Origin of the sequence: Chitinophaga deserti, from assembly GCF_003149455.1 — a bacterium.
GTDB lineage: Bacteria > Bacteroidota > Bacteroidia > Chitinophagales > Chitinophagaceae > Chitinophaga > Chitinophaga deserti.
In genome coordinates this window covers 173014-288356 of the sequence record NZ_QFFK01000004.1, presented here as the reverse complement: position 1 = coordinate 288356, position 115343 = coordinate 173014, and the positions used below count along the sequence as shown (strand labels likewise).

The following is a 115343-nucleotide window of genomic DNA, read 5'->3' as shown; positions in this document are numbered from 1 at the left end:
CGTTTGAAATTTACCGCGAAGTGCGCCTGAAACGCATCATGTAGGAGAAATATAAAACTTTGCAAAATTATGTAACACTTCTGCCGAAGCGGTCGCCTACATTTGTGGAGCATGAAGAAATTCCTCACTGTCATACTGGCCCTGCTCTACGTGAGCACTTCTACCGGCGCCACTTTCCATATGCACTACTGCATGGAAAAGCTGGTGGACGTGAGCCTCTGGCATGATGAGGAAGCACATGAATGCGGCGACTCCTGCTGCAAAAAGTGCTGCAAAGATGTACACCACACCGTTAAGCTCGAGAAAGATCAGCAGGTAGCCGCCAAGGCCGTGCAGGATATGCTGGCCGTTTCCCAGGCCATCGCCTTTCCCGTAGCCACCTTACCGGTGTACGAAATCCCTTCCCCCGCGCCTGTGGCAGCAACCGCTCCCCCGCCCCTGCCGCCTGTTCCCGCGCATATTCTCCACTGCCATTTCCGGATCTGATACCGGTTCCCCTAACCGTTTCGTATCAATAACCAACCCGATCCGATTTTACAACATTTCAAATCACCCATCATGAAAAAGATCCTCTCTTTCTTAGCCCTTCCTTTGTCCATATTCGCCACGCAAACTGCATTTGGCCAGTCAGTAAAAACCGATTCGTTCACCGTTTCCGGTAACTGCGGGATGTGTAAAAAACGTATTGAAAAAGCAGCATTGATCCCCGGTGTAACCAGCGCCGTATGGGATGTAAAAGCAAAAACAATGACCGTGAAATATGATTCGGCCACTGTTAAGAAAGATGATGTACGGAAAAAGATTGCACAGGCCGGGCACGATTCCGGTCCTTTCAAAGCAACCGATTCCGTATACCAGAACCTGCCAGGCTGCTGCCGGTACGAGCGTAACTAATAAATCCCTTTCTTATGATACACAGGATCATTGAATGGTCCGTCCGCAACCGTATCACCGTACTGATACTGGCGGCGGTACTGTTCGGCTGGGGATGGTATGCCGTAAAAACAAACCCGGTAGATGCCATCCCGGACCTTTCCGAAAACCAGGTGATCGTATTCACCGAATGGATGGGCCGCGGCCCCCAGCTGGTGGAAGACCAGATCACCTACCCGCTCGTAACCAACCTGCAGGGCCTCCCCCAGATTAAATATGTACGCGGCTCTTCCATGTTCGGCATGAGCTTCATCTATGTCATTTTTGAAGACGACACCGATGTATACTGGGCACGGGAACGTGTACTGGAAAGACTCAGCACCGCTTCCCGCACGCTCCCCGAAGGGGTAACACCCCAACTGGGGCCAGACGGTACCGGCGTAGGCCACATCCTCTGGTATACCCTGGAGGCGCCGGGTGTAGACCTTGGCGAGCAAAGAGCGCTGCAGGACTGGTACATCAAATTCGCCCTGCAAAACGTGAAAGGCGTGAGCGAAATCGCTTCGTTCGGCGGCTTCCAGAAGCAATATCAGGTTACAGCAGATCCCAATAAGCTCCTCTACTACGGCCTTTCCCCGGCCGATGTGATTGCAGCCGTACGCCGCAACAACAACGAATCCGGCGGCCGCAAGTTCGAGATGAGCGATATCGGGTACATCATTAAAACCACCGGTTACCTGGGTTCCATCACCGATATGGAACAGATCGCCATCAAAAACGTGAATGGTGCGCCCGTACGTATTGCCGATGTGGCTACCGTACAAATGACCGGTGAGCCGCGCCTCGGCATCTTTGACCAGGACGGTGAAGGAGAACGTGTAGGCGGCATCGTGGTGATGCGGTATGGAGAAAATGCGGCGGAAGTGATTGAACGGGTGAAGGAACAGATGAAAGAAGTATCGCGCGGGCTGCCTGCCAATGTGAAATTCGATATCGTGTACGACCGTGGCGAACTCATCCGCGAATCCATCAGCTCCATCAAGCACACGCTGATCGAAGAAATGATCGTGGTATCGCTGGTGGTACTGGTATTCCTCTTCCACTGGCGCAGTGCGCTGAGCATCCTCATCCAGATCCCCATTACGCTGGCCGCCAGCTTTATACTCCTGAACGCGTTCGGCATCTCGTCCAACATCATGTCGCTCACAGGCATTGCCCTCGCGATTGGTGTGATTGTGGACAATGGGATCATCATGAGTGAAAACGCGTACAAACATTTATCCGAACGGTATGCCCAGTGGCAGGCCGAACAAAAACCGAACGCATCATGAAATTCATAAAACGGTTATTCCGCCGCGAACCTTCCTGGATCAGTGAAGAAGAACGGCTGGATATCATCGCCAAATCGGGCAAACAGGTGTCGCGCGGGGTGTTCTTTGCGACGGTGATCATCATCACCTCATTCCTTCCCGTGTTCCTCCTCACCGGGCAGGAAGGCAAGCTGTTTCACCCGCTGGCCTTCACCAAAACGTTCATCATGATCGTGGATGCCCTGCTGGTGATCACTTTGGCGCCGGCACTCATTTCCATTTTCATGAAAGGAAAGTTCCGTCCCGACAGTGCACACCCTGTTACCCGCACCCTCGAACGTATCTACGAACCCATTATCCGCGTAGTACTGCGGTGGCGCAAAACCACGCTCGCCATCAACATCGCGGCATTAGTGATTGCTATACCGTTGCTGAAAAGTCTGGGTACAGAGTTTATGCCCCCGCTCGATGAGCAGAGCATCCTCTTTATGCCCGTTACCCTGCCCGACATCTCCAATACAGAAGCCAAGCGCATCCTGCAGGTGCAGGACCGCCTCATCAAATCGGTACCTGAAGTAGATAAAGTGCTGGGCAAAGCCGGCAGGGCCAGTACAGCAACCGATAACTCCCCCATCAGTATGATCGAAACCATCATCATGCTGAAACCCAGAGATCAATGGCGGGAAGGGAAAGACAAAGAAGGCATCATCCGTGAGCTGGACAGTCTGCTTCAGATACCCGGTGTGGTAAACGGGTGGACGCAGCCCATCATCAACAGGATCAATATGCTTTCTACCGGTATCCGGACAGACGTAGGCGTGAAAGTATACGGCCAGCGGCTCGATAGTATAGCCAGTGTATCCGAACGGGTACGCCAGGCACTGGAAGGCACACCCGGCGTAACAGACCTCTATGTGGAGCCTGTAACCGGCGGTAAATATCTCGGCATCAATATCCGCAGGAACGATCTGGCACGCTACGGCCTCAGTGCCGACGACGTGAACCAGACCGTAGAAACCGCACTGGGCGGGGCACCTATCGGTACCACCATCGAAGGAAGGCGCCGGTTCTCCATCAGTCTGCGGCTGGCACAGGATTACAGGAACAGCCTTGACCAGATCCGCCGTATACCGCTGGCCTCTCCCGCTTTCGGGGAAGTACCGCTGAGTGCGGTGGCCGATGTGGAACTGGAGAGCGGTCCGCCCATGATCACCTCAGATAATGCTATGCTCCGTGGCGCCGTACTCTTCAACGTACGTGGCCGCGACCTGGGCAGCACCGTGGAAGACGCCATGAAGCAGCTCCGCGGGCAGGAAGGCTTACTGCCGCAGGGGTATTTCCTCGAATGGAGCGGGCAATATGAGAACCTCGTACGTGGCCAGCGCACCCTGTTGTGGATAGCACCCATCGTACTGGTGATCATCTTCGCTTCCCTCTATTTCGCCTTCCGCTCTGTGCGGGAAGCATTCCTCAGCCTGATCACCGTACCATTCGCCCTCATCGGCGGCGCCTACATCATTTGGATCTGGGGGGCCAACCTTTCAGTAGCCGTGGCGGTAGGGTTCATCGCACTATTCGGTATAGCCGTGGAAACGGGGATCGTGATGGTTATTTACCTGAATGATGCCATGCAGCAACTCGTTGCACTCAAAGGCAACAGCTCCGCCACCATTACCCGCGACGATCTGCGTGAATATGTGATACACGGTGCAGCCAAACGGCTCCGCCCCAAGCTCATGACCGTGTGCGTATCCCTCTTCGGCCTGGTACCCGTACTGTGGGCAGGCGGCGTAGGCACCGATGTGATGAAGCCAATTGTATTACCCATGATCGGTGGCGTGCTCACCAGCTCCACACACATTCTGCTGGTAACGCCGCTCATCTTCCTAATGACGAAAGAATATGAATTACGTAAATACGGCAAGCTGGAAATACATCCTTCCGGCCATTAGCATCCTGCTGCTTTTGGGCAGCCAGGCAGCGGTGGCGCAACAGCTGCCGCTCGATAGTATCCTCACCCGCATCGACGGCAACAACCGTTTGCTCCGGAGCTATGCGCAAAAGGCAGAAGGCTACCGCCACAGTGCGGATGCCGCTACCGCCTGGATGGCGCCCATGGCCGGTGTGGGAACTTTCATGACGCCTTACCCCGGGCAGATGATCATGGACGGGCGCGACAAAGGCAGCCTGATGCTGCAGCTGGAGCAGGATATTCCCAACCCCGCCAAACTGCAGGCCCGCAAGCGCTACATCGCCTCACAGGGTAATGCAGAAACCGCGGCACGGGGTGTTACACTCAACGAGCTGCGCGCACAGGCCCGTAAACTGTATTACAGCTGGGTGATCTCCGAAAGGAAACAACAGGTATTGCGCCGCAACGAAAAGATTATGCGGATGATGCTGGAGATCGAAAAACTACGGTATCCGTATAACCAGTCGCAGCTCGGTAACAGCTTCAAAGCCGAAGCCCGGCTCGAAGAAAATGCCAATATGCTGCGCATGGAAGAAGGCGCGGTGATCAAATCGCGGTCGTGGCTCAACAGCCTGATGAACCAGCCGGGTATGACGGAGTTTACGGTAGACACTACCTGGGAACCACAGTTCACACCCGCTGCAGGGCACGATACTGCCAGCATCGCTGAAGCACGTTACGACATCCGGAAGATGGAAGAAAACATCCGCACCATGCAGCTGGGCATCCGCTCCATGCAGGCGGAGAAGAAACCCGACTTCCGCATACGCCTCGATCATATGGTACCGCTGGATAAAGCCATGCCAAAGGCTTACAGCGTGATGGGCATGCTCAGCATACCTATAGCGCCATGGTCGAGAGGCATGTACCGTTCCGAGATTAAATCCATGGAACAGAACATTGCCGCTATGGAAAACGAGCGGAGCGCCATGCTGCAGGAAACGCAGGGAATGCTGTACGGCATGCAGGCGGAGATCCGGCAGATGGACAGGCGGATCACATCTATGGAAACCGTGATCATCCCCTCCCTCCGCAAGGCGCTCGATGCAGGCTTCGCCGCCTACCAGGAAAACCGTTTGCAACTCCCCGCCGTGATAGACGCCTGGGAAGCGCTGACGATGACCGAGGCCGGTGTATTGGACGAAAAATTGAAACGTTACGAAATGATTGTGGAATATGAAAAAGCGCTATACCGTTAATATCGCAGTGGCCGCTATGGCCGCTGTACTGGCAGCCTGCGGCAGCGGAGCGCCTTCCGCAACAAAGGAAGCCGCTTCCGGAAAGAACGCTGATTCGCTGCTGCTGCTTTACCCCCGTCCGCAAAGCAGGATCGTGGTGATGGAAGCGCCCGGCGTGATACGCTACGATAACCGCGACAGGGCTATACTGCCCGCACGTGTAGCAGGCCGCATCGAAAAGCTGCACATCCGTTACAACTACCAGCCCGTTCGCAAAGGCCAGCTGGTACTGGAAATATACGCACCCGAACTGGTGGCCGCACAGCGGGAAATGCTCGCTCTCAGCGGCGACCCCGCCATGGAAAAAGCCGCCGAACAGAAGCTGCTGCTCATGGGCATGCCCGAAAGCACCGTGCGGGAAGTACTCCATAGCAGACAGGTGCGCGTAACCATTCCGCTCTATAGTAACGCCGACGGCTATATCCTTGAAGAAGCCGCCGCAGCCATTGCATCTTCCGCTCCGGCAGCAGCACCCGCCGGAGGTGATGGTATGGCCAATATGAGCGCCGCCGCTCCTGCTGCCGCCACTGCTGCGCCTGCTCCTGCAGCCTCACCGGTGATGCTGCGCGAAGGGCAATACGTATCTGCCGGGCAGAACATTTTCACCATTTACAAAACGGGCCGCATGATCGCCGAGTTTGCACTGCCGGCAGATATAGCCGCCGCAGCAGCACCCGGAAGCAGATTACTCATCGGCGGTATGGGAACAGCAGGTGAATTACGGAACGGAACCATCGGCACCATGGAACCATTGTATGCCAACGGTGAAAAATTCAGCAGGGCGAGGGTGTATCTCAGCGGGCAATACCCGGTAGGCCAATTACTCACCGCCTACCTGCCGGTTCTCTTCAAAGAAGGCAGCTGGGTGCCTAACAGTGCGCTCATCCGGCTTGGTAAGGAAGCCGTTGTATTCCAGCATGGGCCATCCGGCTACCGCGCCGTTACGGTTCGAACCGGGGCACAGGCGGGCGGGATGACGCAGCTGCTGAGCGATGTGCAAGGGATCGCTTCCAACGCCGCGTATATCGCAGACAGTGAAGGATTCATCCGGCCGGAATCAAATAACCAACCATCACATCCATAACTGAAAGCATATGGAAAGAAAACATTTCCTCAGAGCCATCGCCATTGCAGCCGCATCGCCGGCGGTATTGCTCGCGGCATGCGGTGAGGCATCCGATAAAACCGCGGCAGCCACCCAAACGTACACCTGCCCCATGCACCCACAGGTCATACAGAACGCACCGGGCACATGCCCTGTTTGCGCCATGGACCTCGTTCCTTTCGATAAGAACAACACCAATAAATCGTTGCAGCTGATGGATAGTCAGGTTGCGCTGGGTAACATCACCACGGCAGCAGCCGGTGCAGGTTTGCTTACGCAAACCCGTAGTCTCAATGCACGGCTTATGCCCGATCCGCAGCGTACCGGTGTAATTTCCTCCCGCATTGCAGGGCGGATCGATAAGCTGTATATCCGTGAAACCGGCGTGCAGGTAAGTAAGGGGCAGGCATTGTATGCCATCTACTCCGAAAACCTCGCCACGCTGCAATCGGAATACCTGCTGGCCGCCGCGCAGGTGCGTAAGTTCCCTGATGATGCACGCTTCCGCCAGATAGCGGAAGGCGCAAAGCTGAAGCTGGAGCGTTATGGCCAAAGTGAAAACGATATCGCACAACTGCTGAAAGACGGCGCACCACGGCCATTGGTAACGTATCACGCACAACAGGGCGGACTGGTTACGCAGCTTTCCGTTTCCGAAGGACAATACATTTCCGAAGGCGGCGTAATATTGCAGTTGGAAGATTACAGCCAGTTGTGGGTAGAAGCAGATATTTATCCTGCAGAAGCAGCGCTGATAAAGAAAGGGCAAACGCTGCAGGTAACAGTGCCGGGTTGGGAAAACGAGCCGCAGGAGATACAGGCAGATTTTGTGTATCCTGCATTGCAAACAGGTAAGCAAACGCTTCAGCTCCGTGGCAGCATCCGCAACCCGGATGCGCGCTGGCAGCCGGGTATGGCCGCAACGGTGGTATTGCCCGTACAATCGCGCAGCGAGGCATTGCAATTGCCAATAGACGCAGTTATCCGGGATGGCGCCACGGCCCACATCTGGATCGAAAAGCCGAAGAACACGTTTACGCCCCGCAAAGTGCGTATTGGTATGGAAACGAACCGTTCCGTAGAGATCATGGAAGGTTTGGAGGAAGGAGAAAAAGTAGTGGTAACGGGCGCGTATCTGCTGTACAGCGAATACATTTTAAAGAGAGGAAAACAACCCGTTTAAGAAAAAATCATCATATTCATCATTCAAAAAACACCTGACACATGAAACAATGGATCCTTCCCGCCGCCCTGATGGCACTGGCAGCCTGCGGCGGAAACGCCCCTAAACAGGCAGATGCAACGAAACCGGAGGACACCACCGCCACCGTAACCACTGCTGCTGCCGCTACCGTTTCCCTGAAAAACGATGCGCTGAACGCAGTGCTGGAACATTATGAGAAACTGACGGAAGCCCTCGTGAAAGGCGATGTATCCGGCGCGAAAGTAGCAGCCGCCGCCATAGAAGTAGGCGCTCCTGCTGCAGATGCATCCGGTAAACTCGCGGAAAGCGCTAAAGCCATTGGCGCAGCTGCTGATATCAATGCACAGCGCGTTGCTTACTCTTCCCTGAATGATTCATTCATCGGCCTGGTAAAGGCTTCGGGCATGAACAGCGGAGAGCTGCATGTGGAATTTTGCCCCATGGCGTTCGACAATAAAGGCGGCCGCTGGATCAGCAAATCCAAAGACATCCGCAATCCCTACTTCGGCGACGAAATGCTGACCTGCGGAACCGTGGAAGAAACTGTGAAATAAATTACCATGTTGATAGACGGCCTAGTCAGCCTAAAAAAAAATGCCGGCCCTTAAAGCCGGCATTTCCTTTTACTGTGTAACCTTTTCCGTAGCTTCCTCCAGGAATGCCGGGAGGCGCTTGTTCACGAAATGATCCCAGCCTTCCATGAAGCTGCTTCGTACGAACGAAGGATGATCCTGCGGGAAGCTTTCAAGCCCGGTGTGTGTCAGCACAAGGCGGGTGCCACCTGCTTCTGGGAACAGCTCCCAGCTTACTTCCGAATTACCGGGATAATCTGCATACCGCCAGGTGTAAGCGATCTTCTGCTGCGGCACCACTTCGGTAACTTCGCAGAGATGGCGGAACACGGTATCCTCATGAGGACAGTCGAACGAAAACTCCGTGCCTTTTACGGCTTTGAAGCCTTTCATTTCAAAATACCATTGATTCATTTTAGCAGGGTTGGTAATGGCATCCCATACCTGCTGTGGCGTAGCCGGGTAGGTACGTTCCACAATCAGCGGTTCTTTTTTCATATGCGTTTTTATGTTAGGTTTTAGAATGAAATTATTCCGGTTGCTGTGCTAAAAAATCGCCCAGTGCATCCAGCTTCTGAGTCCAGAAGGTTTCATACTGGGCCGTCCAGTCGCGTACCTCCTTCAATGGCCCGAGGTCGGCATGGCAAAACCGTTCCCTCCCCTGCTGGCGGATAACGATCAGCCCGCATTCGGTCAGTATCCGGATATGCTTGGATACTGCGGGCCTGCTGATGGGGAAATGCTCCGCTACCGCGTTCAAATGCAGCGGGGTGCCTGCCAGCAGCTGGATGATGTCTCGCCTTGTAGGATCTGATATTGCCTGAAATACGTCTCTTCTCATAATTACGGTGCTTTATGTAACCAATCGGTTACAAATATAGGTAACCGATCGGTTACACAAAAATATTTTTTCAGAAAGGGGGTAAAATAAAAACAGCGCATACAGGTTACTGCATGCGCTGTTGATGGGGCTGAAGCGAAACGGTTATTCGCTTGCCCGGCCGGTCATTTCTATAGCTGTACCGATTTCCTTCGTTTCCGGCGTTTCGTTGTCTGCTCCCTCTTCAAACCAGTGCGTGGCACCTTCATTGTCTTCTTTCCTCACAAGGTAGAGCATTTTCCACGGCAGTGTAACGAGAAAAAGGTTCTCTTCTTCCAGCGTGACCGGGATGTCGTGGCTCTGATAGCGGATGTGAAATGTGTTCATATCCGCAAATCTACAATCCTTATGCCTAGATACGATAGGTTACCCCCAGCGTAACGAAAATATTATACATGGGGAAGTCCATTCCCCTGAAATCGGAGGGAAAAACAGGCCTTAATCCCCAGGAGAGGTTACCCATTACCCGGAGCTTTTTACCTACCCTTCTTTCGGCTCCGCCCTGCAGTCCCGCATCAAAGCGGCGCATATCCGTTCCGAAATCAAATTCTGCTTCGCTGACGTTCACCTTCTCGCCCAGTGAGCCCCCATTGCGGATATAGCCATCACTTACATTGCCGTAAAAATTGGCGCTGAACAGCCAGGCCATATACCCTCCCAGGTGCAGGCGCCAGTTATCGTTCGGCGTATAGGTGGCACTGATGGGGAAAGAAACATACGCATTGCGGACGGTGGTTTTATTTTTCCCCGTAAAAGCGCCTTCGAACTCGCTTTTACCGGAACCATCTTCCATGGTGATCATGGTATGGAAATACATAACCTCGTCTTTGGTGGTCATGCCTTTGTAATCGAGCTTCACGCCAACGGCCGCTCCCCATTCCGACGCTTTCGCGGGGCGCCACGAAAGTTCGTAGCCCAGGGAGGGGCAAAACTCCGGACGGTAGGAATTGATCTTACGAATAGTATTGGGAAGCCCTACCGGTGCGGTTGCTCCTATGTTGAAGCCCGCCTGTATGCGGTGCTCCAGGTGCTGTGCCTGTACGCCGGTGGCGGATATAATGGCTAAGAAAAGTATGATGATGCGATTGTTCATGCTGGTAGTTTATTGGATGATGGCAAGACTGTCGACCACGAGCCTGCTGCCAATGGCGCCGCGGTACTGATCTCCGTCTTTACTGGACGAGGCCACGATGGCCATCATCATTTCTTTGGTGGCGGAACGGCCGGGGATGTATGTAAACGGAATATCGAAGCGGGTGAAATTACCGCGGCCGGAACCATCGGGCAGCCTGGCGGTAGCAACGATGCGTTCGGAAGTATGGATGTTGGTAGCATCCAGCCGCGTGCGGCCTGTATAAAGTACGGCGTAAATGGCACAGGAGTCTGTAACACCCGGCAGGATGTTTCCTTCCCTGTCCTGATAACTGGCGCCCGGAGTGTATTTGTAATACCCTGTGAACCGTGTAGCCTTACCCGTAAAGGGCTGTCCGAATTGGGTGGCTTTCAGGGGTTCGAGGAAGGCGTTGCTCACATCGAAATTGCCAAGGAACAGGGAACCGGCGAAGAGCTTGATGCCTACAAGGTTGGAAAGTACGGTACCTTTCAGCGTGACCAGCTCCGCAGCATAGGTGCCCGACTCAGAATCTTCCGTGGCGCGTAACGGATAGCCATCCGGCCGTTTGGGTACTCCGCTAAGCGCTACGCCCGGGTTGCCCGACGACCATACCTGGCCGCCGTCTTCTTCTATCACATACTGGTACTTATCCTTGTCATGGATGAGCCATTTCTCGAACTGCCAGTCCCACTCCCCGATAGACACAACTTCTACCGTGTATTGCTTGCGGTTTTCGCCGCTGGCGGAAGTAACGGTGTACACGTTATCCTGTCCGGTGAAGAAGATAGAATCGCCGGAAGCGGGTGATACTTTAGCACCTTTAGTGGTGGTGATGACAGGGGCCACGCCTTTGTCGAATGCTTCGGGATCGAGATAGAGGAGGATTTTACGGTTCGACTGATCGATGAATACATCGCCAGTGAGCAGGGAATCCGGGACTGTGAAGGATTCAATGTCCGCCTCGGGATTGGGCGGCTCCGATTTGATGCAGGCCTGCATGGTAATGGCCGTGAGGGCGCATGCTGCCAGCAGGCGGATGGATTGTATATGGGTCATAATGTACATAACAGCAGAATACGGGGGAAGTTTAAAAACGGAAACCCGCCACAAAAGTGACGGGCTGAATCCGTTTGCCAGAAGCATGGTTTCCGTTGCGGACAAACAACGTTTGTTATAGAATTTCCACTACCCGTCCTACCTGTCCATCTTCCAGCCTTACTTTAATTCCTCTGGAATGGTAAGCCGCGGTAGTGAGAAGATCCTGGACGATGCCGTAGGTAACCCTGCCACTGCGCTGGTCTTTCTTCAGGATAATGCCGACTTCGATGCCGGGAGTGATATTTTTTCTGTATTGAGCGTCTTCCCTCATGCGTGTAAATTTCCGCGCAAAGGTACGAAAATCAGCCCCAGTTGCCGCTGTAGCCAAAAAGGTAACTGAACATATGCGGGCTTACTGCGTTTTCATGCTTCCATACTTTTTTAGAAAGAGAGAAACGTACATTCCCGGGAGCCTCCAGGGAGCCGGGGGTAGTTTTTCCTTTCTGAATACTTAACACGAAATACGACTGATCGCCGGACGGCGGGTCGTTCAGGATATACACGGGGCATCCTTCCACCATTCCGTAAGGGTAACGTTTTTCTGCCTGTTCCGCTTCATTGCCGTGAATACAATGGGGAACAAAGCCTTCGACACAACTTCCACTGATCCGGAATTCCAACGGACCAAAACGTGTAACAAGTTGCCGGATTAATTGTACAGCCGGTTCCTCGGCTACAATTCTGGGATTAGTCATAGTAGACAGTATTAGAACAAGAAATCCGCGCTGATGTTTGTCATAGGATTATGCTGCATGCCCTCGAACATCATGATGCTAAATTCACATAAAAAAGAGAAATACTCCTTTACGTTCGTACTGATTATTAGCACGATTGTACCTGACTTCATGCCACATTCGGGAAAAATCCCTTATTTTGAAATAGTTAGATATCGCTATGGCCCGAAAACACCTGTTAGAGCATATTGAGCTGATGCCCTCCAGAATGTTGAAAACGCTGGTGGAAAACCGTCGCGTTTTTAACCTCAACAACTGTGAACTGAACGTATTTGAATGTTTCGAAACCGCCTGGGCCGTTCCCATGCAATTCAATGAGTTCATTATCACCAGTATGGTTCGCGGCAAAAAGGTCATGCATCTGCCCAACCAGCCCAGCTTCGACTATCTCCCCGGCGAAACCGTGATCTACCCCGCCAATGAAAAGATGGAGATCGACTTCCCGGAAGCCTCCTTCGACAATCCAACTCAATGTATTGCCCTCGCCATCGATGCGCTGTATGTGCGTGGCACCATCGAATACCTGAACAGCTATTACCAGTCGCCCGATGAACGGCGCACCTGGCAGCTTCGTTTCAACCAATACCATTTCGAGAACGACGATGAGATATCCGCACTGATCAATAAGCTCATCCGCATCTGCTGCAGTGCTGATAACAGTAAAGACATCTTCGCCGACCTTAACCTGAAGGAACTGCTCATCCGCCTCATGCAAAGCCAGCACCTCACGCAGGTGATGTCTGAATCAGCCGTGAGCAATAACCAGAGCCGCCAGCACTTTGTACTCAACTACATCCGTGAGCACCTTACCGAGCGCATATCCGTGGATACACTGAGCAAAAAGGCATACCTGAGCCGTAACCTCTTTTTCCGCTGGTTCCGTGAACAGTTTGGCATTACGCCGCTGGAATATGTGAACCGCGAGCGTATTACCCTTGCCAAGCGCCTCCTCAGCCAGTCCGATAATTCCGTAAGCCGCGTGAGCGAGCTGTGCGGGTTTACCGATGTGAACTACTTTATCCGTATGTTCAAGAAAGTGGAAGGTATTACCCCCAAAACCTACCAGACGATCAGTTCGGAGCACCTCCGGCTCATGGCGCGCAAATAATCCACACATTTCCCGTGGCACAGCCTTTGCCCCATAATCTTAAACACGGATTATGAAAGCATTAGGTATTATTCTCATCATCGTTGGCATTGTAATGATCCTTTTCCGCGGCTTTTACGTGGAAACCGACAAAGAGATCCTCGACGCCGGCCCGATTGAGATCACGAAGAAAGAAAACCGCTGGATCGGGTGGCCTACCTATGCCGGCGGTATTGCCGCCATAGCGGGTATTGTACTGCTCGTTTCCGCAGGTAAACGGCGCGGGGCATAAAAAAGCCGGGTCCCTGCGATCAGGGACCCGGTGGATTGCTTCAAAATATACTCATTACACATTCTGCCTTGTTAAAAACGGGCCAGGGTCCGGCGCCTCCGGGCGCGGCGCCGTATACTCCCCGGCCCTGGAGGGTTTTATTTTTCCTGCATATAAGCCTTCAGCCATTTCCCGGCCTGAATACGCTCTTCTTCGCCCGCGTTACCAAACAGCAGGGTAAGGCCCCAGTTACGGCCTCCGAGGGCAAATAATGGGCTCTTTTCATCGACCCGCCACACGGTATACTGCCCGGTACGGAACAGCAGGCGACAGTCCCACGTGAAGTAGTATGGCTGATCGGCCGGCTGGGTTACAGTGATCTCGTATTTCTTGTAATGCGAGATGGCATGATCTTTCACCAGCTTCCTGCTGTACCCCGCTCCCTGCTCCACATGCCGCTTTTCCGCTTTGGCTTTAGGGGGCTGGTACAGATGTTCCTGAAACAGATCGTACCACAGCCGCTGCACCTGGTGGATGTACAGGAGAAAACCCGCTTTGGGAACGCCGTCGAACTGTACCATCCACCGGTTGAGGGTAGCGGGTTTGAGATAGAGGCGCACGCCCTGCCAGTCTTTATAACTGACGCCCGTGTTAACATACCGTGAAAAGCCCAGTTTCCAGAGGCGTTGCGGATCTATGGGGATGGCCTTCAGCTCGGGTAACAGCGTTTTGAGTGTTGCGAAGTGTTCTTCGCGGATCTGCATCACCTTACCGTTGCGGTAAAAGAGCCCTTCCAGTGCTATTTCTTCCAGCTCTACCATGGCATTATCTTTTACGCAGGCGCATTTCCTTCCGGTCTATTACTACCTGTGCCACCACACCCCATACCTGGAAGGTATCGCTGTCGCGGATCACGATGGGGTCGTACATGGCGTTTTCGGGATAGAGCATCCATCCGGAAGATGATTTCACGAGGGTTTTAACGGTGAACTCGCCGTTGAGGACAGCCACCACCACATCGTTAGGCATGGGTTTAAGGGAACGGTCTACCACCAGGTAGCTGCGGTCAGGGATATGTGCATCCGTCATGGATGTACCATCTACCCGCACAATGTAAACCGAGGGTTTGTTCATACCCAGGAGGTTAACAAGGTCAATGTCTTCTTCCATATAGTCCTGCGCGGGCGAAGGGAAGCCTGCTTTCAGCGGGGTCCAGATATAGGGAACGCTGATCTCTCCGGTATCGCGGACGGCGTAAAAAGATAAGCCGTTCCGGTGGTTAACTGCATACATGACTACTAATATTTTTAGCAATATTAACTAAAGACATTAGCATAACTGATGGGTGCAAACCCAACAAATCAAACAGCTCTAAAGTTCTGTTAAAAACAGCCGCAATCTCCCACAAAAGTGTTATCTTGAAACTTCCGACGCTATTCTGATAAAGGCTACAAATACTCTTCTGATCATCTGAAAAACCTATTCATCATGCAATCACGCATTCTCTACATCACGCCCAGCGGCCCACTCTGCTTTGTCGACTATCTGACGGTAGCTGATGGCATGGCGGTACTTGAGCAGTTGAAACAAACAGTGCGTATTTCATCACTGACCCGGATGTTTTATGAATTCAGGTTGTTGAAAATGGTGAAAGATAAGCTGGTTGGCATCGACCGGTTGTTTCTGCCGGGCTTCGACCGTCAAAGCGTAAGCATTTTCCTCGACAGCTGCGAGTTGCCATCAGAGCAAAATCGCTGCAGATAAAAACCCCATAAATACCGATACCGTTACCACTAATGCTACCGCTGCATCAGGCTGTGGCCTATGCCGTATTTCCTGCACTACACCGAAATTGCAGCCCCATGAGCATGCTGGCCTGGCCCGGTACGCAATGAATCATCCGGCAGCAAAAAGACCTCACCCAACCACTGCTTCCATATTGCTGCTTGCAGAAACGGCCGGGTTTGAATATTTTTATGCCCGCATGAAAAATACGAACAAACCGATTCTCGTCATAAAATTTGGTACCGCCTCCATTACCCGCGACAATGGGGAGCTGAATGAGGCCGTTATAGCGGAGATCGCCAAGCAGGTGGCAGCAGTGCATGACCGTTACAATGTGGTACTGGTATCATCGGGTGCCGTTGCTGCAGGTAAGCGTTTCCTGAAAGAATATACAGGTACCATCAGCGAGCGGAAAGCTGCAGCCGCCATCGGCAACCCGCTATTGCTTAATAAGTATACCCAGTATTTCGCCCAATACGGCATCCCCGTGGCGCAAAGCCTCTGCGAAAGGAGCCATTTCTCTAACCGCAACCAGTTTCTCCAGCTTCATAAAACATATGAAGAACTCTGGGCCAGTGGCATCATCCCCATCGCCAATGAAAACGATGTGGTGAGTGACCTGGAGCTGAAATTCTCCGATAACGATGAACTGGCTACCCTGATTGCCGTAGGCTTCGGTGCATCCATGCTGCTGTTCTCCACCAGTGTGGGTGGTGTGCTGGACCGTTCGAAGAAGATCGTACCGGTTATCCCCGTAATCGACGAAGCCGCCTTTTCTCTGGCCGACACCAGCAAATCGAGCCTTGGCCTTGGCGGTATGGTATCGAAACTGACCTTCGCCCGCCTGGCCACCCGGATGGGCATCCAGGTAGTGATATTCGGGATCGGCACGCCGGATGGCATTGCTCTTGCTACGGAAGGGAAAACAGGAACACTGTGCCCCTCCCAGCCCTGCAGCATGCCCGCACGCCGCAAATGGCTGGCCAGCGGCAGCCTTGTAACCGGCAGGATACAGGTAGATGCCGGCGCACAGAAAGCCCTCGAAAAAAGGCACAGTCTGCTCGCTGTAGGTGTAAAGACAGTTCTGGAGAAGTTCGAATGCGGTGAAGTGATCGAAATTGCAGGCGAATCCGGAGAGGTATTTGCCGTTGCCCGTGCCAAAGTAAGCTCCGAAGCCATTAGCGGCGGTAACCGTGAAAAGAACGTAGAAGTGGCCCATGCCGACGAAATCGTGATCCTTTAAACAACAACAATTATGTCCACCATCATACCCCTGCTCGAAAAAGCACAACAGGCTTCCCGCTCCGTTAAATCTGCCGGTGATACTGTAAAACAGTCCATCCTGCACAGAATTGGCGCTCTCCTGCTGGAAAATGCCACCGCCATTATGGAAGAGAACAAAAAGGATCTCGACCAGATGCCGGATGGTGATCCCCGGAAAGACCGCCTGCTGCTCAACGAAGCACGTATCGCCGACCTCGCCGGCAGCCTGAACGACATTGCTTTGCTGCCAGACCCATCCGGGCAACTGCTGTCAGAAAAAGTGCTGGAAAACGGGTTACTCGTACGTAAGGTAACCGCCCCGCTGGGTGTGGTGGGTGTTATTTATGAATCGCGCCCCAATGTAACGGTAGATGTGGCAGCGCTCTGCATCCGCTCCGGCAACGCCGCCGTACTCCGTGGCGGAACAGACGCTTTCTATACCAATACCATCCTCGTATCCCTCATCCGCCGGGCGCTCGAAGCCAATGCAGTGGATGCAGACGCCGTGGTATTACTGCCCACCGACCGTGCCCTCGTAACCGAGCTGCTCACGGCCGTTCAATTTGTAGACATTATCATCCCCCGCGGCTCCCAGTCACTGATCGATTTCGTGCGCCAGCACTCCCGCGTACCGGTGATCGAAACCGGCGCAGGCGTTTGCCATACTTATGTGGAAGGCACTGCCGACCTCGAAAAGGCCGCTAAGATCGTCACCAATGCCAAAGTAAGCCGCCCGTCGGTATGCAATGCGCTGGACACTGTGATAGTTGACCAATCCGTCGCAGCACAGTTCCTCCCCCTGCTGGCACCATCACTGGCCGCTTACGCCGTTGAGATCTTCGCGGATGAAAATGCATATCCCATCCTCGCGAAAGCCGGATATCCGCATCTGCAGCATGCCACTGAAGCCGATTTCGGGCGTGAGTTCCTCGACTTTAAGTGCTCCGTGAAAACGGTGGACGGTCCTGAAACAGCACTTTCCCATATCCGTAAATACTCCAGCAAACACTCCGAAGCCATCCTTACCCAAAACACGGCGCTGGGTGAACGCTTCCAGCAGGAAGTAGACGCTGCCGCTGTATACGTTAATGCCTCCACGAGGTTTACTGACGGTGGGGTATTCGGACTGGGCGCTGAAATCGGCATATCTACCCAGAAGCTCCATGCCCGCGGGCCCTTTGCCCTCGAAAAGCTCGTAACAGAGAAATGGATCGTTACAGGCGACGGTCAAACCCGCTGATCCCTGACCGCACGAACAAAATGTATGGATAGGTTGTTCTCCTTCAGAACAATCCGAATTCCCATGTTAAAAGAGCAAATGCATAAACTGGCACAACACCAGGAAGGGCCATGTATTTCCATTGCCCTGAAAACCCACCGCACACACCCCGACAATCAACAGGACGCCATCCTGCTGAAGAACCTGATCAACGAAGCGGAAAGCCGGCTGCTGAAAGAGTATGACCGCCGCAGCGTGGAACTGCTGCTGAAAAACCTCCACTCCATCGAGTCACAGATCGATAACCGCCTCAATGATTTCGGATTGTATGTATTCGTTTCTGCCAACACAGCAGAATTCGTGCGAACCATGTGGCCGCCTGTGGAAAATAAAGTGTACCTCGACAAAGAATTTGCCCTCCGCGATATTATCAAAGCCTACAACCGCTCCGAAGACTATTACATCCTCCACCTCAGCCAGTCGGGCGTAGAACTGTACGAAGCACTGAACGACCGTATCTATGGCGAAGTCTCGCTCCATGGCTTCCCCTTCCGCGAAAACCCGCACTATATCACCGACCGCCAGGCGCGCAGCGATTCAAAGAAGATCGATAACCAGGTACGTGAATTCCTGAATAAGGTGGATAAGTCCATGATAGCCGTACAGTCCGTTCATCCGCTGGAGATCATCGTAGCTTCCACCCGGGAGAATTTCGATTATCTGCTGGAAGTAGCAGACCAGCCACTGATATATTCCGGACATTTCACCATAGACGCGGGAAAGGCCGATATCCATTATTTGTCGGATAAGGCATGGCCGGTTGTGAAGGATCTGCAGAAAGCCCGCCGCGCTGCTGCCATAGACGAATTACTGGCAGGCATCCCCAGTGGCAAGGTGCTGACCGATATGCAGGAGATTTACCGCGCCGCCAGAGAAGGCCGGGGAGAGCTGCTCATGGTTAAAAACGACTTCAGCCAGCCTATCGGCATTACCCGCCAGGGGTTTGAATTTGCGCAGGATGCCACCGTACCGGGGATTAACGATGATATCGTGAACGACATCGCCTGGGAAGTGGTGGACAAGAAAGGGCGTGTATACTTCACGGACCAGCCGGCTCTCCGCCAACTGGGCGACATTGCCCTGCTGACACGCTATTGAATCAAAACGCGGGTGATTTGCACTGAATTCGTTTTCTTTGCAAAGCATGTCGCTTTATTTCACATCCCTCAATTCAGGCAGTAACGGAAACTGTTATTACATCGGCAACAGCCAGGAGGCTGTGCTGGTGGATGCAGGTATCTCCTGTAAAGAAACGGAGCGCCGTATGGAGCGGCTGGGGCTGGATATGGGAAAAGTAAAAGCCATCATCGTATCCCACGAGCATGTGGATCACATCCGCGGAATACCCGTATTGAGTAAAAAGCACAATCTTCCTGTATATATCACCGAAGCTACCCTCCGCCACAGTGGTATGCAGCTGGCAGGGAAAACATTTTCCGCCGCGGAACCTATTGAAATAGGCAGCCTGCAGATTAAGCCATTCGTCAAGTACCATGATGCGGCAGACCCGCACAGCTTCCTTATTTCATGCGGACAGGCCCGGGTGGGAGTGTTTACCGATATCGGACGGCCCTGTGGTGAACTGGCACATCATTTCTCCATGTGCCATGCCGCTTTCCTGGAAACTAATTACGATGCGGAAATGCTCGACAAAGGGCGGTATCCCATCTTCCTGAAAAACAGGATCAGGGGCGGCCATGGCCACCTTTCCAATAATGAAGCCCTTGAAGTATTTCTGAAGCACCGCACCAGGCACCTGAGCCATGTGCTGCTGTCTCACCTCTCGCAGGATAATAACGATCCCGAACTTGTACATTCCCTTTTTACCCGGCATGCCAATGGCACCGAGATCGTGGTGGCAGGCCGCTATGCGGAAACACCGGTATTCCATATCAATCCGTCGGAAGCTCCGGTTCCTAAACTCCTTCCTGTTCCGCAGCAACAGGTGCAACTCCCTGCTCCTTCCCTGCTGAAAGCTTCCAAACAAAAAAACCGGCCTATCCAGACAACCTTGTTCTGAACAGACCGGCAACAGTTTGCATGGTAACCAGCTAACCCATTAAAAATATCTTGGACTTACTTCTCTATTGCCTTTTTTAGGCATGAACAGACTGATGGAAACTTCGTGCGAGCCGGATTGATAATTCCTGAGCCCGCTCGTCGTGAAATCATATGCATAACCAACCCTGAGCCATTTGGCAGCCATGAACTCTACCATGGCAGAAGCAGCATCCCGGTTGGTGAGGTCCATGTCCTTACCGGAAGCATCCCAAATCCTCACGCCTGTACGGTAAGAGCCTCCTATCCATACCAGATCATGGATCAGCAGGAAACAGGAAAGATCTACGTTGCTTGGGCCTTTGAAATCATCTTTCCAGAGAAAGGAAGGCTTCAGTTTGAAGTTTTCCGCCAGGCTGAGTACGGTACCTGCACCCAGATACAGGTGGGGTTTGCGCTCAAGGGTACGGAAGTAATCATCGTTCCAGTTAAAGCCTTTAACGCCCGTAGTTTGCAGGAGGTTATTGATGGAAGCCGTGGCATACCAGGTGGGGGTGTAATAAAACACACCGAAGTTGGCATCCGGCTCCAGGTGGGAGGCATTGGCAACAGGGATGCTGTTGTCATGTTCATCCACATAGGTTAGAACAGTACCATCGAGCCGGTATTGCGTAAAGCCCCCGCCGATGCCAAAACAAAGGCGTTTGGCGCCGGACTCATCCAGCGGGATGCGGTAGGCATACCCAACATTAAAAGAAGTGGTTTTTTGCGGGCCTAATTCTTCGTGGAGGAAGTTAGCGCTCAGCGCCATTCTGTCTTCCGCGGCAGGGGTCAGCCAGTCGATGGAAGCACCCATTGTTTTAGGCGCACCGGGAACCCCTTCCCACTGGCGCCGGTAAATAGCGTTAAAGCTGGTGCCTCCCCGGTAGCCTGCGTAGGCGGTATTTACGTTCAACATATTGAATACATACTGGCTGAACTGCACATCTTGCTGTGCCTGGGCCTTTTCACATAGGAGGATGGCTAAAAATAACAAGCAAACAGGGTAGTGTTTTGCCATACATAGCGATTTTAGGCAGCCGGGCTTACCGGCTCACTACTCTATAACACGCAGATTCGCAGATGGTTGTAAAAATAATCAGGAAGCCTGGATGATGAGGTTAAACTGTTCGTCGAGCGCTATGCGGCCCTCCTGCTCTCCCTGTGGCGTGGCAAGACCTTTGATTTTACCGGTTTTACCTTTGGTAAGGAGATCTTCCAGCTGCTTGTCGGAGAGTTTTTTCCCGAAAGCTTCAAAAGGAACCTTGAAGCCGCAGGCAGCAAAGTTGGCACATCCGTAGGCGGTGTTACCTTTCTTAACGGGATGGGCCTTGCATTTGGGGCAAACTGCGGCAGTGGGGTCTGCGGCTTTTTTAGGTGCCCTTGGCTTGGGAGGGGCGGCATCTTTATCCTTCTCTTTCTGGGGCGGTGCTTCCGAAGCAATGGAAATGGACTTGCCCGTGTTGTTCTTCACATCACGGATAAGAGCAATCACCATGTCTGTAAGCTCCTGCCGGAAAGTATCCATGGCATATTCCCCCTTTTCCATGAGGCGCAGTTTACGCTCCCAGGTACCGGTGAGTTCGGGGCTTTTGAGCAGCTCGTTCTCAATAGTATCGATAAGATCCATACCAGTTTGCGTGGCAAAGATGTTCTTCTTCTTTTTCTCGATGTATTTGCGGCGGAAGAGTGTTTCGATGATGTTGGCGCGTGTAGACGGCCGGCCGATGCCGTTATCCTTCAGGGCTTCGCGCATCTCCTCGTCTTCCACCTGTTTACCGGCGGTTTCCATGGCACGGAGCAGCGTAGCCTCCGTATAGGGCTTGGGAGGTGAGGTTTTCCCTTTATGTACCCGGGGTGTATGCGGACCGCTCTCCCCCACTTCGAATACAGGAAGGATCTTCTCCCCTTCTTCCGCAGGCTCATCACCATCTTTGGGAGCGGGAGCATCGTTGGCATATACTTCTTTCCAGCCCGGCTCCAGTATCTGCTTACCGGTGGCTTTAAATTCCACCTGTCCTACCTTCCCCAGCACCGTGGTGTTGGAGATTTTACATTCCGGGTAAAAGGCTGCTATGAACCGGCGGGCCACGAGGTCGTATATGCGCTTTTCATCCAGGTGCAGGTTTTCCGGGTACATACCAGTGGGGATGATGGCATGGTGATCCGTTACCTTCTTATCATCGAATACTGATTTAAGCTTCGGGATGGGCTTTTCCAGCAGCGGCGCCACGAGGGCAGCGTATGGCGTAAGGTCTTTGAGGATACCGGCGATCTTGGGATGGAGGTCTTCCGAGAGGTAGGTGGTATCTACCCTGGGGTAAGTTACCAGTTTCTTCTCGTAGAGGCTCTGTATATAACGCAGGGTATCATCTGCCGAATAGGCGTATTTCTTATTGGCTTCTACCTGGAGGGCTGTGAGGTCGAACAGGCGCGGGTTGCCTTCTTTTCCTTCCTTTTTCTCGAAAGAGGTGATTTCGAAAGGGTGTTCCTTGAGGTAAAGCAGTCCTTTCTCGGCACGTTCCACCTGCACGATACGGTCGATGGCAGCCGTGAACTCTACTTTCTTATAGATGGTTTTGAGTTCCCAGTATTCTGCAGATACGAAGGCGTTGATTTCCTTTTGCCGTGCCACGATCATGGCAAGGGTGGGTGTTTGCACACGGCCGATAGAGAGTACAGCTTTACCCTGTGCGAACTTTTTGGTGAAGAGGCGCGTGGCATTCATACCCAGCAGCCAGTCTCCTATGGCACGGGCGCTTCCGGCAGCATACAGGTTATCGTACTGGGCGGCATCTTTGAGGGACTGGAAGCCATTGCGGATAGCTTCTTCTGTGAGCGACGAAATCCATAAGCGCTTTACGGGAGCGGTGCATTTGGCTTTAAGCAGCACCCAGCGCTGGATGAGTTCCCCTTCCTGCCCGGCGTCACCACAGTTGATCACCTCTTCACATGCCTGAACGAGGGTTTCTATAACACGGAACTGCTTCTGCACCCCGGCATTCTCGATCAGCTTGATGCCGAACTGATTGGGGATGATGGGCAGATCGGACAGTGACCAGTATTTCCAGTGCGGGGAATAGTCGTGCGGTTCTTTGAGGGTACAGAAGTGCCCGAAGGTCCAGGTAACCTGGAACCCGTTTCCTTCATAATACCCATCTTTCCGGGATTTGGCGCCCAGCACTTCTGCGATGTCGCGTGCAACACTCGGTTTTTCCGCAATACAGACTTTCATATCTGGCGCGAATTTCGGTGAAAAGGGGGAATTAATCAAAGAGGAATTGCAGGGAACGGAACAGAAAATTTATGCATGTATGAAGTATATACCATTTTGAAAAATGAACAGGCTGAATAAGCGGTAAATAATTTTTTGAATTGGATTAAGACTTAGATTAGGCAGGAATATTAATCACCAAAACAGTAATTATGGAAATCTGTGTTTGCTACGACCGGGCTTATATAAAAGAGTTGCTGAGAAAATCTAATTTAAGGAACACCACCGATCTGGGCGCGGAAGCGATTGCCTTACTGGAATGGGCGTTAAATGAAGTCATTAATGGCAGAATCATTGTAGCTCTTGATGTAGAAGCCGACCGGGCGCGTGAGATACTTGCCCCGTCACTGGAATATGCTAAAACCATCAGGCGCATTAAACCGGTTGCTTCACCAGTCTAACTCATTTTTTATGTAACCGAAGTAAGTTTATAGTATGTCCATTGGTTTGGAAAACCCTTCTGCCCTTACGCGATCATCGGCACAACAGAAACACCGGTTCCGGTTAATTGCATTGGGGCTTATGATAATATTCGTTGCTATTACCGGAATAGGAACCATTCTTACTGTAAAAGATTTTGATGCAAATGTTCGCAATTTGCAACTGCCATTCCGAAGGCCATCTGACGATACAAGGAGTCCCGGCCACACAGATACATTTAGCTGGAAGGAGCAACTGGAACTTTATGCGTTAATGAAGGAAGAAAAGAAAGAGTTGCGGGAATTCTTCCTGAATCTTTGCCAGATGGTATTACTGAATCTGATGCTGCCTATCCTGACGGCAATATTGGCATTGAAAATAAGAGACAGCACAGAAGGTTAGCCTACTCACCATTCAGCCCATTACCTTCCAGCATCCACGGTAAATGGTATTACTGAATCTGATGCTGCCTATCCTGACGGCTATATTGGCATTGAAAATAAGAGACCGCTCGGACGGGTAGACTTCTCATCATTCCGCCCTTTGCCTTCAATGATCCACGGTAAATGGCATTACCGAATCTGATACTGCCGATCCTGACGGATATACTGGCATTGAAAATAAGGGACAGCACGAATGATTAGCCTACTCATCATTCAGCCCTTTGCCTTCAATGATCCACGGTAAATGGTATTACTGAATCTGATACTGCCGATCCTGACGGATATACTGGCATTGAAAATAAGGGACAGCAAGAATGATTAGCCTACTCATCATTCAGCACTTTACATAGCAGCATCCACGGTAAATGGCATTACTGAGTATGATACTGCCGATCCTGACGGCTATATTGGCATTGAAAATAAGAGACGGCGCGGATAGGGAGCCTACTCATCATTCAGTCCTTTCCCTTCCATGATCCACGGAATATACTTATCGATCCTCGATTCACGTGTTTTGGATTGTTTGGCGGCAGAGAAATGTAACAGATATCCGCGCTGGCGGCCCGGAGTTAAGGCTTCAAAAGCATCTTTCAATTCAGCATCAGCCTCCAGCCTGTTTTTGAATTCATCCGGCATTTTAAACTCCGCAGTTTTCTTGAAAGGTACCTTAGCGCCGGATTCTTCTAATTCAATAGCTTCAAAAATATAGGCTTTCAACACTTTCTCCAGCTTCGTTATATCAGCAACTTTTGTGAACCGCACCTGCCGGGCAGACTGTACGTTCTCTGTTTGCTGAATCAAAATACCTTCAGGGTCTTTCAACAATACGCCTTTGTGAAACAACAATGCGCAATAATCCTTGAAAGTATGCATCAAAACGATGTTACTATCCTCATACGTATAACAGGGCACGCCCCATTTCAATTCCTCGTTCAGATGGCAATCCAGGATTATCTTCCGCAGCTTTACCAATTCTTTCTCCCATTGCGGATTTCTGCTGATGTACTTATCGATCTGGGAATTCATACAGTGTGTTTTTAGGATGAGTTACAAATAGTCAGGTTGCTAATAAGTAGTTACTTGACTACAAATATACATGTAGCTATTTAACTACGCAAATATTTTTCTGATTATTTTAGAAAGAGAGCCGGTCAGGGCTACGCTGTTACACTTTATCACCCCACGCTGGTAATTGTTTCTGATGTAAAACAACCTCAAAGCCAAGCACCACAGGTATCCCTTGTAATGCTTGGCCTACTCTGCATCCACTCTGACCCAAGAGCTTAATTACACATTCAAAGCTTTTGGAAACAGCAGTCAGGGATCTGCCCATTGCCCACCTACAGATTATCGTGCCTGAAATTAAACATCCTCATAGGCAGGGAACAGTCCCCCCCTATTAATGTTAGACCTGCACACCATCCGCTCTGACCAAAGAGCTTAAATAGACCATCAGTGTCTTGGCACTAACAGTCAGAGAGCTTCTATTGACCAACCGTATATAATGCTTTCTTATGCAATACATCTTTCAAAGTCCGGAAACCACAGTTGCCCCATTATAGGTTTGGAAAGATATTTGAGGGTATCCAGCACACCATCACCTCAAACATGGAGCTCATACAAGCCATCAAAGCCAGGGAACAGGCTGTAAAATCCCGTGACACAGAATCCGTTATTGCCTTTTATCATCCACAGGTAATCGTTTTCGATGTGGTACAGCCATTACAGCACTATGGATTGGATGCTGTCAGGAGCCGGTTACAGGAGTGGTTCGGAACGCTGGCCACGATCATTGATTTTGAAATCAGGGTATTGCATGCAGGTGAGGAAAACAACACTGCCTGGTGCGCTACCCTCAACCACATTGTTGCCCAAACCCATCAGGCAGGAAAACTTGATATGTGGTGGCGGGAAACCGTCTGTTACACCCTCCGGGCCGGTCAATGGATCATTACTCACGCCCATAGCTCTGTTCCATTCGATACATCCAACGGCAAAGCATCTCTCAACCTGCAGCCTTAATTAAATCAGTAATCCTTTTTAATCAGCCTGTTACCTTCCCAAAGAAAGTGGGTGCGGCGAATCAACGTATCTCCCCCAGCCTGCGGAACCTTCGTTATCTTTTCCGAAAACCGGCCACGAATGTAACTGTATTCGATACTCGTATCACGTGTTGTAACAATCATATTCTCCAATTCATCGGTTTCCTCATATAAGAGGTGAGCAACCGGGGAAATGACATATGTATTCAGATAAATATACCTGATCCTGAAAGGAGGTGTGGGATATTCCTCATATTCCTCCAGCATGGTTAATATAGCCGACAGCTTTGGCAAATCGGCCCACCGGTCGCTGGTTACCATAGTATCCACCGGCCAGCGGATGCTCAGGTTCAGGGAATCATCCCCTACTGTATAGGTGACCCCATCCTGCACATCCAGCCTCGATAGCGTAGCTTTCAGCCAATATTTGAAAGCAGTCACCTGCTCTTCTGAATATAATGATGGCTCCTCAGCAGGCGCTTCCGGCTGTTGACAGGCCGCCAGTAAAAGAACGATAGTTAAACGTATGAGATGTATTTTCATGAATAAGGATACATTTTCAGTAGTTACCGCAGCAACCGCATCCGGTATGCATTCATGGCGGCTTCTCCCAGTTTGGTAACCAGCCGGTAGTTCACCACGACCCCTACTGCAGCGCCAATCACCGGCATGAGCTGTGCCATCTTAGCAATGTCGAGGTAATCCCGGTACTCCTGCTGGAAGGTGCGCCAGTCGAATGATTCTTCCTGCTCTGGTAAAGCCGCCACCTGCAGGTCCCAGTCCTCCATACGTGCGAACACCCGCCGGCGGTGATCCTGACTGCTAAACGCCAGCTGGAAAATATGCAGGATATACAGCCGCTCCCGGTAATCTTTCACATTGTAACCGTACATTGTGGCTATGTCGAACAGCAGCTTCAGTTTCATTGACAGCAGGATGGGAAAGTCCGCCAGTCCAAGCAATATCCCTCCCGCACCGGTTACCCCACCTTCTGCGGCAGCCGTATGTTTATAAAAATCAACCCGCTTCCGCACTGCCGTCTCCATATCTGCAAATGAAGGGTATTCCTGTTTATCAGGCACCGTATAAGACGAACCATACAGCACTCCGCGCACCATTTGCTTAATGGTAACCGTAATGGCATTATGCACCTTTTCAGGGATAATGCGGTTAATGCGTACCTGCAGGGTTTTAGACAGGCGCTGCATGACACCCGGAGCTTTCCGCATGCGGACTTTCCAGGATTCCATTTCGGCGCGGGCCTGCAGTTCGTATAACATAGTATGATTTGGGTTAAGTGTGTATCACCAGCTTACAGGGCAGCTGAATGCACCTGGCCGAAGGTGCCTCACCTTCCGTTTCGCTGATCCGTGAAAATAACTGTCTTACGGCTTCCAGTCCCATTTCTCTGGACCCTTCCTCAATGGAAGCCACAGGTTTATGATCGAGATAGCTGAGAATGGGCAGGTTGCCAAAGCCGGTAAAAGCCATTTTATCCACAAGATGCGGATGATACTTCTTTAAGTAAGCAATGCCATCCAGCGCTACGTAATTTTTAAAAGCGAATACTGCCGTAGGTGGTGTTTCCAGTGCCAGCATACGTGCCAGTGCAGCATCGGTGTTCTCACGCGTAAAATCCACTTCTTCCACGAGTTCCTCCCGCAGGGGGATACCATGCTGTTCCAGCGCAAGGAGGTAACCCTGGTAACGCGCCTCTCCTGTACGCATCCCTTCCGGTCCGCGGAGGTGTGCAATATGTCGGTGGCCCTGGCTGATCAGGAAATCAGTAGCCAGCCGGCCGCCTTCTATATTATCGCTCGATACGAAATCAAATTGCGGTGCAGCAGGTTCCCGGCCTATACAAACCACGGGTATCCCTATGGACAACAACTTCTGATAAGGCGCCATATCCGTCCGTGTTTTGGAAATAGCGGCTACCACCCCATCCACCCGGTTGCGGATCATAAGATCGATAATGCGCTCTTCTTTCTGCTCATCTTCCCGCGACTGCGCCAGCATTACATGATATCCCTTCTCTTCCGCTCCTGCTTCCACGCCATTTGCCGCGAAAGCATAGTATTGATCGAGGATATCCGGCAATATAAGCCCCAGTGTAAACGTGCGGTTCAGCTTAAAATGCCGCGCAGCTTCATTGGGAACATAGTTCAGCTCCCTGGCCAGCGCTTTCACCCGTTCACTGGTATAGCTGCTGATAGTGGCATCGTTATTCAATGCTTTTGAAACCGTCGATACCGACATATTCAATTTCCTCGCGATATCTTTGATCGTTACGCCCCTTTTCATAATTCAAAAAAACGATTTCAAACGTTGTAATAGATTTTTTTCACCCTTCATGTAAAGTTAAATCGATTGCAAATACTAATTTGGTAAAAGAACATTGAAAAATCACGTTTACGGTAATTTATTTTTCACGTTAAAAACTGGTATTAGTTACCCGCCACTCTAATTAGGATTCCACAGAACATTTAACACTAACACGTCGATACTACCATTTCTAAATCTTTAATTCTGATCTACCATGACAATGCGTATCGGAAGGAGCCTTTATTGGCCCTCCCCGGCTTGCTGCGCCCTGCTACTCGCGTTATCAGCCGGAACTCCTGTTGCCAGCGGCATGCATGCAACCGATTCCAAAAACCACGCCCGCTTCAATAAAGATGTGAGCGGAACCGTTAAAGACCAGTCTGGCCGCGCACTTCCCGGCGTAACAATTGCATTGGAAGGCACCTCCAAAGGCACCACCTCCGATGCAGAAGGCCGGTTCAGCCTCAAAGACGTACCTGAAAATGCCGTGCTGGTTTTCAGCTTCATCGGGTACCAGTCTTTCAAAGCTCCCGTAGCTTCCACCACCAGCTGGAACATCATCCTCAAAGACAACGCCACTGAGCTCGATCAGCTGGTGGTAGTGGGTTATGGCACCCGCAAAAAGTCAGATGTTACCGGTGCGGTAGCACAGGTAAAAGTAGACAAACTGGAAAATGAAAACCCCGCCAGCGTACAGGATGCGCTGCGAGGTAATATTCCCGGCCTGTCTGTCACCTCCTCCAATTCCGCAAAAGGTGGCGGCGATCTCGTAGTACGCGGCCGCTCCTCACTCAATGCAGGCTACGCACCGCTATTGGTGGTAGATGGTGTGATTTACCCCGGTGCTTTGAGCGATATCAACCCAAATGATATACAGACCATCGATGTGATGAAAGATGCCAGCTCTGCTGCGGTATTTGGCGCCAAATCCGCCAAGGGCGTGGTCCTCATCACCACCAAAAAAGGCACGAAAGCAAAACCTACCATTACCCTCAACAGTAATATCGGCATGGCTACCCTCGCCATGAACCAGCCGCTCTATGATGGCGCCGGCTTCGTGAAATGGCGTACCGATGTGCTTAAAAGCATGAACGCCAATGCACAGCCTTACCGCTTCGACGACCCTCGTACATTGCCTTCCAGCATCACCATCGACCAATGGAAAGCTTATGATGGTGCAAAAGGAGATTCTATAGACATATGGCTCAACCGCCTGAAACTCCTCTCCCTCGAAGTACGCAATTACAAATCAGGCAATGAAACCAACTGGTACGACCAGATGTTCCACCGCGGCATGCGGCATGATCATACGGTGAGCATCAGCGGCAAAAAAGATGCTATATCCTACTACATCTCCGCAGGCTACACCAATAACGAAGGCGTGATCGTAGGCGATAAATTCAAGACATTCCGTACCCGCATCAATGTAGAAGCACAGGCTGCCAAATGGGCTACTGTAGGCGTGAATATGCAATTTGCCGACCGCGATGAGAGCCAGGTACCCGTAGACTGGGGCCAGATGATCAATGCATCGCCATGGGGACAGAAGTATAAAGACGACGGCGTTACACTCCGCGACAGCCCCAATGATGATGTGGGCAATAATACCAATCCTTTCCTCAACAATGTATATACCGACCGCCAGCAGAAATACAACACACTGTTTGGAAGCCTCTATGCCAAAGGCGACCTGGGATGGGGTTTCTCCTACCAAGTGAACTTCACGCCCAACTTCGAATGGAACCGCTACTTCAACCACAATATGGCGAAGGATTTCAGGTATGCCGCACGTAAAGGGTATGCCGTGCGCCGCCAGGAAAACTTTTACAACTGGCAGCTCGATAATATCCTCCGCTGGAACAAGTCTTTCGGGGATCATGACTTCGATGTCACCTTCCTCTACAACAGCGAGAAATACCAGAGCTGGCGCAACCAGATGGAGAATGAAGGCTTTGCACCCAACGATAACCTCGGATGGCACGATATCAGTTCCGGCATCAAACCCATTATCAGCAGCTTCGATTCCCTGGCAACGGGCGATGCACTCATGGGACGTATTAACTACAGCTACAAACAGAAATACCTCCTCACAGCATCTTTACGCCGCGACGGTTACTCCGCTTTCGGTGTCCGTAACCCCAGGGCAAACTTCCCTGCTATAGCGCTGGGCTGGGTATTCACCAAAGAATCCTTCATGGACCTGCCGTGGCTCGATTATGGTAAGCTCCGGCTCACCTGGGGCGTGAACGGTAACCGTGATATCGGCCGCTACCAGACGCTGGGCGATCTTACCACCGGCAAATACCAGTACATCATGCCCAACGGCAACACCGTGATCGTAACGCAGCTGTATGGCAACCGTATGCCCAACCCGGAATTAAAGTGGGAGAAAACTGCTTCCTACAACGTAGGGCTCGATTTCAGCCTGTTCAAATCCCGGCTGTCTGGTTCCATCGATGTATTCAAACGCATTACTACCGACCTGCTCATCAATCGCATCGTGTCTGACGTAACGGGCTACACCAGCCTGATCGATAACCTCGGGGAAGTACAGGTAAAAGGATTTGAATTCGGGCTTACCAGTGTGAACATCAAACAGAACGACTTCCAGTGGAATACCACCCTCAACTTTACCCTGAACCGCAACAAGATCGTAAGCCTCTACGGCCCGATGCCCGTACGTGATAAAGACGGCAATGTTACTTACAAGGAGCTGGACGATCGCGCCAACCGCTGGTTTATTGGCCGTGAGATCGATGAGGTATGGGATATGAAAGTACTCGGTGTATGGAAAACATCAGAAGCTGCAGAAGCTGCAAAGTATGGTGTTAAGCCCGGAGACTTCAAATTACAGGATACCAACGGCGATGGTAAGTTTACAGACGACGACCGCCAGTTTATCGGTTACCGCGCTCCCCGCTTCCAGTGGACGCTCCGCAACGAATTCACCTACAAGAACTTCGACCTCTCTTTCATGCTGTACAGCAACTGGGGCCAGATGGAACCTTACAATCAGGCCAAGAACAACACCGGTTTCATTGACCGTCAGAACTCTTACGTGATCCCATACTGGACGCCCGAAAACCAGATCGATGATCATGCCCGCCTGTTCTCGAACAACGGCAGCTTATCGTTCACCAACTACCGCAAGGCATCCTTCATCCGCCTGAGTACGGTAGCCCTCGCCTACACGGTACCATCCTCCCTGTTACAACGGGCAGGTATCGGCACCTTCAAAGTGTACGCCAACGTGGCCAATGCCGCCGTTTACCAGCCCAACTGGATGTTCTGGGATGCGGAATATGGCAATACCCCACCCGCCAGGAACTACACGCTCGGCATCAATGCCACATTCTAAACCGGTAAAACTTTATCATCATGCGTAAAAACCTTTCTCATATATCACTGCTGGCTGCGCTGACCGCTTCCGTGACCATTACGCCGGCATGTAACAAAGACTGGCTCACACCCAAACCGCTCTCCTTCTACGAGCCGGATGAAACGTTCATAGATGCCAATGCTATGCGTGCTGCGCTTGTAGCCTGTGCCCGCAACGCCCGTATCGAATATTACGGCGATAACCCGCCCATCCTTACAGAAATGCTTTTCTCAGAAGTTGCTGTGGAAGGTGTTACCGATAAATCAGGCCCGCCACAGGATCTCAACCTCCTCATCACCCCCGATGGCGCCAATGAGAATAGTGCCGACCGCGCCCGTATTTATCATTACTGGAACGAGGGATACAAAGGGATTAAATACGCCAATACCGTTATTTCCCGTATCGACAATGCCACCTATGCCAGCACAGCCGAACGCAATGCCATATTAGGTGCCGCCTACTTCCACCGCGCCCTCCGCTATTACCGCCTCACCATGCAGTTTGGCGATGTTCCCGCACCCATGAAGGAAGTAAACGTGCCCCGCACGGATTTCTATTCCGTGAAGCGCGACGTGATCCTGAATTATATTAAAGAAAACCTTGACTCCGCCAAAGGATGGGTGAGCGACAATGTGAACCGGGGCGAAGTAACCAAAGGAGCCGTGCTGCACCTCCTTACCAAGGTAAACCTTGCACTCGGGAAGTTTGACGATGCCATTGCATCCTCCTCCGCAATCATCAACGGGGGAGCTTATGCACTCATGCGCCAGCCTTTTGGTTCCACTAAAAAGAATGTGATCTGGGATCTGCACCGGCCGGAGAATAAATCGCTGGGAGAAAACAAAGAAGGCCTTTTCCTCGTAATAGACAGGTTCGGAGATGGCGGATTCGATGGCGGCATGCGCATCATGCGGCAGGCAGTACCTTTCTGGGGCTCTAACATCAACACTCCTTCCGGCCTGAAAGGCACCAACGATAATACCAGTCCGGAGTTTGTACAGAGCAACCTCTATGGCCGCGGCATCGGTCGGTGCAGGCCTACACCTTACAGCCTGTACGAGATCTGGGACGACCCCAACGACCTCCGGCATGCCAAGGGCAACTGGATGAACATGGAAGACCTCGTGTACAACGATCCTGAACTGAAGAAGAAAAACGATCCGTATTATATGAAGCCCCTGCAACTGTTCAACAGCTCAGGCGGTATGCTTTGCACCGATACCATCCGCTGCTGGTTTGGATGGCCTCATTACAAGATCTTTATCCCTGATACGGAAAACTCTCCCATGCAGGGCGGTCATAGCGACTGGTACATCTTCCGCCTTGCGGAAACCTACCTGCTCCGTGCGGAGGCCTATTACTGGAAAGGTCAGCTGGGCCTTGCCGCGGATGATCTTAACCAGGTACGCACCCGCGCCGGATGTGCTCCATTCGCAGGCACGGTAACCATCGGCACCATCCTCGATGAACGTGCCCGGGAACTCTACTTCGAAGAGCCTCGCAAGACAGAGCTGACACGCATTTCACTGATCTTCGCCAGAACAGGGCAACCTGCTTACAATGGAAAGTCTTACTCGATGGACCGCTTCTCGGATGATAACTTCTTCTACGACCGCATTATGGAAAGGAACTCATTTTACCGCCTTGGTATCGTAACGAACCATGGAGATAAATACACGATCAGCCCGTACCACGTGCTTTGGCCGGTACCTGCGCGTTCCATACAGGCGAATACCACCGGTGTCATCAACCAGAACAAGGGTTACACAGGTTTTGAGCGGAATGAACCGGCGAAGGATAAAGTAGATTAGCAATGATTGATGATTAGCATATACGATCCCCTTTAGCACAATTAAAGAACAGCGGTTGCCGGTTACGGTGACCGCTTATTTTTTTACGGGATCACCAACCGAATCTCCTTTACTTGCATTCCAACCCGCAATTAATTATTTTTAAGGACATCAATCTCAAATTCCACGTAATGACCACTTTCCATATTAACCGCCGCCACTTCCTCAAAGGCGCTACCGCAACCCTTGCGCTTTCTGCACTGGGTGCATACGGACTCGATGTTGTGAACCCATCCAAGCCCTACCGCGTAGGCCTCATCGGCACAGGCTGGTACGGCAAAAGCGATCTCTTCCGCCTCATACAGGTAGCCCCCGTTGAAGTAGTGGCACTCTGTGATGCGGATGAACAACTGCTGAAGGAAGCCGCCACCCTCGTAGCCCAACGCCAGCCCTCCCGTAAAACACCCCGCCTCTACCGCGATTACCGCAAAATGCTCAGCGAACAGGAAATGGACATCGTGCTCATAGGTACACCTGATCACTGGCATGCCCTGCAGGCCATTGAAGCAGTACGCTCCGGCGCTAATGTATACGTGCAAAAACCCATTAGTGTGGATGTACTGGAAGGTGAAGCCATGGTTGCCGCAGCAAGGAAATATGGGAAAGTGGTTCAGGTAGGCACCCAGCGCAAAAGCACCCCGCACCTGATAGATGCGAAAAAGAATATTGTTGATGCCGGATTACTGGGGAAGATCTCCCATGTGGAAATGTGTTGTTACTATCATATGCGTGCCAACGGAAACCCACCTGTACAGTCCGTTCCGGAATATTTCGATTATGAGATGTGGACGGGCCCTGCCCCGATGCGCCCTTTTGATGGTATGCCCCATACCCGTTGGTGGCGTACTTTCATGGAATATGGCAATGGCATCATGGGCGACATGTGCATTCATATGTTTGACACCGTGCGCTGGATGCTGGCACTGGGCTGGCCGACACGCATCAGTTCTACCGGAGGCATCTATGTGCAGAAAGAAGGCAAATCCAATATCGCGGATACGCAGACCGCCATTTTTGAATACGACGGACTCAACTGTACCTGGCAGCACCGCACCTGGGGCACGCCTGCAGATCCCAAATACCCCTGGGCATTTACGTTATATGGGGAGAAAGGCACCCTTAGAGCCAGCACCATGTCTTACGACTTCACCCCGCAAGGCAAGGGAGAACCCATCCACAAAGATGTGGTATTTGAAAAAGAGAAGTACCCTGAAGATGTGAATGAAAAAGGCATAGAGCTGAATGCCGCCCCTGCCACGCGCCTTCATATGCTGAACTTCCTAGAAGCCATTACCAGTAAGGGAAGACCGGTAGCAGATATTGAAGACGGGCATATCAGTACCGCCAGCTGCATCCTTGCAAACATCTCCATGCAAACCGGCCGCCCGGTGGTATACGATCCATCCAAAAGGATTATCGTGAACGACCGGGAAGCCACCCGCTTACTCCAGCGCCCCTACCGCGGCCCTTGGAAGCACCCTGCGGCATTGCTGGGTTAATACCCATCAGGCTTCGTAGAACTCCAGCGGCAAACCATCGGGGTCGGAGAAGAAAGTGAATTGTTTACCGGTAAACTCATCTGTACGTACCGGCTCGCAGGTAACACCATTTGCGGCCAGGTGCGCTGCAGCGGCATGTACATCACTTACCGCAAATGCCAGATGGCGAAGCCCCCTCGCTTCCGGCGAGGACACACGTAGCGGCGGATCAGGAAAGGAAAAAAGCTCGATGGTGTAAGTGCCGTTTAAAGCGAGATCCAGCTTCCAGGAATCGCGTGCTGCGCGGTAATGCTCCGCGACTACGGTAAACCCGAGCAGGTCAGTATAAAATCGTTTGGAGCGTTCGTAATCCGAACAGATGATTGCGATATGGTGAATAGCTTTCAGTTGCAACATGCTGCAAAAATAAGGAATCAGCGGATGAGGGTTACTGTTCCCTGCCGGCTGAATTTCCTGCCGGTATAATCCGTTCCCTCCACCATCCACACATACGTTCCCGCAGCAGCGGGTTTCCCGTTCACTTCCCCGTTCCACGGGTCTGAGAGGGCGCGTGTTTCAAACACGATCCTTCCCCAGCGGTCCCACACCCGTACAAAGGATAACTGCGGAATGCCCGGGGCAATGACACGGAAGCGGTCGTTCACCCCGTCGTTATTCGGTGTAAAGGCGGTAGGCACGTAGAATTCAGGGCCGGAATATACTTTTACCATCAGCGCATCTTCCTGCACACAACCTTCCGGCGAGCGTACGGTAAGCCGGTATAACTGATCTTTATCCGGCACGGCGATCGTTTGCGGAGACGATGCATCACTCAGCGCCACGTTAGGCCACCATTGGTAAGTCAGGTTATCGCCGTTGGTAATGGCATGCAGCTGCAGGGGCTGCCCACGGGCAATAGTGGTATCGCGCCCTGCTTCCAGCCCGATATCCGTTACCACTGCCTCCAGCAGTACCGGCGGCGCGTTACATCCTTCTGTGGAGACGGCCTGCACCGTAATGGGATATTTGCCTCTTTGTGTAAACTGGTAAGAAGTATTCTTCCTGACAAGGGTATCATGGTTATGTATTTCCCAGGCCCACCCTGCCATGGGAATAGCCGGTGTCAGGTTTTCGGCCCGCAGGATCGTTTGTTCTCCTATACATGCATGCGCAGCTGTGGCGGCAATAGTGGGGAAAGGATGAATGGTAACGTTCTGCGTGATGCTGGCTGCACAACCTTCGAGGCTCACCACATCCAGCTTCACGGGATACGTACCGGGAACCGTATATGGCGCCACAGGGTTCTTAGCGCTGCTGGTTTTCCCGCCGCCGAAATCCCAGGTCCAGCTACCGGGAGATCCTACTCCGATAACCGTTTCATTCCTGAGCTGCAATACGTCTTCCAGGCACAGCTTCCCCGGGGAGAAGGCGGGTACCGGATACGACCCTATCGTTACGGTGTTTTTCAGGGTATCGGAAATACATCCACTATTGTCTTCAATCACCATTTTCACATCATACAATCCGGCTTTTGCATACAGATGCGCCGGCGGCAAAGGGTCCCTGGAAATAGTACCATCCCCCAGATCCCAGTACCATCTTGTAATAGTCCCGAATGTGCTGGAATTATCCCTGAAAGTAACGGGTGTGCCATCGCACAGTATCTGCCCGTTATCGAACTGAAAATCGGGATGCAGGGCAGCACAGAATTGCTGCAGGTTGGATGCTCCGGCGGTGGCTCCGGCAAATCCCCAGAACACCATGGGGTCGTTTCCGAACACCTCTCCCACCAGGTCCTTCACCGTGGTAGCCCGAAGTGCACCATCCACCCATACATCGAGCTGGTGCGTGGTGGCATTCCAGCGGATGCGGAACAGGTGCCACTTACAATCTTCTATATTATCCTGTCCATTTATCAGCTGCACAGGCCCCGCGAGGTTTTCCGGCTGATGATGGTCAGACACACCGTTTATCTGGATAGACAGGTGATCGAATGCAGGATCGTTTTCGCCGCTGTTATGCCAGGTATCTATCAGGATGCCCACGGAAGGACTGATCCCCTTAAACCCCATACCCTGCCCGATGCCGCCAAGGTTGGTACCCTTCGTTTGCAGGATGAAACCAATACCATCCGCCCCGCTCTGATCTTTACATCCGAGATTAACTTCAAATGTATAATCGAAAGACTGCCGCAGGCTGATCTTGTTCTTATTCCACACAGAGCCGCTGGATTGCAGCTGGTCGGGCGTAAGCACATAGCAGTTACAGCTCTGCTGGGTAGCGGAGCCGTTCAGGATGTAAGGCTGCTGGATTTGTGCCAGTGCGGGAACCAACGCAAGAAGCAGACAGGAAATAAGGCTGATGGCACTCTTCATGACAGAAAGTCGGCGATAGAAAAACAAGATAGTTAAAAATATATGCGGTATCCTGCTAAAGATGCAAAACCGGCCATAATTTACTGGTTTGGGTAAGGTATGCGGGGCAGCATTCCTGCCATTTGCGGTAAAGCCGGAGGGAAATGGCCCGATTGCCCCGGAAATGTCTAAATTAGCACCTCCAAGAAACGTGTTTATGGAATGGAAGAATGGCAGCACCTACCAGGCAGCTGCAAATGTAGCCGGAACAATAGAAGCGCATTTCCTGCGGCATCAGGATAAAGCCCGAGTGCAGCAGGAAGACGAAGGACTGGCAAGCGTGCCCACGGCACGCAAGATAGAGCAGATCATCGACGTGGCTTTCTGGGCCAGTTTACGGAAAGAGGAAGGCAATCCTACCCGCATATCCATCGCTTACCTGCAGCCCTCAGAGGCAGGCAAACCCCTGCTTTTCGAGCACCGGCTGCCCTATACTCCTAAAGTACTCGCCAAACTCGCTCCCGGTGTGGAACGTGCCGGCGTACATGTGGGTATCTGGGAAGAAAACGGGGAACTGTATATCTGGGGCACCACCTTATCGCTCCCGAAATACTGCTTCGTACTGGATGTTTCCGAACCGGGCCTCCTCGTAGTGAAGCACCGCCGCGCAGCAGGTCTCGGCAAGTTTATTAACGTGGCCGTATTGCAGGGCGATTCCGTGAAGGTGGTGAATGAGCAATGCGGCATCCGTACAGACTGCCCCAATATGCTCACCTCCCTGCTCGGCATCCATGCCTCTCCCCTGTGGAACCACCCGATCAATGTGCTTATTCAGATCGCAGTATCCATGCGGGCACACCGCCGTGGTGGCACCCTCCTCGTTACACCGTATAATCAGGATAAATGGAAAAACTCCATCGTTCACCCGCTGCAATACCCGGTGTATCCGGCATTCAGCGGCGTGTCTGACCTGATCCGGCAGGATGGGGAGGCGACCAGTGAAATCTACTGGCAGAACGCCCTGCGCCGCGAAGTGGAATACATCACCGGCCTCACCGCCGTAGATGGCGCCACCGTTATCAACGACCGTCACGAGCTGCTGGCTTTCGGTACCAAAATATCCCGCGCAGGAGATTCCCATCCTGTAGAGGAAATACTGCTCACAGAGCCGGTTACCGATCAGCAGCCCATGCTCATGCACCCATCCCGCCTCGGCGGCACCAGGCACCTCTCTGCCGCGCAGTTCGTATACGACCAGCGCGATGCCCAGGCACTGGTAGCCTCGCAGGACGGTAATTTCACCGTTTTCTCATGGTCGCCCGATTCCAATATCGTGATGGCCCACAGAATTGATGTTTTATTGATCTGATCATATCCCTGTTTTCACCATTATGTCACAACAAACGATTGATAGTCTTCGCGAAGCACTAAAATACTCGCCCGACAATGTGCCGCTGCGGCTCCACCTTGCCGAAACGCTCCTGCAAATGGACCGGTTCGATGAAGCCGAGCAGGAATTCCGGGAAGCACTCGGCAAAGCTCCCGGCGATAAAGCCCTCATAGGCCTTGCCAAGGTATACTACCGCAAAGGCGCCTACGCCACCTGCAACGTGATCCTCGAAGATCTCATGCGCACCCAGCCCGATAACCTGGATGTGCTGCTGCTTTATACCCGCTCCTCGCTGAAGGAAAACGATATGGATACTGCCATCCGTACCTATCAGCAGCTGCTCGACATACATCCCGAATTCTCCGATCCCGAGCTGGATAACCAGCTGAGGGTACGCAGCTATTCAGGCGATGTATCCGACGATGAGGATGATTATGACGACGACCAGCTCACTACTTTCATGCAAAAGCCCGACATCACTTTCACGGATGTAAGCGGTATGGATCATGTTAAGAAGGAAATCGACGTGAAGATCATACGCCCCATGCAGCACCCTGAACTGTACAAGGCTTACGGGAAAAAGACAGGCGGCAGCATCCTCCTCTACGGCCCTCCCGGTTGCGGTAAGACCATGATCGCAAAGGCAACGGCCGGACAGGTGAACGCCCGCTTCATTAACGTAGGGCTCAACGAGATCCTCGATATGTACCTCGGCAACAGCGAAAAGAACCTGCACCGGATATTTGAATATGCCCGTAACAATACACCCTGTGTACTGTTTTTCGATGAGATAGATGCCATTGGCGCTAACCGGAATGATATGAAGCAATCCGCAGGCAGGCAGCTGATCAACCAGTTCCTGCAGGAGCTGGATGGTGTGGAATATGATAATACCGGCATCCTTATACTCGGCGCAACGAATACGCCCTGGCATATGGATCCTGCTTTCCGCCGTCCGGGCCGCTTCGACCGCATGATATTTGTACCGCCGCCGGATCAGGCAGCGCGTACCGCCATGCTGCAGAAAAAACTGCAGGGCAAGCCCGTGGAGCAGATCGAATACGAATCCGTCAGCAAACAGATGCCGGAGTTTTCCGGGGCAGATATTGAAGCCGTGATCGATATGGCGGTGGAAGCTAAACTGGAAGACTCATTCAAAGACGGTGTGCCGCAACCCATCCGCACAAAGGATCTCCTCAGTGCCGTAAAGCGCCACCGTGCCAGCACCCGCGAATGGTTTTCCGTAGCCAAGAACTTTGCCCTGTATGCCAATGAGGCCGGGCTGTACGACGATATCCTCCTGTACCTGAAAAACATGAAATGACATGGATCAAAACCTGATTGAACGCGCTGTATACCTGTTGCAGCATCGAAAATACCGCGAAGCGGAAACTGCCATCCAGCAAACGCTGGCACGCTACCCCATGGATACCAACGCCCTCGGACTGCTGGCGGAGGTAAAGATCCAGATGGATGAACATGCCGAAGCGTTACAGATCGTGAACGACACCATCGGACTGGACCCTGCCGACGACCGGTTATATTACCAGCGCGCACGCATCCACCTCAATAACGAGGATTTCAATGCTGCCGAGGCCGACCTTCGCGAAGCCATCCGCCTCGATCCGCAGGAAGCCGGGTACTACGCCATGTATGCCATGCTGCTGAACCAGCGGAAGAAGTTCACCGAAGCCCTCTCGTACGCAGAACAGGCCCTGCAGGTAGACCCTGAGAACGTATACGCCCTCAATGCCCGCAGCACGGCCCTGCTGAAGCTGAACCGCAAAGAAGAATCGTTTGAAGGCATAGAAGACGCTTTCCGGCATGATCCGGAAAACCCATATACCCACGCCAACTACGGCTGGGGCCTCCTCGAAAAAGGAGATGCTAAAAAAGCACTGGAACACTTCCGCGAAGCACTCCGGATAGACCCTTCCATGCAAATGGCGCAAACCGGTATGATAGAAGCCCTGAAGAGCCGTTACCTCGTGTACCGCCTCTTCCTGAAATACGCTTTCTTCATGGCCAAAATGTCTGAGAAGTTCCAGTGGGCATTCATTATCGGCCTGTACCTCATCACAAAGCTGCTCAGCCGCACGGCACAGGCTAACCCGGAACTTTCTCCCTACCTGATGCCCATCGTGTATATCCTCATCGCATTCGCTTTCACCACCTGGATCATGGAACCGGTCTCCAACCTGTTCCTCCGCTTCAACCGGTACGGTAAATACATGCTCGACGAGAAAGAGATCAGCGCATCCAACGGTGTGGCAGTAAGTGCCGCTGTGGCCGTTATTGGTGCCATCGGTCTTATTGCCACCGGCGGTGCAGGCTGGCTGGTGATGACCTACGCGGGTATCTCTTACATGATCCCCCTCAGCGTTCGGAACAAAACCTTTAAACAGCCCCTGCTGATGCAGTTATACATCTACGGACTGGGCGCCATGGCCATAGCCGCCATCGCTGCCGGCTTTATTACAGGCGATCCCTTCACGCTCTGGTCCATCATCTACCTGTTCGGCTTCATCGCCTTCCAGTGGGTGGTGAACTTTGCCATGATCCGCAGAAGTAACCGGTAATTATCACATCATCAGATAGTATGCCCGCAGCTTTTACGGCTGCGGGCTTTTTATTGCAGGCGGCACAGACAATCTTCCGCCTCCCTGCCGTTACCGCATTCCCCTTTTTATTTCCAGAAGCGGCGTGGTATCTTGGGGAGCATGAAAACATGCTTTGTATGGCTCCTCGGCGCATTGCTGCTGTCCGGGGCGGCTGCCGCACAGGATACACTGTTCCGCTTCGCACTCGTAACCGATACACACGTAGGCGTACAAACCGGTCTGGAAGATCTGGAACGCACCATCCGCGACCTTAACCAGCTCCCCGGGATCGATTTCGTAATCTTTTCAGGCGATGTTACAGAGTTTGGATCCGATGCGGAACTGAAGCTGGCCAAACAAACCATTGACCAGCTGCGGAAGCCCTGGCACATCATACCCGGCAACCACGATACCAAATGGTCGGAAAGCGGCTGTAATTCCTTCCGCACCGTGTTTGGTGACGAAACGTTTCAATTCGATCATAAAGGCTACCGCTTCATAGGTACCAACAGCGGCCCGAATATGCGTATGGGCCCCGGCCAGGTACCCCGTGAAAACATGGTTTGGCTGCGCAAAACGCTCGACCGTACACCTGCCGCCATGCCTGTTGTTTACATCAACCATTATCCCCTCGACGAAGGACTGAATAACTGGCTCGATGTTTACGGCATGCTCCGCACCAAAAACGTACAGCTTATGCTTTGCGGTCATGGCCATGCCAACCGCATCTATACCCGTACCGCCATCCCCAACGTTATGTGCCGTTCTAACCTCCGCGCAAAAGATGCGGTGGGTGGTTATAACCTGGTATCCGTTCTGCGCGATTCCATCATTTTCGAAGAACGCCGTCCGGCTACGGAAACGCGCCCTGCATGGCACCGTATGCCGCTTGTTGCCAATGCTTCCGCCAACTATCCCCCTATTAGTGATGATGCGGCCAAACGTGTGAACGATTCTTTCCCTAACGTGAAAATAAAATGGCAGATACAGGAAGACGGGGATATGGGCAGTGCAGTTGCCATTGCAGATGGCAAAGTGATTTATACTACAACCAATGGCGATATTAAAGCGGCCGACCTGCAAACCGGCAAGATCCGCTGGCGTTACAAAACCGGCGGTAAAATCTACGCTACCCCGCTTGTACACGCCAATCATGTAGTGGTGCCCAGTTCAGACGGAAAAGTGTACTGCCTGAAGCTCTCCAACGGCAAAAGCGCCTGGATAAAAGAAACCGGAATGGCAATAGTATCATCTCCCGCACGCTCCGGTGAGCTGGCTATCATTGCGGGGTCCGACGGGCATTGCAGGGCCTGGAACATCCGTTCCGGTGAGCAGGTATGGGACCACCCCGGCGTAAAGGGATTTGTGGAAACACGGCCGCTGGTGTACGGAGATAAAGTGCTCTTTGGCACCTGGGGCAACCAGTTTTATGCATTAAACGCCCAAACGGGCGCGCCTGCATGGGAATGGACCAACGGGGCCGCCAACCGCATGTTTTCCCCTGCAGCGGTATGGCCCGTGGCTTTTATGGGCCGTGCATGGATCGTATCGCCAGACAGGTATATGACCGTTATAGACACTGAAACCGGCAACACTGTATGGCGCCACCGCGATGATCAGCAGTGGGTACGCGAATCGCTGGGTCAGTCGGAAGACAGTGCCCATGTATATGCCAAATCCATGCAGGGAAACATTCTCGCATTCGATGCCCGGGCGGGGGAACGTAAAATCATCTGGCAGTCACCCGTACAACTGGGGTACGAAATCTGCCCCAGTCCTATCATGGAGAAAGACGGTACCGTATTCATCGCCGGACAATCCGGCCTTGTTACGGCGCTCTCTGCCACTAATGGGGCAATCCGCTGGAAACACCAGTTCTCCAGCTGCCTTGTAAACACCGTACAGCCACTTACCGGCAACCTGGTACTCGCTTCTTCCATGGACGGGAAGCTGGTGTGCCTGGAAGCCGCGCCATAAAACATTCCAGAACGGGAATCATCCAGAACGAAGAAAGCCGGCAGGAGCATCCTGACCGGCTTTTCTGATGTATAGGAACATACTAATTTACTATCCCACTTCTTCAAATGCTTTCGGGTATGCTACCTGCCCCGCTTTTCCTTTTAAAGCGCCGGGCACCAGCTCTACCGCCATAAATGCTTCATCGGGTACTTCGTAGGAGGTGCGTATGCCAAATCCGGATGCCTTTTCAAATCCGAACTTCGGGTAATATTCAGGGTGCCCCAATACGATTACCGAATCAAAGCCCAATGCCGAAGCTTCTTTTAAAGCATGACGGATCAGCTGGCCGCCAACACCCATCTGGTGCAAAGCAGGAGTCACGGAAACGGGCGCCAGGGCTAGGGTTTCGTAAGTCAATCCATCGTCTCCTTTTAATGGCAAACGTGTCAGCAAAATATACCCTACCAGGTACTCACCTGCATATGCCACGATGGAAAGTTCCGGAATAAAAAACGGGGTATCACGCAGTTTATCAACGAGCCGGCTTTCATTATCCTGTCCAAAGGCTAATGCGTTCAATTCATAGATAGCCGGGAACTCAGCCGCGGTTTCTGGCCTGATGTGTAACTTCATATCCTGTTCGAATGAATTTTTTAGATGCTTTTTACGGGTTAACGAACCAAGGTCCTTTAGCTACGTAAATGTAATGGGAATATCCTTGCAAACCATGAAAATTCCCGGGTTCTTACCACCTTTCCCCTCCCCTGATTATAGCCTGCTGAAAGGGTATTTTTCGGGTACTCAATGGGTACTTAAAGGGTACCTAATGTATATAAATAGGGTACTATGCCTTTACAGTATTGGGTTTGGTGCCATTTTACCTACAGTATATATACATTAACCCTTCTTTTACCCTACAGTAACCCTCCTTTACTCCTTCCTTTTCCGGCACAAATCCCCCCTGGGGGTAATTAATGCATAGATAATCAGCTCCTTCCGGGGATAAAAAAAGCGCGGGATTGCTCCCGCGCGTCCGCCCATGAAAAGGCTCGTTTATAAACCCTGATATTGTACTCCTTTCGGATGTTTTACGGTGTAGGTAAGGCGCAATGTTTTGGATTCTCCCGGTTTCAGGTCAAGATCCCAAACCAGTTCCCCGGTTTCTGCGTTTACGGTGGCCCCGGCAGACTCAGAGAGGTCTGTTTCCACGTTTTTATCTGTGGAGATGGGGTATTGGTCTTTCAGCTGCAGTTTCACGGCTTCCTGCTTTCCATTCCGTACCCTGATCTCGTAGGTATATGTTTTCCGAACGGAACTGCCGATCAGTTTGGTGCCGCTCATCTGTGCCATCAGCTCGCGGCGGATCACCACCTGGCGGTCGCGGCCGAGGCTTACTTTCAGCGTATCTTCCGTGGCCTGCGGGTTGATCCATGTTTTACCGGCATACAGATTACCGATCATGATATTTGCTTCACCGGGCAGTAGGTTATAGGCTGCAAAATTTGTCACATTCGCCATGAGGAATGCATCCTGATCCAGCTTAGGAACGGAATAGTAGAGGTAGCTGGCTGGCATATCCATTTCTTTCAGCACCACGGAATGGTTTTCACCATTGCCCGCAATGTCGTAAGGGATATCGATATCAAAGCTGGCGCTGGTCTGGTGCTGCACGATGGATGCAGGTACTGCTGCAGGCGGAGGAGGAGGCGCGGCCATGGTGCTTATGCCACGGATCTTTACACCTGCAACTTTTCCTTCCAGGCCTTGTCCTGTTACCACTACTTCTTCCAGTGCACGCGAGCCATACATAGCATCGGCTACTCCCTTCCTAAATACTGTATGGTTGATTTGCTCCTGTAAAAACCAGGTCGACAGTTCAGGTACAATCCCGCTGTTGGAAGGGTTACCCGTATTCAGCGTGAGCTTTACATTTTTCCAGTCGATGCCCGTTTGCTGGCGCACGTTGGCTTTATACATCAGTTTCAGGGGTTTGGAGATATTTTCCAGCTTCAGGTCGTAGTTGGTGCTCCAGCCTGCATCCAATGCCACGTAACGGATTTCCAGCGTACCACTCACTGCGGCGGGCGCCATCAGTTGCAGTACGATTTGTCCGCCGGCGGCTTCCGGGTTTTCATTCAGCTCCTTCATCTGTTGCAGGATGCGGGTGCGCAACTGTGTCAGCTTTGCTTCTTTTTCTTCCAGTGCAAAAATGCTGTTGCGCAGTTCAATCTGTTTGGCGGCGTAATAGTCTGCCAGCTTCGTTAACTCTGCCACATTCGCGTTGTTGCCACTGAGCGCCTGATTCTTATCCAGTAATGTTAAAGTACCTTCCTGCGCTTTACGGGTATTCGCCAGTTTGGAAAGGGCCAGTTTCACATTCTCCAGACTGTCTGCCAATTGCCTAAAAGCAGGTTTTTCTACCACATCCGGGAGGAAGTTTTTGCCGAATCCTGCAGACATGACGGTTACCGCTCCGGGAGCGCTCACCTGTATGCTGCTTTCATCGATCCGGGCCGCTACTTTGCCCACCACCACGCGGCTCACGCCTTTGGGGATCGATACTTTGGCAGTGTGGAACATTTCCGCACCCTGGCTGTAAACGGTTACGGATTTAATGGTGGAACCGGTGTACTGGGGCTCCTGTGCGGAAGCTTCCAGCGCGGTAAATGCTATGAGAAAAAGTGCTGTGCGTTGTATCATGCCGTGCTATTTTACCTTCCGGATGCACTATTTTATCCTTTTCCATAAATGATTTGTTAAAAAAAAGCAAAAGCCTTTCAGGCATGACATTTATCATAGATGCCGGAACCCTTCAGCAGTAAATTTGCACTACACCAAAACAGTACAGCATGAAGCGTATGTTCCTGACCTTGTCCGTCGCTATGTTAGGTGTTCTCAGCCTCCCGGCTGTAGCACAATCCGGTAAAACGGGCCTCTATCTTTCGGCGGAAGATTTTGCAGAAGGAAAAGTAAGCTACGGTGCCGCACATCATAAGATTAAAGCAGATGTTCCGTTCCAGCATGGTAAAGTGAAAGTGGTGAACGGAGATAAACAAATACTGCTCGATAAAAACGTTCTATACGGGTATCGCGACAAACATCAGCAGGACTACCGTTTTGTTGGTAACAATGCCTACAAAATCCTGGATGCCGCGGGCTTCCCGATATACAGCCGTGAAGTGGAAACTTCGAAAGGCAAAGGCAGAATCAAAGAAACGAAATTTTATTTCAGCGCACAGCCCGGCAGTGATGTAATGGAACTGACAATCGGCAACCTGAAACGGGCATTTCCCGACAACGGTAAATTCCATCAGCAGCTCGATATGCAATTCCGCAGCAACGATGAACTGGCGAGATTCGATGAATATTCAAAAGCGTTTACATTAAAGACGATATATAACGAGACGATTTAAGTTAAGAATCAACAGAAGAACGTGAGTGTGTAAGAAAAGAATCGTGTGAGTGTTTTCAGTAGAGGATTAAAAGGCCGGCATTAGCCGGTCTTTTTCGTTTTATATCTTCGTCGTTAAACTATACAGGTTTCTAAAGAATTTCTCCCCATCCCATTTTCACCTCCGGATCCGGCACGGGTTATGCTTCAATAAGCCATACAATATCTCAATCAGCAACTATCATCAAATGTGAAGAAGTGACCGCTCAAATGGAACATTTCACCATAAACGACTCATTATCAAACGATATGAGTCTAAAAACCACTAAATCATCCCGGGCGGAAGCCACCCGAACCGCACACGCCGGAATGCCATCCCAACCACCTCAATACCAACTCGTTACCGCATCAAGTCCACATCAAGTCCACCTCATGTCCACCACATCTCCGTGATCGGCTGCCATTTCACGTATTGTTCACGTACTGTAGACAGCCACACGCCGTACTGTAGCCCCACTCTTCCTGTTTACTTTACGCAATTCCTGCTCCGTTTTTTGCCGGGTACTTCCAGTTTCTGATGTTCCCCATTCCATCACGCCACCCTTTTTACATGAACGGAGATGCAACCCGGGCACCTTTTATGTACTTTAGCCGCCCTAACCCGGAAACACATCACACATTGCGACGAATTATTCCATGTTTATTGGGGTGCATTTTTACCCTTCAGGCAGCAGCACAGAAAAAGAACGATCAGTACCGCCTTCAGATGCGAAAGGCTACTTCTTCCATTAAGATCGACGGTATAGCCGACGAACAGGCTTGGCGGGATGCAGACTCTGCCTCCAACTTTTTCATGATCCTCCCCATGGACACGAGCTTCGCCAATGTGCGTACCTACGTGAAAATGGCATATGATAACCAGCAGCTTTACTTACTGGTAGTCAATTACAACGGTGCTCCCGGCCCTTATATGGTGGAAAGCCTCCGCCGCGATTTCTCGTTCCTCAAGAACGATAACTTCCTCCTGTTCATGGACCCCTTCGATGATCAGACCAACGGCTTCACCTTCGGCGCCAATGCCGCAGGGGCTCAGTGGGACGGACTCATGTACGACGGCGGTAAAGTAGACCTCAGCTGGGATAATAAATGGACCTCCGTAGTAAAAAACTACCCGGACAAATGGATCTTCGAAGCATCCATCCCCTTCAAAACCATCCGGTATAAGAAAGGCATCACGAAGTGGGGTATCAACTTCGGCAGGAACGATCTCAAAACCACGGAAAAGAGCAGCTGGGCGCCCGTGCCCCGGCAGTTCCCTTCTGCATCACTGGCATATACCGGTACGCTGGAATGGGATACCGTTCCGCCTAATCCCGGTCCTAATATTTCGCTCATACCTTACGTGCTGGGTGGCATCAATAAGAATTACGATGCAGGCTCCCCTACCAAATGGCGCCGCGATGCCGGACTGGATGCTAAAATTGCGATCACATCCTCCCTTAACCTCGACCTTACCGTAAACCCCGACTTCTCGCAGGTAGACGTGGATAAACAGGTAACGAACCTCGACCGCTTCGAGCTCTTTTTCCCGGAACGCCGCCAGTTCTTCCTCGAGAACGGCGACCAGTTCACCAACTTCGGATACAGCACCCTCCGCCCCTTCTTCAGCAGGCGCATCGGGCTGGGCGCACCCATCCACTTCGGGGCACGCCTGAGCGGTAAACTGAACCGCAACTGGCGGCTGGGGGTAATGAATATGCAAACGGGTAAGCAGTCGGCCACCTCGCTGCCGGCGCAAAACTTTACCGTGGCAGCCCTTCAGCGCCGGGTGTTCTCCCGCTCCAACATTGGCATGCTGCTCATCAACAAAGAATCCATCAATTACAATCCGGATAAGGTACAACCCGGAGATCCCGTGTACACGCGCTACAACCGCAACTTCGGGATGGAATACAACCTCGCTTCCGCCAATAACTTCTGGACGGGTAAGGCGCTGGTATTAAAATCCTTCTCGCCCGGCCTCAGCAGCAACGACTGGGCGCATGCCGGTAACCTGCAATACACCAGTAAGAACTGGAGCATTGGCTGGCAGCATGAATATGTGGGCAGGAACTATAAAGCGGAAGTGGGCTACGTTCCGCGTACGGGCTACATCCGTTTCGCACCCACCGCCACCCGCCTCTTCTTCCCGAAATCGGGTGCTTTGCTGAGCCATGGGCCGCAGCTTACGTCTACCAACTTCTTCACCGATAAAATGGACAGAACGGATAACGAGCTGATGCTGAACTACGGCATGGTATGGCGCGCCCGCAATACGCTGAACGTATGGGCCAGCACTACCTATATTCAGCTGCTGCAGCCCTTCGATCCGTTGAATCTCGGGAAAGACAGCCTGCAGGCGTTCTCCAAACACAGCTGGAACACTGTAGGGGCCGATTATGTGTCTAAGCCGCAGAGCCTGCTTACCTACGCCCTCAGCGCCCGTTACGGCGGTTATTACGCCGGTGGTAAACGCTTTACTGCTACGGGTGAACTGGGCTACCGTTTCCAGCCATATGTGAGCATTGCCATGAGCGCCAACTACAACCAGCTGAACCTGCCGAAGCCCTGGGGTAATAATGGCTTCTGGCTGGTGGGGCCGCGTGTGGATGTTACCATGACCAATACCCTGTTCTTCACCGGGTTTGTACAATACAACGAGCAGATGAAGAACATGAACGTGAATACCCGCTTCCAGTGGCGTTACAGGCCCGCTTCCGACCTTTTCATCGTGTATACCGACAACTACCTGCCCGAACCCTTTTACGTCAAAAACAGGGCGCTGGTGCTGAAACTGGTGTACTGGCTCAACTTATAGGCAAAAAGAAACCGGGCGCAATTGCGTCCCGGCTTTCGTTACCATTTATCCAACCTTCCAAACACACAGGTTAATTCAGGTTACCACACATACGTACCTGCAGCACCGGCTGCAAGCTCTGTGGTCACCTGTTTGCCCTTGTACTGTATGTTGAACGGCTGCGTGTTATTGCCGCTGTTCAGTACAATAAGCACCTTTTTGCCGTCGGGCGTACGGAACGCCACATTCTCCAGTGTACCGGGAATGTTAGACGCAATACGTACAGATCCCGGCCGCACGAACTTGGCGGCATGGGCAATAATGTAATACGCCACGTTCTTCGTGTAATCATTCCCGATTGTTACCGCACCGAGGCAGGTGGTGCAACCACCCGGTGTATGCGGTTTATAATCTGCCGTGGCGGCAAGGTTCCACTCCAGCACATTGCGGCTCCAGTTTCGGGGTGCGCCAATGATGAGGTTGGCTATATGCCACTTCAGATCTTCCGGGAAATTACCCGGGCCGCCTACCCATTGCTCCGTGAAATAAATATGCTTGTCAGGGAAAGCATTATGCACTTCCGTGAGTGCGGTAATGGGGCCGCCATAGAGATGAAAGGCCGACCCGTCTGTAAACTGCGCGGCTTTGGCATCCTGCAGTACGGTAGCCGGATAATCCGGCCGGTCGGCATTATGATCGTAACAGATGATCTTAGTTAAAATACCCGCATCGCGAAACGCAGGGCCGAGGTGGTTACCAATAAAATCGGCCTGCTCATTGGCCTGCATATCCAGACTGGGGTTGTTCCCCGGATGCAGCGGCTCGTTCTGCGGGGTAATGGCATCAATGGCAATACCTTCTGCCTGCATGGCTTTCACATACTTCACGAAATACTGTGCGTATGCCGCATAATGCTCCGGCAGCAGCTTCCCGCCTTTGAAACTCCCGTTCGATTTCATCCACACCGGTGGCGACCATGGCGAACCCAGTATCTTAATACGCGGGTTGATGGCCAGTATTCTTTTCAGTACCGGTATGAGATCGGCCTTCTCCGCCTGAATGGAGAACCCGGCAAGTGTGGGGTCTGTCTGCCCCGCAGGGATATCGTTGTAACTGAAGGTAGTAGCGCTCAGGTCTGATGCGCCTATGCTGATGCGCAGGTAGCTGACGCCGATATGCGTACTATCCCACCGGAACAGTTCATCCAGCAAAGCAGCTTTACGGGCTTCGGGCAATGCATTGATGAGTGTGGCACTGCCGCCGGTGAGGGTATAACCAAACCCGTCGATCTCCTGGTAGGTTTGTCCTTCATCCACCGTAATATTAGGCCATGCATTGAGTTGCGTGCCGAAGTTGAGGGTAACATTCTGTTTGGCGAATAGAGCTGATTTATCGCCCTTTGTGAGCCACAGGGCTACATCTGAAGGACCGGGCCCCGGAGGGCCCTGCGGACCCGGCGAAGGGCCGTCGCTGCCCTTACAGCTGCATACACAGCATATAAGTACCAGCAGAAAGGTTTTTATTGGAACAATCATTTATCAATCATTTTATACGCGCGTACATAATCGATTTCCATGGTGGCGGGGAAAACGCTGTCGTCTACCCCCTGCTGTCCGCCCCAGTTTCCGCCTACGGCAATATTGAGGAGGAAGTGGAACTTCTTATCGAAGGGCCATGCGGCATAGCCCTTGTTCTCGTTCAGGAAAGTGAAGAGCAGCGTACCGTCGATATAGCCACGGATGGCATAAGGCGTCCAGTCTACCCGGTATACATGAAACTCACCAATGGCTTTCTCCACGGTGCGCGTAGCGGTTTTCTGTGTACTGATGCTGTGGTTGTAAGCTTCCGTATGCACGCTCATGTGTACTTTATTGGGATCGTAGCCTACATGCTCCATGATATCGATCTCGCCCGACTTAGGCCATCCGCCATACGCCCAGTCTGTAGGCAGCATCCATATCGCGGGCCAGGTACCTTTACCCGGAGGCAGCTTCGCTTTGATCTCGAACCGCCCGTACAGGAAATCACCCTTGCCTTTAGACACGAGGCGGGCAGAGGTATAATTGCGGCCGCCCATGTCTTCCTTTTTGGCTATTACGGATAGCAGGCCGTTGGCCACCCGTGCATTATCAATCTTATCGGTATAATACTGCAGCTCGTTGTTACCCCATCCGCCGCCGCCAAGGTCGTAGCCCCATTTTGCGGGGTCGGGCAAACCGTTGTAATCAAACTCATCGGCCCATGCGGGAGTGGTTTCAAAGGCCCAGTTCTTATCCACCGGTGATGGCGGGATGTAGGGAGCCGGTGCGGGTTGATTGTTTTTGCCGCCACAGGCAAGCATGTGCAGGCCAATGAGCACTATCGGCAGAAAGTGGATCGTTTTCATGTAAACTTGGGAAAAAACGGGACCGGTACATCCGGCCCCGTCGGGTTAAATTATAACTGTTCTTCCAGAAATTTCACATTGTCCATGGCAATACCGCCGGTGCCCAGCGTGCCCCCGCTGCTGCCGGCTTTAATCACGATGTAAATGGTGCCGGCAGTAGTGAACTTAATGACACCACCCTTACCCGTGCCGGAGCCATCACAACCGATCTCGGCAATGTCGCCGTCGAAAGGTACTTTACCGCAACCCGCCCAGGTATTGAGCGACACGAATTTGTTGCCGCTGTAATCTTTCCCCTGCTCGGGTACTGCCGTGCCAATGATCACTTCGAACCAGGTATTGGTGGCGCCGCTGCCTTTTACATTGGCGGAGAAGGTGTATTCCACATCCTTCTTCACGGTTACCGCCTGGTAAATAGCGCCGTTGGAGCCCGCGTCTGTATTGGTGAATACCAGTTTACCATTCACGAACTGGATGCCGGTTTGCATGCCGCCGGTGTTGAGGATGGTCCAGTGTGCATTGGCGCCTGCTTCCATATCTCCTCCTTTGAGGATTTCAGTTTTAGGTGCATCGTTGGCGATCACTACTTTCTGCGATGCGGTGGCAAAACCTCCTTTGCCGAAAGCCTGTAGTGATATCACGTATTCTCCTTTCTTAGCAAACGTCAGCGTGTCTTTAGAACGGTTGCCTACGGATGCAGCGCCCAGACCGTTAAACCAGCGCCACTGGAAGGTAGCGGGTGTGGTATTCTGAACGATGATTTTGTTGGGCTTGCCCTGCATGGGCATGGCGGTAAAGGAAACCTGTGGCAGCGGGCCGAGGTCGCCCCCGCCGGAATCAGGTGTGCAGGCGGCCATGAGTAATATCGCTGCGATATATGGAATGCATTTCATGTGGACTTGTTTTGTGATGATGGATTACTTCGTGCCGCCCCATTCCTTGTTCTGCTCCATTTTCGTGCTCTGCAGATCGTTGAAAGGAATCGGGAAGATGTAGTGCTTCTGTGGATTGAAGCCGCGTGATTTCAAAGCATCTTCCGCCCTGCCGGTACGGATGAGGTCGAAGAACCTGTGTCCTTCTCCTGCCAGCTCCAGTCTTCTTTCGAGGAAGATGTTATCGATCGTGGCTACAATCGGTGTAAGCCCTACCCTTGCGCGTACAGCGTTCAGGAGCGCATAGGCACGGGTACCCGCACCACCGCCGCCGCCATTCATCACCAGTGCTTCCGCTTCCAGCAGATAGGTATCTGCCAGGCGCATATCGTAGAGGTTCTGCGGGAAGTTCAGTTCAGGCGTTCCGCTCGGTACGCGGTTAGACACGCGGCCGGCGAACTTCTCGAGGAAGTACCCCGTATCATCATGCCCCGGAGAATACGATGCCTTACCCGCTGCAGAAAGCGCTTTCAGGTCAGCAATGGTATAGGGAAAACGGGGATCGTCTTTCATCAGCGCATACAGCTCTTTGGTTACCGTGAGGAAGCTCCAGCCGGAAACGTAATCGGGCGCATCGGGTGTTAAACGGTTGTAGCTGCGCGGGCCCACCATGATGTTAAGCACGTTGCCTTCGGTACAGGCCACACAGTCCCACACACCCTGCGAAGTATTGGTGTAAGAGATCTCGAAGATAGATTCCTGGTTGAATTTGAAAGGCAGGGTAGATTTCCACAGGTCACCGAAGTTGGTGAGCAGCTTATATCCGTAAGTGGGATTCTCCACGCCGGGTGTACCATTCACCAGTGCCAGTTCCGCAGCCGCTTCGGCCCACTTCTTCTGGTAAACGTATACTTTACCCAGCAATGCATGCGCCGCGCCTTTGGTGGCACGTGCCTTTTCTTCGGTGGGCGGTATACGGTCGGGGAAGTTGGTTTCGGCAATGGCTTCTTTCAGGTCTTTCTCGATCTGCGCCCATACATCCGCGGGCGGTGCCTGCGTAACATTAAACATCTGGTTTACATCCAGTGGTTGCAGCAGCAGGGGGATGTTTTTAAACATCCTGATCAGGTCGAAATAGAAATAAGCGCGGAGGAATTTGCATTCGGCAATGAAACGCGCTTTCTTATTCGCGTCCATGGGTACGCTGCCCAGTTTCTCCAGCAGCTTGTTGGCACGGAATACGCCGGAATACCCTTTGCGCCAGAGGTCGTTATGCGGACCAATCTCCGGTGTAAGATCCCAGCGGGTCATCACCTGGAAATCGTTCACGTCGTTGGCGGCACCGCCACCGGCAAAGTGATCGTCGGAAGCGGCATCGGCCATACCGGTGCGGGTCACGTATCCCCCGCCCTGCCAGCCTACTACGTCGTACACTGCTACCAGCCCTTTAAACGCTTCGCCTTCATTTTTATAAAAGTTGTTTTCGAGGTTGGTACCGCGCAGCGCGGGATCCAGCCAGCTGTCTTTACAGGAGCCAAGTGTTAAACCGGCAGCCAGTGTGCATATGATGGGAAAGTATTTCGCTTTCATGTGTCAGTCTTCTTTTGCGGTTAATAGGTAAAATTGAGGCCGAACATAAACGTGCGCGCCTGCGGATAAATGCCGCGGTCGATGCTCAGGATGCCGCCACCGATCTCAGGATCGTAGCCGGTGTATTTCGTGAAAGTGAGCAGGTTCTCGCTCATCACATGTACACGCACTCTTTCGAAACCGGCTTTTTTCACCAGCACGGTAGGCAATGTATATCCCAGCTGCAGGATCTTGATGCGGAAATAATCCCCGTCTTCCAGGTAGAACTGCGAGCCACGGGAATAGTTCTTATTGGCATCGGTAAAAGTCATGCGCGGATGGGTGTTCGATGTGCCTTCTCCATGCCAGCGGTCCAGCGATTTCTGCTGCCAGTTGGCATTCAGGATATCGAGCCTGCGCAGCCCCTGGAAGATCTGGTTGCCTGCTGCTCCCTGTCCGAAGATCACCAGATCAAAGCCTTTATATGCGGCGTTGATGGTCATACCGTACGTCCAGTTAGGCATGGGGTTGCCGATGTAATCGCGGTCGTCGTCGGTGATCTGCCCGTCTCCGTTAATATCTTTCCATTTGAAATCGCCGGGTTTGGCGAGGGGCTGTATCTTCTGTCCGCCTTTGTTCACATAAGCATCTATCTCTCCCTGATTCTGGAAGATGCCCATGTGCTCGAACATATAGAATGCGTTAAACGGACGGCCGATTTCCGCGCGGGTAATATTCCCCATGTTCTGGAACGATGCAGCGCCGAGGTAGAGGAAGGTGCGGTTCTCACCGAGATAAGTCACCTTATTACGCATCCAGCTTACGTTACCGCCCACATTCAGCGTGAGGTCGCCGATCTCTTCGTTATAAGACAGTTCCAGTTCCACGCCGGAGTTCTCCATACCGCCGATATTGGCGTTGGGATCGCTCACGGAACCTACGTACCAGGGCAGCCTGCGCTGCATGAGGATGTCTTTCGTGTTCTTCTTGAACCAGTCGAACTGTACATTCAGTTTCTTGAAGAGATATGCTTCAAACCCGATATTAGTCTGATGCGTTTCTTCCCACTTCAGATCGGGGTTGGCGGGAGCATTCGGACTGGCACCTTCGAGCCCGTCTGCGCCAGGCCCCATGGTGTAGTTACGGCCGCTGCCGATGGTGGGGAGGAAAGAGAAATCGCCGATGGCATCGCTGCCTACCACACCGTAACCACCACGGAACTTGAGCAGATCCACCACATCATTCTGCGGCCAGAAGCCTTCTCGGCTGGGAACCCATCCGAGGGAGAACGAAGGGAATACGCCGTATTTCTTATTGGCGCCGAAGCGGGAAGAACCATCGCGGCGGATGATGGCTTCGGCCATATATTTTTCATCGTAGTTATAGTTCACACGCGCAAAAAGTGAAGACACGAGGTGGTCGATACCCTCGCCGCCATCGGCCCTGCGTTTGGAAGGAGCCACCTTGTAGTTGAGGGATGCTTCTTCGAAAGTAGTAGCGGGCACATCGTCGAAGAACACTTCCGTAGAACGTTCACCGCCTTCCTTGTAGGCACCCTGGCCAGCGAGGATAGTGGCACTGTGAAGGTTGAAATCGCGGGTGTAAGACAGCGTGTTTTCAATATTCCAGAAGAAGATATTGGCGTTGCGGCGGTTGAAGATCGCAATGCTTCGCACGGTGGATGAGTTGAGGTAAGACACGGGCGAGAAATCGTCGTGCCCGAAGAAGGCCAGTTTAGACCCTACCGAAGACCGTGCTTTCAAACCCTTGATGGGTTCTGCCTCCAGGTATACATTGCCCACGATGTTGTGGCCCCAGTTGTAGTTGCCTAAACGGGTGGAGATGTACGCCAGCGGGTTCGACATTTCCTGTGTTACGGTAGAGGAGATACCATAGGGCTGTCCCAGTTCGTTCCTGCGTACGCCGGCGTTGTTATACGGACTGGCATTCATTTTAGCCGGGTCTGTTTCCACGATGGGCGTGATGGGATCGAGGTTGATCGCGGAACTGAGGGGGCCGCCGAATTCGGAGTTGGTATTGCCGAGGCCTACAGACCGGTCGTAGGAATACCCTACGTTTTCCCCGAACGTAAGCCAGGGCGTCAGTTTATACGTTGAGTTCAGCCTTGCGTTGAAGCGTTTGTAGGAAGATATATCGCTGGCTACGATGCCTTCCTGCGAAAGGTAACCGAAGGAAGTATAGAAAGTAGACTTCTCACTGCCGCCGCTGATGCTCAGCTCATGGTTCTGGCGAACGGCGCTGTTGTTGAAGATGGTGGATTGCCAGTCGGACCCTTTACCCAGTGCAGCCGGATTGGCATGCGTGGGGGTACCGCCGTCGTTCACATTAGCTTCGTTGATCATGGTGGCATATTCCCGTGCATCCATCAGCTTCAGCTTGCGGGCCGGGGCAGACACACCGTAATAACCGTTATAGTTCACCAGGAGCTTTCCTGCGCGTCCTTTCTTGGTAGTGATGAGGATTACCCCTGTGGCAGCGCGGGCGCCGTAAATAGCCTGGGAAGCGGCATCTTTGAGTACCTGTATGGATTCAATATCGTTCTGGTTCAGGAAACCGATGCCGCCGTTATCTACCACCACACCATCTACCACCCACAGCGGGTTGTTGTTGTTGAAAGTGGTGAGGCCGCGGATGCGAACGGTACCTGCGGAACCGGGCTGGCCGGAGTTGGAAGCGATTACCACCCCTGAGGTACGGCCCTGCAGTGCCTGCTCCACGCGGTTGATGGGCATGCCTTCCAGATCTTTGGCGCGTACGGAAGATATGGCGCCCGTTACCACCGCCTTCTTCTGGGTGCCGTAACCTACCACCACTGTTTCTGTGAGGGAGGTTTCGGAGAGGGCCAGCTCCACGTTGAGGGTACCGCCGTCTGTTACGAGGGTGCGGGAGGTATAGCCTAATATGCTGAATACCAGCTGTGCGCTTTTACCGGGTGCACGGAGGGTATAGCGGCCGTTAGCATCGGTAGTGGTGCCCACGGTGGAGTTACTCACGCGCACGGTAACACCGGGCAGCGGCCCCCCTTTAATGTCTGTTACCAGTCCGCTTACCGGGATCGTGGTATCTGCCACGGGGGCGGGGCCTGTCATGGGGTGGATAACGATCTTCTGTCCTTCCATGGTGAAGCCCACGGGCTGGTTGAGCAGCAGCAGGTTCATTGCCTGTTTAACCGGTACTTCACGGATATCGATCGTTACGCGGCTGGTGCCGGCGAGCAAACTTTCGTCGTACACGATCGAAAGCCCTGATTGACGGGATATTTCTTTCAGCACCTTTTTCAGGGGCGCATTCCGCTCTTTAAGGGTGATCTGCTGCGACAATCCTTTGGCGCTGATCTGCAGACAGGCAACGAGCAGCAAAAAGGTGGTGAGTTTCATAACAATGCAGAATTTACCGAAGCTTTCCTTACCTGGCCCGAACCTATGGGCTACGTGGAATGCGGGATAAACAGCGCGAACAAACCGGACAAAGGAAGCTCCGCCGCTAAAGTTAAATTTCATACTTTTGCAGTGTTTGGGAATTACGAGATAAAAGTTCTGTAGAAGTCTTTTTTCGGACAGCCTGAACGTGCCGGAAGTGTTGCGAGCGCTTCCGGCTTTTTAATGCAGGGTGTCCGTTAGTTTCATGCGGTAGAATGTGTTTTCATAACGATGCGTTTAGTTTTGGTTTAAGTTGCTGAATGGTAAAGAGATATGCTAAAGCACAATGAGATTTCTTCCTTCCATGCTGAACCTGGCCCCGTTGGCCTCCAGCATTTTTAACAGTTCGGACAGGGGCAGGTTTCTGCTGATGCGCCCGCCGAATAATAAGTTCTTCAGTCTTCCTTTATACACCACATCCACATCGTACCACCGCGCTGCCTGGCGCAGGATATCGTCGATATCGGCGTTGTCGAATTCAAAGAAGCCGGTTTTCCATGCAATGGCATGCTGCACATCTGCCGGGGCTACGGTGATGTTGCCTGTGGCATGTTCCAGCCGGGCCTGCTGGCCGGGGCGCAGCCGCACTTCCTTCACTTTCACGGCGCCTTCCACCAGGGTGGTGTTCATGGTCTTTTCATCGGAGTATGCCATTACATCGAACCCGGTACCCAGTACCTCCACCTTTGCAGAACGGGTTTGCACGATAAAGGGCTTTTGCGCGTCTTTACTCACTTCGAAATACCCCTGCCCTTCCAGCTCCACAATGCGCTGGGTTTCATGAAATGCAGTAGGGAAACGGAGCTTAGAAGTGGAGTTCAGCCATACCCTGCTGCCGTCGGGGAGTACGATGTGGAACTGCCCGCCGCGGGGAACGGTGAGCGTATTGTAACCTGCAGCCGTCAGCTGGCCGCCCGTTGAGTAATGTAATTGTCCGTTCTGCTGGCGAACGGTGGTTTCTCCCTGGCGGATCACCTGGTTACCCGCACTGTCCAGCGTTACCACCGAGCCATCGGCCAGCGTCAGCTCTGCCTTGTTGGAACCGGGGGCTATATCGGCAGCGGAGCGGGTGATGGTTTGTGCCGTTTGAGGGGGAAGCTTAGCAGGGCGTGAAAGGAAGAAGGCGCCCCCTGCAGCCAGGAGCAACAGTACCGATGCGGCGGCAACCCAGCGGATGACGGGCATACGGCGTACTTTGGTTCCACGGATGCTCTGCAGCAGCCGGGCTTCCATCCGTTGACTGATCTCAGGGGATATTTCAGGGTGTTGCGATACCAGTTCATTAAATTCTTCCTGCATACGCAGCAGCACTTTACGATGCGAGCCGGTTTGCCGGAGCCATTCCATGAGCATGGCCGCCTCTTCGGGCGTACATTGGCCGTCGAGGTATCGTTGCAGCAGTTTTTCGTGCGGGTCCGTGGATGTAGACATATCAGCAGGCGCCTTTAACGTGGTACCTGTATATTATATCCCGGAAATTAAAAAGAGGGTACCCCGTCCGGAAAAAAATTTTTGTAATAGAAAACGAGGGAGAGGGAAATACCGCCGTAGCGGAACATGTAATCGTGGATGAAACGCATGCCCAGCACCATATGCTTCTTAACCGCATTGCGGGAAATACCCAGTATGGCCGCGGCTTCGTCGTAGGTGCGCCCTTCCTGCCGGCAGAGGCGGAACACGTTCAGCCGCTGCGGGGGCATCTGGTTCAGGGCTTCATGGAACAGGCGGTCGTATTCCCTGCTTTGCACTTCCTGTTCCGCCTGGCTGCCTGTAACGGCACTCAGCTGGAAAAGTATCTGCTCCCGCAGGTTGCGGTCGGTAGCAGCCCGCTGAAGGGTCTTTAATACATGATTACGGGCAATGCGGTATAAATAACCGCCGAAAGGGAGATCGGGCTGGATGCGGTGGCGGATTTCCCAGACTTTCAGGAAAACATCGTGCACAAGATCCTCCGCCAGTGAAGGAACCTTGCAATAACGCAGAATAAAGAGATAGAGGGCCGGGTGATACTGCCGGTAAACAGCTGCAAAAGCTTGCTCGTCGCCGTTCTTCATCCGTTCCAGCACTTCCGCCCCGGATAGATTGCTATCCATGCGATCTTAAATTTTGGTTGTCTGGTTCAATGTAAATCTAGGAAAAAACGGTTAATCCCCAAATCCTCCATAAATCCTACATTTATACCCCGGTTTTGCCGGAAAGGATTTAACCCGACAGCAGATGACGCAGATAAAATTGAGTGTGCTGGACCAGTCCGTTATCCGGACCGGCAGCACTGTAAGAGACACCATGCTGGAAACCATGGCTTTGGCACAACTCGCAGATCAACTGGGGTATTCCCGGTTCTGGGTATCGGAGCATCACAATATTGCCACCATCGCCGGCTCTACACCGGAGGTATTGCTGGCCTTCCTCTCCGCACATACCCAACACATCCGCCTCGGCTCCGCCGGAGTAATGCTTCCCAACCACAGCTCCCTGAAAGTAGCAGAGAACTTCCGCATGCTGGAAGCCCTTGCTCCCGGGCGCATCGATCTGGGAGTAGGCCGTGCACCCGGTGGCGACCGCCTCACTTCCCGCATCCTTAATCCGCAGAACACTTTCAGCGATAAGGATTTTGTGCAGCAGATCATGGACCTCCAGCATTTCCTGACCGATAATGCGCCCGAAGGCACGCTGTACGAAAAAGTGAAGGCCATGCCGCAAACGGAAACCGCTCCGCCCATATGGCTGCTCACCTCTTCAGGCGGCAGTGCCAGCGTGGCATCCCACTTCGGTACCGCGCTTTCCTTCGCGCATTTCATTAATCCCAGCGGCGGGCCCGAGGTAGTACATCAATACCGGAAAGAATTCAAACCTTCCGCCACCCTCGCTGCTCCCCTCGCCAACTTCGGCATATTCGCGTTTACTTCCGAAAGTCCGGAAACTGTAGAGCGCTGGCAAACCATCATGGATTACCGCCTCATGCAGATAGAACGTGGCCGCGATACCGCCCTCCCCTCCTACGAGGAAATCCGCGACATGGAATACATGCCCGATGAACAACTGCGTGTGAACTACAACCGCCGCCGTATGGTGTGCGGATCTCCGGAAGAAGTGAAAGCGAAGATCACCGCTATGTGCGAAACGTATGAAGTAGACGAAGCAGTGATCAGCACCATCGCAGAGAACCAGGACGAACGGATGGAATCGTTCCGGCTGCTCGCCAAAGTATTCGGCCTTCAGGCCCGCAACTGATTTTAACATTTCGCTAAGGTTACTTTTCTGAGGCGTTGCGTATAAAGGGTAAATCCACCACTCTATGCAACGTCATTCCATGTTGTGGGCAGCCGCGCTGTTGCCCGTACTGACCCTCTATGCCTGTGCAGGCAATTACAAGCACAATCACAGCGAATCTTCCGCCGACACTCAGGCTACTGCACCTGCGGAAGCTGCTGATGCTGCGGCAGCGAAAGATACAACTGCTGCTGCATCCGCCATTCCTGAAAAGCGTATTAAAACTGCGGATCTCCGGTTGCGTGTAGACAACGTGGTGCAAACCGCAGTGCGCATGGAACAGCTCGTAACCCGCGCCGGTGGCATCGTGGAAGAAAGTGATATCAAACAATCTCCCGGCCACCAGACCACCGCACGCTACACCAGCGATTCCCTGCGCCGCGTATCCTGGTACTCGCCGGAAGCCACTATGCGTTTACGCGTTCCGGTTAGTATGATGGATTCTGTAGTGAATGCACTGACGGGTATGGCCGTGTTTGTTGATTCACGTACCCGCAGCGACAAAGACGTGGCCCTCACCCATCTGCAGAACAAACTCCTCAACGATGCCGCCCGTACGCAGGACCGCCCCTTGAATCACACAAAAGCAAACAAAGAACTGGATGTTCGCCAGTATGAAGAAGAGTCGCAGCGAGGCGCGATTACCCGTACTATCGAAAACCTCGGTATCGACAATCAGGTGGCATATTCCACCCTCACTGTGTACCTCCACCAGCCCGATCTGGCCATCGTCAGCATCGTTCCCGATCCCGAACGCATGGCGCGCAGTTACTTCTGGACAGATGCATTGCTCGCTTTGCGTAACGGGCTGGAAGGCTTCCGCGCCGTGCTCATGTTCTTCCTCAACATCTGGCCCCTGTTGCTCACCGCAGCCTTCACCTGGTATGCGTATCGCAGATGGTATCCCCGCCTGCGTGCTGCCACGCAGCAAAAGCCTAATGCCTGAGTTTTGAAAGCCAATCACAGGAATTAGCACCAACTTTATTGATTGCTACAAATGCAAAAGGCCGCCTCATGTGATTGAGACGGCCTTTTGTGCGTTTATAGTAAATACAGATTTTATTCCGACAGTATCCTCACTTCGGTACGGCGGTTAGCCTGATGTTCTTCTTCCGTACACTGCATTCCATCCACACATAGGTTCACCGGTTTCGATTCTCCATATCCTTTCCATTCCAGCCTGTCCCGCGCTATGCCCTGCTGTACGAGATACTGCACGGCAGATTCTGCACGGCGTTCTGAAAGCCGCATATTGTAGGCATTATTACCCCTGCTGTCTGTATGCGATTCCAATGAAATGCGCATCGTGGGGTAATCCCTTAAAATGATCACCAGCGAGTCCAGCACATGCGTGGCGTCCGGATATCGGATGGCGTATTTGTCGAAGTCGTAGTAGAGATCTTTCAGCACAAACACCTCGCCTTTCTTCGGAGGCGGTGGAGGTGGTGGCGGAGGAGGAGGTGGCGGTGGCGGCGGGGGGATAATAGCAAAAGTATACACATCATCACTGCCTTTACCACCCGGCCTGTCGGATGCGAAATATCCATTCAGTGAATCCGATACGATCAGGTGAAAGTCATCACGGCCGGAGTTGTATGGCGGGCGCATATTACGCGGCGTAGTCCACGTGGTTAAACTGCCGGTGGTATGGAATATATCCAGTCCCCCCATGCCCGCATGCCCTTCGCTGGCAAAAGTGAGTGCACCATCGGGCTGGAATACGGGGAACAGTTCATCGTCTACTGTATTGATAGCAGCCCCGCAATTCACCGGAGCTTCCCAGCCGCCATTGGCACCACGGGTAGTGTACCAGATATCGGTACCTCCGAAACCACCCGGCCTGTCAGATACGAAGTACAGCGTTTTACCGTCGGGGCTCAGGGCTGCATGGCCGGTGGAATAATGCGCGGGATCGTTATAAGGGAATGGAGTAATAGTTTCTCCTGATATCTGGAACAGCTCCAGCCGCCGGGTGCCCACTCTCAACGCACGCTTCCACCCCATCCTTTCGCTCTCAGGCCTGCCGGGGCGGCTCACGGTAAGGTATGCCGTATCTCCTATTTGCGGGTAACTTACGGGGCCTGCATGGAAGCGGCTCACATTCAGTACCTGCGCCAGATCATCCACATTCACCCGGTTAGCATCGGCCTTGGCATCGTTCCAGCGGAACACTGCGAAGTAAGGCTCATCCGTTTGCCGGGAAATACGCTGGTCTATACTGTTGAGACGGTTAAAATTAGAGGTGTATACCAGCTGCTGCTGGTGCCGGAAAGCGCCCCAGTCGGAGAAGGTAGTATTGATACGGTCTTCGTTCCTTATACGTACCGTTTGGGGGCTGGCCAGCCATACCAGTGCAGAATCACATCCGTCCATTCGCACCTTCACCCTGCCAGCCTGTGGGCCTCCTCCGGGGTAACGGGCATATGCCTGCCGGGCGGAGTCGTATTGTTCCTGCGTTTTGAAGAGGTCGCCGATGCGGATCCACAGACTGTCGCCCGCAGGGTCCCTGGTCAGACAGTTACGGTAAGCGGCTATAGCACCGGGAACGTTACCCGTCATTTCAGCGCAATAACCTTGGCGGTAAAATACATAAGGCTTTGCCTTTTTATGACGGGCCAGTTTATCGTATACCGGGGCGGCTTTGGCGTATTGCCAGGTCACGAAGTAGCGGTCTCCCAACTGTTCGTAAGTAGGCTGTTGCTGCGCGGAGGCGGATACGGTTAATACGCACCCGAGCAGTAAGAGGGTGCGGAAATGAGGTTTTTTACACATCAGATCGTTTTTCATGTAACCTGACATAATAACCCTGTTTCCCCCCGAATTGTTTGTAAGAAAGGAGCTTACGTGTAGAAAAAAAGGGGTTGTCCTGCCGGACAAGCCCCTTATATAGCTATCCGGGACCCGGATACTATACTGGTTTTATCATAGGAAATGGTGTGCCTTACTGCGCCTTTATCAGGTGCACGGGCTCTACCCTGTAATATTTTCTGAAAGCAATCCGGAAGGCCGCCACGGTTTCAAATCCCGTATCCGCGGCAATCGTGGAAAAGCTCGCTTTAGTCCGCATCAGTGCATGATACGCCACATTCATCCGCCGGTCGAGGATAAATTCCTGGATGGTACGGCCATAACGGGCGCAGAAGCAGGCTTCCAGCAGATCAGGCTCTAGAGAAAAGCGTTGCGAAAGGCTTTCCGCTGAATGCTGGCCGGTAAAGTTCCTGCGGAGAAAATGGTAGCAGGCGGCAGTCTTCAACCGGTTTTTGGTAGACAGCCGGTAGGCTGCACTGCCCATCTGCATGGTACGCAGGAAAACGGTAAGGATGTTCACCACCTGCCTGCGCAGGAAGTATTCTGCCGTATCCCCTATCTGTTTGCAGCAGAGGATTTGTTTCAGTGTACGCTGGCACACTTCGTTGAAGAAAACAGACCGGGTGTTCAGCCGCCCTTCTCCCTTCAGGATATCCTCCGTTATGAGGTCTTTCAGTTCAGGAAACTGCCTGATCAGTTCAGGGGCTGCATCTGGCCTGAAATTGATATGGAAGCTGTCGAAACACTGCCCTTCTTCCAGCGGAACGGTGTTGAGGTAATCCAACAGGTTAAAAAGATCCATCCGCTGGTTCCGGAGATCGGTAAGCCGGCCATTTCCCATCAGTACGCGAACGGGGCTGCCGAGCATTACATGGAGGATCACATTACGGAATGGTGTCTGGGGAAACAGGATCATGGATGCTTTGGGCGCTACATGGTGAAACCACATGGAAATAGGCCCCAGGGGAACCTCCTGAGTTACAATTTTGCAGTCATCCTTATCCTCATCATTTTTGTCTACATATATCCTTGCGAAAGGTAAAAGGCCCTTCAGTTGATCTTTGGGCATGCTGGCTACTGGTAATGATTCCACAGGCGGAGAATCAATCCACAGCGTTTTGGTTGGCAGTAAAGGCATATCCATACCACATTGATTTTAAACGGTTCAAATTGCGGTCGCTGAATTGCCTGAAGCAAATTGGAAAAAAATGTAAAACGGGGTTCTCATAGTTAGCAACACGTCTTGCCCGGGCTCTCTTCAGCCCGCAAAAGTTAACTTGGAGAAAAAAATCTTAAGCAGTTTTAAGGTAGGTCATAACTATAATGCAAAAACATACCCCCAGGGGTGTATCCGGTGACAAAAAAAGTCTCATTTTGAGAAAAAAAAAACGGCGGAAAACCTGAAGGTCTTCCGCCGCGGGGTATTGCATTCCGAATTAAATTATCACTTCAGTGAGTTGATCCAGCTGGCGATGCGGAGAGCATCGGCGCGGGGAACCTGGGGCATTGGCGGCATCTCGGTAGCATAGCCGGGCCAGTTTTCCGGGTTCGGGTTGTAGATCAGCTTCACCATCATTTCGTTGGTGTACTTCTTCTTGGCGATGTCCTTGAATGCGGGGCCTACCTGCTTCTTGTCTGCATTATGGCAGGCAGCGCAGGTGTACTTCAGCAACAGGGGCTTCACTTCTTCGTAAGTAGGCACTTTAGGCGCGGCTTTTACGGCTGCGGTTTCACCTTCCTTCACTGCGGTTTTGCTGCCGGCAGTTTTAGGCTTAGCGGCTTCAGCGGCTTTCGCTTTGGCGGCAGCTGCTTCAGCTTCCTTCGCGGAATTACGGGTGCTCACTTCACTCATGGCCAGCTTAGCGCCGTCAGGAATGTTGTTCAGCGTGTAATAGGCGTTGGGATGCACGGCGGAATAGAAGTAATCCTTCTCACGCACTCCATCTACAGAAATATTGTGGATGTAGTACTGGCGCAGGTTGTTCACGATGAGGCGCACTTTCATACCATCTTCCGAAACTTTCACACCTTTCACTTCGCACTTTTCGGGGTTAACGGTAGGACTGCCATAAACAGGGTGGTATTTGTAAATGAAGCTTTCGATGGAGTAAGATGCCAGGTCGGAAGCCGATTTCTTGTCTACCGGCATGGTAAACGTGATCTCGAAACCATCGGGCATGGCTTTTACGGTGTGCATTTCAAAGGGGATGCGGTTATTCCACACCAGGCGCTGCAAACCTTCGTTGGCATCACCGGCAGAACCCCATCCGCGGTTGGTTTCACCTACATACAGCGAGCCGTCTTTACCCCAGGCCATACGCAGTACGCCCGACTGGAAGCCGGTTCTGAAATCAAACGCCACACCCTGGTATTCGCCTTTCACTTTTTCCAGTACCACACGCATGATCTTGCTCTGGCCCTGATCGCCCACGAGCGTCTGACCGGCAAAAGGTCCGAATGTGTTTTCAGGAATCGGCAGGATCTCAGAGTTGGAGATACCCAGTACACCGTGAGGCAGCCATACAGCCGGCAGTTTGATCTGCGGGATGGCTTTCTTCACTTCGTAAAGCGTTTTGAATTCTTCGTTCACCACGTTCTCAGGTTTCACCATACGGCCTTCCGCGTTGCGGATACGGCGCTGGTCTACCTGTTTGTATAAATCTTCTTCTTTCAGTTTGATGGGAGAATTGGGCATGTCTGACCAGCGGAGGCCGGCGGGGTGACCTACGAAGTCGCCTTTCTTCACCTGCCAGATACCACCGGAACCCATCCAGTCGCCCTGGTTCTCAGAATAGAACAGTTCACCGTCGATCATACCAAGGCCACAGGGAGAGCGCATACCGGTAGCCCAGGGCTCCATATGGCTGCCATCGGGAGAGATGTGCATCACCCATCCGCGCCAGGGAACGCGGCTTTCACCACGCCACCATTCTTCGTTACCGAAAGCAACGTTGCCGGATACGAAGAAAGAGCCATCGGGCGCCAGTTTAGGGCCGAAGCTGTATTCATGATAGTGACCGGAAAGCGGCCAGGCGTAAACAGTTTCATAAACGTCTGCCTTACCGTCGTTGTTGGTATCGGAAAGCCGGGTAAGCTCACCACGCTGTGCGCAGTAAAGGTCGCCGTTCTTGTAAGTGAGGCCGAGTATCTCGTGGAGACCGCTGGCGAACTTACGGAAGTGCGGGCGGCGGCTGCCGGGATTCTCTACGATAAATACGTCGCCACGGCGGGTTGCCACACCAAGGTCGCCGTTAGGCAGTACGGTGAGGCCGCCAACTTCCAGCAGGGTACCTTCCGGTGCGCTTACTTTCAGGATGCGGAAATAGTCTTCTTCTTTCGGCGTTTCCTGCGCGGAGGAAGACAGTTGCGCCATCAGTGGCAGCAGGCACATCGCCGCTTTTTTAATTATATGCTTCATTGCGAAAATTCAGTCGATGGTTTAGAAAAGGATGGAATAGCTCAGCTTGCCGCGAACGGGAACGATGAGTTCCTGTTTGTTACCGGAAGTACGCACAACGGGTTTGGCGCCGCCGGCGTCCGTGAGGCGGAGGTAGAAGGATTTTCCATCCACCACATACAGATCTTTTTCCACCTGCTCGATGTTAGCACCCTCTGCCAGTTTAGCGTAGAGGTCGCCTGCCGGGGCAGATACTTCGAGGTCGCGGGTAAAGCCGGAACCGTCGGGCAGAATGCGGATAGCGTCAGACACGTTGCTGCCGAAGATCTGGTAGCGGAAGGTAGGACGGTCCTTTTCATCCAGCACATATCCTTTAGGGCGGAAGCTGGTACCTGCAGAATCTGCACTCCAAGCCTTGTCTGCATCCGCCAGGCGGTTGAGAGCAAAGGAAGGATTACCGAAACGCTGAAGGGCGCCAATGGGGCGGGAAGTACCGTTACCACGATCGTTCCACATGGGGGTGGTTTCGAGGAAGCGGCCTCTCCATGCCTGGATCAGCATGCCATTATCGAGATCGTAGGTGTAATGTACTTTTTCAGGGCTGCCAACGGATACTGCGTGCGTTACCTTGGCGGCACCGGGCACATCCATGAAGCTGCGCAGTAAAGTAGTCTGGTCTGCTTCAAGGAGGATGGGATCGGTATCATCGGGCTGTGCGGGGTCACCGAAAACGGTTTCACGCAGGCCTTTACCGGAAACGAGCAGGTTGAGGGAAGGTGCGCCCCAGTCGCCCGTGCGGGCATAGAGCACTTCCACATCAGAAGCACCAGCCGGGAGGGTAACCTTACCTCTGCCGTTGCCACCGAAGCCTGCCACTTCTTTACCATTTACTTTCAATGCAGCGGCGCCGCCCTGGGCAGCTACGCCTACATTGTATTCACCGGCTTCCTGTACGGAGAGCTTACCGGTGTAACGGAGCTGGTAGCCATGCGCAAAGGGGCCTGCATTGGCCGTGAGGGATGTACCGGTGCCTTTAGCTTCCGCTTTGGCAGTTGCCGGGTCAAACTCACGCGGATTGGCGGCTTTATATACGGTGTATTCCAGACCAGTCAGCGAAGGCTTAGGAGTAGAATAATCGGTAATGGTAATGTTGCGGAACGCTACAGCACCATGATCGCCCTGGATGCGCAGGGGGCCTTTGGCAGCTTCTGCTCCGTTGCCGCCACGGGTATTGCCTTCCAGCTCAATGTTTTCGTGGATCACCACGCCATTGAGAACGGCACGGATGATGCGGGCGTTTTCAATCTTTTTACCGGAAGCATCGAAGCGGGGAGCCTGGAACGATACTTTCAGGTGTTGCCACAGGCCGGGGGCCTTGCTGGCGTTCATACGGGGAGCATAACCCTGGTAGCCCTGCAGGCCTTCTGGCTTGCTATCGTCCCACCGCTCGTAAATACCGCCATTGTCAGTGGCTTTGGGAGCAGGGTTTCCCCAGCTGTCGAACAGCTGCAGCTCATAACGGCCCTGGAAATAGATGCCGGAGTTGGAGCCGGCAGCCATCATATAATCCAGTTCGAGGTCGATATCTCCGTATTCGGCACTGGTGTAGAGATCCTGTCCGTGTTGCTTTTTACCGGGGAGGTTTACCAGTACGCCAGCACCTTTAACGGTTTCGAGGGCATTGGGCTTATTGATTTTGCCGGAAACGTCGCCTGCGATCTGCCAGGTGCCGCCGGGTTGGCGGAAGGCAGACAGATCCGTCAGTGCCCATTTACCGGACTGCGCCGCAGCAGGCTGAGCCAGCATTATGCCGGCGCCGCATGCATACAAAAAGCCGATCATTGACCGGCTTACAAAACTGCGATTTGACTTTTGTACCATAGTCGCTCAAAATAGTGATTGTTATTAGGTTTGGGAATGAAATTCCACAGGTGGTAAAGCGTACCGCTGCCCCTTCCTCTGACCTGCGGCTATATCGTTTTAGCATGAAAACGTTTGACATGCCGGTCACGGGCGGGATTCAGTTGGCAAAATCTTTTAGCTAAACGGCGGCCAGGGAGGCCTGACGGCTTAGTGTACAACCTACATGAACGGATAGAATGAGGGGGCAGACGGTAAAAAATATAACCTTATCTGGCGGTGAGTTGAATTGTGCCATTCGGGAGAGTGGCATGTGAGAATGTGCCGGTGGCTTCCAGTTGGCGGAGAAATGCGGCAAGGGGCAACTGCCTGTCGAGCCGCCCTGAAAAGCGGGCCTCACCGGTAACCCGCACCTCCACTCCATACCATTGCCGGATCACATCCGCAATGGCAGTTAGCGGGGCATCATCGAAATAATAGGCACCATCTTTCCAGCCGGTAACTTCCTCTTTCCTGAAATCCCTTTCCGCCAGGTCCTCCGAATCCGACCAGGCAGCTTCCCGGCCGGGGGAAAGGATCACTTCCCGGTTACCATAGCGGACCTTCACGCCCCCGCTTATAAGCGCAACGCTGCCAGTTCCGGCGTCATAAGCGCGGATATTAAATGATGTACCCAGCACGGTTACCTCTCCCCCGCCCGATTCCACCATAAACGGCCTTTGCGCATCCGACGCTACTTCAAAATAAGCCTCCCCCGTCAGCTCCACTTTCCGGCTGTTACCTGGGAAGGTTGAGGGGAAGCGCAGCGTGGAAGAAGCATTCACCCATATAGTGGTACTATCCGGCAGTGTTACGCGGTACGATTTACCGGGGGGAACGTACAGGGTATTCATGGCAGCAGAAGGGGCGGTAACCGCAGCCTCATCTACCTGCAGGCCGGTATTGTCCATTTTTACCCCATTTACCTGCGGGGCCGTTTCCGCATGCAGCTCACGGCCATCCGCCATCACCAGCCGCACACCGGTAGTCACGGTATCCGGAGCTGCGGCAGGGGCCGGCCGTAAGATAAAGAAGCAGATACCTGCGGCTACAGCAGCAGCGGATGTTATGTAAATGATAGTTTTACGGAAAGTGCGGCTGCGGAGCGGCAGAGGTTGCCAGGCTATGGCATCTGCCCGGGAAAAGCCCTCCCGGATATCAGATTCACTGAAGCGTGCGCAATAAGTTTCCCAGGCTTGACGGGTAGCGGGGTTAGTACGGATGCTTTCTTCCAGCAACCGATTATCTTCCGGCGAAATAATTCCTGCCAGCTTCTCGCTCATTAACTGCAATAAATATTCATCTGCCATGCTCATGCTATTACAAAAAACACAAAACCGGCGCGCACGGGTGAACGGTACGCCGGTTATTTCAACATGCCGCGCAGATCGCGCAACGCCAGCATCATATGCTTCTTAACGGATTCCTCACTGATACGCAATGCTCCCGCTATTTCCCTGCGCGAAAGGTGCATCAGATACCCCATCCTGAAAACTTCCCCGCGAACACGGGGTAATTTGCCAATAGCAGCTTTCAGCCGTTCGCGCAGCTCCTTTTCCTCAACAGGGTCGGTAGCTTCTACCTGTCCGGATAAAAACGAGAGGTCAGACTGCCGTTTGCGCAACACCTTATCCTTTTCCAGCCTGTTTAAGCAGCGGTTGCGGATACTGATGTATAAGAATCCCTTGAGATGGTTTATATCGGTGAAGGCACGCTGTCTTTCCTTTTGCCAGAAGTCCATGAAAAAATCCTGCACTACCTCTTCCGCATCTGCTTCGTTTTGCAGCATGCCCAAAGCCGCTACCCACAGCCATTTACGGTAGGCGGTATAAACGTGGTTGAATGCGTTGGCATCTCCACGTTGCAACATAATTAATAATTCATTGGGCAGATCTGCTGAGGTCATAGCATATTTTGTAGCAACCGGCCGGCCAAATTACTGCGATAATTGGTGTCCGGCACAGGCCCGTTGAATGATAAAATAAACTTAACGCTGGAGAAAAATCCCCGCTAAACCGGGAGCAGAAATCAGGATCTGAAAATACGATATTAAAATACTACATCAGGGTTAACATAAAGTTCAAATTGCAACGTTACCCCGACCTATTTTTTTTCCTGTCTTATAGAAAACCGCGAATGTTCCGAGAATAAAATGCTACCACATCCTTAACTAACGCTTAACAACCGAACCTCATGAAACTAACTCCAGCCAAGGCTTTACGCAGTTGCGTAATGCTATGTGCCTTACTATGCCTTTACCATTCCGTATCAGCTGCGCAACCGGAATACAAAGTAACGCTGAAGGCGCATCAAACAGAACTGAAATCCATCCTCCGGTCTATTGAAGATCAGACAGGATTATATTTTATGTTCAATACAGACATCATCAGGCTACAGGAAAAAATAAGCATCCACCTGCAGGCTGTACGGTTGGAAGAAGCGCTACAACAATTATTTGCCGCCCGCGGCATCAGCTGGTCTATCATGGAAAAGGCCATTGTCCTGAAGAACTCCCCTACAGTGAAAAAACTACCTGCTGCCAGGGCTATTACAGGCACAGTAACCTCAGAAAAAGGCGAACCCCTTCCGGGAGCTACCATCCAGATTCAGGGGACGAATATCGGCGCACTTACAAACGCAATCGGACAGTTCAACATTACAGGCATCCCTCCCGGCAGAGCGGTATTACAGGCACGGTTTACCGGCTTCAAACCTGAAGATGTTGAACTCGGTATCGATGACAAAATCATCATACGCCTGAAGCCCAGTGTAAGTCAGCTCGATGAAACGGTAGTTGTGGCTTACGGAACTGCCACTGAACGCTCAACCACCGGCGCAGTAAGCGTGGTAAAAGGTGAACAGATTCAGACTTTACCCAACCGCTCGTTTGACAAAAGTCTCCAGGGGCTCGTTCCCGGACTGAGAGTATCTGGTGGTACCGGCCAGCCCGGTGGCGGGCTCAGTAATATGATCGTCCGCGGTATATCTACAGGCACGGAAGCACTGGGAGGCACCTCTGTCAGGAATCCGCTTATTGTTATTGATGGCATACCGGTAACCCAGGATGTTTATACACAAATGAGCTTAAGCAGCCCCTTAACGCCGCTTTCGAATCCATTATCCCAGATTAACCCCAACGATATAGCCGAGATCTCCGTTCTCAAAGATGCAGCTGCCATTTCCCTGTATGGCTCTAAAGCAAGCAACGGCGTTATCCTCGTTACAACTAAAAAAGGCGGTGTATCCAAAACAAGATTTACGTTCAACCACCAGACTGATCTGAGCTTCAGGCCACCCACCGGTCAGCGTCTAATGAACCGGGAAGAATACCTGGATCTGCTGTTCGAAACCTACCGGCAGGCTAACCCTGCCACATGGACGGATGAAGCCATCCGTGCTGATCTGTATAAAAAACTCCCTTACCGGGTTAATGGTACAGATACTTCCTTTTACGACACACCCGACTGGCAGAAGCTTATCTACCGTGAACCCGCACTCACCGTCGCCAACAATCTCTCTATTTCCGGCGGAACGCCCACGCAGCGATACTACATCAATCTCGAACATACACATCAGGACGGGATTGTACGCAGCACAGGGTTCGATCGCACATCTCTGCGCGTAAACATCGACAATAAGCCTGCAAACTGGCTGAAGCTGGGAATCAGCACCCTGCTCTCATATAACAAACAATCACTGGCCGACAACAATGAAAAGACAACCGGACTGGGCCTTACCGATATTATTTCCCCCCTCCTTCCTAACAGGCTGGATAATGGAGCATATAAAATGAACTTTACCTGGGGCGCTAACCTGAACCGTGGCAATACCATGAACCCGGTTGCCGTGGCAGAATACAATTATAACCGTAATACCGCATACCGGGGCATTTCCAGCCTGAATGGGGAGCTCACATTTCTGCGGTATTTCAGTTTCCAGTCAATCCTTGGTATCGACTTTATGCAAACGGAATCCAAACAGAAAATAAGCCCGCTTTTCAACATGATTGGAAATGGACAGCTGAGTGACTACGACATGCGCAGAAGCAGCATTATTTCCACCAATTCCCTTCATTTCCGCAAACAACTGGCACGGGATCATCAATTACACATATTAATATCCCAGGAGGCGCAAATTCAGGAACAGAAAATCACCAGCCTTACCGCAACGGGTTTCGACCAATATACAAGTCCATACCTGAATGATGTATTCAGTAAGGGGTACGGCCTTTCCTCCACCTTTGGTAACACTCAAAAGAAAAACACTTTATCCCAGTTCGCACAACTCAACTACAATTTCCGCGAAAAATATTACCTGACCGGAAGCTGGCGGAGAGATGGCACTTCCGTATTCGGTCAGAATAACCCCTGGGGTAATTACGGCTCAGTAGGCGCAGCATGGATACTTTCCTCAGAACACTTTATAAAGTCGTTACTCCCGGTAGTTAACTTCCTTAAACTGAGAGGAAGCCTGGGCATTGCCGGTAATGCGGCCGCGCTGAATCAAAACCTGCCCTATCATGAAATGAATGTGAATTATTATCTCGGATCTACCGCACTAATGCCAAGAGACTATCCTGGTAACCCCTCCATACAGTGGGAAAAAACAAGGCAGTGGAATCTGGGATTACAGGCAGGTATGTGGAATAACAGGATATACCTGGAGAGTGATTACTATTATAAGTTTACTGGAAACATCATCTTTGACAAGCCGCTTCCCAGCTATACCGGTTTCAACTTTGTGGCAGACAATATAGGTGATATGCGCAACAGTGGTATAGAGGTATCATTGAAGGCTGATATACTTCGGGAAACAGCAGTACGCTGGAACCTGTATGGCAACTGGAGCCGTAATTCCAACAAACTCATTAAATCCAACGGTCAATTCAGATCACAGCTTGCAACACCTTTAATGGCAGCTGAGGTAGGTAGAGAATTCAATTCATTCTACTTACCCATATGGGCAGGCGCCAACCCGGAAAACGGAAGCCCTCAATGGCTCGATGAATCCGGCAAACCAACGGGCGACTATACAAAAGCAGCTAAGCAGTTTCTTGGGCAATCGCAACCGAAAGGTTTTGGAGCCATCACCAACAACCTGGCCTGGAAAGGATGGAGTGCTCTTATTCAATTCCAATACCAGTATGGCGGGCATATTTACAATGAACAAAACCGGATTTTTTATTCCGATGGCCTTTATGCATTCTTAAATGCTCCCACAGCAGTTGCCAACCGCTGGAAGCAACCGGGAGATGTGTCTGACAACCCGTTACGCAAGCTGAGCAATACTCAGGGCGGCACACAGAACTCCAGCAGGTACCTCTTCAAATCGGACTATGTAAGGTTGCAGCTGATAGGCTTATCATGGCACTTCCCCCGTGAAATCATGCAACGCTGGCACCTGCAATCATTAAAGGTATTCGGACAAGCCTCCAACCTCGCAGTATGGAAACCGGCTAAAGGAATTGACCCCGATAACATCAACCCGGTCGGAATGGTTGGGTTTGTGTATCCTAATGCCCGCACCTTCACCATCGGGCTCAATACTTCATTCTAAAATATGCGCACCATGAAATACCTCTTCATTATATCAATGTTCTGTTATACTCTTGCCATTTCCTGCGGGAAATCGTTCCTTGATTCCCCTCCGCAAGACAGAGTTGCACGGGAAGCATACACTACCAGCCTGAATGCCTGTGAGGAACTGCTCAGAGGCTGCTACCTTCAGCTCAGTAATGCATATGGTGAATGTGCCAGCTACTACGCAGATCTTGCTGCTGACAATATTAAAACCATCTCCGGCATGGATTACTTCTTAAACATCTATGCATGGAAAATGAAGGCAACACCAGAAACAAACACTTACTTCACTGGTGGGGAATATAATGTAAACCTGCTAGCCTACCGTTTTTATGGTGTGATCCGGAATGTGAATTATGTACTGGAGAAAACGGCGGAGCTGAAGAATGAAAATACGGCACAGGCAAACCAGTTAACAGCATCTGCACTAACAATACGTGCTATCTCTCACTTTCTGCTTGTGAACCTCCTTGCCCAGCCATATAACTTCACCCCACAAGGTACCCACCCCGGTATCGTATATGTTACCGGCTCAGACTGGAGCCAGCCGGTAAAAGGCAGGGAACCTGTGGCAGACATCTATCGTTATCTCCGGGAAGATCTTCAGCAGGCAGCAGGGATACTGCAGCCCATTCGTGATAGTAATACCACCGTTAGCCGTGAGCTGGCATACGCATTCCTGTCGCGGGTATTCCTCTATTCAGGTGATTATACTGCTGCTCTTGAATCTGCGAAGAAAGCGCTAGACGGGCATCCCTTACTGACGGTGGATCAGGGGTACCCCGACGATATGTTCCGCAATCTGCAACTTTCACGCAGTGAATCATACTTCCAGCTTCTTCCTGGCACCAGCGAAGCATTAAAATACCGGGGTGGCGGATCTTTTCCCGGAGTATTTTTCAGACAGGCCATTATGTTCACTGCCACAGCTGATATCACCAATGCATTGCAAAGCGATACAACAGATGTACGGAATAAGTGGGTGGAACAGGGAGTTAACGGATGGAATATCATTAAATTCCCTGCAGGGGCCGTACCCGGTGTTACGCCTGAGTCCAGTGCCTACTTCATGCCCGTTATTCGTGTTTCAGAAGTAATGCTCAATGCCGCGGAAGCTGCATACAACTTACAGCAGACAGGCATCGCACAGGAATACCTGAACCAGATCCGCCTCAGGGCAAAACCCGGTGCAACTTCAGTATTCCCAACAGGCACAGCATTAATGGATTCTATACGTATGGAAAGGCATAAAGAGCTGGCTTTTGAAGGCAGCAGGTTGTTTGATCTGCTCCGCTGGAAAATGCCTGTAGTACGTACAGACCCCAGTGTGCCTGAAGCCGCCACACTCCCCTTTCCCGACAACCGGGCCATCGCCCCTATTCCACAACTGGATGTATCCGCACCATCTGTAGTACAGAATCCCGGTTACTAAAACATCAATAAATCCAACATGATCAATCGAATATTTACTTTATTGCTTTGCTCTTTCTTTGCCTGCGCCCACACTGCAGCAGGGCATGAAAAACCTACATTACCTGTAATCAGGATCAAGGTTAAAGTACCTGACGGGCAAACCGCCCCGAAAATGAAAATTACCTATACACCGGCATTCTTTTATAGCAGATTAGAACCCGAAAAAATACTGGCCATTCCGAAAGGGGAGAATGCTGCAACCTGGAACCTGAAAGTGGATAAACCCATGCAGATCAACATTACAACACCTGACGACAAATATTATGCATGGTACATACATCCGGGAGACGATCTGCAGATAACCTATCAGAACCAGGCACTGGTCATTACCGGCCCGGGAAGTGAAAAATACAGGTTCCGTTATGAAACCGTATTTCCCCTGTTCAGGCAATTACAAAGCCCCCAGGCACCGAAAAGTCTGCAGGGATTCATTGAATGGAATACCTATTGTGATCAAAAAGCCGCTATCGTTGAACAATCGCTGGACAAGTACCGGAAGTTATACCCTGAGGCTAACTGGGAGCTGGATTTCATAAGTTTCCTTGCTGTTGTGGAAGGTGACCGGAACAGGGCATTTCAGCATTTATGTAATATTAAAAAGCAACTGGGAATAACACATGCCGACACTCGCAAACTGTATGAGAAAAAGATCTATAACAAAAATCTAAAATGGCTGTTCAGTCAGTCTTCCTGGATACCTGTTCCGGAATCATATTACGGCATGTTCAAAAGCCGATGCCTCTATTACCATTTCGACCAGGACACTGCCAGCGCCGACATGAAAGCAGACGCCTCATCACACATGCTGCGAAGAATGCTGGATGACTGCGATTCTATTCTGCAACCGGCCTTGAAAGATCAATTCATGGCTTTCCTGTATTCTGATAAAATCCTGCGTACCCGTAAGTTTGCCCTCGCTGAAGAAGTTCGTGATAAACTGAAGCATCAGGTTACTGACAAAAGTATTCTGTCAGAACTAACACTGGAAGAAATGAAAATGCTTAGGTACGAATTGATAGAGGGCCGGGTTTTTGGATTCAAACTACAGGATGCTGATGGCAGATTTATAGGTCTGAACAAAGAAAAGCCTGAAATACTGGTATTGGCAGAAGCGGACCCGGCTGGCAATGTTTCTGATCCGTTGTTCCATGCTATCAATAAAGAGTTCTCCGGCAACCCACATGTACGGCTGGCAACTGTAACCGGAAATGTGACTTTCGAAACCTGGAAGTCTGGTATCAAAATAGTACCGGGCATTACACCTCTATATGCCCCTGCAACCAACGACCGGACAGACTATATGCAAACCTTCCACGAAGCTGCACCGGGTCGTACATGGGTGATAGCCCCTTATAAGGAGGGATATAGCCGGGACATACGGTCTATGCTACCCTCGAATGTTAATGATACAACAACCGCCATCCTGGAAGCCATTCGTGAAAACCTCATTCAGTTACACGATGGACCGTATATAAACTACGCCGGCGATACCGCATTCATCTACAACCTCCTGGCTTCGAGGGTCAGTATTGACACCCTCCTCCACCGTAAACCCGGCTATGTACAGGCGGCCACCCATGTAGCCGGCCAGTTCTTCCGGATACCGGTAAAAGCAGCTATTACCCCGCCACCATCCCAATACCGCCAACCCGGTAAATTATTGGTGATATCCGATATGGAAGGCAACCTTCCTGCCATGGCCCGTTTCCTGATCGCGCATGGTGTAATAGATTCAGCATACAACTGGACATATGGCACCAATCACCTGCTGCTGAATGGCGATTTCATGGACCGGGGCAAACAGGTTACTGAATGCCTCTGGCTATTATACAAGCTGGAAGACGAAGCGATACAGGCAGGTGGCCGCGTCCATTTCCTGCTTGGCAATCATGAAATCATTAATCTGTATAACGATGTCAGGTATGTGAATTACAAGTACCTCCACAATGCAAAGCAGATGCATCTTGGATACGATGAGTTACTGAGCGTACAAACTGAAATGGGGCGATGGCTCCGGAGCAGGAATATGGTAGAGAAGATCGGATCGCATTTATTTGTTCATGGAGGAATCAGTCCGGCTATAAACAATCAGCAACTTTCCATTGATTCCTGCAACCAGCTGAGCCGCCAATTTCTCCTATTTGGAGCGCATGATTCGGCTCAAACTGCCATCCAAAAGCAACTGCACCTTACAGAAGATTCACCACTTTGGTATCGCGGCTACTATCCGGGTAAAAACAAAACGGTGCGCACTCCAATTGAAGAAATCAATAAAACACTTTCATTCTATGGCGTGCAACGTATCATTACCGGGCATACAGTGGTACCTGATGTATCCGCTTTTTATGACGGGAAGGTGATTAATGCAGATACTCATCATGCCAGTGGTGACGTGGAAGGTTTACTCATCGAAAATGGTCAGTATTACCGTATTACAGCCGATGGAAAGCAACATACGCTACCTGTACAATATTGATTACTTATCATTCACCGCAACAGTATCGCATGAAGCCCCGCCGCAGCGGGGCTTTTTTGTTTCCTGAATTTTCAGGTACTGAACGAAATGTACAGTAGGTAAGAATAATTTCGTAAGAAATCAGCAATGGCCATTGTTTTAAAACATATTTCAAAACCCGAAAATCTTTTCACATGAAAAAGTACTCAATGATCGGTCTTGTACTGCTGGGAGCATCTGCAGTAACTGCCGCTTTTATTCCTGCCAAGAAACTTGTTGCAGGTGATGCGCGTGTAGACAATGGTTTACTCACCAACTCTACCGGCCAGGGTGCCAGTGACAGAACCTGCCGTAAAGCTGAAGCAGGAGAAACCCCTAATTGCACCTGGACGCAAACTAAAGTTGGGTCAGTAGGCATTTCTGCTACTTCTGTTGCCGGAGTTAATTCTGTAACTCAGAACAGGTTGAACTACACCGGTACCCAAACTACCCTCTAATCAATTATCGGTAATGATAACGCCTCCCCCGGGAGGCGTTATCTGCCTGTCCCGGATGTAACCCTTATTTACATTATGCGCTCGGTCATCCTTTGCTTTGCGGCGTTCATGATGTTGCCTTCCTGTGCAGACCGGGGGTATAAACCTCCTGTTACGCATGTCCGGCTACCATCCATTGACTCACTGGCGATTATACCTGCTGCCGATACGCTCCGCTTTCCCCTCGACGAAGATTCTTTCGGCGATATCGAATCCTGGAGTATCCGGCAGCAGCATGGGGAAACCATCATTGCATTCTTCGACCAGCGATCAGAAAGCATTCTTGAATATCAATATCCCTCATGCCGGCTGATGAATAAAATCCTGCTCAGGAATGTATTCTCCGCCAATTCTATCAATTCCGCATACCTGCATACGTACGACAGCATCTTCCTGCTGTCTAAAAATGCTTTTTACCTGACAGACAGTTCCCTGCAAGTGCACAAAAAGGTGCTCTATGCTGAAGCCAACGGTGGGATGCAACCGGAAATATCACCCATGCACCCGCCTGTAATCAGGAACGGGAAGCTTTACCTGTCACGCTACCCTGATATTAGCAGCGCCTCCCGAAAGGCATTCCGCCAATGGCGGGTGCTTTGGATCGCCGATCAGCAAACAGGCACGGTAACATCTGATTATCCCCTTCCGGATACATATCAGGGAAACAGCTATGAAAACAAACTGCTACGCTACAATTTCTGCATCAATGCCAGCGGCAGCTTTGTATTTAATTTCCCTGCAGATACGATGCTCTATGAAACCGATCTGGGTCAGCTGCACAATGCCTGGTATGCCAGGAGCGGGCATCAGGCCCGGCCGGCACTTGCTTCCCTGCAAAACAATGCGGGCGACCAGACAGATGATACCCCGGCTTCTCAGGACAGTGCTATATACACAGGAATTTACTACGATGCATTCCATCAGCGATATCTCCGTATCGTCAGATCCGGGAGGGAAAGGGTCAACGGTACGCTACGCTTCCTGATCCTCGACAAAGGATTCCGCATTATCGGTGAATCGGACGTACCTGATGGCATTCAGGTGAAGGAACTCCTCTTCACTCCCGACGGGCACATATATGCCCGGATTCAGCCTAAAAATGAATATGAAATCCCGTTTATCCGGCTGGAATACTATCACCACCCAACTGCCCGTCATGCGTATGAAAAATAGCCTGATTCTCCTTTTGTTATTATGGCTGGCTGAAGCATGCAATACATCTGCCAGTGGTCCTTCACGCGATACTACAATTACCAGCACAGCCCGGCAGCAGGAGTTGGCCGTTGAACTATCCGGGATTGTAGCAGACTCGCTGTTAAGTAAGGACACGCTTGCAGTGATGATCCTGCCGTTCGCAGCCAGCTGCCCTTCCTGCCGGGATAAAACTATTGACAGCATCATGGCATTCCGGGGGAACATCCCTGAAAATCATTACATCGTTTTTTCCATCGACGGCGGCCGTAAATCTATCCGCGGCTACTTCAGAAGCGCAGGCCACCAGGGCATCCCCGATATACCGGGCGTGTTGATCTATGACAGTACAGATGTGGCAGGGAGTCGTAAACTATACAGGGAAAACCCGGCATTCTTCTATTTATCGAAAGGCAAAGTGGTCCGTAAAATTGACGCCCTGCCCCATACCGTCAGGGAAGATCTGCGTGAGTTTTTCCGTGGGTACCGTTTAAATGAAAAATAATGTCAAGAGCTATTAAAATATCCATAAGTACGGCAGATGTACCGAAAGCACCGGGCGCTTTTTCCATCCGGTTAAAATACAGCATGGGTGACCCTACGTTCTGGTTTCAGCCGGGTAAGCTGGCCATCATGTCGTGCATCCCCGGCAACTTTGCCGCCACTACAGAAATACTCCGGCAACTGGGGGTTATCAATGATGCCTATCGCTGGTCTTATGGCGATGGCCATCTGGTTGTATTGGGCAATTGTCTTGACGGCAGTGCAGAAAGCATCCGGCTGCTATGGTGGCTGTATGGGCTGCAAACGAACGCATCGAAGAAAATCGGGTACCTTCATTTCCTGCCGGGTTTCCGGGAAGCGCAGCATATGAACGGGACATGGATATCTGACCAGCCGCCATATGCACCTGCCGGTGATCATTCAGTAAGTCAATACACCATCCTTTTCGACGGTAACATGGAATTACAGCGGTGGCTGCTGACAAAGAAAGCTCATGTAAAAATCGGTAATACCGCAATCGTCCAATGCGGCTGGCAGGGTCAGGCGCAATGGCCGGTTGCTGCTGCTATACCGGGAGGTTCCCGGCCACTGATACAACCATCTCCTTCTTCCTTAAATAAGCCCGAACTGGAAGCGTTACGGAAAATGCTTTCAGTTAAAAATCTGGTACTGGTAGATGGCACTACAGGAGAAGGGCTGCTATACAAAGGGCCAGAAAGGGACAGCATACAAAGCTCCCTTCCCATATTAAGGGAGGGAGGGCGCTGGTTATTTCCCCGTGCCGGGTATGATCAGGTCAATCCCGGAAATCCGAACCTGCCGGGATAAAGTGCTCTCAGCATAAAATGCAAAACACCCGACTGGCCAACCATCAGCCCGGCAACAGGATGCCGCTCTTTCTCTACAAACCAGCTGGCACCATGGCTCCCCGGCCTTGCTGAAATCAGTAATACCTCTACCATATTGCGGGCTTTTACCAGGTATTGCTCATCCTTCAGGATTCGGGCGGCCTCCAGGTAAGTTTCACCCATTCCGGCAACTCCATTGTATAAACCCAGGCTCCTCCACACATCACTTTCATCCTGATTATTCAGTAACTCTTCCGCTACGCTGCGATACTTAGCATCATTGGTTACTTCCCATGCTTTCAGATATGCCAGCGCAATGCCCGTCCTCCCTTCGCTCCAGGTATGATCAGAAAACCCGGTACTCTCCTTCTTCCATGCAACGGAAAATATCTTCCTTCTTTGCCGGGGGGCAGTAAGATAACGAAGGCCCCGTATTGCGGCATTCAGTGCCTGATGGTCGCCGGCAGACTGGTAATAACAAAGCAGGAAATAAATAATTCCGGAAATCCCGCTGGTGAAGTAAGGCCTTATCTTATTGCTCCTCGATTTCCAGCCACCGTTCTCTTCCTGAAGCTCATACAACAATGCTGCTATAATCCCCGCACCGGGCACATCTGTATGGCGGGAGCAGGCCAGGCGCGCTATTCCCTGTCCGGCCAGTCCGTCAATAAGATGTTTACTCTCCGCCACACGAGCCAACATATCAGGCCAATGCGCCTGCATCGCCTCTTCAGCTCCCAGCAGCCCCTGGCTCATCGTTTCAGATAAGGCATAAGCCACTCCGTCCGACCCGAAGTGAAGGCCATTATTACTATTATCCAGTCGATCAACGTACTTATTCCGGATCATACCGAGCGCCTGATCAATGGGTGTGGTAAGCGCGGAAACATCGAGGCCTGCACCCGCTGCACGGGCAACGAAAAACAATGTGCCTGATACTCCGCGATTGAAACTGGCGTACCAGGCCTTCTGAATACCGTTAGCACTTTCCGGCGTTTGGGTCATATGTTCTGCAAACCACCCCTTCTCCGCATCGCAAAGCAGCGGACTACCCAGTGCCGATATCCCCGAAGCTAACAGATCATGCACCGCAGCCGGCGACCAGCTGTTCCGCCGCTGGATTACCTGCTTTTGCCGGGGCGCTTTACTATATGCATCCAGTGCAGCAAGCAGTTCCATAGCATTGGGGCGCTCATCCGACATTGGGTGCATGCAGCGCAGGATCAATGATGCAATGTGCTTATCAGGTACAAAAAAATGAACGGCCGACTCCAGCCACTCATATGACATCCCCGTAAATTTATACGGAGAAACACCGCTCCATGCACACAGGATCATGGCCCCTGCGGCAAAAACATCTTCCTTAACAGTAGGTAATGCCATTGCCTCCTGCTCAGGCGACATATATCCGAATGTACCCAGCGCGAAAGGCGGTTCCGGGAAATGCTCGCTGATTGAATAGCTTAATTCCATATCAATCACCGCTACCTTTCCGCTTGCTGTGACCATAAAATTATTCAACGTAGCATCCCGGTGTACGATGTGCTTTCCGTGCAGCGATGCAAGGATAGCCACTGCCTCACGCAGGTAGCGCATCACTTTCCTTCCTTCCTCATTACCATTCAGTAAATCCTGTCGCAGGGAACGGCTGCGCCGGATAATATCATACAGGGGCTTCCCTTTCATATGTTCAATCACGAGATAGTAATTCCCGTTTTCCTCGAACTCCCCCATCAGTCTTGGCAACCGGATGGCCCCTCCCAGTTGCTTATGCAGCTCCCGCTGCCACCTCAGCCTGTCCTGAATATCCCGCCCATTCTTATCTTTCGAATCACCCTGCGACCCTTCTTTGATAACGCAGTAACCAAAACGGGTAAAACTTTTGATATACAAACACTTCACCACATCGTTCTTCCTGCTCTCTTTCAGGCTTTTGAGGATGATGTAATAGAACCCTATACGCTTACCTCCGATTTTCTCGGCTTTCCGGGGCACAACGGTTTCATCAGGCAGGATGCTGACAGTTACTGTAGGCATAGATCAACAATTTAAAATGAACAAAAACAGGATGGTGGAACCTGTTTCCTTCCTGAAAAAGAATGAAACAATAAATGATCCGTCTTCATCATAGTAATAGCTCTGGCGCACGTTCGAGAATTTGATGGGCGCCCCGAAATCTTTCATGAGATTCAGGTATTTATAAAGGCAACGCTCCGATACACCGATCCGCTCTGCCAGCCTCGACGGAGTGCCCGTGGCTTTGGTACGGATAAGATGGTCTATGCGCTGCAGTCGCTCCAGCGTATCTGTTGTCATGGAAATTCGGGTTGTAAAGGGTTTTGTCTAAAGCTTCGGTTCGATATTTACATACTTATTGGGTTAAGAACACCTGTGTCTCCTCTATAAATTTCCATGATTTAACAAAAAGATAAAATAGCCGAAAAGACAATTTTATTGTCTTTTCAGGTAACTGGGCGGATGCCCGAAATGCGCGTGGAAGCGGCGGGAGAAATTACTGTAATCTGCATACCCAACCATGGCAGCGATCTGGTGAAGTGTATAGGTGCTGTTGCGTATGAGCTCTGAAGCAGTTTCCATGCGGATGCGCCGCACCCAGCCCTGTGGAGCTTCCCCGAAACGCTGACGAAAGCCTGTTTTCAGTTTGGATTCACTGATACAATAAGTGCTGGCAATATCACTGTTGAGTAAAGGCTCAGCCAGGTGATGGAGCATGTAGGCGCGGATAGTGGCAAACAGTGCTTCGTCGCCCTCATGCCCGTACCATCCGTTATGCTGCGCTTCCGGAAGTGTTTCCGCAATGAGCAAATCAATACGGGCCGACAGGGCTACTTCATGCATGCCATGCCCGGGATGCATTTTGCGTATTCCTTCAATATGTGCATAAGCACTCTGAGGCACAATGCCCGTACCTGCGGTTACAAATGCAGTATCCGTTTCGGATTCCATCAAACGAAAAGCCTGGTGGTGGGGCGCCAGTGCCGTAAGCCTTGCAGGGGAAATATCGATGTGGAAAGATTCATATACCTGCCCCTTTTCCAGCCAGGCTTCATGTACGCCGCCGTTGATGGAGAAACAGCCGAACTGCCCTGCCCGCAGCCAAAGGGCGCCTGCCCCTTCCACATTACAGCGGATGCTGCCTTTCAGCATGAAATGCAGCACATTGACAGCCTCAGGCGATTCAGGCATAAGCACTACATTTTCATGTGCCATGAACATATGATTGCAAACCGTATATCCGTTTATGTGCAATACCTGGTGCAGGATATCCGCAGTGGGAGAATATTCCATCCATGCTTCCGAAAACGGGTAAAGAAGTGATTTATAAGCGGCAGGTATCTGCCGGGTGATCTGTTGCAATCCGGGTGCTGCGCCCTTTTCAGGGAAGCGCAGATACGGTTGCCGGGAACTGATAGGCATATCGAGGGTTCTCACTATCTGGGTTGTGCGCAAGTAAATGCATTCCACTATTCCCGGATACAGCCATGAAGAGAATTGATGATTTATTAATATTGAAAAACGATCTGCATTTTTACCATCCTATTTAACCCTCTCTCCGTAAGCATTTCAAATAACAGCCATTAAACAGTTCATAATTCCTTAACAATAACAGCTACCCAATCTCTCCCGCTGAAAACATAAAAACCGGCAGGCCATGCCCCCGGCAGTTTGGATCACTCCGCACACATACCTATGTGCAGATCGCTTACGCTCTGGTATGTATTGATCCCCTTATATAGATACCGGAAATTTAAATAGTCCGCAGACAGATGCCTGCGGACTATCATAATCGACATATTAATTAGTGGAAATGCAGCAACCGGCAATTAATTTATTGACGGTAAGCCTAATCACTTCATAGTCATCGTTTCATCGAACAGGGTCCGGTGTGTGGAGCCGGGCTGGTTCATCCAGTATTTCACCTGCAACACTTTCGTAACAGGGTCGTATTTGTTTATGCCGGAAGGGTCCAGCTCGGCGGAGCGTCCGTTGGAGGCAGGCTGGCCGTATTTGTTCACCACGCCGGTTATGTTATTGTCTGCGTCTGTCGTAAATACGAGGCCAAAAGAACCGTAGTACGAAGGAGAACCACCATTGAGTATTTTGTGGAACACGTCATGCGTTTGGTCATCGTCTACCAGTTCCAGCGTGCGTGCACCCGTTTGGCGCAATGTAACGTTCCAGGGGTATGGACCGGTGAGCGATGCACTCGTATAATCCACCATCGTGCCGGTGCAAACAAAGCTGCCGGAGGCCGGGTTAACAGGCACTGTAGCTTCCGCGTAGAACGTATCAATACATTTTGCGGGAACATAGGCCGTCCTGAAAATGAGAGAAACGGCCGATGGATGGATATCCGTCAGCGTATCAAACAGGGCAGTAGTACCGGTAAGCCGTTTTTTCCGCATTATTCCACCTGCATCTTTGTACGTCACATCCGTATACCTGCAGGTGGCATCGGTCTCGAAATATTGGAGCGCGAAGCCTTTCCGGCTGTTAGACGCCTGTATCTTCCGGATAAAGAGTTCTGATTCAAACCTGCTGCCCAGCGCCTTCCCGCTCACGATGGCAGACTTTGGCGTAGAGGTATTACCAGATTTATATACGGCCACGATATCAAACGTATAATCGCCTTCTGCAAGTCCGGGTATGATCACTTTCATCACAGCATTCTGCTTATCCGGACTCACTTCCATGTTTTTCTGGCCGTTGCTCCAGTACAGGATGTATTTGGTAATATTGGGATCCTTCGACTGGGTGAATTGTACCTCCACCCTTTCTCTCCCTGAATGTGTTTCCAATTGATATGGCACACCGGGATACAACAGTTCGCCGTTTTCCAGGTAAGGCGCATAGGCGTGGTCCATTTTGGTACAGGCCGCCATCAGTATAACTGCCATCACCGGCAGCAAATATTTTTTATTCATTCGGATCGTTTTAAAATCAGGAATCGGGATCACAGATAATCTCCCATGAACTTGAGTGAGGAAATTTCCATTCCCAGGCCACCGCTGAAAGTTTCAAGCAATACCAGCCTGAAGTAACGCATGGGAACGGCAGGCAGCGGCATGGTAAATTCGGAGCCACTGTCGATCACCTCATAATCAGCCGCATTTTGCTGGCCGTATGGTAAACCGGAAGGCTTCACCAGTTCATATACGCCGCCTATCTGCGTCCAGCTGCCATCTAGCGCCCCGCTGGGATTGGGGTTCATGCTGCCATAGAGCTTGAAGAAGCGCAACGTACCGTTCCTGAATTCGGCACCACCGTTTTTACGCATATAATACCGGAAGCGGCTCAGCACTACGGGTTTGCCCATGTCTATCGTGATGCGCGGCGGCATGGAATCGTTAGCATTTTTAACACCGTAGAAGGAATAATCAGCAGCGCGGTAAGGGTTCCGGAGCGGCACATTGAGATTGGAGCCGCAACAGGCCGTCTGGTCTCCGGGCAGCACCAGCTCGTTCATGATGGTACGGTCCAGCTCCACTTCGTTCATGGACCTAACAGTTTCCCAAACGGTATCGGAAGTATTGCCCCACCGGTCCCGCACACAGGCGCCGTATTTACGGTCGCCCGAGCGGAAGCCCCGCACGGAGAAGTTCCCTGCGGTATTCTTCGTGTAATGGGTGTAAACATATTCGCCTTTATCCAGCGTATCCACGAGAGATATTATAGCGATCTCCCCTCCTGTCGGGTTTTCGTATGCAATATTAGCCCCGCCGAAATCACCGAACACTTTGAGCGATGCTTTCACACTTTGATAGGGCGGGATGCCGGGGTGAACGGTAACTTCCACGGGGTCAGACTTTACCTCGCTTCTGCTCACGGCGGAAAGCGTTACTTTATAATCCCCCTCGCGCTCAAAACCTTTCACCACAATGGTATCGGTGTAATAGGATGATTTCACCTGTTGGGATGCTGTAGCGTTGATCCTGAAATCGGCTTGTACATAGAGTATCTCCGGTTCGGAAGGGATGTCGTACACAATGGTAGCGCCTCCCGGGAAGTTGGTAACACGTACGTTCTTTACGGGCGAAGGCTTTTTACCGTTTTTGTAAATGGGTTCCCTGTCGGTGCCGGTTTGCTTCTGGCAGGCGGATACAATCATACCGGCCATCAGCAGCAGGCTATATGTAATAAAACGGAATGGCTTGTTCATGATACATTGTTTGAAGTTGGAAAAACGGGATTACCACAGCGGGTTTTGCACCAGGTTAGGGTTTACGTTGAGATCATGCTCCGCGATGGGCGCCAGGTACTCACGGTATGTGTTGTTAGGTGTATACAGCGTACGCATCCGGTAGAACATGCCGGGGGTATTCTGCTGGATGTCCCAGCCGGTAACAGGGCGGTTCATATAGTCCAGCCGTTTCCAGCGGCGCATGTTCCAGTAATTCTCGCCTTCAAAAATAAATTCGGCCATGGTTTCGTGCTGGATAATGCCGCGGAGCCCTTCTTTGGAAGCAGGCCGCGAAGGATTGCGGGAATGGTTGGCCCACGATTCCACCACGCCTTTCAGCCCCGCTCTTGTGCGTACACTGTCCAGATACTGATAAGCTTTTCCCCCGGGGCCTTCGGTCTCGTTGATCGCTTCTGCATACATGAGGTAGAGGGCAGACAGGCGGATTGCGGGCCAGGCGTAGGCATCAGGCGCATAAGAACCACCATCGCCGCTCGTTTTCCAGCTCACGATCTTCTTAGGCCAGTAACCGGTGAACGAAGTGCGGGAAAGTCCGTTGGAAGATGATGAACCCCACATGGTATTAATGTACAGCAGGTTGTCTTCACTGGAACGCTGCTTCATGAAATACGACGATCCATCAAATGCGAGATCGGCATAAAAACGGTATTCCCGGTCGATGTTAAAAGACGAGGTAGTATAGTTCGGTTTCAGGATACTGCGATGTGTGGCAGGAACTGTTTTAAGCGTGGTGTAACGGTTGGCGTAATCCCAGGAAGGGTCTTCGTCGATGGGCACCCCGTTTTTGGTATAGAAGATCTCGCAGGCTTTCATATTGGCTGCCCAGAGTGAAATAGTGTAGGAATATACATCGTTCCTCGGAGCGCAGAGCCGCTGCAGGCTGCCGGTAGTGCTGTGTGTGAGCGTCCATATCACTTCGGGGTTCCATTCTTCCGTTACTGCCCCGCGTATGTCCATGCAAATGCGGGTGGAATCGCTGATATCCTTCAGGTCGAATGGTTTCACGAAGCGGTGCAGTTTATAGCCCGCGTTATGTGCAGAGGCGATGGCTTCTTCACAGGCCTTGGCGGCAAGGGTCCACTTCTCAGGGCTGAAGTTGGGATTGAATAAAGCCTGCCCAGCCTGGTGGCCAAACCCGGCATAGTCAGTATTCCCGTTAAAAAGCGGGCTCGCATTCAGCATCAGTGTATACGCCCTGATAGCGAGGGCTATAGGCTGCGTCATCCTGCCCAGTTCTTCCCGCTGGTTGGTAATTATAAGCGGAAGATCAGCTTTCGCTTCGTCTAGCAACTGCACGATATAAGCCGTCACTTCGTCTACCGGTTGCCGTTTCACCCGCACTTCTTCCACATCCGCAGAAATGGGCAGGCTTTCCTTCACGATCGGAATCGGGCCATACATCCGGAGGAGCCAGAAATGGTAATATGCCTTCAGCGTTTTTACTTCGGCTATCCAGCGCTTGCGTTCGTGCTCCTGTATATCGGGCACTTTATGAATGTAGTCAAGGAAAGTGTTGCAGGTGCGGATGGCCACGAACATAGGGGTACCGCCCCTGTCCCCGCCACCGCTCCAGTAATTGGCGATGGGGTTCACAATGTTCTGGTAATCGTATGCCAGCTCTATGATGGAATTCCGGATGCCCGATTGCGAGCCGGGGTAAGGCGAAGAAATCTCCCGGGTGCCGAGGATGGCATAATTGCTGCTCACATCGCCCAGTTGCGGGATATATGAGTAACAGGTGAACAGGTATTTTTTAGCAGTGGCCCTGAGCTGGAATGCCTGATCAAGCGTGGGCACGTTGTCGGGGATGATGTCAAGGAACTTGTTGCAGGACCCCATTGTTGCCAGGCAGGCCAGCAGCAGTATACGTATGATCTTCATGGTAATTATCTTTTTCATGTCAGGATGTTGTGGAACTTGCAGGGGTTATTTGAGTGACAGCATCACGCCGGCATTGAATACCCGCTGAATAGGGTACCCGAGTCCATTGCCGCCCATTTCCACATCCCACAGGTTAAACTTGCTGAAAGTGACGAGGTTGTTTCCGTTCACATAAAACCGGGCATTGGTGAGGCGCAGTCTTTTCATGATATGCGCAGGCAGCGTATACCCTATTTCCGCAGATTTGATCCGCAGCAAAGCGCCGTTGCGCATGAACCAGGTGCTGGTTTGGATATTGTTCTCATTCAAACCGATGCTCATACGGGGCCACAGTGCGTAGATATTCCGGTTGTCTTCGCTCCAGTGATTAACGGCCCATACTTTCAGTAATTGCCTTTGCTCACCAATAAAGGGCGAAGTCTTTTCCGCATCGATCCAGAACGACTCGCGGGCCAGGCCCTGGAAGAAGACAGAGCAATCGAACCTTCCGAAGCCCGATGACACGCCGAAGCCGTATACTATCTCCGGTGTGGTAGGGAAACCGATAGGTGCCTGGTCGAGCTCAGTAATCTGTCCGTCTCCATTCAGGTCGCGATACTTGATATCTCCGCCTCCATATGGCCCAAAGCTTTGGCGGGGCGCATTCCTGGCATCGAGGTCGTCTACAAAAAGGCGCTCGGCGATATAACCCCATTGCTGACTAAGTGAGCGGCCGGTATGCAGTTTATTGGTCTCTTTATACTGAGGCTCCTCATATACATCAAACGCACTGGTAGCATAGGTGAAGTTGGCCATCCCCTTTGCCCACCATTTACGGGTGAACTGGTGCGTGAAGTCCAGCGCAAAATCAATCCCCTGGGAATGTGCCTTACCCACATTGGCGCGGGATACTGCGGAAAGGCCCATGGTAGAGGGTACGGATGCGCGGTTCATAAGGATGTTTGAACGCTGTTCGCGATAGATGTCCATATCGATGTTCACTTTCCCCAACACCGACATTTCAAATCCGATATTCGTTTTCATGGCCTGCTCCCAGGTGATGTCGTTATTTGCGTACCGCGAAATACCGATGCCCGACAGCGAGTAATTCTTCAGGGTGCCGAAGGTCATACCCAGACCGGAGGCTTTCATATCAATATTGGAAAGGTAGAAGAAACGGTCTGTAGGGTCGCCGATGGCATCGTTCCCCACAAGTCCGTATGTGGCACGCAGCTTCAGCTTGGGGATCCAGCTTTTGTAGGGTTCCCAGAACCGCTCTTCGGAAATGGTATATCCCACGCCTGCAGACGGGAAGAACCCGAAACGGTGGGATTTATGGAAACGTTCTGATCCATTGTATCCGAAGTTGAACTCGGCGGCGTAACGGCCGTCGAAAACATAGGTCATACGCCCTGAAAGTCCAACGTTGCGGAAGGGCAGCGATCCCTGGAGGGAACCGGCATTACCGGTAAGACTGCTCTTTGCTATGCCAACGAGCGTGCCTCCCAGGCTATGCACTTTATCGAATGTGCGGCTGTAATCCACCGCCAGCTCGCTGTAGAAATCTGCAGAGAGGGATTTAGGCCCTTCTTCATATCCCAGGTATTCTGTACCGGCCGGTGCGTCCGACTGTCCGTCTTCCAGGTTAATAGGGCGGATGGAATAGCCTTTTGTAGCATAGTCGTAGTTATAGGCGATGTAATAGAACGGATTATAGGAACGCGATACTGAAAATGCGCCGTTCCGCTGCACATTTATCATTCCTCTTGCAGACAGGCCCTGGGTAATGAAATTCAGTTTCTGGTTCAGCCCGATCTGCGCATTGATGTTGTAGCGGTTGGATTCCTGGTAACCTTTCATAAGGTCGGCGTAAGGGTTGTTGTACCTGCCTTCCGATGCATTACCAAACATGATGTGTTTGACATACCGCGTTTCGTCTGTAGGATCAAAATATGCCGGGAACAATACGGAGTTGGATTGCATGATCTGCGCATAAATATCGGCGCCTCCTTTCAGCGGTCCGTTATAATCATCGAAGCTCCCGGAGAGCCTTGCAGTCATTTCCGTAGTGGGTGTGAGGTTGATATTGATATTGCTGCGGATGGAATAGGATTTGAGCTTGGAGTTGCTGTTGAAATTATTCTTCTTATCCACTTTCATGATACCATTGTCGATGTTCATGGAGCCGGATACATAATACCGCGCCACTTTGCCTCCGCCACTGAGACTGAGGTTGAAGCGCTGGTTGTTGGTGGAATTCTTCAGCAGCATCTTCTGCCAGTCTGTAGACGGGAACACAACGGGGTCCAGGCCCTTGCGGGTGTTCTCGATCTTATCTTTGGAGTACAACAGTCCGCCTAGTGGATTGCGCGTTAAAATGGCTTCGTTGGCCAGTTCCATATAAGTGATAGGGTCTGCCATCTCAACGTTGCGGGTAGATTGGGAGAGGGAATTTTCTGCGCGGAAAGACAGGGTAACGCTTCCCTCCTGCCCCTGCTTGGTGGTAATAAGTATTACCCCGTTTGCCCCTTTGGAGCCGTACAGCGCCGTAGCTGTAGCGTCTTTCATAATGGAAAAACTGGCGATATCATCTACCTGTAGCCTTGCCAGGTCGGTAGACGAAGATTCGATGTTATCGATGAGGATAAGGGGCGATTTCCGGTAACCGAAGGTGGTAACGCCGCGCACGAAGAAGTCGGCATTATCGAAGCCCGGCTCACCGCTGCGCTGAAAGGCGATTACACCTGCCAGGCGCCCGGCGAGTGCATTGGTTAGGTTACTTACCGGGATCTTAAGCTCGGCGGGCTTGATGGTCGTAACAGCACCTACCACTTCCGACTTCTTTTGCCGGCCGTGCGCCACGATCACCACTTCCTCCACTTTTCCTTCGATCGGTTTCAGCGCCACCAAAATGGGGGCGGTGCCGGTTACTGCTACTTCCTTCGGTTCATAACCGATGTAAGACACTACCAGCACGGCACCTTTGTCTGGCACTTCGAGGGAGAAACGCCCTGATGGATCAGTGGCAACACCTTTGGCCGTGCCTTTCAGCTTTACCGTGGCGCCGGGCAGTGGTATACCATGCTCGTCTGTCACCGTACCTTTAACGGTGATGACAGCGATCTCGGCACTGCCTGGCGGCGCCTGCGGGCGAGGCACCGCCCTGGTGATGACGATGGTACTGTCCAATATGGCATAGTCCAGTGCAAGCCCTTCCAGGCAGGTTTTAAGTGCGGCATCCAGCGGCTTGTTACGGATGTCCACATCAATTCGACCTACATCTTTCAACAATTCATCTTCTACGAAAAACTGCATACTGGTTTGCCGGTTGATTTCCCGGAATACCTGTTTAAGCCGCAGGTTCTTCCCCGACAGGGTAACCTGCTGGCTGAAGCTGCTGGCGCTTACCTGCAAACAGATCCCGGTAAATAATAATGCCCCTGTTAGTTTCATGGCTAATTTTGAAATGAAGCGCTTACCGTACCCTCCGGGCCGGTACGACTTTGGTTGTAAATGCATACATTTGTTTTAGGCCGCCACTGTCAAATCGTTGCGGTACTTGGGTTTGATAAATAAACTTTCCAACAATTGTTTATTACCGGCTTAACCGGCCGGCATCACCCAATAGTCAGCCGTTCCGTCTTCCTCATGGAACGGTTTTTTTTGGGTCATGCCTGTATACGTGAAATTGATTTTACTGCTTCATAATAATGGTCCGGTTTTCTATTACGCTGCTGATACCGGCAAGCTGCATGAACTTCAGCACATCATCAATGCTTCCGCTGCGGCGCATAATGCCGGTAAAGCGGCGGCTGGCGGTATTGCCGTAATATTTTACTTCCACATCGTACCATCGGCCTATCTCCCGCATAATGTCAGCAAGGGGCTGGTCATCGAAATGGAACATCCCATTCCGCCAGGCCAGCACTGCTTCCATATCTGCCGGAGCTATCCGGAACTGGTTATCTCCCGCAATAGCCTGCTCACCCGGTTTAAGCAGTGAGCTGTCGCGCCCTGCGGCAAACCGCACCGATCCTTCCACCAGTGTGATTCTTGTGGACTGTTCATCAGCATATGCCTTCACATTAAACTTCGTTCCCAGAACCGTCACTTTCGTTCCTTTTGCCAAAACTTCAAACCTGGAACCGGGATGCTTCGTTATTTCGAAATATGCCTCACCCGTTACTTCCACCTTTCTTGTATTATCGAATGTAGTGGGGAAGCGGATAGATGATGCGGCGTTAAGCCAGGCTTTACTCCCGTCCGGCAACACCACGGCATAGGTACCACCTTTCGGCGTTGCGATGGTATGGTATACCGTGCCGCCTGCAGCAGGATCGTTGGCGCCATATGCCAGCAGGCCGCTGTGCACTTTAGATACGGATGTGCCTCCCTGTTGCGCCAGTGTGCCATTAGCCACACTATCGAGCTGGATAACGTTGCCATTCCCCAGTATGAGTACAGCCTTATTGCCGGCAGGGATGACGGGTACCGTTTCGGCAACCTGTGGTTGCTTTACCTCAGCATGCCGGTCCGTCCAGATCAAAGTACCTGCTACCGTTATTAGTACAGCAGCTGCGGCGGCCTGCCACCAGCGGTTTATCTGAAAGCGGCGCTGCCGGTGGATGGGTAACCGGGCAAAGAGACGGTTGCGCAGGGCAGCATCCGTTTGCCCGTCGAACCGGCCTGAATGCAGGGCTTCCATCAGATGGTCTCCCAGTTCCTTTTCGCTGTCGGGCAGCATGCTGAACATCATTCCGGTTTCCTCTTCCGAAATACTGCCGGCAAGATATTTCTCCAGCAAAACATTAAAATCCGGAGTTTCCCGGTTAGTATCATTCATGAACCATCAGGTATGTAATCAGGTATAAAGACACGGGTTACATCAAAGTGTACCAGTGCCAGGAAGAAAATTCTGCAGGAAATAATAAAATAAGCGGAATGATGTTTTCCTGTTTGCTTACATGGCTGCGCAGGAAGGCCATGGCACGGGCAAGGTGATTGCGGACAGTATTGCGGGAAAGCCCCAGTTCCGCCGCTGCTTCGGGAAGACTGTACCCCATTTGCTGGGTGAGGCGGAATACGGTTCTTTGCTGAGCCGGAAGGAGTTGCAGCGCCGCTTCCAGTATTTCGAGGGATTGCTTGCGCATAACGAGGGAAGCCGGAGCAGGCGGCCCTTCCGGAACTGCGGTCTGCAGCTGTTCACGTAAATAGGCTTTTTCCTGGGCGATGCCTCTCAGCACATTGAGGACATGGTTGCGGGCAAGGATAAAGATGTAGGATTCCAGCTGTACAATCGCCGGCAGGGAGGCACGTTTTGTCCATAGCTTCAGAAATATTTCCTGAACGGCCTCTTCGGCCAGAGTATGCGATTTGGTATAATTCATGGCTACCCCGAACACCCTGTCGGAATATCGGTCAAAAAGCTGGCGGAAGGCGGAGGGGTCGCCATCTGCTACCCTATGCAGATAATTGTCTGTTTCAACGATCACGTGGACTGCTTTGAAATTTTAAACCCGGACATTTTAGATGTTTATAGTACCGTGAAACCGGTTTATACTTCACCAGGCGGAATTTCATGCTGAACTTTTCTCATATGGTATGTGGTTAAATGTCCCTGCATCGGGCAGGATGGTCCGGTTTGTAATTTATCTTCCTCCCCAACAGGAATGCTGGCCGATTTTGATTATAACCAATGCTTTTTTTGCATGGGCGCTATTATACAGCAGTGATATGCAAATAAAAAAACCGGCAGGCCATGCGCCCGCCGGTATGGATCTCTCCGCACACATGCCTATGTGCAGATCGTTTACGCCCTTGCTAAACGGGCGGCTCTCATCTGGAACAGCAGCAACACTGTTCCAAAGGCAAAGAGAATAGTTTCGGTCATGAGCCATTGCTGCCCGAATGCGCCAAGCGGCCCTTCAATGCCCAGGGTCATCAGGCGCGATAAAGCATAGAACCCCCACAGCATGGTCAGGAATACCAGGCCCTGCTTCTGATCACGCAGCGCCCAGCGCACCAGCATAATTACAATGGTTAAGCCCACACCGCCGTAAACACCGCGGATGGAACTGAAAGAATCGGGGTTAGGCAGCTTTACCTGTACGAGATCCATCACAGCCTGCGGACTGAAAAATGCCATGATGCTCACATACAGTAAGCTGGCCGCAGAAAAGAAAATATAAATGCGGGAAAGGATGAGGAGTGTTTTTTGTTGCTTCATGTTATATGAGATTTGATTTATTAACGGCACAAAATTGCCCTATGCCCGCAACATAAATCTTGGCGCTTACCAAGATTTTTACCCTGAAGAGTGCCAATCAGGGAGAACCATTCCGCTTAAATCCTGTTATAACAGAGAAAATCGAATAATCCCATGGCCCAAACCGTAGCTGAACAGATCGTACAAATGCTCCGCGCCGCAGGTGTGGAAAGGATTTACGCCGTCACGGGCGACAGTCTCAACCATCTCAACGATGCCATCCGGCGCGACGGCAGCATCCAGTGGATCCATGTACGGCACGAGGAAACCGCTGCTTATGCAGCCGGAGCAGAAGCCCAGCTGACGGGTAAGATAGCCTGCTGCGCGGGAAGCTGTGGCCCCGGCCATGTACATCTCATCAATGGCCTTTATGATGCACACCGCTCCGGCGCTCCTGTGCTGGCTATTGCTTCCGCCATCCCTACCGGGGAATTCGGCACCGGGTATTTCCAGGAAACCAATATCCATAAGCTTTTCAGCGATTGCAGTTATTATTGCGAAATGGCAACCACGCCCGCGCAGGTGCCCCGTATGCTGCAGATGGCCATGCAAACTGCCGTAAGCCGTAACGGTGTAACCGTACTTGGCCTCCCGGGCGATGTGTCGGAACAGGATGCAGTAAAGGCAGAAACATCCAACTCCTTGTTCCTCACCCAATCCGGCATCATCCCATCATCTGAGGAAATGACGCAGCTGGCGGAAACATTAAATGCCAGTGAGAAAGTCACCATCTTCTGTGGCATAGGTGCCACCGGTGCACACCCCGAGGTGCTGGACCTGGCCAATGCCCTTCAGGCGCCCGTAGGATACTCTTTCCGGGGCAAAATGGCCGTGCAGCACGATAACCCCTTCGAAGTAGGCATGACCGGCCTGCTGGGGCTCCCCTCCGCTTATCATGCCATGCACCATGCCGATACCCTGCTGCTGTTAGGCACCGATTTCCCCTATACGCCTTTCCTGCCCGATAATATCCGCGTGATCCAGATCGATGCACAGGCAGAACGGCTGGGCCGCAGAGCCGCATTGCACCAGGGGCTTCATGGCACCATCCGCGAAACCATTGCCGCATTGCTGCCCCTGCTGCAGCAAAAGACCAATAAAGATTTCCTGGAAGATGAACTGAAGATATATGAAAAGGTGAAAGACCGCCTGCAGTCCTATGTAAAAGATATCGGCAGCGAAAACAAGATCCATCCCGAATTCGTAGCCGCCACGTTCGATGATCAGGCTCCGCCCAATACAATATTTACAGTAGATACCGGTATGACCTGTGTATGGGCGGCCCGGTACATATCTTCTACCGGTGGCCGTGCGCTGCTGGGTTCCTTTAATCATGGCTCCATGGCCAACGCATTACCACAGGCCATAGGTGCCGCGCTCTGTGCGCCTGAGCGTATGGTAATTGCATTGTGCGGCGATGGCGGGCTTTCCATGACCACGGGCGATCTTGCCACCATTGCCCAATACAAACTACCTGTAAAGATCGTAGTGTTTAACAACCGCTCGCTGGGCATGGTGAAACTGGAAATGGAAGTAGCCGGCCTGCCCGACTGGCAAACCGACATGCACAATCCTGATTTTGCTATGCTGGCACAGGCTTACGGAATACCCGGCATCACCATATCGCAGCCCGACCGGGTAACGGATGCCATCGCACAGGCCCTCCAACAAACCGGCCCCGTATTACTGAATATCATGACCGATCCCAATGCCCTCGCCATGCCGCCTAAAATAAAGCTGGCACAGGTAAAAGGCATGGCAGCCACTATGACGAAACTAATGCTGAACGGCGAGTTCGAAGAAGTATGGGAAACCATCAAAAGCAACATCCGCCACGCGAAGGAATTACTTTGAAAACCCCTCACATGCCAGTTACCCCTGGCAACCGCAAGCCTGCCTGCCAGAACCGTGCACGGCAGGCTTTTCATTTCACCATTACTTTAATCCAGTAACCAGCTGGCGGGTGCATACGCCTGCAATTCCAAACGTAGCACTTGTTGCTTTATCTGTACCGGCGGCCCGGTTCTCTCACCACGGAGATCTACAGGTGTTGCCGTACGGTATTTCATGGAACGCGGGAAACGGACGGTAACCACTCCACCTTCTCCTGACTGGTCCCATAACCGCAGCGCCTGTTTGCCACCGGAAAGTGCGCTTTTACCAAAAGCAGTTACCAGTACTCCTTTCCGGGATACTTCCAGTCCATCTGCTGAAGCAGGCAGTTTCCCGCCGCCCTGCGTGGCAATGGCCATCAATGGCAGGCGTGCTTCCCAGGATTGAACAGCCAGGTCTTTAGCCCCGTCTTTCTCACCTGCCGGCCATACCCGCACCCTTACACGCCAGCTGCCTTCCTGCCATAACGGGAAGTTGGTATTCCACATGTTGTTATACAGGTTTACGAACACCGATGGCCGGCGTGCCACATCCTGCTGGCTGTAGCGCCACAGGCCCGGTTCTCCCAATGATACCAGCGGTACATCTATGGGACAAACACCTGCTCCTCCCTTAGCGCCTGTAATCAGCACGCCGGTACTTACGGCCTGCAAATGACGGTTGGTGCCTTCCACGAAATCCTTAGCGGGGTCTGCAGGCGCACCCGGACGGCCCATCATATAACGGGCATCCTCTACCCTGAACGGAAAGCAAAGCCATCCGCCTTCAGGATGCTTTTCAGGTGTTTTATCCTTCACATCCCAGCTCACATCGATATATGGTTTGTGTTTGGGGAATGAAAAGGTAATGGAATAACCGTTTGCCAGTCCAGCAGTTTCCAGTGCGGTCAGTTTCACCACATCTTCCGATGCTGATGTAGTTGCTTCCATGCTCCAGGAAGCCGGTGTGTAGGTACTGTAAGGTATAACAGAAGCATCGGGCATACCCGGCTTTCCGATATCGTTCAGTCCCCAGCCATCGTGTATGCGGGAGTATTTATAGAAAAAACGGTCGTATACTTCTTTCGTGCTGAATCTTTCATGCAGGAACTGCCCTAAAGCGTAACCGGATGAGGTATCTGCCAGTTCTCTGCCATCGGCCTTGTTTATACAGGAAATGATCCCTCCTTTCTTCAGATCGAAACGGATGCGGAAGTAGGGTGTTTCCAAAACATCAGCAGCCTGTTTCTGTACCTGCTGCGTATCGATAGTAACGGTTGTATACCCGTTGGCCGGAACATCTGCCACAAAAACACTTTTGCCATTCACATCAGCCATGCCGGAACGTTTCCAGGGGAGCGGGTTGTAAATCAACACCCCTTTTTTGCTGACAGCGGCTGCCAGTTGCTGAAGCCTTGCATCCAGTTCATGATGCACGATAGCTGCGGCATTCTTGGCATAACCCGCATGATCTTCGTACGACTGCATCCATTTACGCTTGCTGCCTCTTGGCAAACGGGAATAGTCTCCACCGGGTGGCAGCGGTTCCTTTTCCAGATCGGCCATCCATTTCTTCCAGTCGTTGCCATACAACCTCCGTGGGCCATATTCTGCATTCATGCCCCAGGTATGTTCACCATACAGCAGGCTTTGTTCAAATGCTTTTTCCAGCGGCGCGGTAACATCACCGGTAGTAATGCCCCAGGCTTTTACATGCGAATCGAATGTTTCCAGTGAGGATTCCAGCGGACGGGCATTTCTCGCTGCGATGGTAGCCTGCGGCATCGACATCAGGCCATGGATCCAGGTATCCGGCATATCACCCCGTACCACAGGGAGCTGTGGCTTTTCTGCCAATACTGCATTGGCGAAATCGTCGAGGGTACCGAAGTGCACTTTAACACCGGGCATTTTGGTCTCATATTCTTTACGCCATTTCTCCACATCCTCCGGTTTGGGAGGACCATGGTTATCACCAGCCATAATCATCGACAGGTAGTTGCGGCAGGGCCAGTCTGCAGGAGGTAATAAACTGCTGCCGTAATCGATGGTATAACCGCACAATACTTTTGAACCATCGGCCCCCTGCCACCAGAATAACTGTGGTACGCGGGGGTACTGACTGGCAGGGTTCACGCCTATATGTAGAAATTTGATACCGGCATGCCGCAGAATGGTTGGCATTACCCAGCTGTGAGAAGGAACATCCGTCATTTTAGCGGCAACAGGCAAAGGGCGGCCGTACTTGCGGGCAATCTGAGCAGCATAGCCCATACCCCGCACAATTTCTTCCGGCTCCAGTGATTCCGTATGGGTTGTAAACGCAAGGGCATGCGGAGCAAGCGCGCCTTCCCTTACGGCCTGTTCAATTTTAGCTCTTCGTTCCGGTGTTTGTTTCGGTCCCAGCATCTGCGCCCAAAGAGGCCAGCCGGGAACGGTCCATACGAAACGCTGCTCTGCCGGCAATAACCGGTTAGCAGCCATTACCCCAAGGGCATTATCCATCATTTCGGTACGGTAACGTTCAAACACATTCTCGGCCAGGTCGGTAAACCCCAGGTCGAAGTGGCTCTTCACCACGATCCATACATCAGTAACACGGGAAGGAGGCGGTGTGCTTTGCGCATCCGCTTTCTGGAGATCAATGAGTAGCAATAAAACGGGCAACAGCCGGCAAATCATACGGGTCATACCGTGAATATACCGCGCAGAGCCCAATACATATTGCATCGTTTTGATATAAACAGATGCTTTTTTGACCCAGCCCCCGTTTTATTCCTTTACCTCGTACCTGTGCGTACCCGGTCCTGCTGCTATGGCATCTTTACCCGGCAGTTGTAAGGTGGCGGTACTATTCGGCGGAATGGTAAGGGTATATTGTACGGTACGGCCCTTCCGCTTCCAGGAGGAGGTAATGCGGCCGTAAGGGCCATCATGATGCGCTTCAAACTGACTGAGCCCTTTCACGAAGTGAGGGATCATTTTTACATGCCGGAAACCGGGCTTCGTTTCATCCGGGAATATCCCGCCCACGCCTTTATACAGCCAGGCACCAATCTCTCCGAACATGATATGGTTAAGGGAAATATCGCTTTTGGCATTGATGGGCCAGTTCTCGTAAAGGGTGGTTGCCCCGTTCTTCATCCACCAGCCCCAGCTGGGATAATCTTCCTGCGCGGCTATCTTCCAGGCAGCATCGGCAAATCCGTTTTCACTGAGGGCATTAAGGATGGTTTTACTGCCAATGAGGCCCACATCGAGGTGGAAATTATCTGCTTCTACCCTTTTGTACAGATTGGCCGCTACTTTGGCCTTCAGGGAATCCGGTACCAGCCCCCAGTACAATGCCACACTCAGCTCGGTTTGCACACCCTGGCCATAGATACCGGCAGCACGGTTCAGATAGCGGTCGTTAAATGCCTGATGGATGTATGCGGCAAGTGCAGTGTATTTAGCATGATCTGCCGTTTTACCCAGCATCTTCGCCGCTTTGGCAAGTATCACCACATCGGCATAATAAAAAGCTGTGGATGTGAAGGGAACCGGTGTTTTGGATTTAACGGGTATCCAGTCGCCCAGGCCCCAGGTGGTAATGCCTGATGGAGAGATGTCTGTGATATGATCCACATAGCGGCGGATACCGTCGTACGAACGTGCCAGCAACGTGGTATCGCCATAAAAAAGATAGATGTTCCAGGGGATGATGGCAATGGTACTGGTCCAGTCCGGGCCGTTCCCCCATTCATACCCCCAACCACCAGTTGGGATGATGGAAGGCAGTACGCCATTAGGCTGCTGTTCATCGAAATGATCGTTGAGCCATTTCTCGTAAACGGTTATGCCGTCGAAATTATAGAGTGCGGTTTCTATGGCCTGATGCGCATCGCCCGTCCAACCATTTTTCTCCCGCTGCGGACAATCCGTAGGATAGCCGAAGAGGTTAGAGAGATAAGAGTTATTGGTAGCCTCCCAGATCTTATTCATCACCGGGTTGGAGGTGTTTACAAATCCATTAGGCGCCACGCGGCTGTGAAGAAAATATCCCGTCAGGCTTTCCTTTTTTAACTCCACCGGCTGGCTGCTTTCCACTTCCACATACTGAAAGCCTTTGTAATTAAAGCGCGGCATAAATGTTTCCTCCCCTTTCCCGGAAAGGATAAATATATCTGTCTGGAAAGGGTCTTTATCATCCGTGGGCCGGTAATGCACGTCGATGTTAGACTGATCGGTATGCCCGGAAGAATCCAGCCTTTCTGCATGGCGCAAACGCAATACTGTACCCGCAGCACCTTTCACCTTTATCTGCGAAACACCTGAGATGTTCCGGGCAAGCCCGATCACATACCGCGTATCACTGAACTTACGGAACGTAATGGCAGGGAGGGTATCGCAGGCAGCTACAGGAGCCATGGCCTGAGCGGTAACGTTCAGGGAAGGTGCCGCGCGGAGGAGTACGTTTTTCCAGTCTTTATCATTGTAACCGGCAGCAGCCCATCCTTCTTTTTCCAGCCTTGCATCGTAATGCTCGGCAGTATAAATGCTGTTGAAGATGACCGGCCCTGTAGTGGTTTTCCAGTCTTTACCGGTGGAGATGGTCTCCACCCGCCCGTCTTCATACGTAATACGCACATCCATACAGAAAGCGGGCCTTGCACGCCAGGGGGCTTTATGGAAATCCCATACGGCGGTAGACTGATGATTATACCAACCGTTCCCCAGCATCACGCCCAAAGCGTTCTCACCGGATTGCAGCTGTTGGGTTACATCCCAGGTTAGGTATAGGTTGCGGCGGTCGAAGCGGGTGTACATGGGATCGAGCCGGTGATCACCAATACGCTGGCCGTTGATGTACAGTTCATATAAACCGGCGGCGGCGATGTAGGCCCTGGCGCTGCGGATCTTCCCTGTTGCTTTAAACGCTTTTCTGAAAAGTGCTGCGGGCTTAAGGTCCACATCATTCACATCACTGATCCACGCGCCTTTCCACTCCCGCTGCTGCATCATACCGGTTTCAAATCCTGCCGTTGCCGAAGCAGTGGATTGATCTTTATCATGAACGGTTACCGTCCATTCATAAGCGGTGAACGGTTGTAATGCAGGCCCTGCATACCGGAGGAAGCCGGCATCTGTGTGTATGACAGGAGAAGTCCAGATGATGGAAGAACCTGATCGTACTGTTACCTGGCAGGCAGCCTGCATTCCGCTGCTTAGGTTCCAGGTAAACCGTGGCTGCGTAGCGTCAATACCGACAGGATTGACCAGATGCTCACAGCGAAGGCTGGCAGGTTGCCCACCAAAGGATTGCAGTGCGGCAAAGAGGCTGCAAAGGAAGAATACGCGTTTCATTACGCGCAATATAAAAAATCATCGGGATCAACTGTCCCGGTGCATCCTGCTCCGGCTGTTACTTCCCTTCCTTCGGCCACTTCACATCCAGCATCTCCCATTCCCTGATATGGGCGGGACGGTGCTCCTTCTTCACAATAGCATCGAACCGGGTAAGCAGTGCCGGATGCTGCGCTGCAAGGTCGCGCTGCTCTGCGGGGTCGGTATCGAGGTCATAGAGCTCCCATTGCTTTTGTGGGTCCTGCTTCAGGCCGGTTTTCACTGCTTTCCATTTACCCATGCGGATGGCGAGCTGGCCACCCTTTTCGGGATACTCGAAGTAGAGGTATTCGCGGGAGGCCGTTTTGGAAGACTTACCCGTCATTTCCGGGAGCAATGAAATACCATCGTTCTCCGGAACGGGGATTCCTGCGATATCCGCGAAGGTAGCCAGCAGGTCGTATTGTACGGAGATGAGGGATGATGTACTGCCGGCGGGTATTTTCCCGGGCCAGCGTACTATAAGCGGTTCGCGGATGCCACCTTCGTAAAGATCCATTTTTAAGCCGCGCAGGCCTGCTGCGCTGTTGAAGAATGCAGGCTGCACACCACCATTGAAAGTAGCGCCGTTATCACTGGAAAAAAGGATGATGGTTTCACCATCTATCCCCTGCTTTTTGATGGCTTCGAGGATAATGCCTACCTGCGTATCGAGGTAAGTAATCATGGCGGCGTAGGTGCTGAGGGGATACTTTGCAGAAGCATAACCGCTGTTGCCATAATAGGGCTTCTCATTGAACTGCCCTACATAGGCCTGCACGGCACTGTCAGGCGCCTGCAGCGATACATGCGGCAATGTGAAAGGCAGATACAGGAAGAAAGGACCGGAAGCGTTCTGATGGATAAAATCCAGCGCCTTGCCGGTCATCTTATCGATAGCATATTCCTTTCCTTTAAACTGATTGAAATCTTCATCCGTAGCAGCAGCCGGGTTCAGAGCCTTATGTACGTAGATGGGAGGATTTGTAAGACTATCCCATTGCCCGTTTTCCCAGAGGTGTGTGGGGTAGAAATTATGAGACTGCTTCTGGTCGTAGTATCCGTAGAAATAATCGAAGCCCTGTTTGTTGGGATCGCCGGTGGTGGTATGCATGCCGAGACCCCACTTGCCAACTGCCCCTGTTTTATAACCTGCCTGCCGGAGCATACGGGCAACGGTGAGGGTGTTTTCGGGGAGGGGCATTTGTCCGCCTTCCAGCGAATCGGCAAAACCTCCCATTTCATAATTGCCCCGGATATAACTATGCCCGCCATGGCGGCCGGTCATGAGCATACAGCGTGCGGGAGCGCATACGGGAGTGCTGGTATAGAACCGGTTGAACTTCATACCCTGCGCGGCAAGCCGGTCGAGGTGCGGGGTTTTGATCTTCTGTTGTCCGTATGCCCCTACTTCCCCTACGCCGAGGTCATCGGCATAGATGAGGATGATGTTCGGCTTTTTGCCCGCGGGCTTCTTACGCTGTGCGGCCACCTCCTGCGAAAATACGCCGAGCAGGAGAAGGCTGGTGCAGATCCAGTGCTTCATGGGCTGAAGATAATAAACCACAACGGCCTGTGCCATGATATTTCGTGGCGGCACCGGCATTTCGCGGACCGGATCATTTCGAACAACTGCCATCAACTTCTAAAACCCTTACCTGCCGGGAGTTTCAGAGAAGGGATGTACTTCTGGCACAGCAATCGTTTCTATCCTGCCAAAATCCAATCCCATGCAACCAAGTCATAACGAATCCTTCCGTCTGCAACCATTACCGGCACGAACCGGCGGCGCTTCCAACGAAATTCAGCTGGTGCATCTCACCCAGGGGGCCTGTTTATTCGAAGGCAGCACCACACAAACCGAGGGCCTCTATTTCATCCGCAGCGCCGCATCAGGCCAGGGCGCTTTCTCCCGCGATGCCAGAGGGCATTCCTTCACTTTCACCCACGATTTCATCCATTACATCCCCCTCGTATACGAACTATGCCTCCAGGGTGCGGCAGGCAAGCCGGTGCTGAAGGTAGAGCCTGCACAAAGGGACGAGGTATTTGAACTGCTGCAGCTCATCCGCGCGGAATGGGAATCGGACCGGCCCTACCGCTTAGACATGATCCGTGATTACCTCAAGATCCTCCTGCGGCAGATAGCACGCTGCCTGCCTGCTCCGCGTACCGGATATTCCGCCGACCGTAAAACCGGACTGGTAAGGCAGTTCCTCGCACAGCTCGACCAGCACTTCATCCTCCTCAAAAAAGTGACCGATTACGCCGGTAATCTCCACGTTACTGCCAACCACCTCAATACCACCCTCAAGGAGCTGACTGGCGTAACAGCCAGCGAACACATCCGCCGCAGGATACTGTCGGAAGCACGCATGCTGGCCACTCACCGGGAGAACTATTCCATGAAGGAAATCGCGTACCACCTGGGGTTTGAAGACAAATCGCACTTCTCGAAATACTTTAAGAACGCTTCGGGGAAGAATTTCACCAATTACAAGAAAGAGCTGTCTATGGAAGCATGATTTGCGTTAAATTGCCGCATGCTTACGTTTCAACTCACCCCGGTTCCCGACATCACAACAGACAGGCTGGTTCTAAGACAAATCCATCATGGCGATGCCAGCGAGATCCTTTACCTCCGTGGCCATCCATCCCTGATGCATTTCATTCCCCGGCCGCGGGCCGCTTCTATCGAAGATGCAAAGGAACTGATTGACAGGTTCCTGAAACTGGCGGAGCAGAACGAGGCCATTAACTGGGGTATTACGCTGAAAGGAGAAGATAAAGTGATCGGCGTGATCGGCTATGTGAAACTGAATGCGGCTGCCCACCGCGCAGAGGTGGGATATATGCTGCACGATGGTTATCATGGTAAAGGCATTATCCGTGAAGCCCTTGCCGCCGTGCTCCATCATGGATTTGAAACGTACCGCCTGCATTCTGTGGAAGCCATTATTGACCCGGTGAACGTGGCCAGCGAGAAAGTGCTGAACCATGCAGGGTTTGTGAAAGAAGGATTTTTCCGGGAAGCGCAGTATTTCGAGGGCCAATACCTCGATATATCGGTGTATACCCTTTTAACTCCATTCCGTAACAAACAGGATAACGGCAAATAGCGTAAATTCGCTGCCACATGAGCAGAACCTTTGCGATAGGCGATATTCACGGTGCTTATAAAGCCCTGCACCAGATCATAGAAAAAATACATCCCCTCCCCGGCGACCGGCTGATATTCCTGGGCGATTATGTAGACGGATGGTCACAGTCCGCCGAAACCATCGCTTATATGATGGAGCTGGAACAGCGTTGTACCTGCATCTTCCTCCGTGGTAACCACGATGCCTGGTGCGAATCGTGGCTGGCAGGGGAACCTGCATCCGACCTCTGGCTGCAGCATGGCGGAAAGGCTACGGTGGCCAGCTATGAAAAGCTGACGCCCGAAGTCCGCAAGGCACACCTCGCTTTCTACCGCCGCATGCGGCAATTTTATACAGACGAGCATAACCGCCTCTACATCCATGCCGGCTTCGCATCCATGCACGGCCCGGATTACGAGCGGTATCAGTATAACTACATGTGGGACCGTACCTTATGGGAAATGGCCCTCTCCCTCGATCCCAAGCTCAGTACTACGGATATCCGCTATCCCAAGCGCCTGCGACTCTTCAGTGAAATATTCATCGGGCATACCCCTACCATCAACTACGGCCAGTTCATGCCCATGCATGCCGGAAACGTATGGAATGTGGATACCGGCGCCGGGTTCAATGGAAAGCTCACCGCCATGGACCTGCGGACTAAAGAATGTATCCAGAGCGATACGGTGCAGTACCTCTATCCCGGTGAAAAAGGCCGGAATACCTGATTTTTCGTAATTTTGCGGCCGCGATGGTAAGAATCGAACATATAACGCTGCCGGAATTCCCGCTTCTCCTGGCACCCATGGAAGACGTGAGCGATCCGCCGTTCCGGGTGGTTTGCAAGGAAAACGGGGCCGATCTCCTGTATACGGAGTTCATTTCCAGCGAAGGGCTTATCGGTGATTCCGCCAAATGCCGCCGCAAGCTCGATATCTTCGATGAAGAACGCCCTGCAGGCGTACAGCTGTTCGGGGGCGATGAAAAGCGCATGGCCATGGCCGCCCATATCGTAGATCTTACCCAGCCCGATTTCCTCGATATCAACTTCGGATGCCCCGTTAAAGGTATAGTAGCCCAGGGCGCCGGCTCAGGTGTGCTGAAAGATATGCAGCTGATGCAAAGGCTCACCGCCGCCGTCGTTAAAGCCACTTCCCTGCCCGTTACGGTTAAAACTCGCCTCGGCTGGGATGATGATACCAAAAACATCGAAACCGTGGCAGAAATGCTCCAGGATGCCGGTATCAAAGCCCTCACCATTCACGGCCGCACCCGCTGCCAGATGTATAAGGGCGAGGCCGACTGGTCGCTCATCGCCAAAGTCAAAAACAATCCCCGCATCAAAATTCCCATCTTCGGAAACGGGGATATCGACAGTCCGCAGAAAGCACTGGAGTATAAAAACCGTTATGGAATAGACGGGATCATGGTAGGCCGCGCCGCCATCGGCTATCCCTGGATCTTCCGGGAAATACGCCACTTCCTCAATACCGGCGAAGAATTACCCGCACCTACCGTGGCAGAACGCATAGCGGTATGCAGGCAGCAGCTGGTGAAATCCCTGCAATGGAAAGGCCCCGTGGCAGGCATTTACAACATGCGCCGCCATTACCTCACGTACCTGAAAAGCCTCCCCGGCATCAAGGAATACCGCAGCCGCCTCGTAACCCTCACCGATCCGGAAGAGATCCATGCCGTACTCGATGAGATCTTACTGGCATACGACGGCTTCGAGATGGAGAAGAAACCCATCCAGCTCATCAACTACCACGAAAATTGTCCGCTGTAAAAGCCTATTCGCAGGCTGCTTTAGTGTAAGGAGAAGGATCGAAGCGCAAACGCGCATCTTCTGCCGCGAATACCGGTATGCCATTGGCATCGGCACTATCCGCCAGGGCTTCATACAACTGATCGCCCATCATTTTGAAGATAACGGGCCTGTCGCTCGTTACACCTTCACTTTTAAAGTGGTAAGTGCCCCTGAAAATATTATCCTTCAAAGCGCCATCCACCGTTCCGGTGTTGCCGTCTTTCTCATGAAAATCATATTCCAGTACCCCTTTTACGTCTCCATCGTTCACCACCAGTTGTAAAACAAAGGTGTCGCGCCCGGTTACTTTCCGGTAACAATGCGCGCTGGCTTCGCTTTCAGCAGCCTGCTGATTGGAAGGAGACGATTGGCAGGCGATCATCATAACCGGGAGTGACAGTAAAACAGCAATACGCATGGAGCACATAATTTTTCCCAATCTACAGAAAAAAAGTTGAACCCTGCTGACATAAGGCTGTCAAACCCCCATCGCATCTTTGTTTCATCAAACCAATAAAAACCTGATTATTATGGCAACTATTCCCACACTGCTGAAAGAAATGGCCCGCGAAGCCGAAACCACCCGCAAAATGCTGGGCCGTATTCCTACCGATAAACTGGACTGGCGCCCGCATCCCAAAAGCATGGACATACGTACGCTTGCCACCCATATCGCAGAGCTCCCCACCTGGACAAAGATGGCTATAGAAACCGATGAGCTGGATTTTGCCGGTATGGACTGGACGCCCACACCTGTAAGCAGCGCGCAGGACCTTCTTGATATTCATGAAAAGGCACTGGAAGAAGGCCGTACCAGCCTCGAAAGCGCAGATGAATCTACTTTCAGCAAACCCTGGACGCTGCGTACCGGCGACCAGATCCATGCTGTAAATCCCAAATCGGAAGTGATCCGCATGGCTTACAACCAGATTGTGCACCACAGGGCTCAGCTGGGAGTATACCTCCGCCTGCTGGATGTGCCCATCCCCGGCAGCTACGGCCCCAGTGCAGACGAGCCTGCAATGTAATGCAAAGCATACTCAACCATTCACCAGGCTGCTTCATACCATGGAGCGGCCTTTTTTTATTCCGGGTTGTCACCTGCGATCATGATAGTTTAATCATGGCTTACAAGGCGCATAATGGGTAATTAATGGGTACTTACTTTAGGTCATCTGAACAAGCCCATTTAAAGTGATTATATTTTAACTAAATACTGATACAATACTCGCATTCATGTATATAAAGAGCGTAACATTGTACTAAACATAGGGTATACATTTAGTGAAATCCAATACAGTAAAGGGTTATAGATACTTTTGAATATCGCATACCTACATTATACCTACATTAACCCTTAAGTAAACCTTAAGTAACCCTGAAGTAAATATGCATCAGCTGTGGAAGCAGACCGGAGGAAAGGTGAAGGTAGTACGGCAGAAGGATGGCATAAATGCCCCCTATAATGCTAAAAGTAAAATGAGAAAGGGCCGTTTCAGAAGAAACAGCCCTTTTTTGCTTGCCTAAATATACTAAAGAAAGATAGAGAATACTACGGACGGTGGATCCACTTTTCGTTGATGAAAAAGGTTCCGAAGGGTACTATGGAAGCACCCATGGCGATGGCGGTCTTTTTCAGGGACCATTGCAGCACCATTTTCATCTCAATGACCAGTACAACGTACAGCACAAAGAGCAGGCCGTGGGCCATACCCAGCTGCTGGTTCAGCCAGGGCTGCTCCCAGATGTACTTCAACGGCATGGAAATGAAGAGGATGGCAAGGAAGGAAATCCCTTCGAGCCAGGCGATGATACGGAAACGTTTGATGGAGCGGGCATGCTGCTGCCCGGATGCTTGTTTTTCCATGGCGCAAACCTACGCCGGAATCGTTTTCCGAAATATGATTATGATCAGTTTACCGGTAACCGGCTGCCTGTAGTGTAAATAATTCTTCGTACCGCCCTTTTTTAGCAATCAGCTCTTCATGCGTACCGATTTCCAGCAGCTCACCGCCTTCCAGCACCAATATGCGGTCGGCCATGCGGACGGTAGAGAAACGGTGCGAAATGAGCACGGCAGACTTCCCTCTTGTAAGATCCGCGAAGCGCTGGAAAACTTCATATTCCGCACGGGCATCGAGGGCGGCAGTAGGTTCGTCGAGGATGAGGAGCTGGGCATTTTTCATGTAGGCCCGGGCTAGGGCAACTTTCTGCCATTCACCACCGGAAAGTTCCACCCCATTAGCGAAGCGGCGCCCCAGCATTTGCCCGAAGCCACCGGGAAGGCGGGGATACAACATGTCGGCCATACTTTTTTCCGCCGCCTGTTCTATCCGCGCAGCATTTTCTATTTCTGCGATGTTGCCCACAGCAATGTTTTGCGCGAAGGTCATCTGGTACCGCTGGAAGTCCTGGAAAATGACGCCTACCTGCATGCGCAGCTCGTTGAGGTCATATTCCTTCAGATCATGACCATCGAGCAGGATACGGCCTTCGGAAGGGTCGTACAGGCGGGCCAGGAGCTTCACCAGCGTGGTTTTACCCGCCCCGTTCTCCCCTACCAGCGCCAGCTTTTCCCCGGCATGCAGGGTAAAACTCAGATGGCGGTTAGCCCAGCGGGTGGAATTGAGGTATTTGAAACCTACATTCTCAAACACAAATCCTTCGCGGATGGGGTTCGGGAATGGACGGGCATTTTTAGGATGGGTAATGCGGGGCTGTATCTCAAAAAACTCGAAGAGGTCGCGCAGGTATATGGCACCCTGCGTTACACTGGTAAATCGCATCAGCACCCCTTCCAGCACACCTCTCAACTGACGGAAGGAACCGCCGAGGAAAGCGAGGTCGCCAATCGTAAGCTGGCCGCGTACAGTTTGAAGGATGATAATAACATACGCCGCATAATACCCCGCGCTGCCGATGAGTGAAAACACCACCGCCCAGATGTTGTACCGGATGGAAAGGCGCCGCTTGTCGAGGTAAAACTTACTGGCCAGCTGACTGAAACGGTTTACGAGGTATTGACTCAGGTTGAAAATCTTCACTTCCTTCACCGATTCATCGCTGGCACCGAGGAAGCGGATGTAATCCAGTTCGCGGCGGGCTGATGTTTCTCCCCATGCCAATGCATAAAAGCGGTCGTTGAAATGCGTTTCTGCAAAGAAAGAAGGGAGTACCGCCACGAGGAGTAACAATATCAGCCAGGGACTGAAAGTGAGCAGGCCTGCGGCAAGGAATATCATGGTCACCACATCCTGCACCTGCGAGAGTACCTGGCTCAGCAGGGCGGTACGGCCTGCGGTTTGCTGGCGGGCACGTTCCAGCTTATCATAAAACTCGGAATCTTCAAACTGATCGAGATCGAGCGTAGCGGCGTGCTGCATAATGCGCACGGAAGTGTGGTTGGCTACCTGCTCGCCCAGTAAACCATCAACCAGGCCAATAGCCCTTCCCAGCGCACCGGAAATAATCACGAGGGCAAATTCCACCGCCACCAGCTCCCAGAGATAACGGTAACCCGTATCCCCATGGGTTTGCGTGAGGCGAACCACCTCGTCTATTATAAGTTTACTGACGTATAGTAATGCTAATGGCGTGGCCGATTGTACGGCTCTGAGCAGGATGTTCCAGGTAGTCATCCATGGACTGGTTTGCCATACCAATCTGAAAAAAGCAGGCAGATTTTTCAATGCTGCCATTCGCTGCCTGAAGCTCACATCGGGCTCTCCGGGTTTTCTGCTGGGTCTTCTCATGCGGCACTGAAGTTACGTAATTATCAGATTATCCATAAAAACGACATCCGCAAACCCCTGCAGGCCTGCGGATGTCTTATTGAATTTTTCAAACTATTATTTATATCCGGTATTCTGATCAATTTTCGCGTCTGTATTCCGTTCTATTTCCGAGAAAGGAATCGGCCAGAGGTTATGGTACGGTTCAATGGTAAGGCCCGACTTCTCGTTGTACTTCTTATCGCGGTCGTACAGCAGTCCCATCCTGCACAGCGTCACCATCCGCAGTTCTTCCACATACAATTCCCGCAGTCTTTCATCGAGCAGGTAATCCATATTCACATCCCCTGCATTCACAGCCGCAGCATTAGAACGGGCGCGTACTTTATTGATATCGGTGGCAGCACTGCCGGCGTCACCTTTGCGGATATACGCTTCGGCCCGCAGCAGGTAGGTTTCTGCAAGGCGCATGAGGTAAGCATCTTTGCTGTATACATCGCCGCTGGCGTTAAACAGCATGCGGCCGCCGAAGGGAGACATGATGGGGTTGCCGTTCGCATCTTTCTGAATCACTTCAATGGGGAAGTCGCCTTCCGAGAAAGTGGCTTTCTTCAGGATGGGGTACCAGTTGCGGATGGTATCGTTGAAGTTGGTGGCTTTAGCTTTGAAGCCGTCTTTCACATACCATTTGCCATATGCATCGGAATTGGCCGGTACGCCATCCATCCTGAAATCGCGGACGATGTTGTACTCGCTGTTCCTGATATCGTTGGGGTCTCCCCAGATGGTGTACAGGAAATGTTTGGTAGGCCGTATCCAGCCAATGCCCCGTCCTGCCAGCTGATCGTTAAAGCCAAGCATGGCTGGCTGACTGGTTGGCGGCGCCCCGTTCACGGAAGTGTTCACCCGCAGGTTGGTGATATTGGGCATAATAGCCCATTGAATCACATCGCGTGCGGGAGATGCGGGGTTCAGGTAATCCGTCTGGATAACGAAGATCCCTTCCTTATTACCGCTGGTGCGGTTCTGGTTGTTCAGTTCAAAGAGGTCGCGGTATACATCCCCGGGTTTATCAGACCGCCGCCCGAAGCGGGCCGTCATCAGTGTAAGCGCCGGGTGATTGATGACCTGTGTGGCAGTGGCAATGGCATCGTCGTATGCTTTGAGGGAGATCAGTACTTCCGTCAGCAGATGTTGCGCCGCCTGTTTATTCACCGCACCATCTTTCACCGTTTCCACATTCTTCAGAAAAGCGATGGCTTCTGTAAGGTCTTTGCGGCAGAGCTGGTACACCTCATCGCGGGTGGCACGAACATAATCAGTCCGCGGCACGGATACTTCTTCCGTCATAATGGGCACACCGCCGTAGAGGTTGGCGAGCATATTGTAACCCCATGCACGGAAGAACTGGGCCTGTGCTTTAAAGAGGTTACGATCAGCTTCGGAAAGGCCCGTGGCTTTGGGTGCGCGGTTAATCACCACATTGGCGTTGGAGATCACGGTATACACGTTTTGCCAGATCACTTCCACTACGTTGAACGTGGGCACCATGGTGTTCTTATAATCGTTCAGCTTCACCGGCGGATTGTAATCCGTGGCGTTCACGGCAAAGTCGGTAGCATAGCGGAGTGAGAAATTCGCATCGAGGTTGATGCCGCCGAACAGGATATGCCTCATGCGGTTGTGCAGGTAATTCACGGCCGACTGGAAATCGGCACTGGTTTTAAGCGCATTGTCGGGCGTATAAAAATCGAGCGGTTCCTCTTTGAGAAATTCTTTGGTATTGCAACTGGCGGCAGACATAATGGCGAGTGCGGTCATGCAGCCGTATCGGATAATCTTTTTCATGCGTTCGGTGTTTAGAATTCAACATTTAAACCAACAGTATAGCTCCTGAGCACGGGGTAAGCCGAGATGTCGAGACCGGTACCCGTTTCAGGATCCCAGCCATCCCAATCCGTGAAAGTGAGCAGGTTCTTGCCATTGAGGTAAGCGCTCAGCCGGTTCACTTTCAGCTTTTGCGTGATGGAGGCAGGCAGGGTGTAGCTAAGCGTTACGTCCTGCAGCCGTACAAAGCTCCGTTGTACATAAGGCGAAAACGTTTCTCCGAGGGCGGTAGTGTAATAACCGATCTGGCGGAAGCGGGCATTAGGGTTTTCCGGCGTCCAGTAATCGAACTTGAAGAAGTTGTTATAGCGCATGTTATCCGGGTTGGGTAATGTGGTACCCGGCTGGCCGTAGTAGTACTTTTTACCACCCTGAATGGAGTTCACGAACATTTTAAATTCAAACGCTTTGTATCGAAGTGTGTTGAGGATGCTGAACCGGTAAGAGGGGTCGGAGTAGCCGAGGATCTTACGGTCTGCCGCCGCAGTGTAACTGCCATCCCCATTCACGTCTTCCACTTTATAGGTACCGTAGGTAAAGCCGCCGGGGATGATGCCTGCGTTATGATCCGCCACCTGCCACATGCCAATGATGTTGTAATCGTACGCCACGCCATATGGCTTGCCGATAAAGATTTTGGAAGACACGAGGTCATCTTCGCGCCCGTCTTTATTCGCATCGATACCCGTAATGCTCACCACTTTGTTGCGGTTGAGGGAGAAGCTGCCGTTGATATCCCAGCTGAAATCTTTGTTCCTTACCGGTGTACCGTTCAGCGCCAGCTCTATGCCTTTGTTATCCAGCTTACCGATGTTGAAGGGGATGCTGGTCTGCCCGTTGATGGAAGGAATGTTGACAGTATACAGCAGGTTGGAGGTTTGTGCGGTATAGTAGTTCACCTCTCCGGAGAGGCGGCCGCTGTAGAGGGAGAAGTCGAGCCCGAAGTTGAGGGTTTTAGTGGTTTCCCATTTCAGCCCGCTGTTGGCAAGACTGGCGATGCCCTGCCCCTGCTGCGCCAGTGCGTTATCCCCGAAGAGGTAACCGTTGGCTACGGAAGCGTTCATGCGGGAAAGGGTCTGGTAGCGGCCTACAGTACGGTTACCGTTGGAGCCATAGCTCACACGGAGCTTCAGGTCATCAACCGGTCCCAGTCTTTCTTTAGCCCATGGCTCTTCAATAATACGCCATGCGAAGGCGGCGGAAGGGAACACACCCGTTTTGTTTTCAGGACCGAAGCCGGAGAAACCATCGTTGCGGACGGTACCGGTGAGTACGTAGCGGTCTTTGTAGGAATAGATGAGGCGGTACATCTGGTACAGGCTCGCTTCCTTCCAGGCATCGGAGTTCACGGTCTGAAGGCTGGGCTGGCCCGCTTCAAGGCTGTTATATCCGAGAGCCG

General features: G+C 51.9%; 93 protein-coding genes (2 of these 93 only partly in view). 43 read left to right on the top strand and 50 right to left on the bottom strand.

What is annotated here, in order from left to right; all coding sequences use genetic code 11:
- The 9 genes from DEV76_RS10955 to DEV76_RS10915 form a co-directional block, all read left to right on the top strand.
- A protein-coding gene (locus DEV76_RS10955) for a hypothetical protein (protein WP_109697945.1) crosses the window boundary here: on the top strand, positions 1-44 show its final stretch. Its footprint begins 823 nt before the window's first position; the window shows 44 of its 867 coding nt (coding positions 824-867); the start codon falls outside the window, past its left edge; its stop codon occupies positions 42-44.
- A 67-nt stretch (positions 45-111) separates the two neighbouring features.
- Complete coding sequence (locus DEV76_RS10950) at positions 112-486, top strand: HYC_CC_PP family protein (protein WP_109697944.1); 375 nt, start codon at positions 112-114, stop codon at positions 484-486.
- Positions 487-558: 72 nt separating this feature from the next.
- Positions 559-894, top strand: a complete 336-nt coding sequence (locus DEV76_RS10945) for a heavy-metal-associated domain-containing protein (RefSeq protein ID WP_109697943.1) — start codon at positions 559-561, stop codon at positions 892-894.
- Between the two features lie 14 nt (positions 895-908).
- Positions 909-2204, top strand: coding sequence for an efflux RND transporter permease subunit (locus tag DEV76_RS26275; RefSeq protein ID WP_109697942.1), 1296 nt, complete (start codon positions 909-911; stop codon positions 2202-2204).
- On the top strand, positions 2201-4135 hold the full coding sequence (locus DEV76_RS26270) for an efflux RND transporter permease subunit (RefSeq protein WP_109697941.1): 1935 nt from the start codon (positions 2201-2203) through the stop codon (positions 4133-4135). The genes DEV76_RS26275 and DEV76_RS26270 overlap by 4 nt, the downstream gene beginning before the upstream one ends.
- Positions 4086-5354: a TolC family protein gene (locus tag DEV76_RS10930; RefSeq protein WP_109697940.1), complete on the top strand. Its 1269-nt coding sequence runs from the start codon at positions 4086-4088 to the stop codon at positions 5352-5354. Before DEV76_RS26270 ends, DEV76_RS10930 begins: the two co-directional genes overlap by 50 nt.
- The gene (locus DEV76_RS10925; protein WP_109697939.1) at positions 5332-6477 is read left to right on the top strand and encodes an efflux RND transporter periplasmic adaptor subunit; all 1146 of its coding nucleotides are present in this window, start codon (positions 5332-5334) and stop codon (positions 6475-6477) included. Before DEV76_RS10930 ends, DEV76_RS10925 begins: the two co-directional genes overlap by 23 nt.
- A 10-nt stretch (positions 6478-6487) precedes the next feature.
- A complete protein-coding gene (locus DEV76_RS10920; protein ID WP_109697938.1) occupies positions 6488-7681 on the top strand; it encodes an efflux RND transporter periplasmic adaptor subunit in 1194 nt (397 codons plus the stop codon).
- A gap of 41 nt (positions 7682-7722) precedes the next feature.
- Positions 7723-8256, top strand: coding sequence for a DUF3347 domain-containing protein (locus DEV76_RS10915; protein WP_109697937.1), 534 nt, complete (start codon positions 7723-7725; stop codon positions 8254-8256).
- 69 nt (positions 8257-8325) lie between these two features.
- On the opposite strand, the gene DEV76_RS10910 is transcribed toward DEV76_RS10915, so the two are convergent.
- The 7 genes from DEV76_RS10910 to DEV76_RS10880 form a co-directional block, all read right to left on the bottom strand.
- Positions 8326-8772, bottom strand: a complete 447-nt coding sequence (locus tag DEV76_RS10910; protein WP_109697936.1) for an SRPBCC family protein — start codon at positions 8770-8772, stop codon at positions 8326-8328.
- 31 nt (positions 8773-8803) lie between these two features.
- Positions 8804-9115 carry an ArsR/SmtB family transcription factor gene (locus DEV76_RS10905; protein ID WP_109697935.1) on the bottom strand — a complete coding sequence of 104 codons (312 nt, stop codon included), beginning with the start codon at positions 9113-9115 and terminating at the stop codon, positions 8804-8806.
- Between the two features lie 144 nt (positions 9116-9259).
- Positions 9260-9481 carry a hypothetical protein gene (locus DEV76_RS10900; RefSeq protein ID WP_109697934.1) on the bottom strand — a complete coding sequence of 74 codons (222 nt, stop codon included), beginning with the start codon at positions 9479-9481 and terminating at the stop codon, positions 9260-9262.
- Positions 9482-9506: 25 nt separating this feature from the next.
- Positions 9507-10247, bottom strand: coding sequence for a porin family protein (locus DEV76_RS10895; protein WP_109697933.1), 741 nt, complete (start codon positions 10245-10247; stop codon positions 9507-9509).
- 9 nt (positions 10248-10256) lie between these two features.
- A complete protein-coding gene (locus DEV76_RS10890; protein ID WP_232826930.1) occupies positions 10257-11324 on the bottom strand; it encodes a PCMD domain-containing protein in 1068 nt (355 codons plus the stop codon).
- 115 nt (positions 11325-11439) lie between these two features.
- Positions 11440-11637: a YwbE family protein gene (locus DEV76_RS10885; RefSeq protein ID WP_109697931.1), complete on the bottom strand. Its 198-nt coding sequence runs from the start codon at positions 11635-11637 to the stop codon at positions 11440-11442.
- 31 nt (positions 11638-11668) lie between these two features.
- A complete protein-coding gene (locus tag DEV76_RS10880) occupies positions 11669-12061 on the bottom strand; it encodes a DUF779 domain-containing protein (protein ID WP_109697930.1) in 393 nt (130 codons plus the stop codon).
- A 199-nt stretch (positions 12062-12260) separates the two neighbouring features.
- Between DEV76_RS10880 and DEV76_RS10875 the strand changes: the two genes are divergently transcribed.
- Positions 12261-13208 (top strand): AraC family transcriptional regulator, encoded by a 948-nt coding sequence (locus tag DEV76_RS10875; RefSeq protein ID WP_109697929.1) that lies wholly within the window; start codon positions 12261-12263, stop codon positions 13206-13208.
- 52 nt (positions 13209-13260) lie between these two features.
- Positions 13261-13479: a hypothetical protein gene (locus DEV76_RS10870; RefSeq protein WP_109697928.1), complete on the top strand. Its 219-nt coding sequence runs from the start codon at positions 13261-13263 to the stop codon at positions 13477-13479.
- Positions 13480-13616: 137 nt separating this feature from the next.
- Here the strand turns inward: DEV76_RS10870 and DEV76_RS10865 are convergent, their stop codons facing one another.
- Both DEV76_RS10865 and DEV76_RS10860 read right to left on the bottom strand, forming a co-directional pair.
- Positions 13617-14279, bottom strand: coding sequence for a hypothetical protein (locus DEV76_RS10865; protein ID WP_109697927.1), 663 nt, complete (start codon positions 14277-14279; stop codon positions 13617-13619).
- 4 nt (positions 14280-14283) lie between these two features.
- Positions 14284-14751, bottom strand: a complete 468-nt coding sequence (locus DEV76_RS10860; RefSeq protein WP_109697926.1) for a LexA family protein — start codon at positions 14749-14751, stop codon at positions 14284-14286.
- Between the two features lie 195 nt (positions 14752-14946).
- Between DEV76_RS10860 and DEV76_RS10855 the strand changes: the two genes are divergently transcribed.
- From DEV76_RS10855 to DEV76_RS10835, 5 genes are all read left to right on the top strand, one after another.
- A complete protein-coding gene (locus tag DEV76_RS10855) occupies positions 14947-15222 on the top strand; it encodes a hypothetical protein (protein WP_157962829.1) in 276 nt (91 codons plus the stop codon).
- Between the two features lie 220 nt (positions 15223-15442).
- Complete coding sequence (gene proB / locus DEV76_RS10850) at positions 15443-16486, top strand: glutamate 5-kinase (RefSeq protein ID WP_109698180.1); 1044 nt, start codon at positions 15443-15445, stop codon at positions 16484-16486.
- Between the two features lie 12 nt (positions 16487-16498).
- Positions 16499-17746 (top strand): glutamate-5-semialdehyde dehydrogenase, encoded by a 1248-nt coding sequence (locus tag DEV76_RS10845; protein ID WP_109697924.1) that lies wholly within the window; start codon positions 16499-16501, stop codon positions 17744-17746.
- 63 nt (positions 17747-17809) lie between these two features.
- A complete protein-coding gene (locus DEV76_RS10840; protein WP_157962828.1) occupies positions 17810-18883 on the top strand; it encodes a baeRF3 domain-containing protein in 1074 nt (357 codons plus the stop codon).
- Between the two features lie 46 nt (positions 18884-18929).
- Positions 18930-19805 carry an MBL fold metallo-hydrolase gene (locus tag DEV76_RS10835; RefSeq protein ID WP_109697922.1) on the top strand — a complete coding sequence of 292 codons (876 nt, stop codon included), beginning with the start codon at positions 18930-18932 and terminating at the stop codon, positions 19803-19805.
- 39 nt (positions 19806-19844) lie between these two features.
- Here DEV76_RS10835 and DEV76_RS10830 read toward each other — a convergent pair whose 3' ends face one another.
- Both DEV76_RS10830 and DEV76_RS10825 read right to left on the bottom strand, forming a co-directional pair.
- Complete coding sequence (locus DEV76_RS10830; protein ID WP_109697921.1) at positions 19845-20843, bottom strand: PorP/SprF family type IX secretion system membrane protein; 999 nt, start codon at positions 20841-20843, stop codon at positions 19845-19847.
- 78 nt (positions 20844-20921) lie between these two features.
- On the bottom strand, positions 20922-23057 hold the full coding sequence (locus tag DEV76_RS10825; protein ID WP_109697920.1) for a type IA DNA topoisomerase: 2136 nt from the start codon (positions 23055-23057) through the stop codon (positions 20922-20924).
- 191 nt (positions 23058-23248) lie between these two features.
- Between DEV76_RS10825 and DEV76_RS10820 the strand changes: the two genes are divergently transcribed.
- Together DEV76_RS10820 and DEV76_RS10815 are read left to right on the top strand one after the other, a co-directional pair.
- Positions 23249-23497, top strand: coding sequence for a hypothetical protein (locus DEV76_RS10820; RefSeq protein WP_109697919.1), 249 nt, complete (start codon positions 23249-23251; stop codon positions 23495-23497).
- A gap of 34 nt (positions 23498-23531) precedes the next feature.
- Positions 23532-23918 carry a hypothetical protein gene (locus DEV76_RS10815; RefSeq protein ID WP_109697918.1) on the top strand — a complete coding sequence of 129 codons (387 nt, stop codon included), beginning with the start codon at positions 23532-23534 and terminating at the stop codon, positions 23916-23918.
- Between the two features lie 485 nt (positions 23919-24403).
- Here the strand turns inward: DEV76_RS10815 and DEV76_RS10810 are convergent, their stop codons facing one another.
- On the bottom strand, positions 24404-24985 hold the full coding sequence (locus DEV76_RS10810; RefSeq protein ID WP_109697917.1) for a YdeI/OmpD-associated family protein: 582 nt from the start codon (positions 24983-24985) through the stop codon (positions 24404-24406).
- Between the two features lie 582 nt (positions 24986-25567).
- Here DEV76_RS10810 and DEV76_RS10805 point away from each other — a divergent pair.
- Positions 25568-25981 (top strand): YybH family protein, encoded by a 414-nt coding sequence (locus DEV76_RS10805; protein WP_109697916.1) that lies wholly within the window; start codon positions 25568-25570, stop codon positions 25979-25981.
- A 5-nt stretch (positions 25982-25986) separates the two neighbouring features.
- On the opposite strand, the gene DEV76_RS10800 is transcribed toward DEV76_RS10805, so the two are convergent.
- From DEV76_RS10800 to DEV76_RS10790, 3 genes are read right to left on the bottom strand one after another with little or no spacing between them, the layout of a single operon-like run.
- Positions 25987-26544 (bottom strand): hypothetical protein, encoded by a 558-nt coding sequence (locus tag DEV76_RS10800; protein ID WP_157962827.1) that lies wholly within the window; start codon positions 26542-26544, stop codon positions 25987-25989.
- 23 nt (positions 26545-26567) lie between these two features.
- A complete protein-coding gene (locus DEV76_RS10795; RefSeq protein WP_109697914.1) occupies positions 26568-27281 on the bottom strand; it encodes an EcsC family protein in 714 nt (237 codons plus the stop codon).
- A gap of 13 nt (positions 27282-27294) precedes the next feature.
- Positions 27295-28305, bottom strand: a complete 1011-nt coding sequence (locus DEV76_RS10790; protein WP_109697913.1) for a LacI family DNA-binding transcriptional regulator — start codon at positions 28303-28305, stop codon at positions 27295-27297.
- Between the two features lie 235 nt (positions 28306-28540).
- Between DEV76_RS10790 and DEV76_RS10785 the strand changes: the two genes are divergently transcribed.
- The 3 genes from DEV76_RS10785 to DEV76_RS10775 all read left to right on the top strand — a co-directional run bounded on the left by DEV76_RS10785 (position 28541) and on the right by DEV76_RS10775 (position 35054).
- A complete protein-coding gene (locus tag DEV76_RS10785; protein ID WP_109697912.1) occupies positions 28541-31684 on the top strand; it encodes a SusC/RagA family TonB-linked outer membrane protein in 3144 nt (1047 codons plus the stop codon).
- A 20-nt stretch (positions 31685-31704) separates the two neighbouring features.
- Positions 31705-33516, top strand: coding sequence for a RagB/SusD family nutrient uptake outer membrane protein (locus tag DEV76_RS10780; RefSeq protein ID WP_109697911.1), 1812 nt, complete (start codon positions 31705-31707; stop codon positions 33514-33516).
- A gap of 170 nt (positions 33517-33686) precedes the next feature.
- Positions 33687-35054: a Gfo/Idh/MocA family oxidoreductase gene (locus tag DEV76_RS10775; protein ID WP_109697910.1), complete on the top strand. Its 1368-nt coding sequence runs from the start codon at positions 33687-33689 to the stop codon at positions 35052-35054.
- Between the two features lie 6 nt (positions 35055-35060).
- On the opposite strand, the gene gloA2 is transcribed toward DEV76_RS10775, so the two are convergent.
- Positions 35061-35450, bottom strand: coding sequence for an SMU1112c/YaeR family gloxylase I-like metalloprotein (gene gloA2 / locus DEV76_RS10770; protein WP_109697909.1), 390 nt, complete (start codon positions 35448-35450; stop codon positions 35061-35063).
- A 17-nt stretch (positions 35451-35467) separates the two neighbouring features.
- The gene (locus DEV76_RS10765; protein WP_109697908.1) at positions 35468-37408 is read right to left on the bottom strand and encodes a lectin-like domain-containing protein; all 1941 of its coding nucleotides are present in this window, start codon (positions 37406-37408) and stop codon (positions 35468-35470) included.
- 196 nt (positions 37409-37604) lie between these two features.
- Here DEV76_RS10765 and DEV76_RS10760 point away from each other — a divergent pair, with 196 nt between their 5' ends.
- The 4 genes from DEV76_RS10760 (at position 37605) to DEV76_RS10745 (ending at position 43354) form a co-directional block, all read left to right on the top strand.
- Positions 37605-38756 carry a putative sensor domain DACNV-containing protein gene (locus DEV76_RS10760; protein ID WP_109698179.1) on the top strand — a complete coding sequence of 384 codons (1152 nt, stop codon included), beginning with the start codon at positions 37605-37607 and terminating at the stop codon, positions 38754-38756.
- A 22-nt stretch (positions 38757-38778) separates the two neighbouring features.
- Entirely contained in the window at positions 38779-40101 is a 1323-nt protein-coding gene (locus DEV76_RS10755; protein ID WP_198652029.1) for an ATP-binding protein, read from the top strand.
- Between the two features lies 1 nt (position 40102).
- Positions 40103-41356 carry a tetratricopeptide repeat protein gene (locus tag DEV76_RS10750; protein ID WP_109697906.1) on the top strand — a complete coding sequence of 418 codons (1254 nt, stop codon included), beginning with the start codon at positions 40103-40105 and terminating at the stop codon, positions 41354-41356.
- 141 nt (positions 41357-41497) lie between these two features.
- Complete coding sequence (locus DEV76_RS10745; protein ID WP_109697905.1) at positions 41498-43354, top strand: outer membrane protein assembly factor BamB family protein; 1857 nt, start codon at positions 41498-41500, stop codon at positions 43352-43354.
- Between the two features lie 90 nt (positions 43355-43444).
- On the opposite strand, the gene DEV76_RS10740 is transcribed toward DEV76_RS10745, so the two are convergent.
- Together DEV76_RS10740 and DEV76_RS10735 are read right to left on the bottom strand one after the other, a co-directional pair.
- Entirely contained in the window at positions 43445-43969 is a 525-nt protein-coding gene (locus DEV76_RS10740) for a GNAT family N-acetyltransferase (RefSeq protein WP_109697904.1), read from the bottom strand.
- Positions 43970-44389: 420 nt separating this feature from the next.
- Positions 44390-46036, bottom strand: a complete 1647-nt coding sequence (locus tag DEV76_RS10735; RefSeq protein ID WP_109697903.1) for a DUF4139 domain-containing protein — start codon at positions 46034-46036, stop codon at positions 44390-44392.
- A 149-nt stretch (positions 46037-46185) separates the two neighbouring features.
- Here DEV76_RS10735 and DEV76_RS10730 point away from each other — a divergent pair, with 149 nt between their 5' ends.
- Both DEV76_RS10730 and DEV76_RS10725 read left to right on the top strand, forming a co-directional pair.
- Complete coding sequence (locus tag DEV76_RS10730; protein WP_109697902.1) at positions 46186-46749, top strand: hypothetical protein; 564 nt, start codon at positions 46186-46188, stop codon at positions 46747-46749.
- A 681-nt stretch (positions 46750-47430) separates the two neighbouring features.
- Positions 47431-49584 (top strand): DUF5916 domain-containing protein, encoded by a 2154-nt coding sequence (locus tag DEV76_RS10725; protein WP_232826929.1) that lies wholly within the window; start codon positions 47431-47433, stop codon positions 49582-49584.
- 80 nt (positions 49585-49664) lie between these two features.
- On the opposite strand, the gene DEV76_RS10720 is transcribed toward DEV76_RS10725, so the two are convergent.
- From DEV76_RS10720 to DEV76_RS10690, 7 genes are all read right to left on the bottom strand, one after another.
- The gene (locus DEV76_RS10720) at positions 49665-51098 is read right to left on the bottom strand and encodes a glycoside hydrolase family 30 protein (RefSeq protein WP_109697901.1); all 1434 of its coding nucleotides are present in this window, start codon (positions 51096-51098) and stop codon (positions 49665-49667) included.
- A complete protein-coding gene (locus tag DEV76_RS10715) occupies positions 51095-51949 on the bottom strand; it encodes a glycoside hydrolase family 16 protein (RefSeq protein WP_109697900.1) in 855 nt (284 codons plus the stop codon). The genes DEV76_RS10720 and DEV76_RS10715 overlap by 4 nt, the downstream gene beginning before the upstream one ends.
- 50 nt (positions 51950-51999) lie before the next feature.
- A complete protein-coding gene (locus tag DEV76_RS10710; RefSeq protein ID WP_157962826.1) occupies positions 52000-52842 on the bottom strand; it encodes a hypothetical protein in 843 nt (280 codons plus the stop codon).
- Positions 52843-52866: 24 nt separating this feature from the next.
- On the bottom strand, positions 52867-54411 hold the full coding sequence (locus tag DEV76_RS10705; RefSeq protein WP_109697898.1) for a RagB/SusD family nutrient uptake outer membrane protein: 1545 nt from the start codon (positions 54409-54411) through the stop codon (positions 52867-52869).
- A gap of 20 nt (positions 54412-54431) precedes the next feature.
- Entirely contained in the window at positions 54432-57911 is a 3480-nt protein-coding gene (locus DEV76_RS10700; protein ID WP_232826928.1) for a TonB-dependent receptor, read from the bottom strand.
- A 195-nt stretch (positions 57912-58106) separates the two neighbouring features.
- Complete coding sequence (locus tag DEV76_RS10695) at positions 58107-59261, bottom strand: FecR family protein (protein ID WP_109697897.1); 1155 nt, start codon at positions 59259-59261, stop codon at positions 58107-58109.
- A 47-nt stretch (positions 59262-59308) separates the two neighbouring features.
- Complete coding sequence (locus tag DEV76_RS10690) at positions 59309-59923, bottom strand: RNA polymerase sigma factor (protein ID WP_109697896.1); 615 nt, start codon at positions 59921-59923, stop codon at positions 59309-59311.
- Between the two features lie 124 nt (positions 59924-60047).
- Between DEV76_RS10690 and DEV76_RS10685 the strand changes: the two genes are divergently transcribed.
- Both DEV76_RS10685 and DEV76_RS10680 read left to right on the top strand, forming a co-directional pair.
- The gene (locus DEV76_RS10685) at positions 60048-61064 is read left to right on the top strand and encodes an LLM class flavin-dependent oxidoreductase (protein WP_109697895.1); all 1017 of its coding nucleotides are present in this window, start codon (positions 60048-60050) and stop codon (positions 61062-61064) included.
- A 64-nt stretch (positions 61065-61128) separates the two neighbouring features.
- Positions 61129-62049 (top strand): DUF4349 domain-containing protein, encoded by a 921-nt coding sequence (locus tag DEV76_RS10680; protein ID WP_109697894.1) that lies wholly within the window; start codon positions 61129-61131, stop codon positions 62047-62049.
- A 113-nt stretch (positions 62050-62162) separates the two neighbouring features.
- Here the strand turns inward: DEV76_RS10680 and DEV76_RS10675 are convergent, their stop codons facing one another.
- From DEV76_RS10675 to DEV76_RS10650, 6 genes are all read right to left on the bottom strand, one after another.
- The gene (locus tag DEV76_RS10675) at positions 62163-63890 is read right to left on the bottom strand and encodes an OmpA family protein (protein WP_232826927.1); all 1728 of its coding nucleotides are present in this window, start codon (positions 63888-63890) and stop codon (positions 62163-62165) included.
- A 154-nt stretch (positions 63891-64044) separates the two neighbouring features.
- The gene (locus DEV76_RS10670; protein ID WP_109697892.1) at positions 64045-65055 is read right to left on the bottom strand and encodes a helix-turn-helix domain-containing protein; all 1011 of its coding nucleotides are present in this window, start codon (positions 65053-65055) and stop codon (positions 64045-64047) included.
- Positions 65056-65355: 300 nt separating this feature from the next.
- Positions 65356-67329 (bottom strand): c-type cytochrome, encoded by a 1974-nt coding sequence (locus DEV76_RS10665; protein ID WP_198652026.1) that lies wholly within the window; start codon positions 67327-67329, stop codon positions 65356-65358.
- Positions 67330-67350: 21 nt separating this feature from the next.
- Positions 67351-69150 (bottom strand): 3-keto-disaccharide hydrolase, encoded by a 1800-nt coding sequence (locus tag DEV76_RS26195; RefSeq protein WP_232826926.1) that lies wholly within the window; start codon positions 69148-69150, stop codon positions 67351-67353.
- Positions 69151-69437: 287 nt separating this feature from the next.
- Positions 69438-70517 (bottom strand): FecR family protein, encoded by a 1080-nt coding sequence (locus DEV76_RS10655; protein WP_157962825.1) that lies wholly within the window; start codon positions 70515-70517, stop codon positions 69438-69440.
- A 56-nt stretch (positions 70518-70573) separates the two neighbouring features.
- On the bottom strand, positions 70574-71113 hold the full coding sequence (locus DEV76_RS10650; RefSeq protein WP_109697889.1) for an RNA polymerase sigma factor: 540 nt from the start codon (positions 71111-71113) through the stop codon (positions 70574-70576).
- 287 nt (positions 71114-71400) lie between these two features.
- Between DEV76_RS10650 and DEV76_RS10645 the strand changes: the two genes are divergently transcribed.
- From DEV76_RS10645 to DEV76_RS10615, 7 genes are all read left to right on the top strand, one after another.
- Complete coding sequence (locus DEV76_RS10645) at positions 71401-74763, top strand: SusC/RagA family TonB-linked outer membrane protein (RefSeq protein ID WP_109697888.1); 3363 nt, start codon at positions 71401-71403, stop codon at positions 74761-74763.
- A 12-nt stretch (positions 74764-74775) separates the two neighbouring features.
- Positions 74776-76218, top strand: coding sequence for a RagB/SusD family nutrient uptake outer membrane protein (locus tag DEV76_RS10640; protein WP_198652025.1), 1443 nt, complete (start codon positions 74776-74778; stop codon positions 76216-76218).
- Positions 76219-76236: 18 nt separating this feature from the next.
- Complete coding sequence (locus DEV76_RS10635) at positions 76237-78735, top strand: metallophosphoesterase (RefSeq protein WP_109697886.1); 2499 nt, start codon at positions 76237-76239, stop codon at positions 78733-78735.
- Positions 78736-78908: 173 nt separating this feature from the next.
- Positions 78909-79211 carry a hypothetical protein gene (locus tag DEV76_RS10630; protein ID WP_157962824.1) on the top strand — a complete coding sequence of 101 codons (303 nt, stop codon included), beginning with the start codon at positions 78909-78911 and terminating at the stop codon, positions 79209-79211.
- A 75-nt stretch (positions 79212-79286) separates the two neighbouring features.
- Entirely contained in the window at positions 79287-80423 is a 1137-nt protein-coding gene (locus tag DEV76_RS10625; protein ID WP_109697884.1) for a DUF4221 family protein, read from the top strand.
- Positions 80407-80946 (top strand): hypothetical protein, encoded by a 540-nt coding sequence (locus tag DEV76_RS10620; protein ID WP_109697883.1) that lies wholly within the window; start codon positions 80407-80409, stop codon positions 80944-80946. The genes DEV76_RS10625 and DEV76_RS10620 overlap by 17 nt, the downstream gene beginning before the upstream one ends.
- Complete coding sequence (locus tag DEV76_RS10615) at positions 80946-81773, top strand: metallophosphoesterase family protein (protein ID WP_109697882.1); 828 nt, start codon at positions 80946-80948, stop codon at positions 81771-81773. Before DEV76_RS10620 ends, DEV76_RS10615 begins: the two co-directional genes overlap by 1 nt.
- Here the strand turns inward: DEV76_RS10615 and DEV76_RS10610 are convergent.
- From DEV76_RS10610 to DEV76_RS10565, 10 genes are all read right to left on the bottom strand, one after another.
- Entirely contained in the window at positions 81737-83830 is a 2094-nt protein-coding gene (locus DEV76_RS10610; protein WP_109697881.1) for a lanthionine synthetase LanC family protein, read from the bottom strand. The genes DEV76_RS10615 and DEV76_RS10610 overlap by 37 nt on opposite strands.
- Positions 83831-83833: 3 nt before the next feature.
- Complete coding sequence (locus tag DEV76_RS10605; RefSeq protein WP_109697880.1) at positions 83834-84109, bottom strand: HTH domain-containing protein; 276 nt, start codon at positions 84107-84109, stop codon at positions 83834-83836.
- Positions 84110-84244: 135 nt separating this feature from the next.
- Positions 84245-85231 carry a helix-turn-helix transcriptional regulator gene (locus tag DEV76_RS10600; RefSeq protein ID WP_109697879.1) on the bottom strand — a complete coding sequence of 329 codons (987 nt, stop codon included), beginning with the start codon at positions 85229-85231 and terminating at the stop codon, positions 84245-84247.
- A gap of 431 nt (positions 85232-85662) precedes the next feature.
- Positions 85663-86739, bottom strand: coding sequence for a DUF4998 domain-containing protein (locus DEV76_RS10595; RefSeq protein WP_109697878.1), 1077 nt, complete (start codon positions 86737-86739; stop codon positions 85663-85665).
- Positions 86740-86768: 29 nt separating this feature from the next.
- Positions 86769-87974 carry a DUF4959 domain-containing protein gene (locus tag DEV76_RS10590; RefSeq protein ID WP_109697877.1) on the bottom strand — a complete coding sequence of 402 codons (1206 nt, stop codon included), beginning with the start codon at positions 87972-87974 and terminating at the stop codon, positions 86769-86771.
- A 30-nt stretch (positions 87975-88004) separates the two neighbouring features.
- The gene (locus DEV76_RS10585) at positions 88005-89915 is read right to left on the bottom strand and encodes a RagB/SusD family nutrient uptake outer membrane protein (protein WP_109697876.1); all 1911 of its coding nucleotides are present in this window, start codon (positions 89913-89915) and stop codon (positions 88005-88007) included.
- Positions 89916-89942: 27 nt separating this feature from the next.
- Positions 89943-93395: a TonB-dependent receptor gene (locus DEV76_RS10580; RefSeq protein WP_109697875.1), complete on the bottom strand. Its 3453-nt coding sequence runs from the start codon at positions 93393-93395 to the stop codon at positions 89943-89945.
- 175 nt (positions 93396-93570) lie between these two features.
- On the bottom strand, positions 93571-94719 hold the full coding sequence (locus tag DEV76_RS10575) for a FecR family protein (RefSeq protein ID WP_109697874.1): 1149 nt from the start codon (positions 94717-94719) through the stop codon (positions 93571-93573).
- 37 nt (positions 94720-94756) lie between these two features.
- Entirely contained in the window at positions 94757-95368 is a 612-nt protein-coding gene (locus DEV76_RS10570; RefSeq protein WP_109697873.1) for an RNA polymerase sigma factor, read from the bottom strand.
- 317 nt (positions 95369-95685) lie between these two features.
- Positions 95686-96102, bottom strand: coding sequence for a DUF4345 domain-containing protein (locus tag DEV76_RS10565; protein ID WP_109697872.1), 417 nt, complete (start codon positions 96100-96102; stop codon positions 95686-95688).
- A 153-nt stretch (positions 96103-96255) separates the two neighbouring features.
- Between DEV76_RS10565 and DEV76_RS10560 the strand changes: the two genes are divergently transcribed.
- Entirely contained in the window at positions 96256-97995 is a 1740-nt protein-coding gene (locus DEV76_RS10560) for a thiamine pyrophosphate-dependent enzyme (RefSeq protein WP_109697871.1), read from the top strand.
- An 86-nt stretch (positions 97996-98081) separates the two neighbouring features.
- On the opposite strand, the gene DEV76_RS10555 is transcribed toward DEV76_RS10560, so the two are convergent.
- From DEV76_RS10555 to DEV76_RS10545, 3 genes are all read right to left on the bottom strand, one after another.
- Positions 98082-100703, bottom strand: coding sequence for a glycoside hydrolase family 38 N-terminal domain-containing protein (locus DEV76_RS10555; protein ID WP_198652023.1), 2622 nt, complete (start codon positions 100701-100703; stop codon positions 98082-98084).
- 81 nt (positions 100704-100784) lie between these two features.
- Entirely contained in the window at positions 100785-103358 is a 2574-nt protein-coding gene (locus tag DEV76_RS10550; RefSeq protein ID WP_109697869.1) for an alpha-L-rhamnosidase, read from the bottom strand.
- Positions 103359-103416: 58 nt separating this feature from the next.
- Positions 103417-104922: an arylsulfatase gene (locus DEV76_RS10545; protein ID WP_109698175.1), complete on the bottom strand. Its 1506-nt coding sequence runs from the start codon at positions 104920-104922 to the stop codon at positions 103417-103419.
- 184 nt (positions 104923-105106) lie between these two features.
- Here DEV76_RS10545 and DEV76_RS10540 point away from each other — a divergent pair, with 184 nt between their 5' ends.
- Genes DEV76_RS10540 through dusB form a run of 4 tightly spaced genes read left to right on the top strand, consistent with a single transcriptional unit; the run spans position 105107 to position 108305 of the window.
- A complete protein-coding gene (locus DEV76_RS10540) occupies positions 105107-105901 on the top strand; it encodes a helix-turn-helix domain-containing protein (RefSeq protein ID WP_109697868.1) in 795 nt (264 codons plus the stop codon).
- Positions 105902-105919: 18 nt separating this feature from the next.
- The gene (locus tag DEV76_RS10535; protein WP_109697867.1) at positions 105920-106495 is read left to right on the top strand and encodes a GNAT family N-acetyltransferase; all 576 of its coding nucleotides are present in this window, start codon (positions 105920-105922) and stop codon (positions 106493-106495) included.
- 17 nt (positions 106496-106512) lie between these two features.
- Positions 106513-107244, top strand: a complete 732-nt coding sequence (locus DEV76_RS10530; RefSeq protein ID WP_109697866.1) for a metallophosphoesterase family protein — start codon at positions 106513-106515, stop codon at positions 107242-107244.
- 23 nt (positions 107245-107267) lie between these two features.
- Complete coding sequence (gene dusB / locus DEV76_RS10525) at positions 107268-108305, top strand: tRNA dihydrouridine synthase DusB (protein ID WP_109697865.1); 1038 nt, start codon at positions 107268-107270, stop codon at positions 108303-108305.
- A gap of 4 nt (positions 108306-108309) precedes the next feature.
- Here the strand turns inward: dusB and DEV76_RS10520 are convergent, their stop codons facing one another.
- Positions 108310-108744, bottom strand: coding sequence for a hypothetical protein (locus tag DEV76_RS10520; protein ID WP_109697864.1), 435 nt, complete (start codon positions 108742-108744; stop codon positions 108310-108312).
- A gap of 112 nt (positions 108745-108856) precedes the next feature.
- Between DEV76_RS10520 and DEV76_RS10515 the strand changes: the two genes are divergently transcribed.
- Positions 108857-109354 carry a DinB family protein gene (locus DEV76_RS10515; protein ID WP_109697863.1) on the top strand — a complete coding sequence of 166 codons (498 nt, stop codon included), beginning with the start codon at positions 108857-108859 and terminating at the stop codon, positions 109352-109354.
- A gap of 524 nt (positions 109355-109878) precedes the next feature.
- On the opposite strand, the gene DEV76_RS10510 is transcribed toward DEV76_RS10515, so the two are convergent.
- The 4 genes from DEV76_RS10510 to DEV76_RS10495 all read right to left on the bottom strand — a co-directional run.
- Complete coding sequence (locus tag DEV76_RS10510; RefSeq protein WP_109697862.1) at positions 109879-110193, bottom strand: DUF3817 domain-containing protein; 315 nt, start codon at positions 110191-110193, stop codon at positions 109879-109881.
- A 49-nt stretch (positions 110194-110242) separates the two neighbouring features.
- Complete coding sequence (locus DEV76_RS10505) at positions 110243-112078, bottom strand: ABC transporter ATP-binding protein (RefSeq protein ID WP_232826925.1); 1836 nt, start codon at positions 112076-112078, stop codon at positions 110243-110245.
- 96 nt (positions 112079-112174) lie between these two features.
- Positions 112175-113905 carry a RagB/SusD family nutrient uptake outer membrane protein gene (locus DEV76_RS10500; protein WP_109697860.1) on the bottom strand — a complete coding sequence of 577 codons (1731 nt, stop codon included), beginning with the start codon at positions 113903-113905 and terminating at the stop codon, positions 112175-112177.
- Positions 113906-113916: 11 nt separating this feature from the next.
- Positions 113917-115343, bottom strand: partial view of a SusC/RagA family TonB-linked outer membrane protein gene (locus DEV76_RS10495; RefSeq protein WP_232826924.1) — the 3' end only. It continues 1597 nt past the right edge of the window; only the last 1427 of its 3024 coding nucleotides appear in the window; its start codon lies off the right edge, out of view — the gene reads right to left on this strand; its stop codon occupies positions 113917-113919.

What these genes read in the sequence shown, in the direction of transcription:
- proB (WP_109698180.1), top strand. Translation starts at nt 15,443, where the DNA reads ATGAAAAATACGAACAAACCGATTCTCGTCATAAAATTTGGTACCGCC.
- DEV76_RS10530 (WP_109697866.1), top strand. Translation starts at nt 106,513, where the DNA reads ATGAGCAGAACCTTTGCGATAGGCGATATTCACGGTGCTTATAAAGCC.
- DEV76_RS10915 (WP_109697937.1), top strand. Translation starts at nt 7,723, where the DNA reads ATGAAACAATGGATCCTTCCCGCCGCCCTGATGGCACTGGCAGCCTGC.
- DEV76_RS26195 (WP_232826926.1), bottom strand. Translation starts at nt 69,150, where the DNA reads ATGATCGGCTTTTTGTATGCATGCGGCGCCGGCATAATGCTGGCTCAG.
- DEV76_RS10775 (WP_109697910.1), top strand. Translation starts at nt 33,687, where the DNA reads ATGACCACTTTCCATATTAACCGCCGCCACTTCCTCAAAGGCGCTACC.
- DEV76_RS10805 (WP_109697916.1), top strand. Translation starts at nt 25,568, where the DNA reads ATGGAGCTCATACAAGCCATCAAAGCCAGGGAACAGGCTGTAAAATCC.
- DEV76_RS10780 (WP_109697911.1), top strand. Translation starts at nt 31,705, where the DNA reads ATGCGTAAAAACCTTTCTCATATATCACTGCTGGCTGCGCTGACCGCT.
- DEV76_RS10695 (WP_109697897.1), bottom strand. Translation starts at nt 59,261, where the DNA reads ATGTCTACATCCACGGACCCGCACGAAAAACTGCTGCAACGATACCTC.
- DEV76_RS10905 (WP_109697935.1), bottom strand. Translation starts at nt 9,115, where the DNA reads ATGAGAAGAGACGTATTTCAGGCAATATCAGATCCTACAAGGCGAGAC.
- DEV76_RS10755 (WP_198652029.1), top strand. Translation starts at nt 38,779, where the DNA reads ATGTCACAACAAACGATTGATAGTCTTCGCGAAGCACTAAAATACTCG.
- DEV76_RS10520 (WP_109697864.1), bottom strand. Translation starts at nt 108,744, where the DNA reads ATGCGTATTGCTGTTTTACTGTCACTCCCGGTTATGATGATCGCCTGC.
- DEV76_RS10825 (WP_109697920.1), bottom strand. Translation starts at nt 23,057, where the DNA reads ATGAAAGTCTGTATTGCGGAAAAACCGAGTGTTGCACGCGACATCGCA.
- DEV76_RS10885 (WP_109697931.1), bottom strand. Translation starts at nt 11,637, where the DNA reads ATGAGGGAAGACGCTCAATACAGAAAAAATATCACTCCCGGCATCGAA.
- DEV76_RS10580 (WP_109697875.1), bottom strand. Translation starts at nt 93,395, where the DNA reads ATGCATTTACAACCAAAGTCGTACCGGCCCGGAGGGTACGGTAAGCGC.
- DEV76_RS10895 (WP_109697933.1), bottom strand. Translation starts at nt 10,247, where the DNA reads ATGAACAATCGCATCATCATACTTTTCTTAGCCATTATATCCGCCACC.
- gloA2 (WP_109697909.1), bottom strand. Translation starts at nt 35,450, where the DNA reads ATGTTGCAACTGAAAGCTATTCACCATATCGCAATCATCTGTTCGGAT.
- DEV76_RS10890 (WP_232826930.1), bottom strand. Translation starts at nt 11,324, where the DNA reads ATGACCCATATACAATCCATCCGCCTGCTGGCAGCATGCGCCCTCACG.
- DEV76_RS10670 (WP_109697892.1), bottom strand. Translation starts at nt 65,055, where the DNA reads ATGGATATGCCTTTACTGCCAACCAAAACGCTGTGGATTGATTCTCCG.
- DEV76_RS10630 (WP_157962824.1), top strand. Translation starts at nt 78,909, where the DNA reads ATGAAAAAGTACTCAATGATCGGTCTTGTACTGCTGGGAGCATCTGCA.
- DEV76_RS10690 (WP_109697896.1), bottom strand. Translation starts at nt 59,923, where the DNA reads ATGGATAGCAATCTATCCGGGGCGGAAGTGCTGGAACGGATGAAGAAC.
- DEV76_RS10765 (WP_109697908.1), bottom strand. Translation starts at nt 37,408, where the DNA reads ATGAAGAGTGCCATCAGCCTTATTTCCTGTCTGCTTCTTGCGTTGGTT.
- DEV76_RS10645 (WP_109697888.1), top strand. Translation starts at nt 71,401, where the DNA reads ATGAAACTAACTCCAGCCAAGGCTTTACGCAGTTGCGTAATGCTATGT.
- DEV76_RS10810 (WP_109697917.1), bottom strand. Translation starts at nt 24,985, where the DNA reads ATGAATTCCCAGATCGATAAGTACATCAGCAGAAATCCGCAATGGGAG.
- DEV76_RS10860 (WP_109697926.1), bottom strand. Translation starts at nt 14,751, where the DNA reads ATGTATGCAGTTAACCACCGGAACGGCTTATCTTTTTACGCCGTCCGC.
- DEV76_RS10745 (WP_109697905.1), top strand. Translation starts at nt 41,498, where the DNA reads ATGAAAACATGCTTTGTATGGCTCCTCGGCGCATTGCTGCTGTCCGGG.
- DEV76_RS10740 (WP_109697904.1), bottom strand. Translation starts at nt 43,969, where the DNA reads ATGAAGTTACACATCAGGCCAGAAACCGCGGCTGAGTTCCCGGCTATC.
- DEV76_RS10735 (WP_109697903.1), bottom strand. Translation starts at nt 46,036, where the DNA reads ATGATACAACGCACAGCACTTTTTCTCATAGCATTTACCGCGCTGGAA.
- DEV76_RS10635 (WP_109697886.1), top strand. Translation starts at nt 76,237, where the DNA reads ATGATCAATCGAATATTTACTTTATTGCTTTGCTCTTTCTTTGCCTGC.
- DEV76_RS10675 (WP_232826927.1), bottom strand. Translation starts at nt 63,890, where the DNA reads ATGAAAAACGATCTGATGTGTAAAAAACCTCATTTCCGCACCCTCTTA.
- DEV76_RS10535 (WP_109697867.1), top strand. Translation starts at nt 105,920, where the DNA reads ATGCTTACGTTTCAACTCACCCCGGTTCCCGACATCACAACAGACAGG.
- DEV76_RS10600 (WP_109697879.1), bottom strand. Translation starts at nt 85,231, where the DNA reads ATGCCTATCAGTTCCCGGCAACCGTATCTGCGCTTCCCTGAAAAGGGC.
- DEV76_RS26270 (WP_109697941.1), top strand. Translation starts at nt 2,201, where the DNA reads ATGAAATTCATAAAACGGTTATTCCGCCGCGAACCTTCCTGGATCAGT.
- DEV76_RS10720 (WP_109697901.1), bottom strand. Translation starts at nt 51,098, where the DNA reads ATGATTGTTCCAATAAAAACCTTTCTGCTGGTACTTATATGCTGTGTA.
- DEV76_RS10610 (WP_109697881.1), bottom strand. Translation starts at nt 83,830, where the DNA reads ATGCCTACAGTAACTGTCAGCATCCTGCCTGATGAAACCGTTGTGCCC.
- DEV76_RS10510 (WP_109697862.1), bottom strand. Translation starts at nt 110,193, where the DNA reads ATGGAAAAACAAGCATCCGGGCAGCAGCATGCCCGCTCCATCAAACGT.
- DEV76_RS10945 (WP_109697943.1), top strand. Translation starts at nt 559, where the DNA reads ATGAAAAAGATCCTCTCTTTCTTAGCCCTTCCTTTGTCCATATTCGCC.
- DEV76_RS10565 (WP_109697872.1), bottom strand. Translation starts at nt 96,102, where the DNA reads ATGAAGCAACAAAAAACACTCCTCATCCTTTCCCGCATTTATATTTTC.
- dusB (WP_109697865.1), top strand. Translation starts at nt 107,268, where the DNA reads ATGGTAAGAATCGAACATATAACGCTGCCGGAATTCCCGCTTCTCCTG.
- DEV76_RS10875 (WP_109697929.1), top strand. Translation starts at nt 12,261, where the DNA reads ATGGCCCGAAAACACCTGTTAGAGCATATTGAGCTGATGCCCTCCAGA.
- DEV76_RS10840 (WP_157962828.1), top strand. Translation starts at nt 17,810, where the DNA reads ATGTTAAAAGAGCAAATGCATAAACTGGCACAACACCAGGAAGGGCCA.
- DEV76_RS10560 (WP_109697871.1), top strand. Translation starts at nt 96,256, where the DNA reads ATGGCCCAAACCGTAGCTGAACAGATCGTACAAATGCTCCGCGCCGCA.
- DEV76_RS10625 (WP_109697884.1), top strand. Translation starts at nt 79,287, where the DNA reads ATGCGCTCGGTCATCCTTTGCTTTGCGGCGTTCATGATGTTGCCTTCC.
- DEV76_RS10760 (WP_109698179.1), top strand. Translation starts at nt 37,605, where the DNA reads ATGGAATGGAAGAATGGCAGCACCTACCAGGCAGCTGCAAATGTAGCC.
- DEV76_RS10550 (WP_109697869.1), bottom strand. Translation starts at nt 103,358, where the DNA reads ATGAAACGCGTATTCTTCCTTTGCAGCCTCTTTGCCGCACTGCAATCC.
- DEV76_RS10830 (WP_109697921.1), bottom strand. Translation starts at nt 20,843, where the DNA reads ATGGCAAAACACTACCCTGTTTGCTTGTTATTTTTAGCCATCCTCCTA.
- DEV76_RS10870 (WP_109697928.1), top strand. Translation starts at nt 13,261, where the DNA reads ATGAAAGCATTAGGTATTATTCTCATCATCGTTGGCATTGTAATGATC.
- DEV76_RS10795 (WP_109697914.1), bottom strand. Translation starts at nt 27,281, where the DNA reads ATGTTATACGAACTGCAGGCCCGCGCCGAAATGGAATCCTGGAAAGTC.
- DEV76_RS10700 (WP_232826928.1), bottom strand. Translation starts at nt 57,911, where the DNA reads ATGAAATTTAACTTTAGCGGCGGAGCTTCCTTTGTCCGGTTTGTTCGC.
- DEV76_RS10680 (WP_109697894.1), top strand. Translation starts at nt 61,129, where the DNA reads ATGCAACGTCATTCCATGTTGTGGGCAGCCGCGCTGTTGCCCGTACTG.
- DEV76_RS10705 (WP_109697898.1), bottom strand. Translation starts at nt 54,411, where the DNA reads ATGAAAGCGAAATACTTTCCCATCATATGCACACTGGCTGCCGGTTTA.
- DEV76_RS10800 (WP_157962827.1), bottom strand. Translation starts at nt 26,544, where the DNA reads ATGAAAATACATCTCATACGTTTAACTATCGTTCTTTTACTGGCGGCC.
- DEV76_RS10665 (WP_198652026.1), bottom strand. Translation starts at nt 67,329, where the DNA reads ATGAAGCATATAATTAAAAAAGCGGCGATGTGCCTGCTGCCACTGATG.
- DEV76_RS10815 (WP_109697918.1), top strand. Translation starts at nt 23,532, where the DNA reads ATGTCCATTGGTTTGGAAAACCCTTCTGCCCTTACGCGATCATCGGCA.
- DEV76_RS10865 (WP_109697927.1), bottom strand. Translation starts at nt 14,279, where the DNA reads ATGGTAGAGCTGGAAGAAATAGCACTGGAAGGGCTCTTTTACCGCAAC.
- DEV76_RS10920 (WP_109697938.1), top strand. Translation starts at nt 6,488, where the DNA reads ATGGAAAGAAAACATTTCCTCAGAGCCATCGCCATTGCAGCCGCATCG.
- DEV76_RS10790 (WP_109697913.1), bottom strand. Translation starts at nt 28,305, where the DNA reads ATGAAAAGGGGCGTAACGATCAAAGATATCGCGAGGAAATTGAATATG.
- DEV76_RS10750 (WP_109697906.1), top strand. Translation starts at nt 40,103, where the DNA reads ATGGATCAAAACCTGATTGAACGCGCTGTATACCTGTTGCAGCATCGA.
- DEV76_RS10540 (WP_109697868.1), top strand. Translation starts at nt 105,107, where the DNA reads ATGCAACCAAGTCATAACGAATCCTTCCGTCTGCAACCATTACCGGCA.
- DEV76_RS26275 (WP_109697942.1), top strand. Translation starts at nt 909, where the DNA reads ATGATACACAGGATCATTGAATGGTCCGTCCGCAACCGTATCACCGTA.
- DEV76_RS10555 (WP_198652023.1), bottom strand. Translation starts at nt 100,703, where the DNA reads ATGACCCGTATGATTTGCCGGCTGTTGCCCGTTTTATTGCTACTCATT.
- DEV76_RS10845 (WP_109697924.1), top strand. Translation starts at nt 16,499, where the DNA reads ATGTCCACCATCATACCCCTGCTCGAAAAAGCACAACAGGCTTCCCGC.
- DEV76_RS10715 (WP_109697900.1), bottom strand. Translation starts at nt 51,949, where the DNA reads ATGAAAACGATCCACTTTCTGCCGATAGTGCTCATTGGCCTGCACATG.
- DEV76_RS10545 (WP_109698175.1), bottom strand. Translation starts at nt 104,922, where the DNA reads ATGAAGCACTGGATCTGCACCAGCCTTCTCCTGCTCGGCGTATTTTCG.
- DEV76_RS10925 (WP_109697939.1), top strand. Translation starts at nt 5,332, where the DNA reads ATGAAAAAGCGCTATACCGTTAATATCGCAGTGGCCGCTATGGCCGCT.
- DEV76_RS10655 (WP_157962825.1), bottom strand. Translation starts at nt 70,517, where the DNA reads ATGGCAGATGAATATTTATTGCAGTTAATGAGCGAGAAGCTGGCAGGA.
- DEV76_RS10880 (WP_109697930.1), bottom strand. Translation starts at nt 12,061, where the DNA reads ATGACTAATCCCAGAATTGTAGCCGAGGAACCGGCTGTACAATTAATC.
- DEV76_RS10685 (WP_109697895.1), top strand. Translation starts at nt 60,048, where the DNA reads ATGACGCAGATAAAATTGAGTGTGCTGGACCAGTCCGTTATCCGGACC.
- DEV76_RS10730 (WP_109697902.1), top strand. Translation starts at nt 46,186, where the DNA reads ATGAAGCGTATGTTCCTGACCTTGTCCGTCGCTATGTTAGGTGTTCTC.
- DEV76_RS10930 (WP_109697940.1), top strand. Translation starts at nt 4,086, where the DNA reads ATGAATTACGTAAATACGGCAAGCTGGAAATACATCCTTCCGGCCATT.
- DEV76_RS10505 (WP_232826925.1), bottom strand. Translation starts at nt 112,078, where the DNA reads ATGAGAAGACCCAGCAGAAAACCCGGAGAGCCCGATGTGAGCTTCAGG.
- DEV76_RS10605 (WP_109697880.1), bottom strand. Translation starts at nt 84,109, where the DNA reads ATGACAACAGATACGCTGGAGCGACTGCAGCGCATAGACCATCTTATC.
- DEV76_RS10950 (WP_109697944.1), top strand. Translation starts at nt 112, where the DNA reads ATGAAGAAATTCCTCACTGTCATACTGGCCCTGCTCTACGTGAGCACT.
- DEV76_RS10855 (WP_157962829.1), top strand. Translation starts at nt 14,947, where the DNA reads ATGCAATCACGCATTCTCTACATCACGCCCAGCGGCCCACTCTGCTTT.
- DEV76_RS10620 (WP_109697883.1), top strand. Translation starts at nt 80,407, where the DNA reads ATGCGTATGAAAAATAGCCTGATTCTCCTTTTGTTATTATGGCTGGCT.
- DEV76_RS10575 (WP_109697874.1), bottom strand. Translation starts at nt 94,719, where the DNA reads ATGAATGATACTAACCGGGAAACTCCGGATTTTAATGTTTTGCTGGAG.
- DEV76_RS10590 (WP_109697877.1), bottom strand. Translation starts at nt 87,974, where the DNA reads ATGAACAAGCCATTCCGTTTTATTACATATAGCCTGCTGCTGATGGCC.
- DEV76_RS10650 (WP_109697889.1), bottom strand. Translation starts at nt 71,113, where the DNA reads ATGACCTCAGCAGATCTGCCCAATGAATTATTAATTATGTTGCAACGT.
- DEV76_RS10785 (WP_109697912.1), top strand. Translation starts at nt 28,541, where the DNA reads ATGACAATGCGTATCGGAAGGAGCCTTTATTGGCCCTCCCCGGCTTGC.
- DEV76_RS10900 (WP_109697934.1), bottom strand. Translation starts at nt 9,481, where the DNA reads ATGAACACATTTCACATCCGCTATCAGAGCCACGACATCCCGGTCACG.
- DEV76_RS10500 (WP_109697860.1), bottom strand. Translation starts at nt 113,905, where the DNA reads ATGAAAAAGATTATCCGATACGGCTGCATGACCGCACTCGCCATTATG.
- DEV76_RS10515 (WP_109697863.1), top strand. Translation starts at nt 108,857, where the DNA reads ATGGCAACTATTCCCACACTGCTGAAAGAAATGGCCCGCGAAGCCGAA.
- DEV76_RS10820 (WP_109697919.1), top strand. Translation starts at nt 23,249, where the DNA reads ATGGAAATCTGTGTTTGCTACGACCGGGCTTATATAAAAGAGTTGCTG.
- DEV76_RS10595 (WP_109697878.1), bottom strand. Translation starts at nt 86,739, where the DNA reads ATGAATAAAAAATATTTGCTGCCGGTGATGGCAGTTATACTGATGGCG.
- DEV76_RS10910 (WP_109697936.1), bottom strand. Translation starts at nt 8,772, where the DNA reads ATGAAAAAAGAACCGCTGATTGTGGAACGTACCTACCCGGCTACGCCA.
- DEV76_RS10835 (WP_109697922.1), top strand. Translation starts at nt 18,930, where the DNA reads ATGTCGCTTTATTTCACATCCCTCAATTCAGGCAGTAACGGAAACTGT.
- DEV76_RS10640 (WP_198652025.1), top strand. Translation starts at nt 74,776, where the DNA reads ATGAAATACCTCTTCATTATATCAATGTTCTGTTATACTCTTGCCATT.
- DEV76_RS10615 (WP_109697882.1), top strand. Translation starts at nt 80,946, where the DNA reads ATGTCAAGAGCTATTAAAATATCCATAAGTACGGCAGATGTACCGAAA.
- DEV76_RS10710 (WP_157962826.1), bottom strand. Translation starts at nt 52,842, where the DNA reads ATGAAATGCATTCCATATATCGCAGCGATATTACTCATGGCCGCCTGC.
- DEV76_RS10585 (WP_109697876.1), bottom strand. Translation starts at nt 89,915, where the DNA reads ATGAAAAAGATAATTACCATGAAGATCATACGTATACTGCTGCTGGCC.